Here is a 114,537-nt window from a genome sequence, read left to right on the forward strand (position 1 = left end):
ATCTCCGGCGCGCTGGCCCTGCCCCTGCTGCTGGCCGCGCGCGAACGCTATCCCGAGATCACCCTGCAACTGACGGAAGAAATCACGGGCAACCTCAATGCACAGCTCAAATCGGGCCGCATCAATCTGGCCGTGCTGTTCGACGATGGCCAGCTGACGCCGTTTTCCTGCTGCCCCCTGGTGGAGGAAGAAATGCGTTTTATCTGCCGCAGCGATTCGCCGTTCGCGCCCCCGGGCACGGCGCTGTCATTCGCGCAGGCATTGAGCGCCACCCTGATCCTGCCGGGCCTGCAGCATGGCGTGCGCCCCCGCATCGACAGCCGCGCCCGCGAACTGGCACTGGAGACGGCGAACGTGATCGAGATCAACTCGATCGCCATCCTGAAATCGGCCATCCTGGCCGGCATGGGCGCCACCATCCTGCCGGCCGCGCCCCTGCTGGCCGAACTGGACAGCGGCGCCATGCGCAGCTACGCCATCCACAGCCCCGTGCTGTCGCGCACGGTGGCCCTGTGCGCCTCAAAAAACATTCCCCTCACCAATGCAGGCAACGCCGTGAAAAACCTCGTGCTGCAAGTGGCCGCCGAACTGTGCGGCAGCGGACGCTGGGTGGGGGCGCACGTGCTGTAGCGTGAATTATTTTTCCAACAATAATTTCTCAAAAGAAATAAAATGATGGTCTTATTCATTTCACCATCGTCATCATGTTCTTGCTTACCACTTCCTTGCGCCGTCTGGCGGCAAGCGCCGTCCTGCTGCTACTGATGCAGGGCGCCCAAGCCGCCCGCCCTCAATCCGAATTTCCCTTGCGCGAGGTGCTGCTCAGCGATGTTGCGCAGCCCATCGAAAGAAAAGAAATCGAGGTGGTGGTATTTATTGCGCCGGAAAGTTGCACGCCCAAGACCCATGAAAGTACCTGGGGTACCATCGTCTCGTCGGACAACACCTCCCTGTTCAAAAGCTGGGCTTGCCGTGCCTATCTCGACACTGCCAAGGATCCGAAAGAAGAACTCGCCTTCGTCCCCATGCCACCCGCGTTCAAGCGACCATCCATCCTCGACACCGTGCAGGGACTGCCTGCCAGCACGACGGGGCGGCGCTACGTGGCGTTGATCGACTGGAAATATGCCGATACCACGCTAGGAAAATGTAATAGCTATGGCTGCCATTCCTCCCTCATCATGCTCATTGAAGCGGTGGTATATGACCGAGTGGCGGGTAAAACCATCTGGCATTCCATAGAAACGACGCGTGCCACCATGAAGGACCTTCACTACGATGCAAAAGAGGCCAGATCCATGGGGCCACTTAACGTCTCTATTGCGCTGAATGGGATCATGGGGCACAAAGCCCAGCACGAAGCAGAGGAACAAGGCATGCGCCGCACGACCGCCCTGGAGCCGTCAAATGCGCCTGGGCAAGCGGGCACGGTACTCAACAGAAAAGCCAATCTGATCCTCTTTAACCGCATGCCGCAAGAAACGGTAGATAGCGAGAAATTCGAAGATGGCAGCACCTTCTACACTATCGAGACCAGCCATCTGCAGGGCAGCGCGAAAAAAAACCTCTACTATCATGATTCCAGGACACATGTGGCGCTAGAGCTGGCACCGGGCACATACGAGCTCGCCTTCTACAAAAAGCGCACGACCGTCAATATCAAGGAAAATGGTCCTCCCGTATACCTGAGCTTTGATACAGGTTTCATGAGTAGTCTCAGCGTCAATGAGCTTAGCCCCCAAAAAGCCCTGGAACTGACGCAAGACTCGCTCAATGCCCTGCTGCCCGAGTTGACGCCCGTCGCCTATCCCTTGCGCGCGCGCAAGCTGCAATGGACGCAGCCCTAAGCGGGCACGGCAGACAGGGCCTGTCTTGCGGCGCGAGGCAGGCCATCATTTTTTCTTATACCCCCATCGTCAAAGCGTATTTGCCCCTTCCTCACGGTCGTTCTACACTGACCACATTAACTATTTTAAATTTAAACTAGTTATGTGCCGCCCACACGCGGCCATCCCGTCTGCACAGCGCGCGCCTTACCGGGCGCGTCCCTGGTACAGCCGATATCTGAAACACCCTTTTGGAGACAGCCATGTCCGTGACCACGGAAAACGGCTCCGCAGCGTTCGCTAGAAACGCCGGTGCCGCGCCATCTACGCCCCTCGACACTTCCCGTTTGACCACCGTCAGCCTCGACGACAAATACACGGCCACTTCCGGCGCCATCTTTCTGTCCGGCATCCAGGCCCTCGTGCGCCTGCCCATGATGCAGCGCTTGCGCGACCAGGCTGCCGGCCTGAACACGGCCGGTTTCATTTCCGGCTACCGCGGTTCGCCCCTAGGCGGCCTCGACGAAAACCTGTGGAAAGCGAAAAAGCAGCTGGAAGCGCACCACGTGCAGTTCGTGCCCGGCGTCAACGAAGACTTGGCCGCCACGGCCGTCTGGGGATCGCAGCAGGTCGACCTGATCGGCCCGGCCAAGTACGACGGCGTGTTCGCCATGTGGTACGGCAAGGGCCCGGGCGTGGACCGCTGCGGCGATGTCTTCAAGCACATGAACCATGCGGGAACGTCCAAACTGGGCGGCGTGCTGCTGGTGGCCGGCGACGACCACGGCGCATATTCGTCGACCCTGCCGCACCAGTCCGACCATTTGTTCTCCGCCTCGATGATCCCCGTCCTGTATCCATGCAATGTGCAGGAATACCTGGACCTGGGCATCCACGGCTGGGCCATGTCGCGCTTTTCCGGCTGCACGGTGGCCTTCAAGGCCCTGGCCGACACGGTCGAATCGTCGGCCTCCATCGATGCCGACCCGTTCCGCGTGGAAGTCAAGATTCCGCAGGACTTCGTCATGCCCGAAGGCGGCCTGAACGCGCGCCTGTCGAGCATCCCGCTGGGCCAGCAGGCGCGCAACCAGGAAGCGCTGATGCAGGACTACAAGATCTATGCGGCCCTGGCCTACGCGCGAGAAAACAAGCTCAACCATACGACCATAGACAGTCCGAACGCCAAGCTGGGCATCATCGCCTCCGGCAAATCCTACCTGGACGTGCTCGAAGCGCTGGAAGAGCTGGGCATCGACGAGCAGATGGCGGCCGATGTCGGCATGCGCCTGTTCAAGGTAGCCATGCCGTGGCCGCTGGAACCGGACAGCGTGCGCGAATTCGCGCAAGGTCTCGATGAAATTCTCGTGGTCGAAGAGAAGCGGCAAATCGTCGAATACCAGCTCAAGGAACAGCTGTACAACTGGCGCGACGACGTGCGCCCTAGAGTCATCGGCAAGTTCGACGAAAAAGGCGAATGGGTGGCGCCGCGCGGCGAATGGCTGCTGACCTCGAAGGCGGATTTTTCCGTCTCGCAAGTGGCAAGAGTCATCGCCAGCCGCATCGCGCGCCTGATTTCCGATCCCGTCACCTGCGACCTGATCAAGGCGAGACTCAGCTTCCTCGACGCCAAGGATGCGGTATTGAAAAAGGCCGTGAATACGCCGTTCCGCCCCGCGTTCTACTGCTCCGGCTGCCCGCACAATACCTCGACCAAGGTGCCGGACGGCAGCCTGGCGCTGGCCGGCATCGGCTGCCACGTGATGGCGACCTCGATCTATCCGGAAATGAACAAGCTGACCACGCACATGGGCGGCGAAGGCGCGCCGTGGATCGGCCAGGCCGCGTTCTCGGAATTGCCGCACGTGTTCCAGAACCTCGGTGACGGCACCTACTTTCATTCGGGCTACCTGGCCATCCGCGCCGCACAGGCGGCCAAGGTCAACATCACCTACAAGATTCTGTACAACGACGCCGTCGCCATGACGGGCGGCCAGCCCGTGGACGGCCTGATCACCGTACCGATGATGGCGCAGCAAGTGGCCGCCGAAGGCATCGCCCGCATCGCACTGGTCACGGAAGATTTATCACGCTACAGCGACCGCAGCAACCTGCCCGCCCACCTGACCTTGCACGACCGCAAGGACATGGATGCCGTGCAGCGCGAATTGCGCGAGGTACCAGGCGTGTCCGTGCTGATCTACGACCAGACCTGCGCGGCCGAAAAACGCCGGCGCAGGAAAAAGGGCGAGTATCCCGATTTGCCCAAGCGCATGGTCATCAACGACGCCGTCTGCGAAGGCTGCGGCGATTGCGGCGTGCAATCGAACTGCGTGTCGATCTTGCCGAAGGAAACGGAATTTGGCCGCAAGCGCACCATCGACCAATCGTCATGCAACAAGGATTACTCGTGCGCCAAGGGTTTCTGCCCCAGCTTCGTCACCGTCGAAGGCGGCAACCTGAAAAAAACCAAGACGGGCGCCAGTAAAGCGGGCGAGACGGACAACTTCGGTCCGCTGCCGGAACCTGTATTACCCGATTGCGACGCGCCGTACAATATCCTGATCAACGGCATCGGCGGCACGGGCGTCATCACCGTGGGCGCGCTGATGGGCATGGCCGCCCACCTGGAAGGCAAGGGCGCGTCCGTGCTGGACATGACGGGCATGTCGCAAAAGAACGGATCCGTCACCTCGCACGTGAAGATCGCCAAGTCCCCGGCGCACATCCGCGCGCAGCGCATCGCCACGGGCGAAGCGGACCTGATCCTGGGCTGCGACATGCTGACGGCCGGCGCGCAGGATGCCGTGTCGAAAATGCGTCCTGGCCGCAGCTTGGCCGTCGTCAACCTGCACGAGCAACCGCCGGGCACGTTTGCGCAAAATGCGGACTGGCAATATCCAGCGGCGGAAGTGCGCCAGCTGATCGAGGAATCCGTGGGCGGCGCCGACGCGGCCGACTTTATCGACGCGACGAAATTGGCCACCGCGCTGATGGGCGACTCGATCGCCGCCAACCTGTTCATGCTCGGCTACGCCTGGCAAAAGGGCCGCATTCCGTTGACGGAGGCGGCCCTGCTGCGCGCCATCGAATTGAACAGCGTGGGGATCGAATCGAACAAGAAAAGCTTTTTGTGGGGCCGCCGCGCCGCCGTCGACGTGCGCCGTGTCACGCAAATCGCCACGCCGGCGCAAGCGATCATCGTGCAGATGCCGCAAAGCCTCGATAGCGTGATCAAAAAGCGCGTGGAATTCCTCACCGCGTATCAAAACGCCGCGTATGCGGATGGTTATGCCACCCTGGTGAAACAGGTGCGCGACCGCGAAAACACCCTGGGGCTGGGCCAGAAGCTGTCGACGGCCGTCACCAAGAGCTATTTCAAGTTGCTGGCCTACAAGGACGAGTATGAAGTGGCGCGTTTGTACACGGATGGCCGTTTCGTGGAGCAGTTGCAGCAGCAGTTCGAGGGTAATTTCTCCGTGAAATTCAACTTGGCGCCGCCGCTGTTTGCCAAGAAAGATGCGAAGGGGCATCTGGTGAAAGCGGAGTTCGGTTCCTGGATGTGGCGCGCCTTCCAGCTGCTGGCCAAAGCAAAAGGCTTGCGCGGCGGCACCTTCGACGTCTTCGGTTATACGGCCGAGCGCAAGATGGAACGCGCGCTGATCGTCGAATACCGCGAACTGCTGGCAGGACTGCTGGTGAACCTGACGGCGGACAACCTGTCCACTTGCGTGGAGCTGGCATCCCTGCCCGAAAAAATCCGCGGCTTCGGCCACGTCAAGGAAGCGGCCGTCGATACTTACCGCAAGGACAAGGCGAGGTTGCTGGCCGTGCTGGCGGATGGAAGCAAGCACGCGGCATAAAAGACAACGCAGAGCCTCGGCTCTGCGTTTTTTTATTCCGGACAGCGCCCCACGGTCGCCCCCGGCAACAGCACCGGTTGCCAGATTTCCTGCAAGCGTTCCGGCGGCGTGCCGGCCAGCAAGGATTGCAGCATCTCGACCATCTTGGCGCCAGCGCGGCGCAGGTCGGGCTGGTCGATGGTGGTGACGTTGATGCCGATCAAAGTATCTTCCACATTGCCCCAGACGATGACGGAGATCTCCTTGCCGATCTCGATGCCCGCATCCATCAGCGCGCGCACCACGCCCACGCCGGACAGGTGGTTGTCGACGATGACAGCCGTGGGACGGGGCGAGCAGGCCAGCAATTGCTGCATGGCCTGGTAACCGCTGCGGCGATCAAAAGTATTGTCGAGCAGATAGGAGGGATCGACCGGCAGGCCCGCTTGTGCCATGCAGCGGATAAAGCTTTCCTTGCGCTCGTAAGCAAAGTGCAAGTCCAGCGGCGCGCTCAGCAGGGCGATGCGCTGGTGGCCATGGGCCGCCAGGAAAGACACGGCCAGGTCGATGCCCGTATCGTTGTCGTAATCAAAATACGCGTACGGCGCGTCGATGCGCGTGCGGCCGTTCGCGACAAAGGGAAAGCCGACTTTCGTCAAATACGCGATGCGTTCGTCGACCACCTTGGTGCGGCCCACCACGAGGCCATCGACCTGGCGCCCGCGCACCATGTTTTCATATGACGGCTGTTCGTTCTGCGGCGACACGGGGGCGATGATCAGGCTCATCTTCGACGCTTCGACGGCGTCGGACATGCCATTGACCACGGAAAGAAAAACGCTGTCGCCCAGGTCGCTGGGCAGCAGGGGATAGATCATGCCGAGCACATTCGTGCGGCCGACGGCCAGGCTGCGCGCCAGGGGGTTGGGCCGGTAGCCAACTTTCTTGGCGGCGGCCAGGACGATTTCACGGGTGCGGGAATTGACTTCCGGATAGCCGTTCAACGCCCTGCTGACTGTCGTTTTCGACATGCCGAGGGCAATTGCGAGGCTCTTGAGATTCATGTTAACTACCTGTCTGTATGGCAAAAGAAACCAACTCTGACCGTCCATTATAGCCCAGAGCGCCAAACAGGCGGCACATGACCGTGCACCAACATGGTAGAAAAACAACAACTTATTGGATTTTTAAAAATTGTCTTTTGAGAAATAAGCGTGTTTGCCGCGTCAGCAGCATGGCATGATGAATGGCACACAAACAATTGCTGTTATCGATAGCGTGTACTTACTTTATTCTCTATCTCGCCACGTGCGGCATGCCGCTGCGGCACGGCATAGCGCGCACGATAAGATTATCAAGAAAACATAATTCACTGGAACTGTGCGAGAATTTATCCTACTCTTGACTAAGGTAAAGATTGCCTGCAGACATGCCGCAGCCCCTGGCCTGCATTCTTCCTCTTGTGTACACGCCTGGGCATACTTTCAAAGGTGAACAATGTGGTATCGCTAACGTCCGTCAACAATCTGCAAGCCTCGCTGGCCACGGCGCAGCGCCGGGTCGAACAAGGCCAGAACCAGGTACAGCGCGACAGCGAACAGCTGGCGCAAAGCCGCCAGTTGCTGGCGCGGGAACAGGAATCGCTGAGCCAGACCCAGCGCAGCAGCCAGCAAGCGCAGGCCGATGCCCCGGCCGCCATCAAGACGCCGCAGCTGGACCAGGCGATCAAGGTAGCCGTGCCGCAACAAGCAGCCCCCGCCGCACCGAAAAGCACGCCCCAGCTGAACGGCTATGGCCAGACCCTGGGACGTCTGATCGATGTGACGGCTTAAGCCAGCTTACTTCGCCATCTCCTCTTCCAGCATCGCCAGCCACCACTTTTCCCCCTTCTTCGGCTGCGCCAGGTCGACCGCCTCGCCCATCTGCGGCGTGGCCAGGTTGACGCCCTGCCTGGCCGCCAGTCCCGTGATGCGGTCGAACGGTTCGTGCCAGGCGTGCAGGCCCAGGTCGAAGGTGCCGTTATGCACGGGCATGAGCCACTTGCCGCGCAAGTCCAGGTGCGCTTGCAGGGTTTCCTCCGGCTGCATGTGCACGTCCGGCCACAGCTTGTCGTAGGCGCCCGTCTCGATCATGGTCACGTCGAACGGGCCGTACTTGTCGCCGATCTGCTTGAAACCGTCGAAATAGCCGGAGTCGCCGCTGAAAAACACGCGCACGTCCGGCGCGTCGATGACCCACGACGCCCACAGGGTTTGATTGCTGTCAAACAAGCCCCGCCCCGAGAAATGCTGCGATGGCGTCGCCACCAGCTTCACGCCCGCAATCGTCGTCCCCTGCCACCAGTCGAACTGCTGCACCTTGTCCTTCGGCACGCCCCATTCGACCAGGGTGTCGCCCACGCCCAGCGGCGCGACGAAGTGTTCGGTCTTGACGGCCAGTTGCAGCACGGCGGCATGGTCGAGGTGGTCGTAATGGTTATGCGACAGGATGATGGCCTTGATCGGCGGCAAGTCGGCGATGCTGATGGGCGGCTGGTGGAAACGTTTGGGTCCCGCCCACTGCACCGGTGAGGCGCGCTCGGAAAACACGGGGTCTGTGAGGAAGAATTCGCCATTGAGCTTCAGCAACAGGGTCGAATGGCCGAGGCGAAACAGGCTGTTGTCCGGCGCGGCCAGCAGTTGCGCCCGGGTCAGGGCTTGCACGGGCACAGCCGCAGCCGGTACCGTGCTGTCGGGCTTATCAAAGAGAAATGTCCACATCAGCTTGAGCGTTGCCGCCGTGCCCAGCTTGTGCATTTGCACGGGATTGCGGAACTTGCCTTCGAGGCGTTGCGGTGATTCGGTCGGCGCGACGGGCGCGGCACGCAAGGTGCAAGAACTCATGATGATCAGAACTCCCAAGAATAAGATGCGGTACATATGCAGCCCGGTCAATAAAATACAAGGATTAAATTACACTACACAGTGTAGTTCCTATTTCTGGCAAAGTAAACCAGGAGGTGTAAAATATTGTTTTCAAAGGAGATTTTCAGCCATGGCTGCACCGCAACGCCTCACCGACCGCAAGCGCGTCGCCATCGTCGATGCCGCCATCGCCGAGTTCCGCGAGCACGGTTTCGATGCGACCAGCATGGACAAGATCGCCGCCACGGCCGCCGTATCCAAGCGCACCGTGTACAACCATTTCCCCAGCAAGGACGAGCTGTTCGCGGAAATCCTGCAGCGCATGTGGGAAAGCAGCATGGCCCAGCCCGCCGTGCCCTATGTGGCCGACCAGCCGCTGCGCCCGCAAGTGCTGGCCCTGGTCGAGCAGAAGATGGCCTTGCTGTGCGATCCGGCCTTCATCGACCTGGCGCGCGTGATCTTTGGCGAAACCATCCACTCGCCCGAGCGCGCGCAAGCGATGGTGGCGCGCCTGAATGAAAAGGAAACGGGCCTGAATATCTGGATCCGCGCGGCGCAGCAAGACGGGCGCATCAAGGCGGGCGAGACGCTGGAAGTGGGGCACCTGCTGATGGCTCCACTGAAGACCTTTGCCTTCTGGCCGCAGATCACCCTCGGTGAACCGCTGCTGAGCCTAGCCCGCCAGCGCGAAGTGACGGCACTGGCCGTCGATATCTTCCTGTGCTACTACGGCGTGGCAAAACAGACGGCATAAACGGGCGGCAAGTGGGCAGACAGCGTCTGCCAGTGCTCGCCCTCGTCGCCCGAATACCAGGCGCCGCCCGTCGTCGACGCCATCACTAAACTGCGTCCATCGTCGGCCAGCGCCAGCCCGTGGCGGTAGATGAGGTCGTAGCAATGCTGCTGCGGCAATCCCGCGCGCAACACTTCAAACGTTTTCCCGCCGTCGCGCGTGCGCGTCACGGCCAGCGCGCCATCGATGGGTATGCGCAGCACGTCCGCCTGCGCCGGCACGAACCAGGCCGTGTCGCCATCGCGCGGATGGACGGCCACGGCAAAGCCGAAATGCGACAGCGGCGCCGTCGTCACTTCCTGCCAGTGCCAGCCGGCGTCAAGCGAGCGCCAGATGCCGTTATGGTGCTGGCACCACAACGCGTCCGGCGTGCCGGCGCTGCGCACGATGCGGTGCGGGTCTTGCACGGCCTCGTTTTCATCGAGTTCGGGCGGCATGTAGTCGGCGCGCATGCCCGTCGCGCTCAAGGCCCAGCTGGCGCCGCCATCAGCCGTTTGCCACACGCCGCCGCAAGATACGCCGACCAGCACGGTATTGCTGTCGCGCGGGTCGACGCAGATGCTGTGGATGCCGGGCACGTCGTAGCCTCCGCCAAACCATTGCGCCCGCTGCGGCACGTTCCACAACGCTTCCACCAGTTGCCAGCTGTCGCCGCGGTCGCTGGAACGGAACAGGCCGCCAGGTAAAGTCCCTGCCCACAGTACGCCGGGCTGGTCCGCGCCGCCGGCCGCCAGCGACCAGATCTGCCGCAAGGTCCAGTCCACGCTATCGCTGCTGCCCTCGGGCTTGGCGGGATAGGCGGGCACGGCGACTTCCTGCCACGCGCCGGCGCCCGCGTCGAGGCGGTGCAGCTTGGCGCCGAAGTGGCCCAGGTTCAGGGCCGCGTACACGGTGCCGTCGCGGCCATCGTGCAGCAGCATGGAGACGGGGTCGCCGGCAAATTGCACCAGCGCCAGCTGCCAGGCGCCGGCCGTATCGACATCGAACCGGAACAGCCCCTTGCGGGTGCCGAGATACGCGCGTTGCGCCCTGCCTGGTCCCATGATTAACCTCCGGAAAGTGCCTGCAAGATGTATACCTGGCTGTCGGGCCGCAAGGCGTCGTCCAGTTCGCGCCGCTCGCGGCAACGGGCGCCGTCGATGAAGATCACGACGTTCGGACGCAGTGCGCCCTGCTCGTCGAGCACGTAGCCGCGCAGGCGCGGCTGCTGGGCAAAGACGCTGTCCAAGGCGACGCGCAGGCTTGACGCGGACACGTCCACCGTGGGGACGTTCAGGAAGCGTGCCAGTTGTTGGGTAAAATGCAAGTGCGCCATGCTGCCTTCGACGTCATCGACCTGGACTCATTCTAGTCCGATTCGCCGACGATGCAACGGCGATACCGCTAAAATAGCGGCAAGCACACAAGGAGGCCAGGCATGACGATTACCCCGGAAGAACTAGCGGTGCTGATGCAGGAAGTGGAAGTGGCCGACCCGATCGATTTTGCCGACCTGCCCTTCAACGAGCAGGAATTGCGCGGACTGATCGCCAACCACCTGTGCGAGATGGCCGACGCCATGGAAAGTTTCAGCCCGGAAGACCGCAACCTGGCCTTGCTGGCCGTGGCGGCCAAGCTGGTGCTGGAAAACCTCGTATTGCACGTGCAGTTGCTGCGCCGCCACGGCTTGCCCGTCAGCGACAGCGTGGAAACGTTGCTGCAGCGGCTCAAGGGCGGCAAGCCGTCGTGAATTAATTGCCCGTGCGCACGGCGCGCGCCTGGATGGTGATATCGCTTTCAGCCACGGCCACGCAGGGCAGGATGTAGCCGTCGAGCCGTTCATCGGGGCTGATGCCGGGCCAGTCCACCATGTAGCGGATCTTTCCTTCGGGCATGTGACAGAGGCACGTGCGGCACGTGCCGTTGCGGCAGGAACTGAGCAGGCGGATGCCGGCCAGCTCGGCGGCGGCCAGCACGGTGGTGCCCGCCTCGGCCGGGAATTGCCAGCCTTGCGGGACGATGGTGACGGTAAAGGTGGGGATGATAAGGGGCGCGCTCATGCGCCCAGTGTAACAGTCAGCTTGCCAGGGTCGTCCAGCGCCCCCCTCCCGCATGGCTGCGCAGCACGGCCTCGGCAAAGGCCAGGCCCGCCACGCCATCGGCCACCGTCGGCAGCCAGCGCGCCGCTTCCGGTATCGGCGTCCCCGCCTGCAGGGCGCGAATGGCCAGGGCCGCATCCAGGTACAACTGGGCGAACGCTTCCAGATACCCTTCCGGGTGGCCGGCCGGCACGCGCGTGGCGTGGCGCGCGGCGGCGCTGTCGACCCGGCCCGGACGCAGCAGCTGGCGGTTGCCGCCCTGCGGCGTGAACCACAGCTCATTAGGTTGTTCCTGGTCAAAGTCCAGCTGCGCCTTGCTGCCGAACAGGCGCAATCGCACCGTGTTTTCGCAACCGGTCGCCACCTGGCTCGCCCACAGGGTGCCCTTGGCACCGTTGGCGTAGCGCAGCATCACCTGCACGTGGTCGTCCAGGGTGCGATGTGGAACGAATGTCGACAGTTCCGCCAGCACGGCGTGCGGCGTCAGGCCGCTGACGAACTGCGCCAGGTGATACGCGTGCAAGCCCACGTCGAGCAGGGTGCCGCCCGGGCCTGCTTTCAGCGGGTCGTTGTGCCAGTTGCCCTCGTTCATGCCGCCCGCCGCGATGGCGTCGGCCAGCCAGTCCTGTGAATATTCGACTTGCACGAGGCGCAATTCGCCGATGTCACCCGCCTCGACCATGGCTTTCGCATGGCGCAGCAGCGGGTAGCCGCTGTAGGTGTGCGTGAGCGCAAACAGCAAGTTTTTCTGCTTGGCCAGCGCGGCCAGCGCCTGGCCTTCCGCCAGAGAGATGCCCAGCGGCTTGTCGCAGATCACGTGGATGCCCGCTTCCAGGAACGCCGTGGCGACGGGCGCATGTAAATGATTCGGCGTGACGATGGCCACAGCTTCGATGCCGTCCGGGCGCGCGCTTTCCGCCTGCGCCATGGCGCGGTAATCGCTGTAGCAACGGTCGGGCGCCAGGTGCAGCGCCGCGCCGCTGTCGCGCGCGCGCTGCGGGTCGGACGACAGGGCGCCCGCCACCAGTTCGTACTGGTCGTCGATGCGCGCCGCGATGCGGTGCACGGCGCCGATGAATGCACCCTGCCCGCCCCCTACCATGCCCAGCCGTAAGCGTCGCTGCATGTCGTCTCCCTATTTCAATCCCAACAAATGGTTGATCTGGCCCTGGTCTACGGCGCTGCCCGCGAAATCGTCGAACGCGCGTTCGGCCACGTGGATGATATGGTCACGGATGAAACGCGCGCCTTCGGCCGCCCCGTCCTCCGGGTGTTTCAAACAGCATTCCCACTCCAGCACGGCCCAGCCGGGGAAGTCGTACTGCGCCATCTTCGAGAAAATCGCCTTGAAATCGATCTGCCCGTCACCGAGCGAGCGGAAGCGTCCGGCCCGGTCCTGCCAGTCGCCATAGCCGCCATACACGCCCTGGCGCCCGTTGGGCCGGAACTCCGCGTCCTTGACGTGGAAGGCCTTGATGCGCGCATGATAAATATCAATGAACGCCAGGTAATCGAGCTGCTGCAGCACGAAGTGACTGGGGTCGTACAGAATCGATGCGCGCGGGTGGTCGTGGACGGCGGCCAGGAAACGCTCGAACGTCACGCCGTCGTGCAAGTCCTCGCCCGGATGCAATTCATAGCAAAGGTCCACGCCGGCCGCGTCGAACGCATCGAGGATGGGCAACCAGCGTTTCGCCAGCTCGGCAAATGCCGTTTCCACCAGTCCGGCCGGGCGCTGCGGCCACGGGTACAGATACGGCCAGGCCAGTGCGCCGGAAAACGTCACGTGCGCCTTGAGGCCCAGGCGTTGCGAGGCGGTGGCAGCCCACAGCAGTTGCTGCGCGGCCCAGGCCGTGCGCGCGGCAGGATCACCGCGTACTTGTTCTGGCGCAAAGCCGTCGAACAGCGCGTCGTAGGCCGGATGCACGGCGATCAGCTGGCCCTGCAAGTGCGTCGACAATTCCGTCACCTGCAAGCCATGGCGCACCAGCAGGGCGACCACGTCGTCGCAGTACTGCTGGCTGACAGCCGCCTGCTCCAGGTCGAACAAACGCGGCGCCGTCGGCAGCTGCAAGCCCTTGTAGCCCAGGCCGGCCGCCCATTGCGCCAAGTGCTCGAGCGAGTCGAACGGCGGCTCGTCGCCGAGAAACTGGGCCAGGAAAATGGCCGGGCCCTGGATGGTTTTCATGTCAATGTCCTGTTGGAGAAAGCCGGGGTCAGACCCTCAATGCCGCTAACGCAAAGGTCATTGCTGGCGGGCGAGGGGGTCTGACCCCAGAATTTAAAAAGGCGAGTTCGGAAAGTAAAACTGCTTGGCGTTCTCGCGCGTGATCAGCACCGACGGGATGATCGTATTGGCCGGCAATTTATCACCTTTCAGGCGCGCTTCCGTCGTCAGCTTGATGGCGTCGTACATGAACTTCGGCGAGTACGACACGTCGGCCACGATCAGCGGGTCGGAACCGTCCATGATCTTCTTCACCGCGCCCTTCGCGCCCGCGCCGCCGAACACCTGCTTGATGTCCGTGCGCTTGGCTTGCGCGATGGCCTTCTGCACGCCGATGGCCATGTCGTCATCGGCGGCCCAGACGGCGTCGATCTGTTTGAAACGGGTCAGATAATCCTGCATGACCTTGAAGGCATCGTCGCGGTTCCAGTTGCCGTACTTGGCGTCGAGCACCTTGATCTCGGGATGGCCTTTCATCACGGCGGAAAACGCGTCAAAGCGCTCGTTGTCCAAGGTGGTCGGCATGCCGCGCAGCACGACGATATTGCCCTTGCCATTCAGGCTTTTCGCCAGGTATTCGGCCGGCAGCTTGCCGAAGGCCGTGTTGTCGCCCGCGATATACGCATCCTGCGACTGCGTGTTCGTCAAGCCACGGTCCACCACCGTCACGTACACGCCCTTGTTTTTCACTTGCGCCACGGGCTGCGTGAGGGACGCGGACTCGATAGGGAAAATCACCAGGGTGTTGATCTTGTTCACCGTCAACATATCCTGCAGCTGGTTCGCCTGCTCGGGCGCCGTGGCGGCCGTCTTGACGATGATTTTCACGCCAGGATGGGCTTTTTCCAGCTCCGCCTTGGCCTGGTTCGCCCACCAGACGATGCCTGAGGTAAAACTGTGCGTGGCCGTGGGGATGGCCACGCCGACGACGAGCTTGTCAGCGGCTTGCGCCGGCCCCATCGGCAGCGCCCACGCCTGCATCACCAGCACTGCCATTCCTGCTACCCGTATAAAGCTCTTCATGCTGCTCTCCTCCAAGGTTGTGGGCGCCCGTTGGCCGCCCTTTCAGAACGCCGCTCTTGTTTTATTTGCGGCCTCGCTGCAGGAAGGCGACGGCGATGATCACCACGCCTTGCACTGCGGCATTCAGGTAGACACTGATGATGCTGGTCAAATTCAGGATATTGCTGATCACGGAGAGCAGGATGGCGCCGATCACGGTGCCGACGATGCGCCCCTCTCCGCCTTTCAGGGCCGTGCCGCCCACGACGACGGCGGCAATCGCTTCGAGTTCCCACAGCAAGCCCGTCGTCGGCGTGGCCGAGCCCAGGCGCGGCACGTACAGCACCGTGGCGATGCCCACGCAGACGCCCAGCAGCATGTAGGTGGCGATTTTCACCTTGTCGACGTTGATGGCCGCATAACGCGCCACTTGCTCGTTGGAACCAATCGCCTGCACGTGGCGGCCGAACGTCGTGCGGTTGAGGATGATGGCGCCGGCGGCGGCGACGAACAGGAAAATCCAGATCGGGATCGGCGCGCCAAGCACGCTCGTGTAATAGACGGGGCTGTACAGCTCGGACAGCGTGGCGTCCAGGGTCAGCGCGCCGCCGTCGGCCAGATACGTCAAGACGGCGCGGAAGATGCCCAGGGTGCCCAGGGTCACGATGAACGGTTCGATATTGCCCTTGCTGATTAATAAACCGTGCATCAGGCCGAAACCGGCACCGAGGATCAAGGCCATGGCGATGCCCAGCACCAGCATGGTGATCGGTGCCAGGTTGCCGCCCGCGCCTTGCGCCAGCGCATTCATGAAATAAATCATGCAGCCGGCGATCAGCGCCGCCATGGAGCCCACCGACAGATCGATGCCGCCCGAGATGATGACGAAGGTCATGCCGACGGCGATGATGCCGATGAAGGCCGTGCGCGTGAGCACGTTCATCAGGTTGTCCATGGTGGCGAAGTCGCCATTGAGCAAGGTGCCCGCGATGCACAGAGATAACAATCCCAGCACGGGGCCAAAGCCCTTGATGCGCGCGCCGAATTGGGAGATTGGAGATACGGTGGTGTCAGTGCGTGCCGGTTGCATGGGCAATCAACTCCTCTTCGGTCAGGTGGTCAGCAGACAGGGTGGCTTGCAAGGTGCCGGCGCGCATCACGGCGACCCGGTGGCACAGGCCGATCAATTCGATCAGTTCCGATGAGATCACGATCACGGCACGCCCTTCGGCGGCCAGGCGGTGGATCAGAAAGTAAATATCGCGCTTGGCGCCCACGTCCACGCCACGGCTCGGTTCATCGAGCACGACGACGCGGGGGTCCGAATGCAGGTATTTCGCCAGCGCCAGCTTTTGCTGGTTGCCGCCGGACAGCATGCGCGCGCGGCTGTCCAGGTCGCCCGTGCGGATATTGAAATCCTCGACGGCCCTGGCCAGCGCCTGTTTCTCGCCCTTCACATCGAGCCACGGCCGCGCATAGCGCTCCATCGTCATCATGGTGAGGTTTTCGCGCAAGCCCAGGTTCACGTGCAGTCCTTTTCCCTTGCGGTCTTCGCTCAGATAGGTCATGCCGTGCTGCATCGCTTGCCTGGGCGTGCGGATATCCACGGGCTGGCCATTGAGATGGATCGTGCCCGCGCTGCGCGGACGCAAGCCCAGCAGCGCCTCGAACGATTCCGTGCGCCCCGCGCCCACCAGGCCCGCAAAGCCCAGCACTTCGCCCCCGCGCACCTCGAACGACAGCGCTTTCGCCCAGCCGGGCACGCTCAAGCCATCGACCTTCAGCAGGATCGGGGCATCCGGCGCCAGCGGCACTTTCGCGGGGAACATGTCGGACAATTCGCGCCCCACCATCAGGTTCGCCATCTGCTGGCGCGTGAGGCTGGCCGTCGGCTCGCGCGTGACGAAACGCCCGTCGCGCATGACGATGACTTCGTCCGTATTGCGCTCCACTTCGTCGAGCTTGTGGGAAATATAGAGGATGGTGACGCCGTCCGCCTTCAGTTGGGCCATCACGGCGAACAGGCGCTGGGTTTCCGACGACGTCAGGGTGGCCGTCGGTTCGTCCATGATCAAAAAGCGGGCGCGGCGCGACAGGGCCTTGGCGATTTCCACCAGCTGTTTCTCGGCGACGATCAGGTCGCGTATTTTGGTGTCGGGCGAGACGTCCAGCCCCACCTGTTTCAGATAGCGCGACGCTTCTTCGCGCATGGCCGCCTCGTCCAGCAGCCAGCTGCGCGTCTTTTCGTGGCCTAAAAACATGTTTTGCGCCACCGTCAGGTGCTCGGCCAGGTTGAATTCCTGGTGGATCAGCACGATGCCGGCGCTCTCCGCCGCGCGCGAACTGGCGAAGCGCCGGGGCTGGCCATCGATCAGCAGCTGGCCTTCGCTCACGCTCTCGTAGCCGGCGAGGATTTTCATCAGGGTCGACTTGCCGGCGCCATTTTCACCCAGCAAGCCATACACGCGTCCCGGCGCCAGGGTAAAACTGACGCCATGCAAGACGCGCACGGGGCCGAAATCCTTGCACACCCCCTCGAAACCGACGGCAACGCTCACTATGCACTCCCTCGCAAGACCAAGTTATGTTCCAGCAACACGCCCGGCACGCTGGCTGCCGGGTCCGCCAAGCGCTGCAGCAGCAGGCGCGCCGCCGTCTCGCCCAGTTCGCGCATCGGCTGCGCGATGGTGGTCAAACCCGGGTCGATCTGCGCGGCGATGGCGATATCATCGAAGCCGATGACGGCCACGTCTTCGGGCACGCGTTTTTTCAGCTGGCGCAGCGCGCTCAGCACGCCAATGGCCAGGGTGTCGGAGACGGCAAAGATGGCCGTCGGCGCATCGGGCCCCGCCATCATGCGCAACGTGGCGGCCGTGCCCGCTTCATAGTCGAGGCTTTGCACCGTGTGCACCCATTGCGGCTGCACGGGCAAGCCGGCCGCCGCCAGCGTGTCCAGATAGCCTTGCTGACGTTGCCGCGCGTACAGATAGCGTTCATCGGAGTTGATCAGGCCGATACGCGTATGGCCGCGCGACAGCAGGTGCGCGACGGCGTCGGAGGCGGCCCGGTGGTTGTCGATGCCGACATAGGGCACGGCCACGGCGGGGTCGAATTCGCAACACGCCACCCACGGCAGGCTGACGGATTCATGCGACAGCGCATGCTGCACCGTGTCCGGGTCCAGGCAGATGGCGCCGTCGGCGCGGTGCATGCGCAGCAAGTCGAAATACGAGCGCTCGCGGCCTGCGTCGGCGCCCGTGTCGCACAGCAATACAAAATAGCCGTGTTCGCGCGCCACCGTGTCGATGCCGCGCACGATCTGCGCATAGAAAGGGTTGCCTACGTCCGGCACCATGGTGAGCAGCATGCGGCTCTCGGCCGTGCGCAGGCTGCGCGCCAGGTGGTTCATGCGGTAGCCGAGCGCCGCCACGGACGCCAGCACCTTGTCGCGCGTGGGCGCCCGCACGCCTGCCTGCTCGTTCATCACGCGCGAGACGGTGGCCACCGACACGCCCGCATGCGCGGCGACGGCGCTGATGGAGACGGTTTCTGTCGGCAAGTAAGACGGGACGGCTGGCGGCATGGGGCTTTTCATATAAATGTAATCGATTACATTTATAGGCCAGTCACGCGCGCGATGCAAACATTATCGATGCTGCGATGCGCAAAAAACAGGCCCGGTGCGGGCCATCATCAGTATAGATTTTCGGGGCTGGAGCGCCAATGTTGCGTGGCAAAATGGTTTATCAGGGAGAAATGGGCACCGACAATATCAGCTCGGTACCCAAGCCGACCCAACGACAAGGATCCGTGACGACTTGCCTGGATCCGTTGAGCCGTAGAGACTTACCAGTCCTTGTCGCCACCATCCGCAGTGGCATTTTTGGCAGCAGCGGTGGATGTACTGCGCTTCACCTGGGTTTTCAGTGGCGCCGCGGCAGGCTCAGCCTTGACGATGGCCTTGTCTACCGGTGCCGCTTCCCGCACCTGCAACACGCCCGCAGCGATACCATCGAGCTTGATTTTGACGTTTTCCAGAATGCCATACGACAAGTTCGGCGTCACGCGTTCGATACGTACCTCGCAGCACAGTTTTTCCATATTGCCCAGTGACTGGCCGGTCTGCGGATCCTTGATCTCCTTGCCTTGCTGATACACACGATAGCGGCCGTTTTGCACCACGGCGTTGCCACCCTGGCTCAATACGACGTTATCACCATCACGCTCGACGATGGAAATGGGGAAAGTGCGCAGCAAGATAGCCTCAGTAGCCTGTTTGACGATCGCTGTTTGCATGTTCTGCAGCGTCTGGCTCTCATTGAAGTTACTGCCCAGAGTCGTGGCGGCAATCGCTGGCGGCTCGCCACGCAGGGTGGTCGCTTGCAGGATCTGCCGCGTAGCCAGATTGATCATGCGTTGCGAGACAGACCAGGCACCGGCATAGGACACCAGTTCGCGGTCCGAGGTCTGCAGCTTGCGTGCATGTCGCTGGTAAGCGAATTCATTGACCACGCCGACCCACACCAGATCCGCGCTCAATGCCTGTCCCAGCTTGGCAAGGTCGGTACTCGGGGAATTACCCGAGGTAATCATATTCAACTCATCCTGCAACTCGCCCTCAAACTGGCGATCCAGCACGGTAAAGCGGCCCGTTTGCGACAAGGCGTCAATGATCTGCTGGCGGATCGGCGCCAGCACTTCCTGCGCCGGCACCACGCGCCCACCAATGTTGAAGCTGGCTTGCTCGCTGCGCAGCGGCGCCACAACGATCTTGATCTTGCCACTATCGGCTGGCGCCTTGAACTTGGCAATGCGCGCTTCGATCTCCACCTTGTAAAGACCGCCCTTGGAAAATGGCGATGCCATGTCAAGCACCTTGAACGAGGAGACCACGCCCTTCGATTGACTGATGATCTGCTCGGCAAATGCCTGGCCCTGCATGGTCGCCTTCATACTGGCGCTCCCCGAACCGGCCGTCGAATCGACATCGAGCGTTGCCGTCACCTGCTCAAACATGCTCGCATTGCTCGAACTGGCTTGCACAGTGGCACCATTGACTTGCATGATGGCCAGCTTGAGCGCGTCATTGAGCGCGGCACCGGGCGAAATGCCGCTGCCAGTTGCCGTCGTAGTGACTTGTTCGACCTGTCCGACGTCAGGTGTCTGCGTCAGATTAGGCGCGCTGGACGCAACAGGCGGCTGCGCAGCTTTCTCGCCACAAGCAGCCAAGCCCAAGGCAATACTCAGCAGTATGGCTGGCATACCGGATTTCATTATGATCTTCATAGGCAATTCCATTGTCCCCAAAAAAAAAGGGCGAACCAGTCGCCCTGCTGTCTTCCCTGTGCGCTTTTGACTTACAGCAATGCTGTAGCGTCGCTGGCTTCTTTTGGCAGCGGAATGTTATTGTTCTTGGCAAAGTCGATCGCCACTTTCAAGGTGCTGCCGACGGCCTTGATCGACGACGGCAGGTTTTGTGCAATGAACAGGGCCGAATTGGCCGATGCGCCCAGAGCGGTGACCGATGGCTTGAAGCTGCCGACATCCTTGCTCATGCCGACGTACTGGATCACGCCTTTCGACAGATCAATCAAGCCTTCGGTAAAGCGCTGCTTGCTCACATCATCCATGGCTACTTTCTTGCCCTTCATTTGCTCTTCCAGCAGTTTGCTGTTTTCGCTTTGCATCTTGCTTGCACCCTGCAGGCTATCCTTGGTGGCGCCTTCGGTCAGGTTCTGCGCTTCCAGGGCGGCCTTGTCCGACTGTTCCTTCAAACCAAACGCGGCCAGCATGGTCGCATCGGCTTTCATGACGCTTTGCGTGCCGCCGACATATTTCTTGACGATCTGCTCGGCCGTAACCCCTTTGCCGCCGCCCAGCGCACCGGACAGGCTACCGAATTGAGCCGATGCCAGGCTCGAAACTGCCAACAGGGTCGCACCCAACAATGCGGAAATACGGATATGCTTCATGACTTGCCTTTTTATAAAAAGAATGGGAAACAGTCGAGAAAATGGAAGATGCGGGCGTTCGACCTGCCGCCCGCACCGGTATGTCAATACACGCCAGCAGCGCTCAAGCGGCTGATAATTTCCTTGGCCGCCAGTGCGGAAGCGTCCTTCAAGGCTTTGGTCTGGGCTGTCGCATTGTCCGCACCGAGGCCAAAATACTGTACCGGTGGCACGGCCGCCACTTCACGTGGCAATGCGCCACGCAAATCGAGTACGCGGCCGGTGACCGATACCACGACGCGCTGCAAGCCGGTCGCTTCATCGGTCGCGGCAGGATTGACATCAAACGTGGCTAATGCCAGCAAGGGCACATTCGCCTTGCGCAAGGCGGCAACGATGGAGCGCAAGGTCGCAGGCGCCAAATCATTACCTTTGGAGAAATCTTTATTCACTGATGGAATGTCCTTATCACCGAGTACGAACTCAGGATCGGCGACCAGGTACCCTGCTTGCGAAAACACGCTCGTCACGGCCGTCTTCTGGTTGGCCAGCGAAAACACACGGTAATCGGTTTCATCGGCCTTGCGCACGGTGCTGCCACCGGTTTCGACCTTGATAGTCTGCTTGAGGGCAACGTTTTCATTCCGGCGCACGCTGGCATTGGTGGCAATGGCCCCGCCGCTCAGCGATTCGCCTTCGCGGCCATTCACGCTGCCGCTCGTTTTTGCGCTGCCGTCGAGGGTCAGCTCGGCACGCTTGACGACACGCTCATCAAATGCCTTGACGCTGGCCACTTCGCGGCCAACAAAGACATACACCATCTGCGATTTTTCCCCGTTCGATACCCGACCGGTGGCACTGGCGCCTTTCAGGGTATTCCTCAGTTTCGCCACATTGAGTTCGGCACGCACTGCCACGGAATATTTACGCAAACTGGTCTGATCCTGCTCATTCAGGACAACAGTACTGAGCAAGAATTTATCCAGATTGGCCTCTATCTTTCCCTGGATCGCTTCAAAGTTCTCCGATTCCGCTTCGCCGCTTTCAGCGAAATAGCGTTCTATCGCCGCCATTTGCGCCTTCTGATAAGCCATTTCCTTGTCGGCATCCGTCAACATGGCCGCATATTTCACCGTCGCCGCGCCTTTAATCTGAATAACCTGGGAAAAGCATTGACCCGCCAAAAGCAAGCCCAGGCAAAACAACATCAATTTTTTCATCTATTTACTCGCCTTTAATATCACCCGAGTTGCCTCGAGTTGTTTACCAATATCCTTGGCGCCAGCCGCGGTCTGTATCCATTTCATGTCGCCACCCTCAAATGCGGCGGTCAGTTTTAAAAACAGACCGCGTAAGGCATCTTGATATGCAGCGAAATCATCAGAACCAATACGGCCGGCAGGAACAATTGCCGTTTCGCCATTTTTCAAGTCTGTATTCAGAAAATCGGAATTGAGCAACGGCTCAGAGAACTGTACATGCGCATAGGCACCATATACATACGATATCGCGACAGCGGTTTCCGCCGTTTTAATCTTGGCAAACTTATTCAGAGTAATATCAAAAACATAATCGCCCTCACCGATATTCAAATCGACGTCATCGCCATTCTCGAGCCGCAGCGACATGCGTCCCAAGGCGTCGCCAGCCTTGCTCGGCAGCAACGGTACGCCAGCCTTGGCGGACAGTACCGAAGCAAAGGCGTCAACCACCATGCTTTCCATCAGTTGCGGCTGGCTACGCAGCGCGTCGGGCATGACAGCCAGCGCTTCCGGCGCCACTTTGGCACGCCGGATCTGGATCGTGCGCTGGCCTGGGGTCGGCAAAGTCGCGTGGGCAAGGCGATCAAGGTATTGCGTCACCAGGCCCTTGCCCTCTTCCTTCAACAATAACTGCTCGATGAATCCGCTGATACGTGCCGCATCGGGTGCGTCCGGCGTGGCATCAAACAGGGCGGCATTGACGGGATAACTGCGTACCACGGTCTTGCTCTTGTAATCGAAAATCAGGGCATCGCCACGCAAATTGACAAAGGTCTTGTAATAACTGCCGAAATTTTCCGTCAATACCGTTTCGCCGGTCAGTACCAGCACCGTGATCAAGGCCTGATCACTTTTCTTGAGATTAACGAGAGATGCGGGCGGCAACAGACTGAGGGCAGGATTGGCCACCTTGCCACTACGGTCGTGAATAATGCGCGAAAGGTTCTGCCCCGACTTATCGGCACGCAAGCGCATATATACTTGATGGGAATATGGAAAACGAACGCCGGCCGTGGCGGAGTCACCGGAAAATGCAAATCCGGCTACCGCTATATCAGCGGCAGAGGCTGGGAACGCGAGCAGGAAAAAAATCAGTTGAAATGACAGAACTGCAGATATCTTGGATTTCGACCACACGAACCAACCTCTATTGCCTCATGGAAATAGCATAAATTGTAACTTATTTCGCATCAAGCAATCAAAAGTATTTTTCCACTTTATTACGTTTGTTGTAAATTTTGATGTTCCGTGACTTACCAAGAGTAAACCAGAGAACATCGCTGGCTATTTTTTTTGAAAGCAGTGTAATAAATATCCACACCGCCTTCCATCAATTTTTCATCATCGCGCAAAACGTTTCCGGATTGCCGTCAAGGATGACGCCGCTGGGCCAGCGGTGGCTGCGCTGCTGGGCGCGCAGCAGCGAGGCGGCCAGGGCCGAATCGCCGTCGACGGCATACACGAAGACGGGCATGTTCAGGCTGGCCGCATCGGCCAGCAAATTCGGATTGGCGTCGAGGCTGCGCGCGTCCACGTGCACGCCCGTCGGCATGCCGATCTGCTGCTGCACGCGCTGCAGCCAGGGCTTGTCCAGCTTGGGCGGACGGGCGTTTTTCGCGATATAGCGGCTGACCCGGTTGGCGCCGGCCGCCTGCGCATTGCGCGCATCAAACACGAGCAGACCGAGGTAACCGTGCGGATCGGCGCGGCGCGCACAGGCCAGGTTGTTCGGCACGCCCGAGGTCAAAAACCAGTTGCCATGCTTGATGTTGGCGCGCAACTGCGCCACCAGCGTATTGATGGGCGCGCACGACGGCACGACATCCTTGATTTCCGCATTCAGGGTCTTGGCCGGGAACGCGGTGGCCAGGTCGGCCACATCGCTGACGAACGGCGGCGTTTCCGGCGTGGCCACGCCACGGTTCTTCATGCTGGCCGCGCGCCAGTCGTCGGCCGTCAATTGTTTCACGGTGCGGGGCGACCCCGTATCGACGACCCTGCCCGTCAGCAGGTCGTGGTGCACCACCCAGCTGCCGTCACCGAGCAGCTGCAAATCCGTCTCGACGCCATCCCAGGTGCCGAAATACGTGTTGCGCAGCGCGCTCAGCGAGTTTTCCGGCGCATTGCCGGCGCCACGGTGGGCATGCACCTTCATGCCCAGGCAGTCGGCCTGCACGGCCGTGCTGGCCATGCACAGCAGCAAGGCCAGGGCGGCCGCCTTATTTTTTTTCCGGGTGATAACCATATTCGAGTCCCTGCAAAATATTGATGCGGATCGCTTCGTTGACGGGGTAGCTGTAGCCCTGCCCCACCGCCACGACGTGCGTGATATTGGCCAGCAAGCCCTTGCCGGCGATTTGCCAGCGCGTGCTGTCGCCGTCGGCCTGGCGGTTCCAGTCCAGCATCTGGCGGAACAGCTCGCTCTTCGTGACATTGTTGTCCGACAGGCTAAAAATACCCCAGGTTCCCAGGAAGGCGCCGGCCAGCACGCCCGTGGCGATCCACGCGGAACGCCGGCTCAGCTGGCCATCGGCGCCCGCCTGCTCGCCCCGGCGCGCCGCCAGCACCAGCAAGCCCACGGTGGCGATCAGGTACAGCAGTTTCGAAAAGTGGCCGATGGCGCCCAGGAGCGAAAAGAACAGAGCCACGGGCGGCACGATGGCCGCGCGCGCCGCTTCCTTGCCCTCCGCATAATACTTGCCATGCACTTCGAAGTCGCTGCGGCTGGCGCGGTACTCGACCAGCTTTTCCGCCGTCTGGCGCGCGGCGAACTGGTCGAACAGGCGGCTGAACTCGGCCGGGCTCGCATACGCGTCCTGCACCACGGCGCCCTTGGGCAGCCGCAAGCCCTTGCTCGCTTCGCTGCCGTCGCCGCCGTCCGGCCCGTCGCGCAGCACGGCCTGGATGCCGGGGCGCGCGACGAAGGCGGGGAAGGACAGGCCGGGCGGAATGCGGTCGCCCTTGATATTCAACCCCTTGCCGGCCGCTTCCGACGCATAGCGGCGCTTGACGGCCGCGCGGAAGCTCAATTGATCGGCGGGATGCCAGTTGGCCGAGACGGGCACCTTCTTGCGCACATTGTTGACGACGGCCGCCTTGCGCCGCGCCGGCACGGAATGCGGCTGCCAGCCATGGCGCGACAGGCTTTGCCGGTAATCGTTCCACGCCGATTCCTGCTGCTGGCGCAAGCCCGCATCGTCGTCGGGAATGATACCCGAATACAATTTCCACTTGTCATGCACTTCGCCGATCGCCTGCTGGTACTTGTCGTAGTAGCCGGCCGCGCCGCCGGCGATCTTGCGGACATTAAAGTTGATCAACTGCTCCTTGGCCGGCTCCATGCGCTCGTCGAGGTGGCCCACCGACACGGCCAGAAACGGAAACAGGGCGAGGAAAGCCTTGCCTTCGGGCTTGGCAAACAGGGTGGCATCATCGACCAGGCCCTGCAATTGCAGGCTGCCGCCCACCAGCGAGCGCTGCATCAGGGTGGTGTTGAAGGCCAGGCGGCGAAATTGCGCATCGCGCGTTTCCACCAGCACCGTGACCGTCGTCTTCAGAATGCCGAACACGACCGCGGCCGTGGCGACGCAGCAAAAGATGATCTTTTTCCAGCTGGGGCCGCTGCCATTGTTCTTCAGGCGGCGGCGCCACATCAGTTGCAGCACCACCAGCGCGGCGGCGATGCCCGACAGGCTGCGGCCATAGAATTCCACGCCTTCCACGTCGTGCGGCTTGACGTCGCCGCCCACCACATCGAGCAAACGTGCATTGAAGCCCAGCTCGCAGCACAAATAAATGATCGTCAGGACGATCAGGATCAAGGTCTGCCGGATTTGCAGACTGCGCAGACTCGCGGCCATCTTATTTCCTCAGATCGATGACGACGGGCTTGATCTCTTCAGCCTGGAAGATCATCGGCGCGGCCGCCGGCGCGGCACCGCGCGGGGCGGGCAGGCTGATGGCGGGCGCCGCCTTGGCCTGGGTTTCCTGGCGGCGCGGCTTGGCGCTGGCGCGGCTGCCCGCTTTCGGCGCGGCGGCCGGGGCCGATGCCGGGGCTGGCGGCGCGGGAATCACGCGGCCGCTGTCGCTGCCAGGCAGGGTGGCGATGGCGGGTCCCGTGCCGCGCAAGCCGTCGTCGGCAAACGGCTGGGCGCGCGTATCGACGCCGGGCGGCACGGCCACGCTGGCGTTGAGCAGGCGGTTGTCCGTGTAGATCATGCGCAACAGGCGGTTGTAGTTGGGGAAATCGATATTCAGCGATTTCGCGTCCGCCGCCAGTTCCACGCGGGGGCGGTCCTTGCAATTGCCCACCGTCCACTGCAACACGTCCGTGCCCTGGAACGCCAGCACTTCATAGCGGTAGGCGCAGCCGCGCTCCTGCGTTTCCACGATCACCACGGTGCGCTCGCCCACGTTCTCCACGCGCGCCACGCGGGCCGTGACGGCATTGGCCAGCGGCACGACGCGAAACGCCTGCGACAGCTTGATCGAATACTTGCCTTGCGGATCCTTGCGCAAGGTGCCTTCCGTGCCGTCGCGCAGGCGGAAGGTGGACAGCGGCGTGCCGAACAGCTCGGCCGTATCGAGGCCCATCATCACGCCGCCACGGCCATTCGGCGTCATGGCGCAGCCCGTCAGCAAGACGCCGGCGGCCACGCCCATGGCCAGTTTGCGCCAGTGCGCGGATGCAAAATTCTTATACGTTGTCATGCTCGATAACTTTCTCTTATTTCAGGATTCAGGGGTTGATGACGGCCAGCGGATTGCCCGGGCCTGGCGGCGGCAAGACTTTCTGGCGGTCGCGCGACAGCACGGTGAAGGCGCCAAGGGTGTCCGGCCCGGCGACGATTTCCAGCTGCTCGCGCTGCAGCCACGTGCGTATCTCCGCCTCCGTCGCCTCGGCGCGGAACAGCACGCGGAAGCGCACGCCCGTCTCGACGCCGCTGCCACTACCGCTGCGGAACTCGGCATTGCCGACGACAGCCTGATCTTTCGGCAGGAACAGCCACGCCGATTGCACCACCATCACGCTGGCGGCCACGGCCGTGACGATCTTCAGCCAGCGGCTGGCATTGGCCGCCTTGATTGGCGTCAACTGTGGCGCGGCGGCATCGGCCGGGGCGATCTGCAACTGCTGCAGCCCCTGGCGCAGCAATTGCCGGTAGGCCACGCGGCCATCCTTGCCCAGCTCGCTCGACAGGGGCGTGCCCGTCAGCGCATAGCCGTCGCCAGGCAAGGCCACGCGGGCGATGACGCCCGGCGCCGCCGTGGCCCCATTGGCACGGCCATGCGTTTCCAGCCAGCGCGCCGCCTGCAGGCGCTCCTGGCTGAACACGCCCAGGCAGGCGCCCAGATCCGTCACGGCCAGGGTCATGGGCATGTCGCACAACACCACGCCCGCGCGGGGGTCGGCGGGCGCGTCGCGCTCCTCGACCACGAGGCCGCAGGCATCCGCATACGACGTGTCCGGCGTGACGAGCCAGCCGCGCCAGCGCTGGCGTGTGCTGTCCCAGGCGTCGAGCAGCACGGCGCCAAAGCCGGGGCAACGCGCCAGCAGGTGGATCTGTCCGCCCGCGATGGGCCGCCCGGCCAAGGGCGCCGCGTCGCTGCGGCGCGCAAAGCGTTCCATCAAGTGCTCCGGCACGGCAATGCCGCGCCAGTCGGGGGGAGTACCCGCCACGTCCGCGTCCAACAGCTCGGCGGAAGTCGGCGGCGATGGCAGGCGCGCGGCAACGATGGCCAGCGAGGGCGTCAATGCAGTCATGCCGGTGGCCTTTCATCAGGGTTCGGGTGGATGGACACGGGGTCCATGTGCAGGGATAACGCGGCCACGCACAGAATATCCAAAACTATTTGCGCCGCCTGCAGGTCGCGCGCGGTCAGCGCATCGCCCACGCGCAGCTTGAGCAGGATCAAGACCCAGCTGCCCAGCAAGGTGGCGCGGTGGGCAGGCTCGACGATCTGCCGTCCCGCGCTGGCCGGATCGCCCTTCTGCCGGTGCACGAGGCCCAGCTTGCCGCCATGGTAATGCGCGGAAGCGATCTGCTCGGCCAGTTCCTTGACGGGCATGCCGCCGCAGCCGCAATGGCGCAACAGCAAGATCAAATCGCGGGGCAAGGTGGCGATAAAAACGTCGGCCGCTTCGCGCACTTGCTGCGGCGTGAGCTGGTAGTCGCGCAGCGGTTCGGCATAAGAGTCGGGCGCCTGCAAGTCGCAGCCCTCCTGCGCATCGGCGTCGTCGTCATCGCGCTGCTTGCGCAGCTGGTCGATGATGAAGCGCTTGAAGTACAGGTACAAGGCGCCGACATGGTGGGGCGCGGCGTCGCTGTCGCCGTGCAGGACTTTTTCAATGAAAAACTGGTGGCGCAAGTCAACCAGCGAATCGCCGAGCGAGGCCGCCTCGCGCGGGCGGCACGGCGTCAGCGCGGCAATGACGCGCTGGTAAAACTCGCCCAGTTCGCCTTGTGTCAGCCGCTGGCGGCGCGTCCAGAAGTCATGAATCCGTTCAAATTGTTCCGATTGCAAAGCCGGTCCGATCGTGTGTTGGGCGGCACGCGCCACTGGCCGGCGGCGATACCCACCGTGCGCTGGCCAGACAAGAGAAACTTGTCAGTAAGGTAAAATGCATTTAGGCAATTTTCTCATATCACAGTAAAAATCGCTAACTTTTGTTACTTTCACGACAATCCCCGAGACCCCGATGCAACGCCTGATTCCCCTGTTTTTCAGCCTGTTCTTTTTACTGCTCAGCAACGTCGCGCACGCCGCTGCGGCTCCCGGCAAGCGCATCGCCCTGGTGATCGGCAACGCGGCCTATCCGCAGCCGCTATTGAATCCCGTGAACGATGCGCGCGCCATGGCCGAGCGCCTGCGCCGCCTGGGCTTTGAAGTGCTGTTGCGCACGGACATCAATGCGCAACAGCTGCAAAAGGCGTCGGCCGAGTTTTCCACGCAGGCGCGCGGTGCCGATATCGCCCTCGTGTTTTACGCGGGCCACGGCGCACAGGCGGGCGAAACCAATTATGTGTTGCCGCTGGGCGCCAACATGAATGCGCTCAGTGCCGCGGCCATCGCCGCGCAGGGCGTGTCCGTTTCCAGCCTGGCGGGCGACCTGCAGCGCACGGGCGCGCGCGGCGCCGTGCTGATCCTCGACGCTTGCCGGCAGGAATATACGCGCGGCGGCGCCGTGATGGTCCCTGGCAGCGGCAACGCGGCCAGCCACGGCTTTGCCGACACGCAAGCGCCACGCGGCGTGGTGATCGCCTATTCGGCCGGACCGGGCGCCCTGGCGCGCGATTTCTGGTCGCCCGATTCGCGCAACAGCCCATACACCAGCGCCCTGCTCGACGCGCTCGACGCCCCGGGTCTGCCCATGAGCGACGTCTTCTCGCAAGTGGCGGCCAGGGTCGCCGCCATGACGCACGACGTGCAAAAACCGCGCGTGTCGTTCGGCGAAACGTCGGCGCGCCTCGTGCTGAACATGGGCAGCGGCAAGGGTGTCAGCCCGCCGGCGCCGGGCGTGCTGGCCGGCGCGCAAGGCCAGGGCGGCATGCGCGCACCGGTTCCGGCGCCTAGCCCAGCGGTGGAAAAGCCGGCCGCCCCCGGCGCCAAGGTGTGGCCAGGCAATGTGCTGCAAGACATCAACTATGAAATCCGCATGCAGATCGCGGCCCGGCCGTTTCCCCGCCAGCAGCTGGAAAAGCGCGCGCGCGGCGGCGATCTGGTGGCGCTGACGGCCCTCGGCTACGGCATCGGCGGCGGCGACGCGGGCATCAAACAGCCGAAGGCGGGGATGCAGTGGCTGGAAAAAGCGGCCGCGAAAGATTTTCCTATCGCCCAAACCTACTTGGCCGAATTGCTGATGGTCAAGGGTGACCCGGCCTCATTGAAACGGGCGGGTGTGTTGCTGGACGCCGCCTCGCAGGCGGGCTACAGCCCCGCCCATGCGTATAAATTCGACCTGGCGCGGCGCACGGGCGCGCCGCCGCAGGACGCGGCCCGCCATCTGCAGGATGCCTTCATGGGCTTGATGAAGGACTACCAGGGCGCCGCCAAGGACGTATTACAGCCGCCGAAAAAATAATTTCAAATAATTTTGGATTTCCCTGAACTGCCTTCGTTATCCGTGGGTACATGCAATACAGCATGACAGTGACCAGGGAAATCTTATGCACACATCCAGCCCGGCAGCAACCATTACCACCGGCCAACGGGGCCGCATCCTCGCCTACCAACCGAGCGGACAGGGTTCCGTCAGCGTGGCCGGCATCCAGCACGCCTTCGACGTGGCCACCCATTGGCGCTCGGACGTCGCGCCCGCCATCAACGCCGTCGTCGACGTGCGCTTCGATGATGCCGGCGGCCTCGCCACCGTCACGGCCATTCCCGCCCAGCAGCTGGCCCAGGAAGACATGGCCGGTGCCGCCAAGCTGGCGCGCGACAAGGGCCAGCAACTGTGGGGCCGGGCCGTCTCGGCGCTCGGCATCCAGGTGCTGGGGGCTCTTGGCGTGCTGATCGCCGGCGCCTTCATCTTCAACACCATCGGCATCCGTTTGTTCGCCTCCGTCTCGCGCACCTATTGGCAGCTGCTGGGCCTGTCCGCGGACAGCCTGGAAAGCTTTGCCCGCGATGGCGGCAGCGGTTTTACCTCGGCCCAGTTTTTCTTCCTGCTGGCCATTGCCGCCTGCTGCGCCACCATGGCCAGCAGCCACCCGAAAGCGGCGCTGGGCAAGTGCGCGCCGCTGCTGTTCATCGTCCTCCACAGCAGCTTGCTGTTCATCAAGATCAAGGGCGCCGTCAGCGACGCGGGCAACGCCATGGGCGGCATCATGGGCAGCCGCGCGGCCCGCATGGCCGAGCAGATGGCCAGCGAAATGCTGGGCCAAGTGTGGCAGGGACTGTCGTTCGGCATCGGCTTTTACCTGGTGCTGGCTGCTTCCATCGTCCTGGCCGCTTACGGCGTAGGCGAATACAAACGCTTAGGAGGCAAGCACTGAAAACCTACTGTGCAGCCCACTTCCGGGTCGGCGTTGCTCACCGTACATAAAGTACGGTTCCGCTACTCAACCCGGCATTGGGCTTGCTCGCTACTGTTTTCAGCGCTGCCGTGACTTTCACAACCCTAAAAATTAAAACCGACACTACCTTTTAACTGATCTTAAAGGAAATATCATGAACCGTACCCTGCCCGCTCTGCTCGCCATCGCCATCCTGCTGTCCGCCTGCGGCAAGCCCTCCGAGAATGCAACTCCTGTCGCTTCGACGCCCGCCACCAGCGTGGCCGACATGGCTGCCAAAGCCCAGGTAAAAGCGGCGGCCGCCAGCCTGCCGCAAGCGGACCCGGCCACCCCAGGCGCCAGCTATGTCGACATCACCAGCGGCAACCAGTTGATGTACAGCTACATCGCCCTGTCCGGCGTGCCGCCCGACTACGCGGCCGTGGCGCAGCGCATCTCGCGCGAATATGCGGGCAGCAACGACGCCTTCCGCAAGCAGGAAGTGCTCGACGCGCTGAAACCGCAGATCGACGCCAAGGTCAATGAAGCCAAGACGAAACGCTACCTGCGCTACCAGATCAACGGCCAGGGCGCGCTGTCGCCGTACGCCATGGACAAGGCCGCCTTCCCCGCCAAGTTTGCCGAAGCGGGCACGTATTACTACATGTACGACAACGGCGACTACAAGCTGGCGTTCAGCAACGGCGACGGCTACTCGCTGCTGAAGGTGGACCAGGAGGCGGCGCGCAAGATCGAGGCGGCCCGCAGCGGCTACAAGGACTTCGCCATCATCGTGTATGCCTACGCCCAGGAAGCGGACATGGCCAGCAACCAGGTCAAGGCGCAGATCGTCAAGGTGGCGATCAAGCTGAACGGACAGGAAATTCCTGTCAGCCAGGCGCTGTAGAACGAGCTCGGTTACACTGTTCGCCACATTGCATCGGGATAGCGACATGGGCGAACAGACACTGGCGGAACAACAGCTGGCCAAGGGCCGGCAACTGCAGCAGCAAGGCAAGCTGATCGAAGCGATCAACGCTTACCAGGCTGCTTACAAGCAAGATCCGGCCCTGGCCGAAGCGCAGCATTTCCAGGGCCTGGCGATGCTGGAACTGGGCCAGGGCGCCTTCGGTCTGGGCCTGTTAAAACTGTCGCTCAGGCAACAGCCCGACAACGCCCTGTTCCACTACAACCTCGGCAACGTGCTGCGTGGCACGGACAGCGAGGCGGCGCTGGCCAGCTACGCCGCGGCGGCGCGGCTGGCGCCGCACGAGCACGATTTCGCCATCAGCCATGCGGAATTGCTGATGGGAAAACAGCGGCTGATGGAGACCATCGCGGAACTGGAACGGGCCCACGCCCTGCGCCCCCAGCGCTGGCAAACCCTGCAAGGCCTGGCCGAGCTGTATTACCGCACGGGACAGCAGGAACTGGCCTTGGCCCGCTATGCGCAAGCCCTGGCGCTGCATCCGGCGCTGGCGCAAACGTGCTGCATCGGCTTTGCCAGTCCGCAAGCGGAACAGGCAGAAACATTGACGCCGCTCAATGCCGCAAATGACATACACGATTTTATCCGTGAAACCGACCTGCACATCCTCGACGATTTCCTGCCCGATCCGGCCGCCTGGCGCGCCCAGGCGCTCAATTTACCGTTCGAGCAGCAGCGCTATGCGGGACAGAATTATCCGGGCAGCCAGACGGCGGGCCAGCCCAGTCAAGCCATCATGGAGCGCATCGCCACGGCGCTGGGCCGCCCCATCCGTTTTATTTCGCCCGACAATGGCTCGTATCGCCTCAGCTATGCGGACGCGATGGCGCGCACGGATATCCACGTGGACAACGAGACGGGCAACAATTTCAATTTCTATGCGGGCGTGCTGTATCTGAACCCGCCCGAGCAGTGCCAGGGCGGCACCACGTTCTGGCGCCACCAGCCCAGCGGCTGGTACCGGCGACTGCCCGAGGCGGACGTCAAGGCGGGCGGCTACGCCAGCTTCAAGGATTTCCAGAAACGCTGGCTGCCGAACAGTAAAGTACAGAAATTCAACGACTTACAGGAACAGCGCGACAGTTGGCAAGCCCTGCTGGAAGTGCCGATGCGCCACAACCGGTTGATCGTCTACAAGGGCCACTACTTTCACTCGATCAGCAATGTGTTTGGCAACACGCCGGAAAATGGACGATTGGTGCAGCTGTTTTTCTTTGAGGTGCCGGATTAGGCGTAACGGGCAATTGTCGGATTACGCCCTGCGGGCTAATCCGACCTACCAGTCACCGGACCATGCGTAGGTCGGATTAGCGGAACGCGTAATCCGACACAACCACCGCCTCGGGTCAATACATGTCGGCGGCCGTGGCGCGTACTGCTTTCAACAGCATATCCGCCCCCGGAGACAGCAAATGATCCTGCTGGCGGATGATGCCGAACGCATCCATCTTGCACGGCAGTTCGATGGGCAGAATGCTCAGCACGTTCAGCGATTCATAGTAGTGGGCCACTTCCGTCGGCATCACGTGCAGCGAATCCGTCTGCTGCAGCAATGACGTGATCAGCAGCAAGGCGGTGGTGTCGACCACGTCGACGGGCGGCTCCAGGCTGGCGCGGCGGAACATCATGTCGAAACGGTGGCGCAGGATGCTGCCTTGCGGCGGCAATATCCACGGCTGGCCCGCCAGGTCCTTCAATTGCAGATTCTTGCGCGACAGCAGCGGGTGGCCATTGCGCGCCACGGCGCTGGCCGGCTCTTCCGTCAATTCCTCGTAGATAAGGCCGGCGCTGCTTTCCTTTTCCAGGATGCGCCCGATCATGAAGTCCAGCGTGCCGTGCTGCAGCATGTCCATCAGGGTATTGCTGTGCTCCAGGTGCACGCCGATGCGCATCAGCGGCGCCTGCTGCTTGATGCGGGCAATCGCGCGCGGCAGCAAGGCCATGGCCGGCGTCATGATGACGCCCACTTCCACCTGGCCCGTCAGGCCTGACTTCAGGGCGACGATGTCGTCATGCGCCAAGGACAGGCTCGTCAGGGCCATGCGCGCGTGGCGTATCATCGTTTCGCCGTAGATGGTCGGCTCCATGCCGCGCGGCAACCTGTCGAACAGGCGCACGTCCAGCATCTCTTCCAGGTCCTTGATTTGCTTGGACGCGGCCGGCTGCGTCATGTGCAATTCTTCCGCCGCGCGATGGATGTTGCGCTGCTCGTCAAGGGCGATCAACAGCAGCAATTGCCGCGTCTTCAGGCGGGCTCGCAAGAACCAGTTGGGGTTGAGGGTATCCATGAATAAATCATATCATGATCGATATCAGTTTCTCACTGATATCGATCTTATTGATATCGGTGTGTCTCCTTTTTGTGCGTGGTCAACGAGCGGTCACGATGCCTTGCAGGCGGCGCTGGGATTGGGTGCCGGGCCAGCCGTTTGCTGGATGAATTCGATCGTGCCGTCCGGCTTGTATTTCAGCTCTTCCACAGCCACGGAACGCCGGTATTCCCCGCCGCCGGGCAACTTGTCGTTGTGATAGAAGATGTAGGACTTGCCGTTGAACTCGATGATGGCCTGGTGGATGGTTTTCACGACGGCATTCTTGTCCATGATGGTGCCGCGGAAATGCCACGGCCCCGTGGGCGTCGGTCCCGTCGAATATGCCGTTTCTTCGGGGAAGTTACGCGAGTACGACAGGTAATACGTGCCCGCATGCTTGTGCATATAGGCCGCTTCCGTGAATGCATCCATGCCGAAGGTCAATATCGGGCCATCGAGCTCCGTCATGTTGGCCTTGAGCTTGGCGTATTTCAAGACCGTGTTGCCCCAATAAATGTAGGCCTGGCCATCCGTATCGATGAAGACGGCCGGGTCGATGTCGTCCCACAGGATCGCCGTCTGTTTCGTCATGTCGTTCGTGATCAGGGCGCTGCCGCGCGCGTCGACGAACGGTCCCGTCGGGCTGTCAGAGACGGCCACGCCGATGGCCTTGCCGGGAATGGTCTTGTGGTCGACGGTCGAATAGAAATAGTATTTGCTGCCGCGCTTGACGATGTCGCCGGCCCAGGCATCCTTGCCGGCCCAGGCGAAGGTGGAAAAGCGCACGGGCGAGCCGTGGTCCGTCCAGTTCGCCATGTCGCACGAGGAATACACGCGCCACTCGTGCATGCGGTAATCCGTATCCGTGGCGCTCGCTTCATCGTGGCCGACGTACAGGTACACCCTGCCATTGTCGACCAGCGCGGCCGGGTCGCCCGTGTAGATATTTTTCACGATGGGGTTGGCCGCCTGCGCGCCGCATGCCGCGCAGGCGAGCACCGCAGCCATGCCGATGGCGGCACGTGTGTGTTGCTTGAACATCAGATTAACTCCCGTTGGTATTTTTCTGGCCCATGGCCATCAGTCTTTGCACGACGCAAAAGACGAACAGCAGGCCGCCGATGACGATCTTGGTCCACCACGAACTGAGCGTGCCGTCGAAGGCGATCAGGGTCTGGATGGTCCCCAGCACCAGCACGCCGGACAGCGCGCCCGCTACATAGCCGTAGCCGCCGCTGAGCAGAGTGCCGCCGATGACGACGGCGGCAATCGCGTCCAGTTCCGTGCCTTGCGCATGCAAGCCATAGCCGGACAGCATGTAGAACGAAAACAGCACGCCACCGAGCGAAGCACAAAAGCCGCTGAAGGCATAGATCAGGACCTTGGTGCGGCCCACGGGCAAGCCCATCATCAGGGCCGACTGCTCATTGCCGCCGATCGCATACACGGCGCGGCCGAACGGCGTGGCGTGCGCCAGCCAGATGGCCAGCAGCAAGGTCAGCACGGCGATCACGACGCCGGGCGAGACGAAGCCGCCGAGGAAGCCCAGTTGCGTCTGCGACATGGCGACGAACAGCGGGTTATCGATAGTGATGGAATTGATGCTGATCAAGTAGCACAAACCGCGCGCCAAAAACATGCCGGCCAGGGTGACGATGAAGGGCTGCAACTTGAAATAATGGATCAGCGCGCCCATGCCGGCGCCAAACACGGTGCCCAGCGCCAGCACGGTGACGATCACCAGGAGCGGCGGCCAGTGCGCCACGTTCAGCAGCCAGGCGGCGATCATGGTCGACAGGGCAAGCACGGAACCGACGGACAGGTCGATGCCGCCGGAAACGATGACGAAGGTCATGCCGACGGCGATCACCAGCAAAAAGGCGTTATCGATCAACAGGTTAAAGATCACTTGCGTCGACAGCAGGCCCGGGTAGGCGGCGCCGCCGAGGCCCAGCATCACCACCAGCAGCAAGACCGTGACGAGCGAGGTGAAATACGGGGTGTGCAGCAAGCCCTTCATGCTTTTCTCCGATGCAGCAATTGCTTGAATTCCGACGATTGCGACAGGCAGACGAGGAAGACGACAACCGATTTGACGACCATGTTTACTTCGGGCGGCACGCCGAGCGAATAAATGGTGTAGGTCAGGGTCTGGATGATGAGCGCGCCTATCATGCTGCCGACTAAGCTGAACTTGCCGCCGGCCAGGGACGTGCCGCCCAGGGTGACGGCCAGGATGGCGTCCAGTTCCAGCATCAGGCCCGCATTGTTCGCGTCCGCGCTCTTGATGTTCGAGCTGATCATCAGCCCCGACAAGCCCGCGCAGGCGGCGCAAAACACGTAGACGAAGAAAATCAGGGTCGCCGTCTTGATGCCGGCCAGGCGCGCGGCGACCGGGTTGATGCCGACGGCCTGGATGAACAGGCCCAGGGCCGTTTTGCGCATCAGCAGGGCCGTGATGATAAACACGGCCGCGACGAGGAACAGCGAGAACGGCAAGCCGAACAGATAGCCGCTGCCGATGAAAAAGAACGGCTGATAGTAGACGGTGACGATCTGCCCATCCGTCAGCAATTGCGCCAGGCCACGGCCCGCCACCATCAGGATCAGGGTGGCGACGATGGGCTGCAAGCCCAGGCCCGCCACCAGCACGCCGTTCCAGGCGCCGCACAGCAGGGCCGCGCCCAGCGCCGCCGCCAGGGCCCAGCCCATGGGGATGTTGCTGACGTAAGTGGGCACGCCGTTGTCCATCACCATGGTGCCGCCGATCAACATGGCGGCCACGGTGCCGGACAGGGCCACGACGGCGCCCACGGAAATGTCGATGCCGCGCGTGGCAATCACCAGGGTCATGCCCAGGGCCGCCAGCATCAAGGGCGCCGCGCGGTTGACGATATCGATCACGCTGCCGTACAAATGGCCATCGCGGATTTCCAGGTGGAAAAAGCCGGGGATGGCAAAAAGATCGACCAGCAGCAGCAAGCACAGCGCGGCCAGGGGCCGGCTCAGGGGATGGTGTAAAACGGTATGCACAATGGAAGAATCCGTGGTGGCAGCCGCCCGCGCCGCAGGGGCGGCGGGCGACGGTGTGGTCATGCTCATGCTGTCTCTCCGGCAATCACTTGCAGCACGGAACTGTCATCGAGCTCGCCGCGCGCATAGTCGCCGCAAGCCTTGCGGTCGCGCATGACCAGAATACGGTCGCTGCAGCGCAGCACTTCGGGCAGTTCGGACGAGATGAACAGGATCGCCATGCCCTTGCGGCACAGTTTGCTGACATAGCTCATGATTTCCTGCTTGGCGCGCACGTCGATGCCGCGCGTCGGTTCGTCGAGAATCAGCATGGCGGGCGAGGTCACCAGCCAGCGCGCCAGCAAGGCTTTTTGTTGATTGCCGCCCGACAGGCTGCCGATCGGCGTTTCGATGCTGGTCGTCTTGATGCCCAGCGCCTTCACATATTCGTCGGCCAGCGCCTGCTGGCGTTTGAACGGGATGGCGCGCAGCAAGCCCGTGCGGGCTTGCAAGGCCAATATGATGTTTTCGCGCACGGACAGCGACAAAATCGCCCCCTCGTGCTTGCGGTCTTCCGAGCAAAAACCGATATCGCGGGCAATCGCGTCGCGCGGCACGGTGAACTGGCGCGGCTGACCCTGCATGGTGATCGTGCCCGAGTCGGCCTTGTCGGCGCCGAACAGCAAGCGCGCCAGTTCCGTGCGGCCCGAACCGAGCAAACCCGCCAGGCCCAGCAATTCACCCTGGCGGATGTGGAAATCCATGGGCAGCAAGGCGCCCTTGCGGCCCAGTCCTGTTGCTTCCAGCACAGTCGGGCCGAAGCTGGCGGCGCCCGCTTCTTGCGCCAGATCAAGCTCTTGCGCCACGGTATCGGCCGCCACGCCGATCATCTTGTTCACCAGCGCCAGGCGCGACAGTTCGCTGCACGCATACTCTCCTTCGCGCTCGCCATTGCGCATGACCGTGATGCGGTCGGAAATGGCGTAGGTCTGGTCGAGGAAGTGCGTCACGAACAGGATCGCCATGCCCTGTTCGCGCAGGCGGCGCAGCACGGAGAACAGCAGATGGACTTCCGCCTCGTCCAGGCTGGACGTGGGTTCGTCGAGGATCAGCACGCGGGCCGAAATATTCAGCGCGCGCGAAATGGCCACCATTTGCTGGATGGCCAAGGGAAAGCTGGACAGTTGCGCCGTGACGTCGATATCGATCTGCAATTGCTGCAGCAAGGCGCGCGCCTGTTGCTGCATAGAACGCCAGTCGATGGGGCCAAAACGGCCGCCAAAGCGGCGCGGATAGCGGCCGATAAAGATGTTTTCCGCCACCGACAGGTTCGGACACAGATTGACTTCCTGGTACACGGTGCTGATGCCGAGCGCCTGCGCATCCGAGGTGGAGGCGGGGGCGATGGGCTTGCCGTCAAACAAGATCTGGCCGCTGTCGGGCGTGTAGACGCCCGTCAGCACCTTGATCAGGGTCGACTTTCCGGCGCCGTTTTGCCCCATCAAAGTGTGTACTTCACCCGGATACAGGCGCAGGGCAACGTCGCTGAGGGCTTTGACGCCGGGAAAGGATTTGCTGATGCCGCGCAACTCCAGCAAGGGAGCTGGCGCGGCAGAGTGATGCGCTTGCGTCTTCATCATGCGGCAAGCTTAGTACTTACGGTTCGGAAATTCCTTGGCGGCCACCTCGGCAGGGAACACGCCTTCCACCGTCGTGATGCGCGCCGGCACGGGTTTACCGGCCACCACATCGCGGGCGATGGACATCAGTTGCGGGCCCAGCAGCGGGCTGCACTCGACGGTGACGTTCAGCTTGCCGGCGATCATGGCCTCGAACGCGCCTTTGACGCCATCGATCGAGATGATGATGATGTCCTTGCCCGGCTTCATGCCCGCTTCTTCGATGGCCTGGATGGCGCCGATGGCCATATCGTCATTGTGCGCGTAGAGCACGTTGATCTTCTTGCCTTCGGCTTTGAGGAACGCTTCCATCACTTCCTTGCCCTTGGCACGCGTAAAGTCGCCCGTTTGCGAACGGATGATCTTCAGCTTGGGATTCTTGCCGATGACTTCCTGGAAGCCTTCCTTGCGGTCGATGGCCGGCGCGGAACCGACCGTGCCCTGCAGTTCGACGATGTTCAGGGTGGCATCCGGGGTTTTCTTGGCGTACTCGAGCAGCCATTGACCGGCGCGGCGGCCCTCTTCCACGAAATCGGAACCGATGAAGGTCACGTACAGAGACTTGTCGGCCACGTTGACGGCTCGGTCCGTCAGGATGACGGGAATCTTGGCGGCCTTGGCTTCGCGCAGCACCGTATCCCAGCCCGATTCGACGACGGGCGAGAAGGCGATCACGTCGACCTTTTGCGCGATGAACGAGCGCAGGGCCTTGACCTGGTTTTCCTGCTTTTGCTGCGCGTCGGCAAATTTCAGGGTGACGCCATCTTTCTTGGCAGCATCCTTGATGGAGACGGTATTGGCGGTGCGCCATTCGCTCTCGGCGCCTACCTGCGAAAAGCCCATGACGAGGGGCTTGGCGGCAAACGCGGACGAGGTAGCGAAGGTGGTGACGGAAGCGGCCAGCAGCATGGCGCTGGCGAGGAGTGTGCGGCGTGTCAATTTCATTCTTGTCTCCAGTTTTTTTTGGAATACCATCACAGCCGGATGCCGGATGGGCGGTTTTTTATGAACCCATGGTAGGAGAAAGCAACATAGCCATCCAATCAATTCTTTTTCGCTTGCGATACCGATTTGCATATCACCTGCCGCCCATCCCCTGGTCCGCTTACCGTTTGGCGGCCGGCAATTCGCGGCTCTGGTAGCGGTTCAAGTCGCGCGGGTCCACCTGCGGCCAGCCCTCCTTGTCCCACGTCATGGGCAATATCTTGAGCTTCTGCAAATAGTTGTCCGCCGTTTCGTAGGCGTGCAGCACCAGGTAATCCTTGCCGTCAAACGTGTAGGCGCTGTTGTGGCCCAGTCCCTGCCAATCCTTGTCACCTTTCAAAACCACCGTGCCGCCGCCCTGTGCCATGTCGCGGCCCTCCTTGTCCAGGTACGGCCCCGTCACGCTTTTTGACCGGCCCACGGCCAGGTGATACGTGCTTTTTTCCTTCTGGCAGCACAAGCCCCAGGAGACGAACAGGAAGTATTCATTGCCGCGCTGGAAGATGAACGGCGCCTCGATTTCCTCGGGCGCGGGCTTGAATTCGCCCGCCCGTGGCGGCAGCGGCACGCGGCGCGCCAGCGAATGCCACTCTTGCGGTTCCGCAATGGTTTTCCAGTCCGCGTTGAGTTTCACCAGTTTGATGCCGTTCCAGAACGAGCCGAAGGCCATCCACGGGGTGCCCTTGGTATCGGTGACGATGTTCGAGTCGATGGCATTCCACTCGTCGCGCTCGGGCACCGATTGCAGCAGCATGCCTTGGTCGACCCAGCGGTAATCGGACGAGCGGGGATTCAAGGTGGTATTGACGGTCACGCCGATGCCGGAGGTGTTCTTGCCGAAGCCGGACACCGAGTAGTACAGGTAATATTTGCCGTCATGGAACTGGACATCGGGCGCCCAGATATGATCGTCAAACGACGGTGCGGCCGTCTTGGCCCAGGTCGGCTGGCCCGCGAAGACGCGCCCTTCCGGCTGCCAGTCGCGCATATTCTTCGAGCTGTAGAAGGTGATGCCGGGACCCGTGCTGTACAGATAATACGTGTCGCCTTCCTTTGCCATCACGGGGTCGTGCACGCTGACCTGGGCCGCCTGGACGGGGCTGAACGCAAGCATGGCCGCCAAGGCCATCATTGTCGAAAATTGCATCGTGTTCTCCACATGGCCAGCCGGCCCGTCATGCGGGCCGGCTGGATACCTCAAAATCGGCAGGTTTATTCGACCGCCACCACCACCACCGCCTTGGCTGGCACCGACACGGTCAGCTTGCCGCCCTGCGCCTGGGCATTGAACGCCACCGGCTGCACGGCTTGCGGTTGCGCAAAGCTGTTGACGGCATCCATCTTGCCTGCGGTCAGCACGCGGCCATTCACGGCTGTCACTTTTTGACCTGCCAGCGCCACGCTGACGTCGACGGCCTTGTGCGGGTTGGTATTGACCAGCGACAGATACACCTTGCCATCCTTGGCGCGCGCGGCCGAGGCGCTCACTTCAGGAATGCTGACCTTGCCCAGGCTGTACTTGCCATTGCCGGCGATGGCGACCGGCAGCGAAGTGGCGTCCTGGAAGGGTACATACATTTCAAATGCGTGATACGTAGGCGTGAGGAAATATTTATCCTTGTCCGTGATGATCATCGCCTGCAGCACGTTGACCATTTGCGCGATATTCGTCATGCGCACTCTGTCCGCGTGGGCATGGAAGATATTGAAGTTCAGGGCAGCGACGAGCGCATCGCGCAAGCTGTTTTGCTGGAACAGGAAACCCGTGTTGGTGCCCGGCTCGACGTCGTACCAAGTGCCCCATTCATCGACGTACAGGCCCGTCTTTTTCGACGGGTCGTTCTTGTCGATGGCGGCGAGATTGTTCTTGATCAAGCTATCGATGCGCAGGGTGCGGCTCAGAGTGGAAATCCACTCATTTTCACCAAAGCCCGTGGCGGCGCCCTTCTTTTCCCACACACCGGTCGGCACCGTGTAGTAGTGGAAACTGATGGCATCCATCATGTTCGGCTTGATCTCGCGGCTCAGGGTGCTGGACCAGCTGATGTCGTCGTCATTGCCGCCGCTGGCGATGAATTTCGGGCGCGCGCTTTCCGGCGTCTTCATGAAGGTGTGATAGTGCTTGTACAGGTCGGCGTAGTACTGCGGGCGCATGTTGCCGCCGCAACCCCACGCTTCATTACCGATGCCGAAGTAATCAACCTTGTACGGCTGCGCACGGCCATTCTTGCGGCGCAGTTCGGCCAGGGTCGATTTGCTGTCCGACGTCATGTATTCGAGCCACTCGGACATTTCCTGCGGCGTGCCGGAACCGAGGTTGCCGTTGATATAGGTCTGCGCGCCCAGCAACTCGGCCAGGTCAAAGAATTCATGCGTGCCGACGGCGTTCGACTCTTCCACGCCGCCCCAGTTGGTGTTGACCTTGGTCGGGCGCTTGTCGCGCGCGCCGATGCCGTCCTTCCAGTGGTATTCATCGGCAAAACAGCCGCCCGGCCAGCGCACCAGCGGTACATGCAACTGTTTCAGCGCGCCCAGCACGTCATTGCGCCAGCCCTTGGTGTTCGGGATGGCAGAGTCCGGCCCCACCCACATGCCTTCGTAGATGCCGGTCCCCAGGTGTTCGGCGAACTGGCCGTAGATGTTCTTGTTGATCACGGAACCGGGCTTGGCCACGTCGATGGTGACGTTGACGGGCGCGGCAAAGGCGCTGCCGACGGCCATGGCCAGGCTGAGGGCCACGATGCTGGTATGGATGAATTTCATGCTGTCTCCTGTTTTTTAGTGAAAAGCAAGGGCCGGGGTCAACCCCGGCGCAATCTGGATGTGGCGATGCCTCTCCTGCCGCGGGGTTGGGGCGGCAGGAGCGGTGCTGCAATGGAGGTAGCGGTTTGGCCGCGGATCAGTCCGCAGCCGACAAAACGCCCAGGGCTAGGCGCAGCGTCGAAGACAGTACGCTAGTACGGCGAGACGCTGCAACAACGCCCTGGACGTTTTGTCAGACCCAGCCGGCGTCGACGATGAATTCTTGACTGGAGCACATCGCGCCGTCGTCCGATGCAAGGAACAACACCATGGCGGCGATGTCCTGCGGCATCAGTTTATTGGGCAAGCACTGGCTTTTCTTGATTTCCGCTTCGGCCGCGTCGTCGACCCACAGGTCGATCTGGCGCTGCGTCATGACCCAGCCGGGCGTGACCGTGTTGACGCGGATATTGTGGGCGCCGTAATCGCGCGCCAGGCCCCGCGTGAGGCCCACGACGGCCGCCTTGGTGGTGGCGTACACAGGGTAGCCGCCCGACTTCATGTGCCAGGAAATCGAGCTGACGTTGATGATGGAGCCGCCGCCCCTGCGCTTCATGCCCTCGAACACGGCCTGGCAGGTGAAGAACATGGGACGTTGATTGATCGCAATGCGCTCGTTCCAGTATTCCAGGGTGACGTCCTGCGCCTGGTGGCGCTGGTCGTTGGCGGCATTGTTGACGAGGATATCGAAGTCGCCCAGCTTCTGCGCCAGTTCCGCCATGACGGCTTGCAGGGAAGCAATATCCGTGATGTCGCAATGGCGGAACAGTGGCGCCGTCAGGCCCGCTTCAGCCAGGCGGCGGCACAGGGCCTCGCTCGCTTCCACGGCGATGTCGACAAACGCCACCAGCGCGCCCTGGGCGGCAAACTCCGCCACCAGGGATTCGCCGATGCCGCTGCCGCCGCCCGTGATGAACACGCGCTTGCCCTGCAAGCTGCCATATTTCGCCAATTGCTTCATCTTGTCTCCACCTGTGTATTTTTATTTTTTATGATTAAGAACACCTATCAAAACCTACTGCGCGTCGCGATTTGCGGTTTCCGATGCTCACTGTGCATTCGCACAGTTCCGCGTCTCAACCACAACTCACATCCGCTCGCTACGGTTTTGTTAGGCGTTGTAAACTTATGATTAAAGTTTGCCTAATACGCCATCGTGACGGCGCCAGATACTGAGCGGATTATCATCGCGCAGCGACTCCGGCAGCAAGTCCTGCGGCAGGTTCTGGTACGACACGGGGCGCAGGAAGCGGTTGATGGCTGCCGTGCCTACCGACGTGCTGCGGCCGTCCGACGTGGCCGGGAACGGGCCGCCGTGCACCATCGCCGTCGACACTTCCACACCGGTCGGGAAACCGTTGGCCAGGATGCGGCCCACGCGGCGCTCCAGCACGGGCAGCAAACGGCGCGCGTCGTCCAGGTCGCCCGCATCCATCTGCAGGGTGGCCGTCAGCTGGCCTTCCAGGCTTTCCGTGATCGCCAGCATTTGCTCCATGTCGCGGCACGCCACCAGCAGGGAGGCGGGACCGAACACTTCGTCGCGCAGATCGTGCTTGGCCAGGAAGGCCTCACCCGAGGTGACGAACAGGGCCGCGGCGCCCTTGCCTTCCTCGCCCGTGTTTCGCACCAGCGGCGTCACATCGGCGTGCTGCGCCAACGCGGCCACGCCCTTGGCATAACTGCTGGCGATGCCAGCCGTCAGCATGGTGGCGGCAGGGGCCGGCGCCAGCGCTTCGGCGGCGGCGGCGGCAAACGCCGTAAAGTCCGGACCTTCCAGGCCCAGCACGAGGCCGGGATTGGTGCAGAACTGGCCCACGCCCATCGTCAGCGACGCGGCAAAACCGCTGGCAATGGCCGCGCCACGGGCGGCCAGGGCTTGCGGCAGCACAAACACGGGGTTGATGCTGCTCATTTCCGCATAGACGGGGATCGGCTGCGGACGTTCCGCCGCCACCTTCATCAGGGCGATGCCGCCCGAACGCGAACCCGTGAAACCGACAGCCTGGATTGCCGGATGGGCGACCAAGGCCTGGCCGATGCCATTGCCCGTGCCCGTCAGCAAGGCAAACACGCCTGCCGGCAGCTTGCAGATGGCAATCGCTTTCACGATGGCGCGCGCCACCAGCTCGGACGTGCCCGGATGGGCCGAATGGGCTTTCAGGACGACAGGGCAACCGGCAGCCAGGGCCGAGGCCGTATCGCCGCCGGCCACGGAGAAGGCCAGCGGGAAGTTACTGGCCGCAAACACGGCGACGGGGCCCAGGCCGATCATGCGCAAGCGCAAGTCAGGACGCGGCGGCACGCGGTCCGGCAGCGGGCTGTCGATACGCGCATCGGTCCACGAGCCTTCGCGCAGCAAGCCGGCGAACAGTTTTAATTGACCGACGGTGCGGCCGCGTTCGCCTTCCAGGCGCGCGCGAGGCAAGCCGCTTTCCGTCATGGCGCGCACGATCAAGTCATCGCCCAGTTCGCCGATTTGCGCGGCGATGGTGTCGAGGAAGTCGGCGCGCTGCGCATCGCTGGTGGCGCGGAACGGGTCGAACGCGGCTTGCGCCAGACGGCAGGCTTCGTCGATTTGCGCTACGTCAACCATGTGGAAGGCGGGCGCGATGTGCGCGCGCGCGGCCGGGTCCCACGCTTTGAAGGAGCCGCCATTGCCCTTGACGGCGACGCCGCCGATCAATGCATCACCGGTGATATTGAAACTCATAATGTGCTCACTTTCGCAAATTCGGTTGGGAAGACGTCGAGGCGGTTGCGCAAGGCAGGGCCAAAGGCCGGCGCTTCGATTTCAAAGGTTTCGCCCGGCGCCACGCTCACGCCATCGGCAAAGCTCAGGGTGGCCGTGCCGAAGAAGTGCACGTGCACGTCGCCAGGGCGCTTGAACAGCGGATACTTGAAGTGATGGTGCTCGAGGTTGGCGATCGTGTGCGACATATTGTCTTCGCCGCTGACGAACGCTTTTTCCCAGCGCACATTGCCGGCCGCGTCGAGCACGCGCGAGGTGCCGGCGATATGCGCGGGCAATTCGCCCACCAGCAGGGCCGGGCCCACGCTGCAGACGCGCAGCTTCGAGTGGGCCAGGTACAGATAGTTCTGGCGTTCCGTCACGTGGTCCGAGAATTCATTGCCGATGGCGTAGCCGACCCGGTAGGGCTGGCCGTCATCGCCGATCACGTACAGGCCGGCAATTTCAGGCTCTTCGCCGCCATCGAGGGCAAAGTCCGGCATGCGCAGCGGCTGGCCGCTGGCGCGCACGATGGAGCCGTCGCCCTTGTAAAACCACTCGGGCTGGGCGCCGGCCGTGCCGTCGGCGGGCTTGCCGCCTTCCACGCCCAGGCGGAACATTTTCATCGAGTCACTCAAGGAATCAGCGTCGCCGCCGATCTTCTTGTGCATGGCGTCGCGCGCGCCGGCGCTGCCCAAATGGGTCAGGCCCGTGCCCGTCACGTAGCAGTGCGCCTCGTCCGCGTGGTCGAGCGGCGCCAGCAAACGGCCGCTGGCGGCCACGTCCGCATACGCATGCGTGGCGTTGCCGACGCTGGCGTTGACCAGTTCCGCCAGATTGATACGCTTGCGGATGGCGTCTTGCGCCAGCGCATAGGTCGTGTTGTAGCCTTCGATGACGCGGATCTGGTCGTCTTGCAGCAGGCCGACGAGGCGGCCGCCGTGTTCATTCGTAAATTGCAGCAACAGCATAATGGTCTCCGCTTAATGTGAGTGGCGCGGCACGGCGGAACCGCGATTGCCGACCAGGAAGTCGAAATCGCAGCCTTCATCGGCCTGCAACACGTGTTCGATGTACAGCTGCTGGTAGCCGCTCTTCGGTCCGGGCGCGCTGCCCAGTTCGCGCTTCGCCAGGCGCTCGGCGATTTCCGCGTCGCTGATGTCGATGTTCAGGCTGCCGGCGTGGCAGTCGAGGGCGATCATGTCGCCATCCCTGACGATGCCCAGCGGGCCGCCCGCCATGGCTTCCGGCGCCACGTGCAGCACGACGGTGCCGTAGGCGGTGCCGCTCATGCGCGCATCCGAAATGCGCACCATGTCGGTGATGCCTTGCGCCAGCAGTTTCGGCGGCAAGCCCATATTGCCCACTTCCGCCATGCCCGGATAACCTTTCGGGCCGCAATTTTTCATCACCAGCACGGAATTGGCGTCCACGTCGAGGTCCGGATCGAGGATGCGCGATTTATAGTGCTCGAAATCCTCGAAGACGACAGCCTTGCCCCGGTGCTGCATCAAATGCGGCGAAGCGGCCGACGGTTTCAGGACGGCGCCGCGTGGCGCCAGGTTGCCGCGCAGCACGCAGATGCCGCCATCGGCAAGCAATGGATTGTCCAGGGTGCGCACCACTTCGTCGTTGTAGATCGGCGCTTCGACGCAGTTGTCCCAGATCGACTTGCCGTTGACGGTCAGCGCATTCTTGTGCGGCAGCAAATCGCCCTCGCCCAGGCGGCGTATGACGGCCGGCAAGCCGCCCGCGTAGTAAAACTCTTCCATCAGGAAACGGCCCGACGGCAGCAAGTCGACGATGGTCGGCGTGCCGCGGCCCGTTTTCGTCCAGTCTTCCAGTTCCAAAGGCACGCCGATGCGTCCGGCAATCGCCTTCAGGTGGATCACGGCATTGGTCGAGCCACCGATGGCCGCGTTGACCTTGATGGCGTTTTCAAACGCCTCGCGCGTCAGCACTTTCGACAGGCGCAGGTCTTCGTGCACCATTTCAACGATGCGGATGCCCGACATGTGGGCCAGCACGTAGCGGCGCGAATCGACGGCGGGAATGGCCGCGTTGTGCGGCAAGGACGTGCCCAGCGCTTCAGCCATGCTGGCCATCGTCGAGGCAGTACCCATGGTGTTGCAGGTACCGGCCGAGCGCGACATGCCCGATTCGGCCGACATGAACTGGTGCAAGGTGATGGATCCCGCCTTCATCTGCTCGTGCAACTGCCATACGGCCGTGCCGGAACCGATGTCCTTGCCATTGAGTTTGCCGTTCAGCATGGGGCCGCCGCTGACGACGATGGTGGGAATGTCGACGCTGGCCGCGCCCATCAGCAATGCCGGTGTCGTCTTGTCGCAGCCGACCAGCAGCACAACGGCGTCCATCGGGTTGCCGCGGATCGATTCTTCCACGTCCATCGAGGCCAGGTTGCGCGTCAGCATGGCGGTCGGGCGCAGATTCGATTCGCCGTTCGAGAAGACGGGGAATTCGACAGGGAAACCGCCCGCTTCCAGGATGCCGCGCTTGACGTGTTCGGCCAGCTGGCGGAAATGCGCGTTGCAGGGCGTCAGTTCGGACCAGGTATTGCAAATGCCGATGATGGGCTTGCCGTGAAATTCGTGGTCAGGTATGCCCTGGTTTTTCATCCAGCTGCGGTACATGAAGCCGTTCTTGTCCTGCGAGCCGAACCACTCGGCCGAGCGCAGGGCTACCTTCTTTTTTGTCTCAGACATGCCATTCTCCTGGTTGTGCCATGCCGGATCTAAGGTCGTCGGCCCGGGCAGCGATGTTGGAATACTAAAGAATCCTGCCATGCCTTTCCAATCAATTTTTAATGCGTTCCGATATCGAAAACGATATCAGCATGCGCCAATGAAAACGCCCTGCGGGCGCGTGGCGGCAGGGCGTGGGCTGTTATGGCTGGGCGCTTACTCGGCGGAAAACCGGTACACGGTCTCCGTCTGATACACCTGGCCCGGGCGCAGGATGGTGTTCGGGAAATGCGCCTGGTTCGGCGCATCGGGGAAATGCTGGGTTTCCAGGCACAGCGCGCTGCGATAACTGTTGGCGCCCCGCTTGCCGTGCTGGCTGCCGTCGAGGAAATTGCCCGAATAAAACTGTATGCCCGGCTCCTGGGTGTACACCTGCATCACCCTGCCCGATTGCGGCTCGCGCACGCTGGCGGCCAGGTTCAGCAACTGCCCCGGCTTTTGATTCAGCACGAAGTTATGGTCAAAGCCGCGGCCGATGCGCAGCTGCTCATGCGGCAAGGCGATGCTGTCGCCGATGACGGTGGGCTGGCGCAAGTCGAACGGCGTGCCGGTGACGTCCGCCAGTTCGCCCGTGGGGATAGACCCCGCATCGACGGGCAGGTAGCGGTCCGCGTTGACGGACAGCACATGGCCGAGGATAGTGCCCTGCCCCGCCAGATTGAAATAGCTGTGGTTGGTCAGGTTGACGGGCGTGGCCTGATCCGTGACGGCGTGGTAGCGCAGGCTCAGCGCATTGTCGTTGTCCAGTGCATAGGTCAAGGTGACGTCGAGCTTGCCCGGGTAGCCATCTTCACCGTGCGAGCTGCTGCGCGTGAACGTGATGCCCACGGCATCGTCCTTCGTGAACGGTTCAGCCTGCCACATGACCTGGTGAAAGCCCTGATTGCCGCCATGCAAGTGATTCGGTGCGTTGTTGACGGCCAGCTGATATTCCTTGCCGTCGAGACTGAAACGGCCCGCCGCGATGCGGTTGCCGTAACGGCCGATAACGGCGCCCAGAAACGCACTGTTGGCCAGATACGGCTCGAGGCGATCGAAACCGAGCACCACGTCGGCAAACACGCCATGGCGGTCAGGCACATGGATTTCGCTGATGATGGCGCCAAAGTCGAGCACTTTCACCTGCATGCCCTGGCGGTTCGTCAGGGTAAAGGCCGTCACTTGTTGGCCATCGGGCAGGATGCCGAACGGCGCTTGCGTCACTGAAACAGAATCAACTGGGGTCATGGCGTCGGGTCCGGAACGTTACAGGGTCGATGAGCGGCCAAACACGGGCATGCCTTGCGCATCCCAGCGCAGCGGCTTCACAAAGGTGTGGCGGTCCGGGTTCCACAGCGGGTCGCCGACGATTTCCGTGTACGTGCGGGCATGGTACACCAGCAACACGCCATCGCCATCGGCGGCCGTGGTAAAACTGTTGTGGCCGGGGCCATAGATACCGTGCTCGTAGCAGGTGGCAAACACGGGATCAGGCGACTTGGTCCAGGAAAACGGGTCGAGCAAGTCGGCGGACTCGTCAGCCCACAGCAGACCCATCGCATAGTTTTCATCGGTGGCGCTGGCCGAGTAGCTGATGAATATCTTGCCATTGCGTTTCAGCACGGATGGTCCCTCGTTGACCCAGAAGCCACGGATTTCCCAGTCGAATTCCGGCTTGCTCAGCATGACGGGCGGGCCGGCCAGCTGCCACGGCGTGGCCATCGGTGCGATGTAGAGGTTGGAATTACCTTCAATGGCCACATCCTTCTGCGCCCAAAGGTAGTACAGCACGCCATCGTGCTCGAACGTGGTGGCGTCCAGGCAGAAGGTGTCGATGCCCGTGTCGATCGATCCCATGAATTCCCACTCGCCTTCGATCGGGTTGGCGTTCGTGTTACGGATCGCATACATGCGGTGCTGGAACAGCTTATGCTTGATTTCGCGGCTCGGCGCGGCGGCGAAATACACATACCAGGCGCCCTGGTTGAAATGCAGCTCAGGTGCCCACACCAGCTCGCTGTACGGCCCCGTGTCCGGCTTGTGCCACACGTCGACCGGTTGCGCGTCGGCCAGGCCCGCGATGCTGGCGGCGCGGCGCAGTTCGATGCGGTCGTACTGGGGCACGGAGGCCGTGAAGTAATAATAGCCGTCGCTGTGGCGGTAGATATGCGGATCGGCGCGCTGTTCGATCAGCGGTTTCAAGACGTCTGCCATGTTGCTTGCTCCATTCAATTGTTCTTACGTGGCAACAAAGCCGCGCTTGTGCATTTCCACTTTCACACCCGTGTAATAACTGTCGCTGATGCGGTACTTGAACATCAGCAGGCCCATCAGCAGATGGAAGAAGCCGGGGATGATCGACAGCATCAGGGCGATGCCGTTCAGGGCGAATTGCGTTTGTTCATGGTTGGGCTGGTAGTCGAAATACGCGAGCAGCACGCCCACCAGGCCGCCCGCCACCGCCATGCCCGCCTTCTGGCAGACGGAAATGCCGCCAAAGGCGAAGCCGGAGACGCGCTTGCCCGTCTTGACTTGACCGTAATCGATGGTTTCCGCGATGGCCGACCAGAACACGGGTGCGTGCAAGTCCACGACAAAGGACAGCAGGAAATACAGGGCGAAGGCCAGCACGGTGTCGCTCGGCTTCACGAAGAAATAGATCGCCAGGCTGATCAGTGCGACGCCGATCTGCGTGTAGCGGAACAGCTTTACCTTGCAGTAAAACTTGGTGATCCAGGTCGAGGCGATCATGGCAAGGATGGCGGCCACCACGCCCGTCGTGAGGAAGGCGGCCACCGTTTCCGTGCTGCCGCCCAGATAGTATTTCGCGTAATAAATGGCGACGGAGCCGCGTACCACGTAGCCGATGGTGCCCGTGACGCACACGCCGCACAGCACCAGCCACTGGTCGTTCTGCAGCAGCACTTTCAACTGTTCCAGCAACGACTGCTTTTCCACCACGTGCACCACGCGCTCGGTGGTGGAGAAATAGCAGAACAGGAACAGGGCCACGCCCATGACGGCCATCACGGCCATGGCCGCCTGGTAGCCGACGGCCGGGTTGCCGCCGCCCCAGCGCTGCGACAGGATAGGCACGACGATGGTCACCATGAAGGCGCCGATCTTGGCGAAGAACAAACGGTAGCCGTTGGCCGACAGGCGGTCCTGGGGGTCGCTGGTCAGGCCGCTGATCAGGGAAATATACGGGATGCCCACGCCGGCCGTCATGATGGTCATCAAAATATACGTCGAATATGCCCAGATCAGCTTGGCGTCATAGCCCCACTCCGGCGTGGTGAACACAAAAAACACGCTGACGCCGTACGGCACGGCCAGCCACAGCAGATACGGGCGGTAGCGGCCAGAGGCAAAGCTGTAGCGGTCGGTGATCTGGCCCATGACCAGGTCGGCGATGGCGCCGATGACTTTCACGGCCACGAACAGCAGGGCCAGGTCCGTGGTTTTCAAGCCATAGATATCGGTATAGAAAAAGGTGATGATCAGCATCATCGACGAGATGACGACATTGAGCGCCATGTCGCCGGCGCCGAAGCCGACCTTTTCAACGGTGGATAATTTTTGCGTCTCCATGCTTTCCGTCCATTCTTTTGATGATGAATCGTGCGTGACTGCCCAACTGACAGGGGCGTTGCCGGCCGAAACCATGGCAACGCCCTTGGATACTGCTTTTTTCACTCATGTAAAACGTTCAGGGCAAGGCGCGTTGCCGAAGACAGTACGAGGAGTACGGCGAGGCAAGGCAACGCAGCCATGGACGTTTTACATCTTCCAGCGTAAAGACAGGCCGACCGTGCGGTCATAACGGCGCGTATCGCGCGCATACACGCCCGGCGCGTTCCAGTAATCCTTGAACTTGGTGTCGAGCAAGTTATTCCCATCGAGGGTCACCGTGAACTGCTCGTTGAGCTTGTACGACAGCGAACCGTCGAGCTGGGCCGTGGCCGCCACTTTCAAGTCCAGGCCGGGGCCGCCCTGGTTGTAGCTGTCGATGAATTTCGAGCGCCAGTTGTAGGCCAGGCGGCCCGACCACGCATCCTTTTCGTACAGCAGCACCAGGTTGTAGGCATAGCGCGACACGCCCGTGATGGCATGGCTGCCCGTCTCGTCGTCGGTGGTGCCGCTCATGTAGGTGCCGTTCGCTTGCAAGCCCAGGCCGCTCAGGATACCGGGCAAGCCGTCATAAAACTGCTGGTAGCCGAACTCCAGGCCTTGCAGCTTGCCGGCGGCCGTGTTGTACGGGCGGTCCACGTCGTAGGTCTTGCCGCCGATGGTTTCGCTGGCAATGCGTTGCTGGATATAGCCGTCGAACTTGTGGTGGAACACGGTGGCCGTCACGGACCCGGCCGGCGCGAAATACCATTCCAGCGCGGCATCGACATTGTCGCCCGTTACCGGCTTCAAGTTCGGATTGCCGCCCGCGCCCGTCGCCTTCACCGTTTCCGTCGAGTTAACGAGGGCCACGCCCGGGTTCAACTGGGAAAAGCCGGGGCGGCTGATGGTACGGCCCGCGGCGAAGCGGCCGACCAGGTCGGAGCGCAGCTTGATTTTCAGGGCCACGCTCGGCAGCACGTCGGTGCTGGCCGTGTCGCTGACGACGGAGGTGTACACGCCATCCTCGGAAGTATTGCCTTGCAGGCTTTGTTCCGTGCGCACCACGCGCACGCCCACGGTGCCGTCGACGGGGTAGACGCCCAGCTTGAAGGCGACCTTCGCCTTGGTATAGATCGAATACGTCTTTTCCGTATCCTTGAAGAACGAACCCGGGTCCATGGCGCGCGCCGCGCTGCTGCCCGTGACGGCCTGGCGCACGGTGCCCGTGTTATTGAGCAGGAAGCTGGCGCACGGCGTGTACCACTGCTTCAAGCCATAGTCGGGGCCGCCGCCGGACATCGATTCCGACAGGCAATTGAGGCCCGGGATCGAGGTCACGTTCTGGCGACCGAACGGAAATGCGGCGCCGGACACGTCCGGTGCTTCCGCATTGCCCTCGAAACTCTTGATCGATTCGGCTTCGCGCTTGACGCCGCGCAAGCCGACGCTGATTTCCTTTAAAATGCCGCCGGCATTCGGCGTGTACGCCAGGTCGGCGCGCACATCGTTCGAGCTGCCCTGGTCCTTGCCGTAACGGTCGAAAAAGCCCTTCAGATAGTAGTTCGACGGGTCTTGCAGATCGATGCCCGTGTAGTCGACGTGCAGGGTGCCGTTCTGGTTGGTATTGATGGTGGCGTTCGGCACGACGGTGATGGCGTCGAGAATCGGATTGCGCCAGGCATAAGTGCTTTTGGTGCTGGCCACTTCCGACGTGAAACGCCATTCCGGGTTGATATCCCACAAGCCGCCCACGGCAAACTGGTGCGTCTTCGTCTGGTTCTTGTTCGCCTGCGTCGACATGATGGTGTTGACGTTGGTCGAGGTCAGGGTTTGCAGCTGGTTGCTGCCGGGAATCTTGGTCGCCGACACGGGTGTGCCCCACCACGGCAAGCCGACAAAGTAATCGGACTCGGCGTCGAGCAGGAAGCGCGTGGCCATGCCTTCGGCGTACAGCTCGACGTCGGCGTTCGGGCGCCATTGCAACACGGCATTGGCGGTCGTGCGGCGGCGGTCGCCCTTGATCGGCAACAAACCCACCTGGTCAGGCCCCGTCAAGCCCGGCGACAGGAAGCTTTTATCCACGGGCGCCGTACTGAACGCGCGTTCCTCATGGTAACGATGCTGCTGCTGCGACAGACCCAGCAGCGCGCCCACCTCGCCGATGCCCGTCTTCCAGCGGTTCGCCACCATGCCGCTGATGTTCGGATCCGTGGCTTTCGATTTGTCGCTGTAGACGGCGCGCGTGTTGACGCTGGCCGTGAAATCCTTGAAGTCGAACGGGCGATTCGTGCGCACGTCGATGATGCCGGCCACGCCGCCTTCGACCTGGTCCGCGCCTTGCGACTTGTACACGTCGACGCGCTGAAGCATGGTGGCAGGAATGTCGGCCAGGTTGACGTAGCGGCCGGTGGTGGTGAACAGCTCGCGGCCGTTGAGCAGGGTCGTGACATCGCGCAAGCCGCGGATCATGACGGCGCTCGCCTCGCCCGAATCGCGGCGGATCTGGATACCGGAAATGCGCGCCAGGGTCTCGGCCACGTTATTGTCAGGAAATTTGCCGATGTCGTCGGCGACGATGGAATCGATGACCTGGTCCGAGCGCATCTTGATCTGCTGCGAGTTCTGCGCCGAGCGGCGCACGCCGCTGACGGTCACGACAGCCACTTCCGCGGCAGGCTCGGCACCGGCATCGGCCGCCACGGCATCCTGCGCCCACACCGAAGCCATGCTCAGCAAGCCGATACCGGCCAATGCCGCAACGGCTGCCTTCAACATGAATGGACGAGGGAAAGTGGCCGCGAGCGGGCCGGTGGCGTTGCGCATCATGAATCTCCAGATATTGTATTGATATTTTTTGTGCTACTTGCATGTCGTGCGCATGCTCGGCGTTTATCTTAGGGGCTGGGCGATAATCTCTCCAATCAATTTTTCCACTGTTTTGATATCAATTTTGATATCGGTGGTTAGCGGACTTTGGAGGTTACAAACGGACAACCGCAGGGGCGTCAGGGGTGTTTTTGGAAGGTGGCGCACAAAAAAGTGGCAGTATCGACATGCGGCGGCACACGGTGCCCATGGCGAGCAGAGACAGTCGCGTGCCGCGGCAAGCGTCGTTCTCGCACGAAGGTGTGGAGGTATTGGATTCGCACGCTGTGCAGCGTCACAGTCCCTGCCGGGTTGACATCACAATGGAGAACACGGCATGCAGCCGCATGGCAATGCTGGCTGGATAAAACGGGAGTCTTGATTTGTCTGGTGCGGCTGGCGGGGATCGAACCCACGACCCTTGGCTTCGGAGGCCAATACTCTATCCACTGAGCTACAGCCGCGTAGGGGGAATTTCTGAAGTGATGCGAAGGATACCGTTTTTCTTTACCTACGTCTACGGAAACTGTCGTATCGCTGGCAATTGCATGTCACTGCTCAATTTTTGTGCCTATAATTGTGGGTTTCATAAAGGTTTACATACAAGCATGTAAAAATGCTACCTTACACGGCCATCAGTTTCAAATCTGGACTAAGGACATCATGAGCGACGCACATAACGAACAACAATCAGCGATCAAAACGCCTAAACAATTGCTTGCCGCCGTAGCGGGCTTCTTCCTCATCACCGTCATCGGCATCATCCTGCTGGTGCAGTTCGTCACGGCGCAAAAACTGACGGGCGCCGGGACGGACAGCCAGTCGCCGGAAGCCATCGATGCCCGCTTGAGCCCGGTGGCCAATGAAGGCTTTACCTTCAAGGATGCCAGCGGCCCGAAAGTGCTGCAAAGCGGTGAAGCCGTCTACACGGCCACCTGCGTGGCTTGCCATGGCGCCGGCGTGGCCGGTGCACCGAAATTTGGCGATGCGGGCAGCTGGTCGGCCCGCCTGGCCCAGGGCTACGATACGGTCCTGAAACACGCGATCGAAGGCTTGCGCGCGATGCCGGCCAAGGGCGGCAATCCCGACCTCGACGATGTGGAAGTGGCGCGCGCCGTGGTCTATATCGCCAACGCGTCGGGCGGCAAGTTCAAGGAACCGGAAGTGCCGGCACCGGCCGCAGCCGCTGACGGCGCCAGTGCACCAGCCGCCGAGCCTGCCAAGTAAGCAGCGCAGCACCCGTATCGAGGAACCGCCCGCAAGGGCGGTTTTTTTTCGCCCGGCGTTGCGTTACATCAGGCCGTAAAAAAGCCGCCCGGCTTGCGCGGGGCGGCTGCAACTTATGCCTTGAACTAAGTAACCCCCAATAAATTATTGTGATTTCTGACTTCTATAACCGGCGCTCTGCGGCGTTGCTCGCTGCTAGCAGTGCTCGCACTGCGTCGCAGTGAGCGCCTTGCATAGCATCCGGTTCTATTCGTCATAAATTCACACTAATTTCCCGAGGATTACTTAGCGTCTTACCACATGATGACGCGGTCTTTCGGCGGCAGATACATCTTGTCGCCCGGTTTCACGTCGAAGGCTTGATAGAAACCTGGCTGGTTGCGCATGGTGCCGTTGGCGCGGAACTGGCCTGGCGAGTGCGGATCCGTTTTCAACAAGACCAGTTGCTGCGCTTCACGCATCTTCATGCGCCATACCTGGGCAAAGCCCGCGTAGAAGCGCTGTTCGCCCGTGAAACCATCGATAACGGGGGCTTGCTTGCCGTTCAGCGACAATTTATACGCTTTGTAGGCAATTGCCACGCCGGAATTGTCGGCGATGTTCTCGCCTAGGGTCAGCTCGCCGTTGACGAAGTGGCCTTTGACGGGGCTGAAGCTGTTGTACTGCGCCACCAGCTGCTTGGTTTTCTTGGCGAAGTTTTTATGGTCGGCCTTGGTCCACCAGTCGCGCAGATTGCCGTCGCCGTCGTACTGGGCGCCCTGGTCGTCGAAGCCGTGGCTGATTTCATGGCCGATCACGCCGCCGATGGCACCGTAGTTGACGGCGTCGTCCGCCTTGGCGTCAAAGAACGGCGCTTGCAGGATGGCAGCCGGGAAGACGATTTCGTTCAGTTCCGGGTTGTAATAGGCGTTCACGGTCTGCGGCGTCATGCCCCACTCGTCGCGGTCGATAGGCTGACCCAACTTGTTCAATTCGCGGTTGTAATTGAGCAGGTGCGAACGCTGGATGTTGCCGATCAAATCATCGGGCGCCACCATCAGGCCCGAGTAATCGCGCCATTTGTTCGGGTAGCCGATCTTGGTGGTGAACTTGGCCAGCTTGATTTGCGCCTGTTTCTTGGTGACAGGGCTCATCCAGTCGAGCTTGTCGATGCTTTGCTTGTAGGCCGTCATCAGGTTTTTCACCAGCGCTTCCATGCGCACCTTGCGCTCGGCCGGGAAATACTGCTCGACGTACAGCTGGCCCACGGCTTCGCCCAGCGCGCCTTCGACGGCGCCCACGCCGCGTTTCCAGCGCGGACGCATTTCCGTCACGCCCGTCAGGGTGGTGCCATAGAACGCGAAGTTTTCGTCGACGTAGGCTTTCGGCAGGTAACCGGCGTTAGCATGCAACAAGTGCCACTGGAAATAGGCTTTCCACGTTTCCAGCGGCGTCCTGTTGGCGATCTCGGCGAAACCCTTCAGGTAGCTGGGCTGGCTGACGATCACATAATTGACCTTGCCGGCGATGCCCGTGTCCTTCAGGTAGCGGGCCCAGTCGTAGCCTGGCGCCACGGCGGCCAGTTTCGCCAGCTCCACCTTGTTGTAGGTCTTGACGGGGTCGCGGTTCTGCACATTGCTCCATTGCGCCTTGGCCAGCTCCGTTTCCAGCGCGAGGATGGCTTTCGCATTCGCGGCAGCGTTCGCGTCGCCGGCCAAACTGAGCATTTTTTCCACGTGGGCCAGGTATTTGGCGCGCGTGTCGGCCTTGCCCTCTTCCAGATAGTAATCGCGGTCAGGCAGGCCCAGGCCGCTTTGCACGATGTCGGCCACGTATTTGGTGGAATCCTTGGCATCCTGGTGGATGCCGAAATCGTACGGCGAGGTCACGCCCAGCTTGCTGAAGTGGGCGATCACGGCAGGCAACTCCGCCTTGTCCTGCAGCGCGGCGATCTTCGCCAGTTCCGCGTTCAAGGGCGTCAGGCCCAGGCTTTCCAGCTTGGCTTCGTCCATGAAGCTGTTATAGAAATCGCCGATCTTCTGGGCGTTCGAGCCGGCCGCGCGGGCCTTGTCGGCGGCAGCGCCTTCGACGATGCCGCGCAGCTGCGTTTGCGTATCGTCGGCCAGCTTGGCAAAGCTGCCCCAGCTCGACTTGTCAGCAGGAATCACGGTTTCCGCCAGCCATTTGCCATTCAAGTGCTGGAACAAATCGTCCTGCGCGCGCACGGCAGGGTCGACGTATTCGATGGCGATGCCGGACGTCAGCGCGGCCGATGCGGCGGCCGTGGCGGGAGCGGCAGCGGCTTTCTTGGCAGAATCAGCGGCGCCAGCCATGCCAGACACGCCGGCCAGCAAACTCAAGGTCAATGCACTTAACAAATAACGATTCACGGTTGTCCTCTATATTGTATTGTGTGAAATATAAGGGTCAGAAGGCCCAAGGCTTCTGGCCCGGTTTTTGACTGTAGCATACCGGCCGAAACGACAGAAAAAACTTTGGCAAGAATACAAAAAAGACCACGCAAGTGGTCCTTTCTGTTGTGACAAGATAACGTTTACATGACGTAGGTCGGCTTAGCCCGGAGGGCGTAAGCCGACAACATGGTGAGCGCCATCGGTATGTCGGATGACACTTACCAGATGATCACGCGGTTTTCCGGGGCGACATACATCTTGTCGCCCGGTTTCACGCCAAACGCTTCATAGAAGCCAGGCTGGTTGACCATGGTGCCATTCGCGCGGTACTGGCCCGGCGAATGGGGGTCGGTCTTGATCTGCACGATCTGCTGCGCTTCGCGCATCTTGCTGCGCCACACCTGGCCAAAGCCCATGTAGAAGCGCTGGTCGCCCGTCAAGCCGTCCAGCACGGGCGCCGGCTTGCCGCCCAGCGAAATCTTGTACGCTTTATAGGCAATCGCCACGCCCGAGTTGTCGGCGATGTTTTCGCCCAGGGTCAGCGCACCGTTGACGTGGTAGCCCGGCAATGGGCTGTAGCCATCGTACTGCTTGGTCAGCGCGTCGGCCTTGGCGGCGAAGTTCTTGCGGTCGGCCGGGGTCCACCAGTCGCGCAGGTTGCCGTCGCCATCGGACTGGCTGCCCTTGTCGTCGAAGCCGTGGCTGATTTCATGGCCGATGACGGCGCCGATGGCGCCATAGTTGACGGCGTCGTCCGCGTTGGCATCAAAAAACGGCGGCTGCAGGATGGAGGCCGGGAAGACGATTTCATTCATCGTCGAGCTGTAATAGGCGTTCACCGTTTGCGGCGTCATGCCCCACTCTTCGCGGTCGATCGGTTTGCCGAGCTTGGCCACCTGGCGCGCGGAACCGAAGTTGGCGGCACGCATCATGTTGCCCACCAGGTCGCCCTGGACGATTTGCAGCTTCGTGTAATCGCGCCATTTGTTCGGATACGCGATCTTCGGCGTGAACTTGGCCAGCTTGGCTTGCGCTTCCTTCTTGGTGTCAAGGCTCATCCAGTCCAGGGTGTCGATGCTGTCCTTGTAGGCAGCCAGCACGTTTTTCACCAGTTCCTGCATGTGCGCCTTGCGCTCGGCAGGGAAATATTGCGCGACATACAGCTTACCGACGGCTTCACCCAGCACGCCTTCGACGGCGCCCACGCCACGCTTCCAGCGCGGCTGGTTTTCCGTCACGCCGCTCAGTACCGTGCCGTAGAAGGCAAAGCTCTCGTCGACGAAGTTTTTCGACAGGTAGCTGGCGTAGCTGCGCAGCAACTGCCATTCGAAATACGCTTTCAGGGTATCCAGGTCGGTGGCGGCCAGCACCTTGTCGTAGCCGGCCAGGTAGCTCGGCTGGTTGACGATGACGTAATCGACCTTGTTGGCGATGCCCAGGGCGGCCAGGCCCGACTTCAGGTCGTAGCCCGGGGTCAGGTCGTTCAGTTTATTGATGTCGGTCTTGTTGTAGCGTTTGACGGGGTCGCGGTTCTCGACCTTGGTCCATTGCACTTCGGCCAGAGCCGTTTCCAGGGCAACGACGGCCTTGGCACGGGCGGCGGCGTTCTTGTCGCCCGCCATGGCCAGCATTTTTTCCACGTGCGCCTGGTATTTTTCCTTCACGCCAGCCTGCTTGGCTTCCAGGTAGTAGTCGCGGTCGGGCATGCCCAGGCCGCTCTGGCTCACGTAAGCCGCATATTTCGTCGAGGCGCGCGCATCCTGGCCCACGTAGACGGCGTATGGCGTCGACACGCCCGTCTGGCTCAGGTGGGCGATCAGGGCGGGCACGCCCTTCTTGTCGCGCAGCGAGCGGATGCGGTTCAGTTCGCCTGCCAGCGGCTTCGTGCCCAGCGCATCAAGCTTGGCTTCATCCATGTAGCTGGCGTACAGGTCGGCAATCTTCTGCGCTTCGGAACCGGCCTTCTTGTTCTTGTCCTGTTGCGTGGACTCGATGATGCCGCGCAACTGTGGCGTCGTGTCGTCGCGCAGCTTGGCAAACGAACCCCAGCTCGACTTGTCGGCAGGAATCTCGGCCGTGGCCAGCCACTTGCCGTTCAAATGGGTGAAGAAGTCATCCTGCACGCGCACGGCGGGGTCGATGTATTGCACGTCAATGCCGGAAACGACGCCGGCGGCGGCAGGCGCGGCGCTCGGGGACACGGTCGGCGCGGCCACGGCGGATACGGGTTCGGCGGCATGGGCAAACGCAGCCAACAGGGTCAGGGTCAGACTGCTTAAGAGATAGCGATTCACGAATTGTCCTTATGGGGCATGTCAAAAAGACCGGGCAGATAGCTGCGGGCGGATAGCCTGCCGCGCCAGGCGCTGCAGGAATGTAGCACGCGGCCATGCCCTTTGGCCAATATTGCCCCCGGACTACCCTGAGAATCGCCGCTCAGTTCGGCCAGGCTCAAGGGGCTTTCATTGTCCAGGCAGGCGCGCATGGCGTGGGCCGGAGCTTATCCATACAGATACAGCAGGTCGTCGATCAGCGCCCGCTCCTGTTGCGTGAACTGCGTGTCGTTGAACTGTCCGATATCTTCGAGCACACCCCGAATCGGCACTTGCCGTGACGAATCCTGAACGATGTCGATCAGCAGGCCGGCATCAGGATCCCGCCCCCGCAGATACTTTTCAATCAGCGCTGTGAGCGCGGCACGTGCCTGCAAATCAGTTAACATTTTTTATCCGCTGCCAAGGAAGAAGCGCCAGTCTAAATGAGCTTGAACCCGCCGACAAAAAAAAAGCCTGCGTCCGCGGACGCAGGCAAAACCACTTCGGGTCGAGAATGCGAGTCCACTATAGGGCCGCCGCACACGCTTTTTTTCGACTCTTACAAATGCTTACTCCCCTCAAGACTCACTATACATCGCATACAAAACCGCAACATATGGCAAGCTGACAGCCCCGTTTTCGCGCGTAGACTAGCCCCAGGCACGCTTTTTCCGCGGCCGGCCCACGCCGGCAGAGATTCAGGTCTATACTTTCAGGAAAGCGCCGCTCCACGGGGACTGGCGCTTGTGCAAGACACGCTAGCTGCAAAGGTGCAATGATGGGCAAACTCAAAAATACCGGCTTGATCGGCCTGGGCGTGGTGGCCGGCGTCGCCGTGTCGCTGCAATTTTCCGCCATGGCGCAAAAAACCGTCGAGCCGCCCCTGCCGCTGGAAGAGCTGCGCCAGCTGGCCGACGTGTTTGGCCTGATCAAGTCCGATTACGTCGAGCCGGTGGAAGACAAGAAACTGCTGGAAGACGCCATTGCCGGCATGGTCGCCTCGCTCGACCCCCATTCCGCCTACCTGGACAAGAAAGCCTACGCCGAGCTGCGCGAAGGCTCGGAAGGCAAGTTCGTCGGCCTGGGCATCGAAATCGGCCTGAGCGAAGACGGCTACATCAGGATCGTCTCGCCCATCGAGGATTCGCCCGCCTACCGCGCCGGCATCAAGGCCGGCGATTTGATCACCCGCCTCGATGGCCAGCCCGTGAAGGGCGTCAGCCTGGACGACAACGTCAAGCGCATGCGCGGCGAACCGGGCACCAAGGTGTCGCTGACCATTGCGCGCAAGGATGAACCGCAGCCGCTGGCCTTCACCATCACGCGCGAGGAAATCCATCAGAAAAGCGTGAAGGCGAAGATGGTCGAGCCCGGCTACGCCTGGCTGCGCGTGTCGCAATTCCAGGAACCGACCGTCGACGACATGGCCGCGCAGATCACGGCGCTATACAAGCAGGACCCGAACATCAAGGGCATGGTGCTGGACCTGCGCAACGATCCGGGCGGCGTGCTGCAGGGCGCCATCGGCGTCTCGGCCGCCTTCCTGCCGAAGGACGCGGCCATCGTCTCGACCAACGGCCAGTTGCCGGACTCGAAACAGGTGTTCTACGGCCGCGCCGAATACTATACCTTCCGCTCGGAAGGCGACGCGCTGGCGAAATTGCCGGCCGCCATCAAGAAAGTACCGCTGGTGGTGCTCGTCAACACGGGGTCGGCCTCGGCCTCGGAAATCGTCGCCGGTGCCCTGCAGGATTACAAGCGCGCCACCATCATCGGCACGCAAACCTTCGGCAAGGGTTCCGTGCAAACCATCCGCCAGCTGACGGCCGACACGGCCGTCAAGCTGACGACGGCCCGCTACTACACGCCGAACGGCCGCTCGATCCAGGCCAAGGGCATCGTGCCCGACCTGCTGGTCGACGAGAATGCGGACGGCGACGGCTTGAACGGCTTGCGCATCCGCGAAGCGGACCTGACCAAGCACCTGAGCAACGACCGCGACCAAGAAAGTGCCAAGGCCGCGCCCGTCAACGACGAGATGGAAGAGCAATTGCGCATCATCGCCCTGGAAAAGACCCGCAAGCCGCTGGAATTTGGCAGCAAGGACGATTTTCAGTTGCACCAGGCGCTGAACCACCTGAAGGGCTTGCCGGTGCAGCTGGCCAAGGCCGAACCGGTGGTGGTGCAGGCCGACGTCAAGAAAGAACAGAAGAAGTAAGCAGCAGCGCCAGCAGCACAGAGGGGGGCGCCATGCCCCCCCCGATCAGCCGTCCACGCGACAAAAATCAATCTTCCGCCACCCATCCCCCTGCCCCGCAACACGAAACTCTCTACAGTCGAGCCCGTTTGTGTAAAATTTGCTTCACTTATCGGCGCCGCGCCGATTGCCAAATTTGAAAGTTTAACCATGAAACAAGTCGTCATCAGCGGTACCGGACTGTACACGCCGCCCTTTTCGATCTCCAACGAAGAGCTGGTCACCTGCTTCAATGCCTACGCGGAAAAGTTCAATGCCGACAACGCCGGCGCGATCGCTGCGGGCGAGGTGACGGCGCTGGAGCTGTCGAGCGTGGCCTTCATCGAAAAGGCCTCCGGCATCAAGTCGCGCTTCGTGATGGAAAAGGAAGGCATCCTCGACCCGGCCCGCATGGTCTCGCGCATTGCGGAACGGGGCGATGATGAACTGTCCTTGCAGGCGGAAATGGCCGTCGCCGCCGCCAAAGACGCCCTGGCGCGCGCCGGCCGCACGCCGGCCGACATCGACATGGTGCTGGTAGCGTGCAGCAACATGCAGCGCGCCTACCCGGCCATGGCCGTGGAAGTGCAGGATGCGCTCGGCATCGACGGTTATGGTTTTGACATGAACGTGGCATGCTCGTCCGCCACTTTCGGCATCCAGCAAGCCGTGGCCGCCGTGCAAAGCGGCCAGGCGCGCGCCGTGCTGGTCGTCAATCCCGAGATCACCAGCGGCCACCTGAACTGGCGCGACCGCGACAGCCATTTCATTTTCGGCGACGCCTGCACCGCCATCATCGTCGAAGCGAAGGACACGGCCGTCTCGCAGCACCAGTTCGAGATCATCGGCACGGAACTGAAAACGCGCTTCTCTAACGCCATCCGCAACAATTTCGGCTTCCTCAACCGTTTTGACGAGTCCGGCGTGGGCAAGGCCGACAAATTGTTCCGCCAGCAAGGGCGCAAGGTCTTCAAGGAAGTGTGCCCGATGGCGGCCGAGATGATCAAGGCGACCCTGGCCAAGGCCGGCGTGGAAGTGGCGCAAGTTTCCCGCTACTGGCTGCACCAGGCTAACCTGAACATGAACCTGCTGATCGCGCGCCTGATCCTGGGCCGCGACGCGGAAGCAAATGAAGCGCCCGTGATCCTCGACACCTACGCGAATACCTCGTCGGCCGGTTCCATCATCGCCTTCCATAAATATCAGGATGACATGGCGGCAGGCAGCACCGGCGTCATCTGCTCGTTCGGCGCGGGCTATTCCATCGGCTGCGTGGTCGTGCGCAAGCTCTGAGCGCATGGGTGTAACATCGCCTGATTCCTGAATTAGGCGATGTTCGTGACGGATAGGCATGCGTTCGCGGCCACCTGGACGAAGATATAGCACAGGTTTTTTGCGATAAAGCCGCAGGAAATTTTCCGGCAAGGGCTTTGATGCGTTTATACTTGGTCGCTGAGCAACATCTTTTTCTACCCGCACGTCCCCATAAGGAACCCCACACGCATGCCCCATGACATCAGCCTGATCACCACCATCGCCGCCGCCCTCGGGTTCGGCCTCATCTTCGGCTTCATCGCCGCGCGCCTGAAACTGCCGGCACTGGTCGGCTATCTGGCCGCCGGCATCATCATCGGACCGGCCACGCCCGGTTTTGTGGCGGATGCGGAAATAGCGGGACAATTGGCGGAAATCGGGGTGATGCTGATGATGTTCGGTGTCGGCCTGCACTTTTCCATCGAAGATTTGTGGGACGTGCGCAAGATCGCGCTGCCAGGCGCCATCCTGCAGATCGGCGTCGCCACGGCGATGGGCATGGGCCTGGCCCACTGGTGGGGCTGGACCCTCGGCGGCGGGCTGATCTTTGGCCTGGCCCTGTCCGTGGCCAGTACCGTGGTGCTGCTGCGCGCGCTGGAAGAACGGGGCATCCTCGACTCGCTCAATGGCCGCATCGCCGTCGGCTGGCTGGTGGTGGAAGATCTGGTCACCGTCTTGGTCCTCGTGCTGCTGCCGGCGTTCGCCAGTGTGCTCGGCGGCAAGGCCGCGCCCGATGCCGAAGCCGTCAGCCTGTGGCAAACCCTGGCCATTACCCTGGGTCAAGTGGCCGGCTTCATCATCTTCATGCTGGTCGTCGGCCGCAAGCTGTTCCCGTGGATACTGTGGCAAGTGGCGCGCACCGGTTCGCGCGAACTGTTTACCCTGTGCGTGATCGCCGCCGCCGTCGGCATTGCCTACGCCTCGACCAAGCTGTTCGGCGTGTCGTTCGCGCTGGGCGCCTTCTTCGCCGGCATGGTGCTGCGCGAATCGGAACTCAGTCACCGCGCTGCGGAAGAGTCCCTGCCCTTGCGCGACGCGTTCGCCGTGCTGTTCTTCGTGTCCGTCGGCATGCTGTTCGAGCCGACCATCCTCATCGACAAGCCCCTGCAAGTGCTGGCCGTGTGCGCCATCATTATCTTCGGCAAGTCGATCGCCGCCTTCTTGCTCGTGATGGCGCTGCGCTATCCGCCGAAAACGGCCATCATCGTCTCGGCCAGCCTGGCGCAGATCGGCGAATTCTCGTTCATCCTGGCCGCCCTGGGCCTGTCCCTGGGCCTGATGCCGCAGGAAGGGCAAAGCCTGATCCTGGCCGGCGCCATCCTGTCGATCGCCCTCAACCCGCTCGTCTTCAGCATGGCCAAGCCGCTGCTGCGCGTGATCGGCAACAGCGATTTCGCGCGCAAGTTCGAACGCACCACGGACCCGCTGGCCGAGCTGCCGATGACGGTGCCGCAGGAAAAACTGTCGGGCCAGATCGTGCTGGTCGGCTATGGCCGCGTGGGCCGGCGCATCGCCGCCGCCCTGATGGAGCGGGGCATCCACTTTGTCGTGGCAGAGGAAAACCGCGAAATCGTCGACCAGCTGCGCAAGCAGGGCATCCCGGCCGTGGCCGGCAATGCGGGCGAACCGGCCGTGCTGATCCAGGCGCACATCACGCACGCCACCATGCTCGTCATCGCCACGCCGGACACCTTCCACGTGCGCGCCATGATCGAGACGGCGCGCGCGCTGAACCCGCACATCCTGACGGTGGTGCGCACGCACAGCGAGGAAGAGGCGGAATTGCTGCGCGCGGAAAACGCGGGCAAGGTGTTTATCGGCGAGCACGAACTGGCCAATGGCATGGCCGAGCACGTGCTGCAGAGTTTTGAGACGGCGAAGAAGGGGCATGGCGGACACTAAGTCAGCGCCCTCTGCAACCAGCAAGCCTGCCCGCTACCCAGCCGGCAGGCTTTCTTTTTACAGGCTGGCGGCCAGCTCCGCCCCTTCCCGTATCGCCCGCTTGGCGTCGAGCTCCGCCGCCAGCGCGGCGCCGCCGATTTTATGGAAGCGGGGGCCGCCCGACGCAAGCGGCTTGCCATCCTTGTCCGTTTCCGGCATGAGTTCCGTCAGGCTGTCCTGGCCCGCGCAAATGATGACGTTGTCCACCGCCAGCAGGCGCTGCTCGCCGCCGACGGTGATGTGCAAGCCTTGCCCGTCGATCTTGTCGTAGGTGACGCCGGCCAGCATGGCCACGCCGTTGCGCGCCAGCGCCGCGCGGTGCACCCAGCCCGAGGTCTTGCCCAGCCCCGCGCCCACTTTCGACGTCTTGCGCTGCAACAGGAAGATCTGCCGCACGGGATGGGGCGCTGCGGGCGGCACCAGGCCGCCGCCCGTCGCCGCATTCAAGTCCACGCCCCACTCGCCCGCCCAGGTCGATACGGGCTGCGGCAGCGGGTGTGCCGGGTCGTGCAGCAAATACTCGCCCACGTCGAAACCGATGCCGCCCGCGCCGATGATGGCCACGCGCGCGCCCACGGGCTTTTTGGCTTGCAGCACATCCAGGTAGGACAGCACGGTCGGATGGTCGATGCCGGGAATGGCCGGCAGGCGCACCTTGATGCCGGTGGCGATGATGACGTCGTCATAACCGCCGGCCAGCAATTGCTCGCGCGTGACGCGCTGGCCCAGGCGCAGCTTGATAGTCGACAAGGCGATGCGGCGGGCAAAATAGCGGATGGTTTCCGTAAATTCTTCCTTGCCCGGTATCTGCATGGCCACCTTGAACTGGCCGCCGACGCTGTCGCTGCTGTCGAACAGCGTCACCTCGTGCCCGCATTCGGCAGCCACGGTGGCGGCCGACAAGCCGGCCGGTCCGGCGCCGACGACGGCCACGCGGCGCGGCACGGCTTTTTTCGCGTACACAAGTTCCGTTTCATGGCAGGCGCGCGGGTTGACCAGGCAGCTGGCGCGCTTGTTGGCAAAGGTGTGGTCGAGACAGGCCTGGTTGCAGCCGATGCAGGTGTTGATCTCGTCCGCGCGGCCCGCTGCCGCCTTGGCGACAAAGTCAGGGTCGGCCAGGAAGGGGCGCGCCATCGACACCAGGTCGCAGTCACCCCGCTCGAGGATGGCATTCGCCTCGTGCGGCATGTTGATGCGGTTCGACGCCACCACGGGAATCGTCACTTCGCGGCGCAGCCGGCCCGCCACGCTGGCAAACGCGGCGCGCGGCACCGAGGTGACGATGGTGGGCACCCTCGCCTCATGCCAGCCGAAACCCGTATTCAAAATGGTCACGCCCGCCTGTTCCAGCGCCTTGGCCACCGTCACCACGTCGTCCCAGGTATTGCCGCCCTCGACCAGGTCGAGCAAGGAATGCCGGTACATGATGATGAAGTTGGGGCCGACGGCGGCGCGGATGCGGCGCACGATCTCCACGGGCAGGCGCATGCGGTTCTCGATCGTGCCGCCCCAGCGGTCCTGGCGCAGATTCGTGCGCGCGCACAGGAACTGGTTCAATAAATAGCCCTCGCTGCCCATCACTTCGATGCCGTCGTAGCCGGCCTTTTGCGCCAGGCGCGCGCAGCGCACGTAGTCGCAGATGGTGCGCTCGATGCCCCGTTCCGTGAGGGGACGGGGACGGAACGGCGAGATCGGCGATTTTTTGGCCGATGCCGAGACGACGAAGGGCTGGTAGCCATAGCGGCCCGCGTGCAGGATCTGCATGACGATCTTGCCGCCCTCCTCGTGCACGGCGCGCGTGACCTTGCGGTGGTTGGGCACGTCGCCAAGGAAATTCAAGGTGCCGCCGAACGGCAGCAGCCAGCCTTGCCGGTTCGGCGAGATGCCGCCCGTAACGATCAGGCCCACGCCGCCGCGTGCCCGTTCGCGGTAAAACGCGGCGAGCTTGCCATAATGATAAAAACGGTCTTCCAGGCCCGTGTGCATGGACCCCATGATGACGCGGTTGCGCAAGGTGGTAAAACCCAGGTCGAGCGGGGCCAGCAGATGGGGGTAGGCAGTCATGGTGATCGGTCCGGTAAGGTGGTTGCAGGCCGTACGGTAGCAAGCATTGCCGCTCGCCGCAGCGACTTTCTCTAGACCGGGAGTTCTAAATCGCCCGGCGCGCCCGACGGCGGTGCGTACAGCTTGTGCCGGGCGGTACTTTCCCGTAGGCTAGGTGGCATGAAGCGACTCTTCCTCTGCCTGTTGATGCTGTGCGCCGTCCCCGCTACCGCGCTGGCACAGGCGATACGCCTGGACAAGCTGAAGGTCGAGGTCAAGCGCATCGAGGTTGACGGGCAGCGCATGTATGAAGTCGATGCCAGCGGCAGCGTGCAGGCGCCGCCGGCCTCCGTGTGGAAGACCCTGACCACTTACGAGCGCATGAGCGAATTCGTGCCCGACCTCAGTTCCTGCCGCGTGCTGTCGCGCAACGGCAATGAAGTCATCATCGAGCAGCAGGGCATGGCGCGCTTCCTGTTCATGAACCACCCCATCCACCTGGTGGTGCGGGCCACGGAAACGCCGTTGACGGCCATCGACATCGCCCTGATCTCGGGCGACATGCGGCATTACGAATCGCGCTGGAATCTGTATCCCGTGCCCGAGACGGGCGGCACGCGCATCGTCTTTTCCAGCCGGCTGATGCCGGGCTTCTATGTGCCCGGCATGCTGGGCACGACCATGATACGCGGCGATATCGAGCGCATGATGGCGGCCGTGCTGGCCCGCATCGACAGCCAGTACGCGGAAAAGGCAGGTTAAATCAAGCCAGATACGTATCGCGGTCGCGGATTTCCGCGAAGTTTTCCAGGCTGCCCAGTTTTACGGTGACGGGGTTCAGGCTCGCTTGCGGCTGCATCGAGCGCCAGGCGAACAGCCATTCCTGTTCGGGCGCTTCGGCGCGCGTCTTGGTGAAGGCGGCGCCCAGGGCCGCGCGCTGGCCGTATTCGACCAGGCCATCGATGCCGGCCCAGCTGGGCAAGGTGCGCTGCACGGCGCGGTGCAGGCGTTCGCCGAATTCTTCCGTATTGTGGATGATCAAACAAGCGTCGGCCGGGGCAAACAGGTCGAACAGTTGCTTGTCCCACACTTGCGAAAAACTCAGGGTCAAACAATTGCCCGCTGGCATCAAGCGGAACTGGCCCAGGCTCAGCGCCAGCTCGAGTTCGCTGCGCTGGCCGTAGCGGTGCAGGGTGGGGGGACGTTTGTAATCGTGCATGCTGGACTCGTTCTTCAATAGTAGGGTAAACCGGCGCGCCGCCTAGCGGGGCGGGCGGATATGGCGCCGGATGCGCTGGGCCCTGGCAGCCAGGTAAATTTCGCGCAGTAAATAAATAAAACAGCCGATCAGGCAAATCACGGCCAGCACAAAGAAGGCCGCGATGTATTTGTCCAGGGTCAGGTTCAGAATATCGCCCAAAAACAGCATGGCGATGATGACGCAGACGAAGAAACCGCACGCCGTGCTCAGCGAAATCGAATAATTGATCAGATGGGTACGCCGATACAGGGTATCTAGCTCATCCATATAGAAATCGTTGTAGCCGATGTCGAGCCGGTCTTCCAGCACGCGCGTGCGGTCGATGATGCGGCCCAGGCGGTTGGTCAGTACCACCAGCATGGTGCCGATACCGGTCAACAGGAAAACCGGCGCAATCGCCAGCTGGATGATATGGCCGATGTCGCCGATCTGTATGTTCATGGATAAAAAGTCGTGGGTTCACACCGGCGCCCGACCCTGGCGCCAGCACAGGCCATAGTGTAGCAGGTGGCGCACGCCGGCTGGCCGCTTTGCCAACCGGCGTGTTGCAAGGTCATGCGAAGCCGCGCCCCGGTACGAAGCGCTCGGTGGCGCGCACCAGCGCCGAAGCGATGCCGTGCTCGAGCGCGCCATGGCCCGCGTCGGGAATCATTTCCAGCTGCGCGCCGGGCCAGGCCTGCTGCAGGCGGTAGGCCGACAGCGGCGGGCAGATGGCGTCGTAGCGTCCCTGCACGATGACGGCCGGCAAATGCGCGATGCGTCCCATGTTACGGATCAACTGGTCTTCCTCGAAGAAACCGAGATTGGCCATGTAATGCGATTCGAGCCGGCCCACGCCCAGGTCCAGCGCATCGTTCGGCGCGTCTTCCGGCTGCGGCATCAGGTACACGCGGCGGCCTTCGAAGCGGCTCCAGGCGCGCGCGGCCGGCCAGTACACGGCCGGGTCGCTGCTGAGGATGCGTTGCACGTAGGCCGCCAGCAAGTCGCCCCGTTCCTCGAGCGGAATGGGGGCGGCGAATTCCTCGTACAGTTCCGGATAAAACCAGCGCACGCCGTCGATGAACCAGTCGATTTCCGCCTGCGTGCACAAAAAGATGCCGCGCAGCACGAAACCGAGGCAAGCTTCCGGATGCGCCTGGCCATACGCCAGCGCCAGGGTCGAACCCCAGGAGCCGCCAAACACCAGCCATTGGGCGATGCCGAACTGGGCGCGCAGGCGTTCGATGTCCTCGATCAGCAGCTGCGTCGTGTTGTTGCGCCATTCGCCCAGCGGCGTGGATTTGCCGGCGCCGCGCTGGTCGAACAGGATGACGCGGTAGCGCTGCGGGTCAAAAAAGCGGCGGTGCTGCGGCGACAAGCCCGCACCCGGACCGCCATGCAGGAACAGCACGGGAATGCCGTCGGGGTTGCCGCACTCTTCCCAATAAATGGTGTGGATGTCATCGACCGCCAGCATGCCGTGCCGGTTCGGCGTCAGAGCGGGAAACAGGGGTGACAAAGAATCGGGCATGGCGAGCGGTCCTTGGAATGGCGGTCAGGGCGCCAGGCATGAGGCCTGGCAACTGTTCCAATTATAGTGCGCCGCTGCCGGCTCAGGCCAGCAGCAAGGGCAGGCGGTTCGACGACTTGATTTCGCGCATCGACAGGCTGGACTGGATTTCCGCCACGCCAGGCAGGCGGCGCAGCACGGTCGAGACGAATTCGCCATACGCTTCCAGGTCGCGCGCCACCACTTGCAGGAAATAATCGGCTTCGCCCGCCACATTGTGGCACGACAGAATTTCGGGAATCGTCGCGATGGCTTGCTCGAACTGCGACGGCTGCTCGCCGCCATGGTTGGCAAACACGACGCGTACGAAGGCCACCAGGCCGATGCCCAGCTTCTTGCGGTTGAGCAAAGCCTGGTAGCCGGTAATAAACCCTTCCTCTTCCAGGCGGCGCAGACGACGCCAGACGGGGGTTTCGCTCAGCTTCAAGCGCTCGGCCAGGCGCGCATTCGACAGCCGTCCTTCATCCTGCAACAGCCTGAGTATCTGCAAATCGGTGGCGTCGAGGCTAACTTCTGGAATTTTCATCTAATTTTTGTTTTGATACGAGTGGAATCTACCCGAATACTAGGGCATGCAGGGCAGGAAAAGCAAGCACATTTCATCGCGTCAAGAACATAATGGGGCCCGGCGAGCAGGCTGCAGCGTGCGCATGCTCCCGCTTTTCTTTTCTACTGAGCCATGTCCGATTCTACCTTCCTGATGTACCTGCTGGCACTGGCCGGCGCCTTTTTATTGCCGGGACCCGACATGGCGCTGGTGCTGGCGACGGGCGCCGCGCGCGGCGTGGCCACGGCGCTGGTGACGGCACTGGGCATCGCCGGCGCGCGCGCCGTGCACGTGGCGCTGTCGGGCGCGGGCCTGGCGGCGCTGATGGTCACGCATCCGCAAGCCTTGCAGTGGGTCAAATGGGCGGGCGCCGCGTATCTGCTGTACCTGGCGCTGCGCCTGCTGCAGTCGGCCCTGTCGAAAACCGCCACGCCCGAGGCGCAGGCGCCCGCCACGGCGCACAGCGCCCATGCCAGCTTCGTGCGCGGCTTCCTGACGAATCTGCTCAATCCGAAGGCACTGCTGTTTTGCAGCATGTTCCTGCCGCAGTTCGTCGTGGGCAGCGACAGCGTCGGTATGCAATACCTGCGCCTGGGCGCCATCCTGGTGCTGGTGGGATTACTTTTCGACGCCATGTACGCCGTGCTGGCCGCGCGTCTGGCGCGCCGCCTGCGCGGTAAACCCTCGCCTTACGGCAAGTTCGTGCTGCCCACCGTCTTCGTCTTGCTGGCGGGACGGCTGGTGCTGGGCTGAACTGTCGGCGGCAGCGGCGCTCCGCCGGCAAAGAAGGCGGGATAGTCGTTCAGCAGGCTGCGCTCGAGGTCGTTGACCTTGCGAAATTGCCGCAGGGCCGGCGCCATCGCCCGGCCCGCATCCCAGCTGCGCCAGGCGCTCGGCGCATCGAATTGCGCCAGCAAGGCGTCGCCCAGGTCCTGGTACACGGCCGCCATCTGCGGTTTTGCCTGCAGCACTTGCAGATACAAGGCCGTCGCTTGCGGCCATTGCCCCAGCTTGGCGCGCAAATTCCCCTCGAACAAGGCCAGCACGGGCTGCGCCATCCCCGTTTGCGTCCTTAATTCTTGCACGGTGGCCAGCGCGGCCACGATACCCTGCTGGTCCTTGGCCAGCAATCCCCGCGTCAAATCGTGGATGGGCTGGCATTCCTGCATGGCCAGTATCTGCTGGGGCGACAGCTTGTCGACCAGTTCGCCCGTGGAAAAATGATCTTCCAGCATGGTCAAGAAAGCCTCGAAGGGCTGGTCTGCGGCAAACAGCTTTTCCGCTTCGGCCCGCAGCGCAGGGTGTGCCTGAGGCGCCTGGGGTCCCGGCGGCGGTAACAGCGCCGCCTGCGCCAGCACGCGCTCGAGCGGGGGCGCATCGGCCGCCAGCGGACGGGGCCGGTAGGCGGACAAGGTATAGGTGGCCGGTGCGCCCGCCGTCATGGCGCTGATGCGGAACTGCCGCGTCACCGCGCCGCCCACCTCCTGGTAGTGCAAGGTGAAGTCGGCGGGAATGCGCTTGCCATCGGCCAGCATCTTCAGCAGCAGCGGATGACCGCCCCAGGTGTAGCGCAGGTACTGGGCAAACGCCGTCGCGTCGTCGCCGCTGACGGGACTGCCCGCGATCCCCAGGCGCAGCAGGGGCTGCCCGTCAAGCGACCACAGCACGGCGCCGTCGAGCACTTGCGGCTGCAGAGCGCCGCGCCGCCTTGCCGCCGGCACGGACAGCGATTGCTCTTCATACACGGATGGCGTGACGTGGCCCTGCAAGCCGCCCGCCTCAAGCACGCTGGCCATGCCCTTGCGGTGCCCGATCTCGATGTGGCGGAAGCCCACCACGTCGAACAGCGAATACGTGTCGTAGGTGGACGCCGCCGTATCGATGACGTGGCGGCGGCGCGTGGCAAAGTCGAAGACGGACAGAATGCGGCCATCGCGTACGCTCAGGTAATGCGGTCCCAGCACGACATCGCTGTCCTGCGTCGCGCGCGCGGGCAGGCTGGTTTTCACGCCGGGCTGGTTGACGCGCTCGGTAACCACCGTGATGTGGAACGCGACGCTGGCCTGGGCCGCGCTGGCGCCCAGGAAGAGAATGGCGGCCACGCTGGCGCGGCGCAAGGCGGGAACAAGGGTCATGGAGATGATGCGGTGGAGAAATACTGATTCTAAGGCAAATCCAGCGATCTCCTTGTTTTGCTGGCAAGCATAAAAAAAGACAGCCGCGGCTGTCTTTTCTGTTTTACTTCAACAACGATTACGACATGTGCTGGCCGCCGTTGATCGAGATATTCGCGCCCGTGACGAACGCCGCTTCATCGGAAGCCAGGTAGGCGACCAGGCCGGCCACTTCTTCCGGCTTGCCCAGGCGCGCCATCGGAATTTGCGGGATGATTTTGCTGTCGAGCACTTCCTGCGGAATCGCCATGACCATCTTGGTGCCGATGTAGCCTGGCGAGATGGTGTTGACGGTGACGTTCTTGCGCGCCACTTCCAGCGCCAGCGACTTGGTGAAGCCGTGCATGCCCGCCTTCGCGGCCGCATAGTTGGTCTGGCCGAAAGCGCCCTTCTGGCCGTTCACGGACGAGATATTGATGATGCGGCCCCAGCCGCGTTCCACCATGCCGTCGCAGACGGGCTTGGTCATGTTGAAGACGGAATCGAGGTTGGTGCTCATCACGGCATCCCAGTTCGTCTTGTCCATCTTCTTGAACGTCATGTCGCGCGTGATGCCGGCGTTATTTACCAGCACGTCGACAGGACCGATTTCCGCTTCCACGGCGGCCACGCAAGCCGCGGCCGAATCGTAGTCGGCCACGTCGCACGGATATGCCTTGAAGTCGTAGCCCATGTCCTTGGTCGTCGCCAGCCAGTCAGCGACCTTCGGATTGCCTGGGGAATATGTGGTCACCACGCGATAGCCGAGCGCCGCCAGCTTGAAACACACCGCTTCGCCCAGACCACCCATGCCACCAGTTACCAATGCAACTCTTGCCATTTTCATCCCCTCAGTGTCGTTCTATTGCCAAAAAGTTAATTATTTAGTGAAAGCAACCCAGTTCCGCCGAGAATTACAGCGGCGTACCGCCGCGAACCCCGCCGTCACGCACTACGCGCGACGGCGGGGTTCGGTGCCAGCTACTTAATCGCGCTCGATCGCTAAAGCGACACCCATGCCGCCACCGATGCACAGCGCTGCCAGGCCTTTCTTGGCGTCGCGGCGTATCATTTCGTGGATCAGGGTGACCAGGATGCGCGCGCCCGAGGCGCCGATCGGGTGGCCGATGGCAATCGCGCCGCCGTTCACGTTGATCTTGCTGGTATCCCAGCCCATTTCCTTGTTCACGGCAATCGCTTGCGCGGCAAACGCTTCGTTGATTTCCATCAGGTCCAGCTCTTCATGCGTCCAGCCGGCTTTTTTCAGGCACAGACGCGATGCGGAGACGGGGCCCATGCCCATGACGGCCGGGTCCAGGCCCGACGAGGCGTAAGCCTTGATGCGCGCCAGCGGCTTCAAGCCCAGTTCCTTCGCTTGCGAAGCGGACATCATGATCACGGCGGCGGCGCCATCGTTCAGGCCCGAGGCATTGCCGGCCGTGACGGTGCCGTCCTTGGCAAACGCAGGGCGCAGGCCGGCCAGCGATTCCAGGGTCGAGCCGGGCTTGATGTATTCGTCGCTGTCGAATACGACCGTGCCTTTTTTGTTGGCGATTTCCAGCGGCAGGATTTCATCCTTGAACTTGCCCGCTTTTTGCGCCGCTTCCGCCTTCAGCTGCGACTGCAGCGCGAATTCATCCTGCTCGGCGCGCGTCACTTCGTATTTCTTGGCGACGTTTTCCGCCGTGATGCCCATGTGGTACTGGTTGTACACGTCCCACAGGCCGTCGACGATCATGGTGTCGATCATCTTGAAGTCGCCCATGCGGAAACCGTCGCGCGAACCGTTCATCGCGTGCGGCGAGGCGCTCATGTTTTCCTGGCCGCCGGCGATGATGATGTTGGCGTCGCCGCACTTGATCGCTTGCGCCGCCAGGTGCGTGGCCTTCAGGCCGCTGCCGCAGACCTTGTTGATGGTGAATGCCGGGATGGAGCTGGGCAGGCCAGCCTTGATGACGGCCTGGCGCGCGGCGTTCTGGCCGACGGCGGCCGTCAGCACCTGGCCCAGGATGGCTTCGCCGATCAGGTTCGGGTCGATGCCGGTTTGTGCCAGCAAGCCCTTGATTACATGCGCGCCCAGTTCGGACGCAGGAATCTTGGCCAGACTGCCACCGAATTTGCCGACTGCGGTACGGCCGGCGGCCACGATTACGACATCATCCATTTATTTCTCCGATATGCTGGCCACGAGGGCCAAGGTCAAGGTGCTAATAGAATCCAATTGGAATCCAGTGAATCCGGGAAGACACAGCAAGCTGCGTTTCATTCTAGCGCGGCATGCGCCGCAGTTCCAGCGCCGCACCGCTGGCGGCGGCGATGACAGCCTGCTTGCGGTGGCGGCGGGCAACCTGGCGCGGCGGATAGCCGCTGCCGGGCCGCAAAACGCTTAGGCCTGGCGCGCAGGACGCGTGTTTTTATTTTTATCATACCCTTCATCGGCGCCGCCGAAAGTGGTTTTTAGAAAATTATTGAAGGGAATAATCAGGGGCACGGGTGTTTGCTTTACCACCTGCAACAGCTCGCCAAATTTTTGACGCGATGCAGCAAACTCACCCTTTGTCACAGTCTCAAATTTCTCCTGGGTTTCTTGAGCAACATCCTTTGCCTGGCGGCCATATGCACCGATGCGTTCGATGGCCAGTTGCGACTGGGTGCGCGACAGTTGCAGCAGCGCTTGCGTATCCTTCACGGACAGCAGCTGATTGCCCGCCACCGTAGCGGCAGCCAGGGCCTCGCGGGCCGCATCGAGCTGCAACTCCAGCACGCTGGCGCCGCTGTCGACGGCAGCCTGGGCATACGCTTGCGCGCTGATCAATTGCGCTTCCACCACGGCCTTGCCGGCCAGTGCCCATTGTTCGGAAAATGAAAACATGTCGTTCCTCCCCAAAGAGTAGGCGACGCCATGTTGCGCCGCACAGTACTCAACTGTAAGCGGTGGTTCATTGCTGAACCTTGATATTTATCAAGCTTTGCTGTTGGTTTGTTTCCAACTCAACGTTGATCAGGACAACAACTTGATACCGTCGAGCGTAGCCGCGCACTGTTCGCGTATCACGCTGACGAAATCGCGCACATAGGCCTTGTCCTGCAACGGCTCCGGCACGGACACGTACAAATCGCTCCACAAGCCGTGCTCGCCCACCGGGCGCGCCACCACATAATCGTAATCGACGTAATTCTTGATGGCCCAGTTCGGCAAGGCGGCGATGCCGCGCCGGCTCGCCACCAGTTGCAGCACGGCCACCGTCAATTCAGCCGTGCGGCGTTCAAACTGGATGCCGGCCGGCCGCAGCACTTCACGGATCAGGTCGATGCGCTCTTCCGGCACGGGATAGGTAATCAAAGTCTCCCCCGTAAAGTCGCTCGCCGCAAGGCGGCGCTGCGCCTGCAGCCGGTGCTTCTGCGCCATCACCACCAGCATTTCAAAGCGGAACAGGGGAAACACGGTGAAATCGGGGCCATACGGCGAGCCAATGACCAGATCGGCCTCGCCCGAGCGCAGCAAGTCGGCCGGTTCGCTGTGAAAGCCGGAGACAAGATCGATCTCCACTTCCGGCCAGCGCTGGCGGAACGCATCCATCACGGGCATGAGCCAGTCGAAACAGGTATGGCATTCGAGCGCCACCCGCAACTGCCCCTTGTCGCCCTGCGACAAACGCGCCACGTCGCGCTCGGCCAGTTCGATCTCGGGCAACAGCTTGTCGGCCAGCTCCAGCAGCCGGCTGCCCGTGGCCGTGAACGCGATCGGCATCGACTTGCGCTCGAACAAGGGCGCCTTGTAGCGCTCTTCCAGCAAACGGATCTGGTGCGACAGGGCCGACTGGGTCAGGTTGAGCAGCTGCGCGGCGCGCACCAGGCTGCCGGAGGAACGCAGGGCACTCAGGGTGCGCAGGTGGCGAATTTCTAGCATCGAGGAAATGACGTCTGTACGTGAATTATTTTCATGTTATTCGGCAAAATGTTTCGTTTTGATTATAGACCAAGTTGCCGCACACTCTAGCGCATTCACATTAAATCTCGATGACATCATGACCATTCGTACGCACATCCTTGGCTTTCCCCGTATCGGCGCCGCGCGCGAGCTGAAACGGGCGCTGGAAAGCCACTGGCGCGGCGAGTTGTCCGAGGCGGCGCTGGAAGCGACGGGCCGGCAATTGCGCGCGCGCCACTGGGCCTTGCAACGCGATGCCGGTCTCGACTACGTCACCGTGGGCGACTTCGCCTTGTATGACCAAGTGGCCAGCCATATCCAGCTGCTGGGCTGCGAGCCTGCGCGTTTTGATTTCGGCGCGGAACAATCGCCGCTGTCGCGCTATTTCACCATGGCGCGCGGCGGTACCAGCCAAGCGGAGCATGCCGGCTGCAGCCACGGCCATGCGCTGGAAGTGAGCAAGTGGTTTGACACCCATTACCATTACCTGGTGCCCGAATTGTCGCCGCAGACCCGCTTTTCGCTGGCTGGCGAGCGCCTGCTGGCGGAGGTGGCCGAGGCGCAGGCGCTCGGTCACCAGGTCAAGGCGGCCCTGATCGGCCCCCTCACCTTCCTGTGGCTGGGCAAGGAAAAGACGCCAGGCTTCGAGCGCCTGGCGCTGCTGGAACAATTGCTGCCCGTCTACGGCGCCCTGCTCGACCGATTGAAACAGCAGGGCGTGACGTGGGTGCAGCTCGACGAGCCGATCCTGGGCCTGGACTTGCCCAGCGCCTGGCGCAATGCCTTTGAAAGCACGTACTGGCAGCTGAACCAGGTGGGGGTGGACATCCTGCTGGCCACGTATTTCTCGCCGCTGGAAGAAAACCTCAGCCTGGCATGCCGCCTGCCCGTGGCCGGCCTGCACGTGGACGGCATCCGCGCGCCGCATGAATTGATCAGTGTCACGGACTGGCTGCCCGCGCATAAAGTCTTGTCGATCGGTATAGTCGATGGCCGCAACATCTGGCGTACCGACCTCGACGCTGCCCTGGCCGTGCTGCAGCCGCTGGCCGCCAAGCGCAAGGGGCACCTGTGGCTGGCGCCGTCGTGCTCACTGCTGCACGTACCGTTCAGCCTGGAAGCGGAGACGGTGCTCGATGGCGACATCAAGAGCTGGCTGGCGTTTGCCACGGAAAAACTCACGGAACTTGCGCTGCTGAAAGACGCACTGGAAGGCCATCCCGACGATACCGCGCTGGCGAGGTCCCGCCGGGCCATCGCCAGCCGCCGCGCCAGCCCCCGCGTGCACCGTGCGGCGGTCGCGCAGCGCCTGCAGACGCTGTCGCCCACGGTCGACCGCCGCGATTCCGGCTTCCCGTTGCGCCAGGCCGCGCAGCATGCACGCCTGCGCCTGCCCGACTTCCCGACGACGACCATTGGCGCCTTCCCGCAGACGCCGGCCATCCGCGCCGAAATCGCCCACGCCGTGGAACGCCAGGAAGCGCTGGGCCTGGACATGCTCGTGCATGGCGAAGCGGAACGCAATGACATGGTCGACTACTTCGGCGAGCAACTGGCCGGCTTCGTGTTGACCCATCACGGCTGGGTGCAATCGTACGGCTCGCGCTGCGTCAAGCCGCCCATCATCTACGGCGACGTGCAGCGTCCGGCCCCCATGACGGTCGCATGGACGGTCCATGCGCAAAGCCTGACGAGCAAACCGATGAAGGGCATGCTGACGGGCCCGGTGACGCTCTTGCAATGGTCGTTCGTGCGCGACGACCAGCCGCGCGCCGCCACGGCGCTGCAGCTGGCCCTGGCCATCCGCGACGAAGTGCAGGACCTGGAAACGGCCGGCATCGGCATCATCCAGATCGACGAGCCGGCCATCCGCGAAGGCTTGCCGCTGCGCCGCGGCCAGTGGGAAGCCTATCTGGACTGGGCCACGCGCGCCTTCCGCATCGCCGCCTCGGTGGTCGGCGACACGACGCAGATCCACACCCACATGTGCTATGCCGAGTTCAACGACATCCTGCCGCAGATCTCCGCCATGGACGCCGACGTCATCACGATAGAGACGAGCCGCTCGGACGTGGAACCGCTGACGGGCTCAGTCCAGTTCCAGTACCCGAACGAAATCGGCCCCGGCGTGTACGGCATCCACTCGCCGCGCATCCCCACCACCGTCGACATGGTGACATTACTGCAAAAAGCCAGCGACTTGAAGACGCGTGGCTGGGTGGAAACGGAAACAGCGTTGCGTCATATGGTCGAGGCGGCACGGCAGATGCGCGCAGCGTAATCGGACATGGCGCCTGAGGGCGCATGGGCGGCGGCTTTCGGGGCGGCGCACCGGTTTTCCGGGGCGCCGCCCGTTTTTTTTGACATGAAGTAGGTATTGCTCTGCGGAATAGCATGCGCCAGGCCCCTGACGCTGATTTTTTTGCAGTAGAATGCAAGAAATTTACTGCTCCCATTGTTGCCGTACGGAACATCTGGCCTGCCGCAGTTTCACTTTGATAAATGTTTATGTCCAAAAGCCCGTCGCAGAAGCCTATCGAAATCAAGATTTCCACCGTCGTTGCTGTCTCCGCCATTCTGCATAGCGCCGATACGCAGGCACTCGATGCCGCCTTGCGCGACATGACGGGAGGCGTGGCGGACTTTTTCGAGGACGACCTGGCCGTGCTGGACGTGGCGGCCTTGCCGCCCGGCAGCGTGCCCATCGACTGGGCCGCGCTCGTGGCCCTGCTGAAAAAATACCGTTTGAATGCCGTGGCCGTGCGCAATGCGCCGGCCGACATGCATGACGCCATCCTGGCGCAAGGCTTAAGCCTCGACAGCGGCAAGACGCGCGACGATGCGCCGCCCAAGGATGGTCCCAAGGATACGCCCACGGCGGCTGCCCAGTCGGGCGCCGACGCCCAGGTGATGGTGATCGACACGCCCGTGCGGGCCGGCCAGCGCATCTATGCGCGCGGCTGCGACCTGATCATCACCGCCGTCGTCAACAATGGCGCCGAAATCATCGCCGACGGCAGCATCCATGTGTATTCCTCGCTGTACGGCCGCGCGCTGGCCGGCGCCTCGGGCAATCCCCAGGCGCGCATCTTCGCGCTGGCCATGGAACCGGAACTGGTCTCGATCGCGGGCGTATACCGCACGTTCGAGGATGGTTTCCCTGCAGAAATGGCGCGCGGACCCGCGCAAATTCGTTTGGCTGGAGACAGAATCGATATACACTCTGTCAATCCGGTCACTCCCGTGAACCGCTCTTAAGCTGCACAATTCAAGAGATATCTGAAAAGGATTATTTGTGGCAAGAATTATTGTTGTGACGTCCGGCAAGGGCGGTGTCGGCAAGACGACCTCTAGCGCCAGTTTTTCCACTGGCCTGGCCATGCGCGGCCACAAGACAGCCGTGCTCGATTTCGACGTGGGCCTGCGCAACCTCGACCTGATCATGGGTTGCGAGCGCCGCGTCGTGTATGACTTGATCAATGTGATCAATAAAGAAGCAACCCTGAACCAGGCCCTGATCAAGGACAAGCACTGCGACAACCTGTTCATCCTGCCCGCCTCGCAGACGCGCGACAAGGATGCCTTGTCGGAAGAAGGCGTGGAACGCGTGTTGAACGACCTGATCAACATGGGTTTCGAGTTCATCATCTGCGATTCGCCGGCCGGCATCGAGCATGGCGCGCTGATGGCGCTGACGTTCGCCGACGAAGCCATCATCGTCACCAACCCGGAAGTGTCGTCGGTGCGCGATTCGGACCGCATCCTCGGCATCCTGCAAGCCAAGTCGCGCCGCGCGCAGACGGGCGGCGAACCGGTCAAGGAACATCTGCTGATCACCCGCTACTCGCCGAAACGCGTGGAATCGGATGAAATGCTGTCCTATCAGGACGTGCAGGAAATCCTGCGCATCCCGCTGGTGGGCATCATCCCGGAATCGGAGCAAGTGCTGGCCGCCTCGAACCAGGGCAATCCGGCCATCCATTTCACGGGCACGGACGTGGCGCAAGCCTATGAAGACGTGGTCTCGCGTTTCCTCGGCGAAGAGGTCGAGTTGCGCTTTACCAACTATGAAAAGCCTGGATTACTCCAGCGCATTTTTGGGGCGAAGTGATATGGCCTTGCTTTCTTTCCTCTTCCCCCCCAAGCCGAAGACGGCCACCGCGGCCAAGGAACGCCTGCAGATCATCATCGCCCGCGAACGCAGCGGACGCGATGGTCCGGACTTCCTGCCCGCCCTGCACAAGGAATTGATCGCTGTCATTTCCAAGTACACCAAGGTGAATGCCGACGACATCAAGATCTCGCTGGACCGCCAGGGCAACCTGGAAGTGCTCGACGTCAACGTGGTGCTGCCGGACGCGTAAGGTCTAATCCGGCCTGACCGTGAGCAATTCCTGCGCCACCGCGGCGCAGGCGTTCACGTGCTGGTTGCCGATCTGGCGGAACACGGCGTAGCCGATGGCTGCCGCCACCGCCTGGCCGGCGAACGGCACGAAGCGTGCCACCTGCTTGGTGGCAATCTTGACGCCGCTGCGCTTGAGCAGGTGGAGGATCAGTTCGCGCGACACCAGCTTTCCTACCAGCATGCCCCCCATGCCCACCGCCGCGCGGTAGGCCATCATCTTGAACTGCGGGTTCAGGCGCTCGATCTGCTCGGGCGTCAGGCCGAATTCGTGGTTGATATCGTTGATCAACATGGAAAACAGACCCACGTCGGACATCAGGTCGATGCCGGGAATGGGGATGGCCGAGGCGCCCGCCGACATCATGGCGCGCCGCTGCACCAGGCTCCGGCAACGCTCGCGCACTTGCTCGATTTCGGCACGACTGGCCGGTATCAGTGTCCAATCGGTAGTGCTCTTGTCTGGCATGGCCGCTTCTCCGCTAGTAGGGGTAGATGAACAAGTGTAACGTAAAGGATCTGCCCTCCGATTTCACTGGACACAGTTGCAATCTCTGTTATATTTCACTTGAGCATTCCTTAACATTACGATAAGCAGAGCAGACCGTCTGTTTGTTGCTACACACTCCAGCCAATTATGCGAATTGCCGTACTCGATAGCGACCATAGCCAGGCAGAACTGATCTGCCAGGTGCTCACCGCCGCCGGCCACGCTTGCCACGAGTTTCAGAGTGGCAAGGAAATGCTGGGGCAGCTGCGCAAGGACAGTTGCGACATGCTCATCCTCGACTGGCATGTGAGCGATCTGGACGGTGCGGAAGTCTTGCGCCGTGCCCGGGAAAAACTGGCGCCGAAGGCGCCCGTGTTGTTTATGACCAACAGTTCCGGCGAAGACGACGTGGTGGCGGGCATGACGGCAGGCGCCGACGACTACATGATCAAGCCCCTGCGGCGCAGCGAACTGACCTTGCGCACCCAGGCGCTGCTGCGCGTGGCGTACCCGGCCCAGAATGGCGCCGAGTACTTGCAATTTGGTCATTACACGTTTGAAACCCGTCCCGGCCGCCTGTTGCGCGATGGCGAAGTGCTGGACGTGACGCACAAGGAATTCGCCCTGGCGCTGCTGTTTTTCCGCAACCTGGGCCGTCCCCTGTCGCGCGCCTACATCCACGAAGCCGTGTGGCAGCGCGACACGGCCTTGCCCTCGCGCACCATGGATACCCACGTCTCGCGCGTGCGCAACAAGCTGCAGCTGAAACCGGAACACGGCTACCGGCTCGTGCCCGTCTACAGCTACGGTTATCGCCTGGAAAAACTGGGCGGCTGAACGGCGGCAAACGGCTGACCTGCTCAAAGCGCGGGCACAAAGCGTTATAATGTCGCCATAAGTCATCCAACAGCCCTGAAATGCAACTGCTCGCCGTCGGCCTCAACCATACCACCGCCCCAGTGTCGCTCCGCGAACAGCTGGCGTTTGCGCCTGAGCACTTGGGCCAGGCGGTGATGGCGGCGCGCACCTGGTTCCAGCGCATCGACTTGCGCGACAACGACGAAGCGGCCATCCTGTCGACCTGCAACCGCACCGAACTGTATGCGGCCAGCCATGTGCCGAACCCGCTCGACGCCGGTGCGCATTTCCTGGCCGACTACCACCAGCTCAACTACAGCGAGCTGCGCCCCCACTTGTACATGCTGCCGCAGCACGATGCCGTGCGCCACACCTTCCGCGTCGCCTCCGGGCTCGATTCGATGGTGCTGGGCGAAACGCAGATCCTGGGGCAGATCAAGGACGCCATCCGCACGGCCGACGAGGCGGGCGGCCTGGGCACCTATCTGCACCAGTTGTTCCAGCGCAGCTTTTCGGTGGCCAAGGAAGTGCGCAGCAGCACGGAAATCGGCGCCCACAGCGTATCCATGGCGGCGGCCGCCGTGCGCCTGTCGCAGCGCATCTTCGACAAGATCGCCGAGCAGAACGTGCTGTTCATCGGCGCCGGCGAAATGATCGAACTGTGCGCCACGCACTTTGCGGCGCAAAACCCGAAAAGCATCACCATTGCCAACCGCACCATGGAACGGGGCGAGGAACTCGCGCACCGCTTCAACGGCAAGGCGATCCGCCTGGCCGACCTGCCCGAGCAGCTGCACCAGTTCGACATCGTCATCTCGTGCACGGCATCGTCCTTGCCGCTGCTGGGCCTGGGCCTGGTCGAGCGCGCCATCAAGGCGCGCCGCCACAAGCCCATGTTCATGGTCGACCTGGCCGTGCCGCGCGACATCGAGGCGGAAGTGGGCCGTTTGAACGACGTCTTCCTGTACACAGTCGACGACCTGGGCAAGGTCGTGCAGACGGGCCTGGAAAGCCGGCAGGCGGCCGTGGCGCAAGCCGAAGCCATCATCGAGACGCGCGTGCAATCGTTCATGAGCTGGGTCGACGACCGCGCCATGGTGCCCGTCATCCAGCATCTGCATGAAAACAGCGAAACCTTGCGCCTGATGGAAGTGGAACGGGCGCGCAAGATGCTGGCCAAGGGCGCCGACATCGACGCCGTACTGGAAGCGCTGTCGAAAGGCTTGACGGCCAAGTTCCTGCACGGCCCGCAGCAGGCGCTGCACCATGCGCAAGGCGACGAGCGCAAGCAGCTGGTCACCCTGCTGCCGAAACTGTTCCGCCCCCGCCGTTAGCGCAGCCCCGCTGGCCGCCCGCGCGCGGCTACCCCTGCCCGCCTGCCGGGCTTGCATCATTCCTACACTCTTTTTACCGCGAATCGCTATGAAACCATCCATGCTGGCCAAACTCGATCAACTGGCGAACCGCCTGGTCGAACTCGACGAACTGCTGATGCATCCGGACGCCACGTCGAACATGGACAGCTACCGCAAAATGACGCGCGAGCACGCCGAGCTGGGCCCGCTGGTGGCCCTGTACCGCTCCTACCAGGAAGCGGGCAACGACATCGCCACGGCGCAAGAGATGCTGGCGGACCCGGACATGAAGGAATTCGCCCAGGAAGAGATCGAGGCAGCCAAGGCCACCATGGCGCGGCTCGAGCGCGAACTGCAAACCATGCTGCTGCCGAAGGACGTCAACGATGAGCGCAATATCTTCCTGGAAATTCGCGCCGGCACGGGCGGCGATGAATCGGCCCTGTTCGCCGGCGACCTGCTGCGCATGTACACGCGCTTTGCCGAGCGCAACCGCTGGCAGGTGGAACTGGTGTCCTCGTCCGATTCCGACCTGGGCGGCTACCGCGAGGTGATCGTGCGCGTGGTCGGCAATGGCGCGTATTCGAAGCTGAAATTCGAGTCGGGCGGCCACCGCGTGCAGCGCGTGCCGGCCACGGAAACGCAGGGCCGCATCCACACCTCGGCCTGCACGGTGGCCGTGATGCCGGAAGCCGATGAAGTGGAGGACGTCAACATCAACCCGGCCGACCTGCGCATCGACACCTACCGCGCCTCGGGCGCGGGCGGACAGCACATCAACAAGACCGATTCGGCCGTGCGCATCACCCACTTGCCGACCGGCATCGTGGTCGAGTGCCAGGATGACCGCAGCCAGCACAAGAACAAGGCGCAGGCGATGAAAGTGCTGGCCGCGCGCATCAAGGACGTGCAATTGCGCGAGCAGCAGTCGAAGGAAGCGGCCACCCGCAAGAGCCTGATCGGCTCGGGCGACCGCAGCGAGCGCATCCGCACCTATAATTTCCCGCAGGGCCGGCTGACGGACCACCGCATCAATCTGACCTTGTACAAGCTCGACTTCATCATGGACGGGGATTTGACGGAGTTGACGAATGCGCTGGCGGCGGAGCACCAGGCGGAACTGCTGGCTGCTTTAGGCGACTAAACGCTGGCTCCGTTGTATCGGCTTACGCTGCGCTAAGCCGACCTACGCCGACCTACGCCGCAATTTGTAGGTCGGCTTAGCGCGCAGCGCGTAAGCCGACAGCTTTAAGTAGCGGCTAAGCAATAAAAATCGGCCCTTGTGCGAAAATGACCAGCTCGATTCCATCCACCTCACCGTGTCGCCCATGAAAAATTCACGCACCGTCCTCCTGTTGACCGCCGCCCTGTGTTTCCTGATGCTGGGCGTGGCCATGTATTTGCAGCATGCCATGAACATGGCGCCGTGCCCGCTGTGCGTGATCCAGCGCTACCTGTTCCTCGCCATCGGCATCGCCTGCCTGGCGGGCGCGGCAGCCAACCGTCCGAAGATCGGCGCCGGCGTCGGCTTGCTGGCGGCCTTGGGCGGCATGGGCGTGGGCGCCAAGCATTTGTACGTGCTGGCCAATCCCGGCTTCTCGTGCGGCATCGATCCGGTGGAAACGGCGCTGAACAAGGTCTTCACGGCCGAACTCATGCCCTTCATGTTTGAATCGTATGGCGCTTGCGAAAACGCCGGCGAGCCGTTTTTCGGCCTGTCGATTCCGCAATGGGCATTCATCTGGTTCGCCATCTTCGCCATCACCATGTTGTGGACATTGCTGCGCCGCAAACAATAATCAATTATCTATGCCAGAAACACTGATCCCTGCCGGCAGCACTGTCGGCGCCCTGCAAATCCGTCCGCTGCTCGATCCGCTCGACAACCGCATCCTGCTCGGCCATGCGCTGGGCCTGTCGCGCGTCAGCTTGATCACGCAATCGCAGCGAGTCCTTACTCCTGATGAAACCGAGCGGTTATCTGGCTTGCTGGCGCGCCGGCTGCAGGGCGAGCCGATCGCCTACATCGTCGGTCAGCGCGAATTTTTCGGCTTGCCGTTCGAAGTGAACGAGGCCGTGCTGATCCCCCGCCCCGATACGGAAGTGCTGGTGGAACTGGCGCTCGAGCGCCTGCCGCCGGGCGGACGGGTGCTCGACATGGGCACGGGCAGCGGCGCCATCGCCGTCGCGCTGGCGCATACGCGGCCCGACGCCGTCGTCACGGCCCTGGACGTGAGCAGCACGGCGCTGGCCGTGGCGCGCCGCAACGCCAGCGCCAACGGCGTCAACATCACCTTCATGGCCAGCGACTGGTTCGAAGCGCTGGGCACGGACAAGTTCGACCTGATCGTCTCCAATCCCCCGTACATCGCCAGCGGCGACCGCCACCTGGCCGAAGGCGATCTGCGCTTCGAGCCGGCGGGCGCGCTGACCGACCATGCGGACGGCCTGTCGGCCCTGCGCACCATCGTTGCCGGCGCCGCGCGCCACCTGGCGTCCGGCGCCTGGCTGCTGATGGAACACGGCTATGACCAGGCTGACCAGGTGCGCGAGCTGCTGGCCGCTGCCGGCTACAGCAAGGTGCAAAGCTGGCGCGACCTGGCCGGCATTGAACGGGTCAGCGGCGCCCGCCTGGGCTGACCGTTGCCACCTGCGCAAAGCTTGACCCGGCGGCGCGCCAGATCCCCCCGCAGTTTGTTAAAATATCAAGCGAATTCCTGACCGAAGCGCCGTCCCCGTTGCCCGGGGCGGACGCTGGCGACGCGGCGTTTTTTGGGCCGGCGCCGACGCATTTGCCAAAATTCGGTTAATCTCAGCACAAATTATTTATATGCTGCACAAGAAAGGAAGCTCAAATTGCCCAACCTGTTGACTCGCCGCCTGGCATTGCTGACCGAAGATGCCAACCGCGCGCTGCTGGGCGGCTTGCGCGGCATCGAGCGCGAAACCCTGCGCGTCGACCAAGCCGGCCATCTGGCTTCCACGCCCCACCCCGCCGCCCTGGGCTCGGCGCTGACGCACCCTGAAATCACCACCGACTACGCCGAAGCGCTGCTCGAATTCATCACCCCGGCCGAAGCCGACATCGCCGTCACGCTCGACAAGCTCGATACCGTGCACCGCCACGCCTACAGCCGCCTCGGCGACGAGTTGCTGTGGAGCCAGTCGATGCCGTGCCAGCTGCCGCCCGAGGAGGACATCGAGATCGCCAACTACGGCAGCTCGAACATGGGCATGCTCAAGCATGTCTACCGGCGCGGCCTGGCATTGCGCTACGGCAAGGCCATGCAATGCATCGCCGGCATCCATTACAACTATTCGCTCGACGAGCAGCTGTGGCAAGTGCTGGCCAGCCATCCGGACACCAGCGCCAGCCCCACGCACGCAGCCGCGACGCCAAAAGACGTACAGTCGGAAAGCTACCTGGCGACGATCCGCAATTTCCGCCGCTACAGCTGGCTGTTGATGTACCTGTTCGGCGCCTCGCCGGCCCTGTCCGCCGGATTCCTGCGCGGCCGCGCGCACAAGCTCGACACCTTGTCCGACGATACCCTGTTCCTGCCGTACGCGACCAGCCTGCGCATGAGCGACCTGGGCTACCAGAACGACGCCCAGTCCGGTCTGCGCCCGCACGAAAACAGCCTCGATGATTACGTCAACGCCCTCACGCATGCCGTCAACGACCCGTATCCGCCGTACGAAACGCTGGGCACGAAGCAGGATGGCGAGTGGATACAATTGTCCACCAACGTGCTGCAGATCGAAAATGAGTACTATTCGACCATCCGCCCGAAACGCGTGATCCGCACGGGCGAGCGCCCCATCCAGGCCCTGTGCCTGCGCGGCGTGCAATACATCGAAGTGCGCTGCATGGATGTCGATCCGTTCGAACCGGTGGGCATCAGCCTGGAAACGGGCCGCTTCCTCGACGCGTTTTTGCTGTTCTGCGCGCTCGACGACAGCGCGCCGATTTCTGCCGAGCAAAGCGCCTGCTACACGAACAATTTCGCCCGCACCGTCAAGGAAGGCCGCAAGCCGGGCTTGAGCCTGCGCCGCGATGGCGAAGACATTACCCTGCAAGCCTGGGGCGAGGAATTGCTGGCGCGTATCGCGCCCGTGGCGGCCCTGCTCGACGCGCGCCAGGGCGGCACGCAGCACGCGGACAGTCTGGCCGCGCAAGCCCGTAAGCTGGCCGACCCGGACACGACGCCATCGGCCAAGGTACTGGCCGAACTGCGCGCCAACGGCGGCTCGTTTGCCGCCTTCGGCCTGCGCCAGAGCGAACGCCACGCTGCCTGGTTCCGCGCGCAGCCGCCCACCCCCGAGCAAAGCGCGTATTTCGACGAGATGGCCGCCAGCTCGCTGGCCGAGCAGCGCGCCATGGAAGCAGCGCCGGCCGGCAGCTTCGACGACTTCGTCGCCGCCTACCGCGCCAGCACCCTGTGTTCGCACACCTGATCCTGCCTGACTTTTTGCCTGGCGCCCCATGCTGACCTTCTACAATGAATTGCACAGCCAGCACCGGGGCCGCTTCGAGATGTTTCGCGGCACCATGGTGCCCTGCTTCGAGACACCGGAGCGGGCCGACATGGTGGTGGCCGAGCTGGGGCGGCGCAACCTGGGCCGCATCGTCACGCCGCACGGCGTGCCGCTGACCTCCTTGGAACGCATCCACACGCCCCGCTACCTGCATTTCCTGCGCCATGCCTGGCACGACTGGCTGGCGCTCGACCCCGACAATGGGGGCAAGGATGCCTTGCCGTCCGTGTGGCCCGTGCGCACCCTGCGCAGCGACATCGAACCGGACGACTTCACGGCCAAGCTGGGCCTGTATTCGATGGACAACGGCACGCCGCTGACGGCCGGCACGTGGACGGCGGCCAAGACGGGCGCCGACTGCGCCGTCAATGCGGCGCACGCATTGCGCCTGGGCGAACGGGCCACGTTCGCCCTCACGCGCCCGCCGGGCCACCATGCGGGCAGCGATTTCTTTGGCGGCTACTGTTTTCTGAACAACGCGGCCCTGGCCGCGCAGCACCTGCTCGACGACGGCGCGCGCAAGGTCGCCATCCTCGACATCGATTACCACCACGGCAACGGCACGCAGAGCATTTTTTATGCGCGCGACGACGTGCTGTTCGCCTCGATCCACGCCGACCCGCGCAGCGAATATCCGTTTTACCTCGGTCACGCCGACGAGACGGGCAGCGGCGCGGGGCTCGGCTACAACGTCAACCTGCCGCTGCCGGCCGGCACCTCCACGGCCAGCTGGTTCGCCGCGCTGGAAACGGCTTGCCTGCGCATCAATATGTACGCACCCGACGCGCTGGTGGTCTCGCTCGGTGTCGATACTTTCGCCGGCGACCCGCTGTCGCACTTCGCCCTGCAAAGCGGCGACTACCTGCGCGTGGGCGAACGCCTCGCGCATTTGAACCTACCCACCGCCTTCATCCTCGAAGGCGGCTACGCGGTCAAGGAAATCGGCATCAATGTGGTGAACGTGCTGGAAGGTTTTGAGACGGCGGAGTAGGCCGGTGGTGATGTCGGCTTACGCCCTCGCGGGCTAAGCCGACCTACATATTCCGGAACAAACTCATGAACGGCTGGCTCACGGCCAGGGTTTCCGGCCGCGTTTTCAGGCGCAAGGCGCCGCGTCCCACCTCGTCGCGCGTCACCGACGCCACCATCTTCATGTTGACGATGGTGGAACGGTGGATCTGTTTGAAAATGGCCGGGTCGAGCACGTCGAGCAGTTCGCGGATCGGCTTGCGCAGCAGCGCCTCGCCGTCGGCCGTCATGACGGCCGTGTACTTGGTGTCGGACTGAAAATAGGCGATGTCTTCCACCATGATCAGACGCGTATCCTTGCCGCTGCTGGCCGTCAGCCACACCAGCGGCGGCGACTTGGCCGCCGCCGGCAAGGCGCTGCTCAATTGCTGCAGCAGGCCGGCCAGCGCGCCGTCGCCCGCCCGGGCCTTGCCAGCGTGCGCCCGTACGCGCTGCAGGGTCGCCTGCAGGCGCTCGCGGGCGACCGGTTTCAACAAATAATCGACGGCGCCCTTGTCGAAGGCGTCGATCGCGTACTGGTCGTAAGCCGTGACGAACACCACCTGCGTGGCGGGACTCGCTTCGAGCGCGCCGGCCGCCACTTCCAGCCCCGTCAGGCCCGGCATGCGGATATCGAGGAAGGCGACGTCGGGCTTGCGCGTGGCGATGGCCTCGAGCGCCGTGCCGCCGTCGTCGCAGGCGGCGACGATGCGCAGTGCCGGCCACTCTTCGGCCAGCAGGGCCACGAGCGCATCGCGCAGCAGGGTTTCATCTTCGGCGACGACGCAAGTCATTTCAGGCGGATGCATACGACACTCCTTGCGCCGTGCTGTCCGGCACCGTGATGGTGGCCGTCACGCCGTCGGGGAAGTTGGCGACGATGGCAAACGCGGCGGCATTGCCGTAGGTCAGGCGCAGGCGCTCGCGCACATTGCGCAGGCCAATGCCCGTGCCGGCGCCGTCGTCGCTGAAACCCTTGCCGTCGTCGGCCACCGTGACGATCACCGTGCCATTGCCGCTGCGCGCCATGATCCAGATGGTGCCGCCGCCGCTTTTCGGCTCCAGGCCATGCTTGATGGCGTTTTCCACCAGGGTTTGCAGCATCATCGGCGGCAGCTCCACCTGGCGCAGGTATTGCGGTACCTCGATCTGCAGGTTCAGACGCTCGCCCATGCGGATTTTCAGGATGTCGAGGTAGGCGCGCGCCCGTTCCAGCTCCGTGCCCAGGGTCGACATGGCTTGCTCCGTGCGCGGCAGCGAGTGGCGCAGGTACAGGATCAGGTTGCCCAGCATCGCGTCGGCGCGCACGGGGTCGCTGCGCGTGAGGAGCTGCGCGCTGGCCAGCGTGTTGTACAGGAAGTGCGGCTCGACCTGTGCATGCAGCAGGCTCAGTTTGGCCACCGTCAGTTCCTTTTCCGTCACCGTTTGGCGCGCCTCGGCCTGCTCGCCGCGGCGGCGCTGCGCCACCCGGCGCGTGATGGCCCGCGTCACCGCCTCCGCGTTTTCCAGGTTGCTGCCATGGTCGACGAGGAACCAGTCGGTCCACGCATTGCGCGCCGGCTCGCAGATCAGAGTCACGCTGCCCGCCTCGCCATTCGGCGTGACGGTGGCGAGGATCTGATTCGGCCGCGGCTCGAGGAAACCCAGCACGCGCATGCGGGGCAAGCCCGTGTGCGTATACGGCGCCACGCGGCGCACGCGGGCCTGCACCTGCAGGCTGTCGCGCGCGCTTTCGACCACTTCGCTGCCCGGCAGTTCGCGGATGGCCGCGTCGACCATGTCGAACGCCTCGCCCGCCTCGAACGGGATCTCGATCTGGCGCCGCTGGCGGCTCGACAGGGTGGCGGCATTGACGGCGCCGGCGATCAGGCGCACGCGGCGCACGTGCGAAAACGCATTCGTGACGACGGTGCAGGCCAGCAAGGCGCCGATGATGACAAAGAAGCCTTCCGTATTCCCAAAGAGATAGCGCAGAAAGTTCTCGACCAGGATCGCCGTGGCGATGATGTACGTGAGCATCGCGGCCAGGGTGAGGCGCAGGATAAAGAAGAGGCTGGTCATGATTTTTCCTTGGGTATTGAAGTGAGGCCAGCATAATCATCGGCCCCGGCAGCGGTGGCCATTATGCGATGGAAGCCCGGTAGTGGCGACAAAGGCATCAAAATAAAGGTTCGAGACACCTGACCAAACCTGCTGCGCGTCGGTATAGGTGGCCTGCGATGCTCAGCGTACTCAAAGTACGGTTCCGCGTCTCGACCACCTCTCCCTTCCGCTCGCAACGGTTTTGTCAGGTGCCGTGACTTCATGAATAAAATCGCTTGCAATTAAATAGTGCACGATATATATTGCACACATGGACGCCGGATTTACTTCTTCAGACGGGCATCCTGGGGCCACGGCCCGCGAAACAAGTAGCACACTATTTAGTAGTCACCTATTTATCTACCTAAAGGAAACCATCATGTCGATCAAACAAGTCCTGTATCGCGCGCAAGCCACCGCCACCGGAGGCCGCGAAGGCCGTGCCGTCTCGTCCGACAATGTGCTGGACGTCAAGCTGACCACGCCGAAAGAACTGGGCGGCAATGGCGCCGTCGGCACCAACCCGGAACAACTGTTCGCCGCCGGCTACTCGGCCTGCTTCATCGGCGCCATGAAATTCGTCGGCGGCCGCGACAAGATCGCCGTGCCGGCGGACCTGTCGATCGAAGGTAACGTCGGCATCGGCGCCATCGAGACGGGCTTCGGCATCGAAGTGGAACTGAAAATCTCGCTGCCGGGCATGGACCGCGCCGCCGCCGAAGCACTGGTCGCCGCCGCCCACATCGTGTGCCCCTACTCGAACGCCACGCGCGGCAACATCGACGTCACGCTGACGATCGTGTAATCAGACGGCAACACCCGTCATCCGCCCCCCTCCCCGGCCGCGCAAAGCTGCCGGGGATTTTTTTGGCGTGCCAACGCCGGCTGCCTGGATGCAAGACCAACTTGGTCAAATGGAATTTTTACGCCGGCGCAGTCGTGTCAAGTACATGAGCGCCAAGCCCGCAGGCAACATCAGCGCGACCGCTGGTTCGGGGACTGGCGCTGGCGAAATGCTAAAGCTCGTCTGGTCGGACCAATTATATTGATTTACCCACGCTAAGTTCGAGGGTACATTGCCTCCGCCGGTGTGGAAAAAACTGCCGGTATCGGCGCGGCTATACCACCAGTAGATACCAAATTCGTCAGCACCGTTCGTGGCGACGGTATAATCAAGATTACCCGTCAGTGCATAATTGAAATTCTCCACTTGGCACCTCAAATAGGGAGTGCCGCATCCGCCAAAGTCCGGTTCTGCCTTGTCAGACAAGAACGTGATGCCCTGAGATTCAAAATAGCTAAGTTCATCAGATGCAATAACACCGTCCAGATTACGGTCTTCCCCGGTGAAACTCCCAGTGAACTTCACCTGCGGATCGAACAAGCCGGTAGCCGCATCGACAAAACCTTGATAAACAAAACTCCACGTCGTCGCTTCGGCATGGGCCGAAGAAATCCCGGCGACAAATAGGACGGCGCATAACAGCTTCTTTTTCATAGCTTCCTCGTATTTTTGCAGAACATTTTCAAGGGAATTCAGGCCGGTGCCCAAATTACAAGTGACAGTCACTTGCCATAATGATATTAGCATATTTATAATATCCATCCAACTGCGGCTTGCTGCAGAGCGTAGGAAAAAGCTTGCAATTCGCTAGTGGCACGTAACACCACACTGCTCTTGTGCGCCAGCGAGTCAACATCCGGGCTCCGAAGCCGGTAAAATCACGGCCACTCTCAATCAAGGATGCCCCATGATCAGCTGGCAATGGAACACGTTCGACGAACTCGGCCCCCACGATTTGTACCAGGTGCTGGCCTTGCGCCAGCGCGTGTTCGTCATCGAACAGCAGTGCATTTATCCGGACCTGGACGGCCATGACCTGCAGGCGATGCACTTGCTGGGCTGGCAAACGGCCGACGGCCAGCGCCGGCTGGCCGCCTACCTGCGCGTGCTGGCGCCGGGCGCCAAGTATGTGGAAATGTCGCTGGGCCGCGTGCTGACGGCGCCCGAGGCGCGCAGCAGCGGCGCCGGCAAGCAGTTGTTGCTTGAGGGCATCGCGCGGGCCGAGCGCCAGCATCCGGGCCACGCCATTCGCATCGGCGCGCAGCACTATCTGGAACGCTTTTATCAATCCTTCGGCTTTGTCACCGTCAGCGCGCCGTATGACGAAGACGGCATCCAGCACGTCGACATGCTGCGCGCGGAGCCAGCGGCATGACGACGGCCCTCATTTCCTGGAGCGGCGGCAAGGATTCCTGCCTGGCCCTGTGGCGCGCCCGCAACGCCGGCATGGACGTGCCGCTGTTGATCACGGCCATGGATGAAGATGGCCGCAAGTCGCGCTCGCACGGCGTGCCGCCGGAATTGCTCGAAGCGCAGGCGGCCAGCCTGGGCGCGCGCCTGCAGCGCTATCACGCCAGCTGGGCCAGCTATGAAGAACAGTTCATCGCCACGCTGCGCGCGGCCAAGGCCGAGGGCATGGAGCACGCCATCTTTGGCGACATCGACCTGCAGCCGCACCGCGACTGGGAAGAAAAAGTCTGCGCGGTCGCCGGCCTGGCGGCGCACCTGCCGCTGTGGGGCGAAGCGCGGCGCGCGCTGGTCGACGAATTTCTCGCCGCCGGCTTCAAGGCCATCGTCGTGTGCATCAATGGCCAGCATCTGCCGCGTGAATTTTGCGGGCGCGAGTTCGACGCCGCCTTTTTGGCCGACCTGCCGCCCGGCGTCGATGCCTGCGGCGAAAACGGCGAATTCCACACCTTCGTCTACGACGGCCCCGCCTTCAGCGCCCCCGTGGCGCTGCGCCGCACGCAAGTGCTGCAATATGACGCGCCGGCCAGCCTGGGCGGCGCCACGTATTACTTCCAGGAGCTGGCGCCCGCTTAAACCGGGCCGCAAAGCAAAAAGGGCGATTCCGTGGAATCGCCCTTTTCATGTGCGCTGCGCGTGCTTATTTTTTCGTCACGCTCACCAGCTTGATCTCGAACAGCAAGCCGGCGTAGCCAGGAATCTTCGGCGGGCTGCCCGCCTTGCCATAACCGAGGTCATACGGAATGGCCAGGGTGCGCGTGCCGCCGACCTGCATGCCGACCAAGCCGCGGTCCCAGCCCAGGATGACCCGGCCGACACCCAGAGGGAAAGTAAAACCGCTGCCTGCCGGGCTCGCATCGAACTGCACGCCCTTGTTGCCCGGCTTGCTTGCGTCATACAGCCAGCCCGTGTAAGTCACCAGCAAGGTGTCGCCCGCTGCCGCCGCCGTGCCGGTGCCGGTCACCGTATCGGTAATGGTCAGTTCTTTCACTTGCGTATTCGGATCGAGCACGACCGGTTTCTCGGTGTTGGCAGCGGCACCGCAAGCGGTCAGGGCCACGGCGCAAGCGAGGGTGGCGATCATTTGAAATACCGATTTCATGGTTTCCCTTTAAATATTGGTGTGTGGCTCAGCCCGTACGGTGCGGACCAGTGCGAGCAGCAGTTTAACAGGAGTCGCGCAGCCAATTTGTAAGCAGACGTAAGCACGGCGGAAGATTGCGCAACAATACAACATTGTCACAACAACCATTCCGCCGCATTGCACGTCTAGATTTCCACCTGCGTGCCCAGTTCGATTACCCGGTTGCTCGGGATCTGATAGTAGTCGGCCGCCGTGCGCGCATTGCGCGACATGGTGACGAACAGGTGCTCGCGCCACGGCATCATGCCGGCGCCCGGCGTCGAAATGATGGTCTGGCGCGCGATAAAGAACGACGTTTCCATCATCTCGAAGTCCAGTCCCTGCTGCGCGCACTGCGCCAGCGCGGACGGAATGTCCGGTTCATCCTTGAAGCCGTAATGCACGTTGACCTGGTAGCACTGGTGGCCCAGTTCCACCACGCGCACGCGCTCCGATGGCGCCACCCACGGCTCTTCATGCATGAAGACGGTGAGGAAAATGACGCGCTCATGCAACACCTTGTTGTGCAGCAAGTTATGCAGCAACGCATGCGGCACGCCATCCGTTTCGCCGCGCAGGAAGATGGCCGTGCCGGGCACGCGCATCGGCGGCGCGATGAACAGCGACGAGAGGAATTCGTTGAGCGGAATCGCATGCTTTTCCAGATTCTGGAATACCAACTGGCGGCCCCGTTTCCAGGTCAGCATGATGATGAACAGGATGGCGCCCAGCAGCAGCGGGAACCAGCCGCCATGGAACAGTTTCAGGGAGCTGGCGGCGAACAAGTTCACATCGATGATCAGGAAGAAGCCCGTGGCAGCCCAGCACAGCAGCAAATTCATCTTCCAGCGGTAGCGGATGACGAAGAAGGTCAGGATCGTGGTCGCCAGCATGGTGGCCGTGACCGCGATGCCGTAGGCGGCGGCCAGCTTTTCAGACGAACCGAAACCGACGACGGCCATCAGCACCACGGCCAGCTGCAGCCAGTTGACGGCGGGGATGTAGATCTGCCCGATTTCGCTTTCCGACGTGTGGCGCACGCGCATGCGCGGCAAAAAGCCCAGCGCGATCGCTTGCTTGGTCATCGAGAAAGTGCCGGAAATGGTTGCCTGCGAAGCGATGACGGTGGCCATGGTCGACAGGATCACCAGCGGATACACGCTCCAGGCGCCCAGCTGCTGGTAGAACGGATTGGAAATGGCTTCCGGATGCGCCAGCAGCAGCCCGCCCTGGCCCAGGTAATTCAGCGCCAGCGCGGGGAAGGCGATCAGAAACCAGGCCATGCGGATCGGCTTCTTGCCGAAGTGGCCCATGTCGGCATACAGCGCCTCGGCGCCCGTCAGCGCCAGCACCACGGCGCCCAGCGACAGGAAGGCGATGCGGCCATTGTCCAGCAGGAAGGCCACCGCATGCAGCGGATTGATGGCGGCCAGAATGCCCGGCGACTTGATGATGTTGACCACGCCCATGCAGGCCAGCGCGACAAACCAGATCAGCATGATGGGAGCGAAGAAGCGGCCGATACCGGCCGTGCCGTGCGACTGCACCGAGTACAGGGCCACCAGCACCACGATCGTCAGCCACACCACATAGGGACTGAAGGCGGGCGTGGCCACTTCCAGGCCCTCGATGGCCGACAGCACGGAAATGGCTGGCGTGATCACGCTGTCGCCATAGAACAGGGTGGCGCCAAAGACGCCGATCACCATCAGCGGTACATGCCAGCGCGACGACTTGCTGACGGACGACAGCACCAGCGCCATCAGGGCCATGATGCCGCCCTCGCCGCGGTTGTCGGCGCGCAGCACCAGGGTCACGTACTTGAGCGAGACGATCAGGGTCAGGCCCCAGAAGATCAGCGAGACGATGCCCAGCAGGTTGTTGTGCGTGACCGCCAGGCCGTGGGCAGGATCGAAGACCGTCTTCAGGGTGTACAGCGGACTGGTGCCGATATCGCCGTAAACGATGCCGACGGCCGCCAGCGTCAAGCCGACCAGGCCGCTTTTTTTGTGTTCCGACGTCAAGATTGCACCCGTTTTTGTTTTGTTGCATCGCACAATATGATAGGTATTAGCAAATAGCAAGAGTATTTTTGCATGGTTCCGCAGCTGCCCCAAAGTCGTGGTTTTGTGCCGCTCCGCCTTGCTGCGCGGGCTTGCGGCCATTGATTTGTTGCCATTCTACGCTTCGCCAGCGGCGCCGGGCAGCCCCCGATGTTTTCAGCCATAATGACAGACTGTCTACTCTCCAGCGAAGCCCATCATGAATCCAGGCATGCTCTACGCCTCCCTCGCCTTCCTGTGCTGGGGCCTGTTTCCCCTGTATTTCCACGCCATCGGCGAGATTGCACCACAGGAAATCCTGGCGCACCGCATGGTCTGGTCGCTGTTGTTTCTAGGCATCGTACTGACCGTGCGCCGCCAGTGGAGCTGGCTGGGCGCCCTGAAAGGCCAGCCGCAGGTGGTGGCCAGCTTCGTCGCCAGTGCTTTCTTGCTGTCCGCCAACTGGTTCATCTATATCTGGGCTGTCAACAACGGCCACGTGGTCGACGCCAGCCTCGGCTACTTCATTACGCCCCTGATCAATGTCATGCTGGGCTTTTTGCTGCTGCACGAACGCCTGCGCCGCCTGCAGTGGCTGGCCATCGGCCTGGCCGCCTGCGGTGTCGCCTGGCTCACTTGGCAGGCGGGGCAAGTACCGTGGATCGCCCTGCTGCTGGCCGCCACGTTCGGCGGCTATGGCTTGCTGCGCAAGACGGCCGCGCTGGGCGCGCTGGAAGGCTTGTCGTTCGAAACCCTGATTTTATTTCCCCTGGCGCTGGCCTACATGCTGTGGCTGGCCTGGCATGGCCAGAGCGGCTTCGTCAATACGGATTCCACCGCCACGCGCGCGCTGCTGCTGGCGTCCGGCCCCATCACGGCCATTCCCCTGCTGCTGTTCGCCGCCGGCGCGCGCCGCCTGCCGCTGGCCGTGCTGGGGCTATTGCAATACATCGCCCCCACGGGCCAGCTGCTGATCGGCGTATGGGTCTTCCACGAATCGTTCACGCCCGAGCGCATGCTGGGTTTCCTCGTCATCTGGACGGCGCTGGGCCTGTATGCGGCCGAAGGCCTGTGGAGCAGCCGCCGCGCGCGCCTGGCCGCCTGATCGGTCCGTTCCGGCAGCGCACAGCGCTGGCCGGAAGCGGGCGTTTACCGTATCCTGTCCGTCTTTGTATATCACCCGAGATTTCTAATGGCAAATTACGTCTACACCATGAATCGCGTGGGCAAAATCGTCCCGCCCAAGCGCCAGATTCTGAAAGATATTTCCCTCTCCTTCTTCCCAGGCGCGAAGATCGGCGTGCTGGGCCTGAACGGCTCCGGCAAATCGACCCTGCTGAAAATCATGGCAGGCATCGACACCGACATCCAGGGCGAAGCCGTGCCGATGCCGGGCCTGAACATCGGCTACCTGCCGCAGGAACCGCAGCTGGACCCGGCAAAAACCGTACGCCAGGAAGTCGAGTCGGGCCTGGGCGAAGTGTTTGAAGCGCAAGCCAAGCTGGAAGCCGTGTACGCCGCATATGCCGAGGAAGACGCCGATTTCGACGCCCTGGCCACGGAACAGGCACGCCTGGAAGCGATCATCTCGACCTCCGACGGCGGCAATCTGAATCTGCAGCTGGAAATGGCCGCCGACGCGCTGCGCCTGCCGCCGTGGGACGCCACCATCGGCGTGCTGTCCGGCGGTGAAAAGCGCCGCGTGGCGCTGTGCAAGCTGCTGCTGTCGAAACCGGACATGCTGCTGCTCGACGAGCCGACCAACCATCTGGATGCGGAATCGGTCGACTGGCTGGAACAATTCCTGCTGCGCTTCCCCGGCACCGTGGTAGCCATCACCCATGACCGCTACTTCCTCGACAACGCGGCCGAGTGGATCCTGGAGCTGGACCGCGGCCACGGCATTCCATGGAAAGGCAACTACTCGACCTGGCTGGACCAGAAGCAAGCCCGCCTGAAGCAGGAAGAAGCGACGGAATCGGCGCGCCAGAAAGCGCTGCAGAAGGAATTGGAATGGTCGCGCCAGAACCCGAAAGCGCGCCAGGCCAAGTCGAAAGCCCGTCTGGCCCGCTTCAACGAGCTGTCCGAGCACGAATACCAGAAGCGCAACGAAACGCAGGAGATCTTCATTCCCGTGGCAGAGCGCCTGGGCAATGAAGTCATCGAGTTCAAGAACGTGTCGAAAGCGTTCGGCGACCGTTTGCTGATCGATAACCTGAGCTTTACCGTGCCGCCAGGCGCCATCGTCGGCATCATCGGCCCCAACGGTGCCGGTAAATCGACCCTGTTCAAGATGATCACCGGCAAGGAAACACCGGACAGCGGCGAAGTGGCCATCGGCCAGACGGCGCGCGTGTCCATCGTCGACCAGAACCGCGATAGTCTCGCTGACAACAAATCCGTGTTCGAAGACGTCTCCGGCGGCGCCGACATGCTGACGGTCGGCCGCTTCGAAATGCCGTCGCGCGCCTACCTGGGCCGCTTCAACTTCAAGGGCTCGGACCAGCAAAAGCAAGTGGGCAACCTGTCCGGCGGTGAACGCGGCCGTCTGCACCTGGCGAAAACCCTGCTGATGGGCGGCAACGTCCTGCTGCTCGATGAACCGTCGAACGATCTGGACGTGGAAACCTTGCGCGCGCTGGAAGACGCCCTGCTGGAATTTGCCGGCAGCGTCATGGTCATTTCCCATGATCGCTGGTTCCTCGACCGTATCGCCACGCACATCCTGGCGTTCGAAGGCAATTCGCAGGTCACCTTCTTTGACGGCAACTATCAGGAATATGAAGCCGACAAGAAGAAACGCCTGGGCGAAGAAGGCGCGAAACCGAAGCGTATCCGCTACAAGCCATTGACGACGTAATTTACCTCTGACAATGCAAAAAGGCAGTTACCTCGCGGTAACTGCCTTTTTTTTCAGCACATTTCTAAGCGATTAGAAATTGTAGCGTGCGCCTAATGCGAGACCGGTGGCCTTGCGGCCCTGGTCGGCGCTCTTGCCGAAGTGTTCCACTTCCGCCGTCAGCGAGACTTTCTCGTTGATCGCGTATTGGGCACCGACGGAAGCGTACACGCCCGTCTTGTCGTTGCCGCTGATGCCGGTCGACAGGCCCGTGCCGCTCAAGCTGTTCTTGACCTTGGCCACGCCGAGCTTGCCGAACACGCCGACTTTGTCGCTCACGGGCATGGTGGCCTTGCCGGCCAGGTAGTAGCCGTGCGAATCGCTTTTCACGGAACCGTTGCCGGCGCCGGTGACATAGCTGTAATCCTTGCTGCCGAAATCGGCGTAGCCGCCCTCGACCGCCCAGGTTTTATCGAAATCGTAACCGGCGAAGATCTTGGCGCCGGCCTTGTAGCCGCTGTGATTATCGGCGCTGGTGGCCCCAGGGATATCGAAGTTGTAGCGGTTGCCCGTGACACCGGCGCCCACATAGGCGCCTTCGGCGTGCGCGGCGCTCATGCCGGTCAGTGCAGTAACGGAAGCGATCATTGCAAACAGGATTTTCTTCTTCATCATGTTCTCTCTCTTAATTAGTGAATGGTGCCTGGATTCGCAGTTCAGCGAAGTGCGATGAGTACACAATAACAGCCGAAAAAAGCTACGTCTTTCTCCATTGCGTAAGAACTGTGACAAGATGTAAGCGGAGATTGCAAACTGACAATAACCGTAAAATGCGCACCGTTGAGCGAACTTAAGATAGACTTAAGAACATTAACGATTTTCAGTCCGAAGGAGCAGTGCATGCACAAACGCCAGTTTCTCGCCGCCGCCATGGCCGGCGCGGCCCTCCCCGCCATCGCGCGGGCGGCGCCCGCCGGCCTGCGCAGTCCTGCCCTGCTGACCGTCACGGGCAGCATCGACAAGCCGAATCGGGGCCCGTTCGACGCCGTGCGCGACCAGATGATGCACAAGCAGAAAATCAGTTTTGAGCGGGCGCGGGCATTCGACTTTGCGGCGCTGACGAACTTGCCGGCACACACGATTCGCCCCACCCTGGAATACGACGGCAAGGCGCATGCGTTGCGCGGGCCGCTGCTGGTCGATGTCTTGAAGGCGGCGGGCGCCCCCGAGGAAGGCGAGGTCCGCCTGCTGCTGCGCGCCGTGGATGGCTATGCGGCGGCGCTGACCATGGCGCAGGCGCGCGCACAGCGTTTTATTGTCGCCACCCACCTCGATGGGCAGCCGATGGCGCTGGGCGGCTTGGGACCGCTATGGGCGATCCACGACGCGGACCGCATCGCGGCCGTGGCGGCACTGCCCCTGGCCGAGCGCTTCGCCAACTGCCCGTGGGCGCTGTATCACATCGGCGTGGAGGCGGGTTGAGCTGACTTGCAACGCCAGACAAAACCGTAGCGAGCGGCAGTGATTTGTAGCCGAGAGGCGCAGCCGTGCTTAAGCACGGGGGCGCCGAGCCGGTGAGCATCGCCGGCCGCAAAGCGCGACGCGCAGCAGGTTTTGACAGGCGTTTAGGCGTAGGCTTCGGCCATCGACATGACACGTGGCGCGATGGTAATGCCGTGCTCTTCGAACAGGGCAGTGATGGCCGCCAGGTTGTGCGTGCACTCCTCGGTTTTCCAGCCCTTGAAGATATCCGTGCCATCCTTCTGGAAATGCAGGTCCAGCACCTTGCCCGAATCCTTGTGCAGGTAGGGCGAACTATAGGTGTTCTCGAAACCGAGCGCCTTCAATTGCTCCAGCAAGGCCAGCGGCGGATGGTCGGGATCGGTGGCAAGAAAAATGCCGAAGGTCTTGCCTGGCGGCTTGGCGGCGATGTCGACCTCGTAGATGCCGGGGGCCTTGCTAACGGACGTACTCTTTAAAAATAACATGCAACACTCCCTGCGCGGAATGTCCCGCGCCTGAAACGGGCGGCAAGACAGGGGGCGATGCGCAATGATTCCCCTCATCAAATCTTATTGCTAATTTGCATCTTTGTCGACAAATCGGCACTTTTATTTGGTAAGTCGTGGTTATCTTGTCGCGTTCGCCAGCATAAATTGTCAATAAAACCAGTTATCATTGCGCCAATATCCGCCCTGCTGCATACTTTTAGCTTGCCTCACCATGGCCTTCCCGCCTGCCACTACCTCGTCTCCATGCGTCTTCTGTCGATCAAATACCGCCTGCTCATCCTCCTGACCCTGATCCTGGGGGCGGGCTTCATGGCCACCAGCCTGGCCAGCTACCTGGCTTCGCGCCAGGCCATCGAGCACGGCATCGCCGACCAGACCTTGCCGCTGACGGGCGACAATATTTACTCGGAAATCCAGAAGGACATGCTGCGCCCCGTCTTCATCTCCTCGCTGATGGCGCACGACACCTTCGTGCGCGACTGGATACTGGCCGGCGAAAACAAGCCGGAACAGATCGTGCGCTACCTGGCCGAAGTCAAGAAGAAGTACGGCGCCATCACCAGCTTTCTCGTCTCGGACAAGAGCAGCAAATATTATTACGCGGAAGGCACCTTGAAATCCGTCAGTCCGCAAGCGACGCGCGACATCTGGTACTACCGCGTGCGCGCCATGGACAAGACCGACTATGAAACGAATGTCGACGTGGACATGGCCAACCGCGACAGCATGACCATCTTCATCAACCACCGCGTGGTCGATTACGATGGCCAGTTCATCGGCGCCACCGGCATCGGCCTGACCCTGGCCACCATGAGCCACATCATCGATCGCTACCAGGCGCGCTTCCACCGCAACATCTATTTTGTCGATGCCGCCGGCTCCCTGGTGCTGGCAGGCAAGAGCGTGCGCAACGGGCACGGCAACATCCGCAGCCTGCCCGGCGTGAACGCCATTGCCGAGCAGATCATCAACCACCGCAGCGAGCCGACGCATCTGTCGTACCAGCTGGGCCGCGCGCAAATCCTCGTCAACTCGCGTTTCATTCCCGAACTGGGCTGGTACCTGGTGGTCGAGCAAAACGTCAGCGACGAAGTCCAGTCGCTGCAGCGCGTGTTCATCTTCAACCTGGCCATCAGCTTTGGCGTCACCCTGCTGGTACTGCTGCTGACCCTGCTGACGGTGAACCGCTACCAGCGCCGCATCGAGCGCATCGCCTCGACGGATGCGCTGACCGGGCTATTGAACCGCCAGTCGCTGGAATTGCTGTTCCAGCGCGCGATGTTATTGTCCAAACGCAATGAGCAGCCGATGTCGGCCATCCTCTTCGACATCGATTTCTTCAAGCGCGTCAACGATACCCACGGCCACCTGTGGGGCGACAAGGTCATCCGTGGCGTGGCGGACGTGGCGCGCGCCACCGTGCGCGAAAGCGACGTCATCACGCGCTGGGGCGGCGAGGAATACCTGGTGCTGCTGAATGACTGCTGCCTAGCCAAAGCGGCGGAAGTGGCGGAAAGCCTGCGCGCGGCCATCGAGCGGCACGATTTCGGCCTGCCCGAACCGCGCGTCCCCGTGACGATCAGCCTGGGCGTGACCGAGTACCGGCCAGAGGAAAGCGAATCGGCCTTCTTTTCGCGCGCCGACAGCGCCTTGTACCAGGCCAAGGAGCAGGGCCGCAACCGCCTGCGTGCCGCTTAAAGCGCAGACTTGCGCCGGGCCAGGTCCTGCGTGGGCGCCACCAGCGCCCGGTACAACTCGCCCGTGGCCGCATCCCAGCTTTGCACGGCCAGCTGCTGGCGTTGCACGGTGGCCGAATCGCCGCGCGCGATGGGGCCGGACAGCGCGGGTGCGGCCCCCAGGCGAAACACGTTCGCCACCGCTTCCGTCACCAGCGGCTGCGCCAGTTCGCGCGCCACCGGTTCGGGAATGCCGGCCGCCTGGTAGGCGCGCAAGGCCGCGTCGAGCACCGTCACCAGGTAATTGCTGGCGAAGACGGCAGCGGCGTGATACAGGGTCTTGGCGGCCGGATCGATGGGCACGGGGCGCGCGCCGATGGCGATCAAGGCCGGCGTGAGGAAAACCAGCGCCAGCGGGTCGCCTTCGACGCCGCAAAACGTGCCGTCGAAGGTGGCGGCCACCTGCTGCGGGTCGGCAAAGCTGCGGATCGGGTGGGCGCTGGCGACAAAAGCGCCGGCCTGCGTGGCGGCCAGCAGCACGTTCGAGGCCAGCGCGCCGCTGCAGTGAAACACGATGGCGCCCGCCTGGCGTCCCTCGGCCACCAGCGCCGCGCAGGCCGGGCCGATCTGGTCGTCCGACACGGCCAGCATGGTGACGTCGGCGTGGCGCAAGGCCGCATAACTGTCGACGGGGGTGCCGGCGCCGATAAAGTCCACGGCCGTCTGCGCCGACGCCATCGAGCGCGTCAGCACATCCTGCACCGCGATCCCGTCCACGCCGGCGAACAGACGGCCCAGCACCTTGCCCACGTGGCCGGCGCCGATGATATTCAATGTCACGTTCATGATGATTGTCTAAAAGCTCGATCCCGGCTGGCGCAAAAATTCCACTTCTTCCGGGGTCGAGGGGCGACCGAGGATGGCGTTGCGGTGCGGGAAGCGGCCGAAGCGGGCGATCACTTCCTGGTGGCGCTCGGCGTAGTCGAGCATGCTGTCAAAACCGGGCTGCGCCTGCGACAAGCGCTGGAACAACTCGACGGCGCGCGCCTGCATGGCCAGGTCTTCCGCGTGTTCGAACGGTAAATACACGAAGGCGCGCAGCATCGGCGGCAGTTGCTGGTCCAGCCCCTGCTGCGTCATGGCGACGGCCAGCGCCAGCGCCCAGGCGTCGCCGGCAAAGGCGCGCGGCGTGCCGCGGTACACATTGCGCGTGAACTGATCGAGCACGATGAGGCGCGCCAGCGCGCCGTGCGGCGTCGCATCCCATTCACCCAAGCCGCCGGCTATGGCGGCATCGATCAGCGCGCCGAAACGCGCGCGTATCAGCACATCGAAACCGTCATCCTTGCGGAACCATTCCATGCGCGCCTGGCCGTGGCCGGGGTGATCCGGCGGCAGGAACCAGAAATCGAGTACTTTTTGAGCCTGGGGGTCCATGTCCATCCTTTTCAGTTGCGTGCATGCGACAGCTGGAAGCCGGCGATGCCGTCGAAGGCGGCCAGTTCGGCCGACATGGCCGACAGGCTGGCGCCCGTGTTCTTGCCATGCGCTATGGCGACAAAGCGCCATTCCTGCATGCCGTCCGTGCTGCCGATGGTCAGCGAGCCGCCCGCGATGTCGTAGCCGCGCTTGGCGGCCATGCGCCGCAGCGCATCCTCGCGCGGAATGAAGCCTTGCTTGAAGCGCATGGTGATGGCCACCGCATGGCGCGACGGCAGCCAGTTCTCCAATTTTGACAGAAAAATCATCGCCATCGCGCACAGAAAGGCCAGGCCCATGGCCGACAGATAAAAGCCGATGCCGACCATGATGCCGATCACGGACGAGGCCCAGATCGAGGCGGCCGTCGTCAGGCCGCTGATATTGAAGCCCTCGCGCATGATGACGCCGGCGCCCAGAAAACCCACGCCCGTGACGATGCCCTGGATGACACGCGTGGGATCGCTGCCGACGATGGCGCCATGGCCGCCGTACCAGAACTCGGGATAGCCGCCCAGCACGGTCAGCGCGGCCGAGGCCATGCACACGAGGCTGTAGGTGCGCATGCCGGCTGCGCGCCCGTGATACGAACGCTCGTACCCCACCAGCAAGCCCAGCAGCAGCGCGCCCAGCAGGTTCAGCAGGATTACGCCATTCGTGGCCAGCTCGGCCGGCGACCAGTAGGCGCGCAGGAAATCGATGGTCGGCATCTAGGGCTTTTTCGTCAGCTGCTTTTCAAACGCCACGTCGAGCTTGCTGACGCGGCGCGCCTTTTGCGGTCCCAGGCCATTGACGAAGGCGACAAAGGCGTCGAGTTCCAGCGGCGGGCACAGGGGCGGCAAGCCGGGGCCTTCCGTGAGGAAGAACAGTTCATCGCCCGTGCGCGCCATCGTGTAGAGGCGGTTGCCGGTGCGTTCCTTGAGCCGCTCGATGGCGGACGTGGCGCGGGTCGAGCGCATCAGATGGCTCCCGTGCGCTGTTCCAGCCACGCCAGCGCAGGCGCATCGGCCGGCGCCGCCAGGTGCGGCGCCAGGCGCGCGCGCACGGTGGCGTGATAGTCGTTGAGCCAGGCCGCCTCGTCGTCGCGCAACAGCGAGCGTTCCACGCAGCGCGTGTCGATCGGGCACAGGGTCAATGTCTCGAAGCGCAGGAATTCCCCGAACTGAGTCGTATCGGCCGGCACGTTCAGCACCAGATTCTCGATGCGGATGCCCCACTGGCCCGGTCGGTAGATGCCCGGCTCGATGGAGGTAATCATGCCCGGTTCCATCGCCGTCTGCGGCTCCGGCATGGCGGACTGCGAAATCGATTGCGGCCCTTCGTGCACGTTCAGGAAGAAACCCACGCCATGGCCCGTGCCGTGGCCAAAGTCGATGCCTTCGGCCCACAGGGGCGCGCGGGCAATCGAGTCCAGCATGGGCGACTTCACGCCGCGCGGGAACTGCGCGCGCGACAGGGCGATCATGCTGCGCAAGACGAGGGTGAAATCGCGCCGGTGTTCTGCCGTGATCGTGCCAACGGGGACCACGCGCGTGATGTCCGTGGTGCCGCCCCAATACTGGCCGCCCGAGTCGATCAGCAGCAGGCCGTCGCCTTCGATGGTGGCCTCGCTGCCCGCATGGGCGTGGTAATGCATGATGGCGCCATGCGCATTGAAGCCGGCGATGGTGCCGAAACTGGGGCTGACAAAACCGGCGCGGCGGGCGCGGGCGGCCGTCAGGTGTTCGTCGACACCGATTTCCGTCAATGGCGCGCGTTGCGGGTCGGCCAGGGTGGCGTCCAACCAGCTGAAAAATTCGCACAGGGCGGCGCCATCCTGCTCCATGGCGGCGCGCACGTGCGCCGCTTCGCTGTCCGTCTTGCGCGACTTGGCCAGGGTAGTGGGGTTGATGGCTTCGACCACGCGCACGCCGTCGGCCACGGCCTGGCGCGTGCCGAACGTGATGCGGCGCGGATCGAGCAGCAGGGTGACGCCGGCCGGCAAGGCGGCCAGCGCGGCGGCCGCGCGGTCATACGCGGCCACGTCCACGCCTTCGCTCTCCAGGGTGGCGCGCAGGGCCGCTGGCAACTTGCCGTCGGCGACGAACAGTGTGGCGCGCTCGGGGCCCACCAGCGCATGGGCGAGGAAGACGGGGTTGTAGTTGACGTCGGCGCCGCGCAGGTTGAACAAATACGCGATATCGTCGAGGGTGGAAATGACGTGGTGGCTGGCGCCGTGCGCCGCCATGCCGGCACGCAGGGCTGCCAGTTTTTCCATGCGCGACAGCGTTGGATACGCGGCCGCATGCTCGTACACCGGCGCGGCAGGCATGGCCGGGCGCTGCGGCCACACGGCTTGCAGCACATCGGTATCCGTGCGCAGAGTCACTTGCGCGCCCAGCGCCTGCTGCAGCAGGCGCGCATTGGCCAGGCCCAGCACGGCGCCGTCGACGGCTACCGTCTGCCCCGGCCGCATGGTCTCGCCCAGCCAGTCGATATACAGCACGCTGGCGCCGGACGGGATTTTCTTCAGGACGATGCCGCTGCCGGCAAGTTCGTCTTCCGCCTGCTCCCAGTAGCGGCCATCGGTCCACACACCGGCGAAATCCTGCGTCACGACCAGGGTGCCGACGGAACCCGTAAAACCCGACAGCCACTCGCGGCCCTGCCAGCGGGCCGGCAGGTACTCGGACAAATGCGGGTCGGCGGACGGCACGATCAGGGCATCGATGTGCTGCGCGCGCATGGCGCCGCGCAGCTGCGACAAACGGGAGGCGGGAGTGGATTGGTCTGGTGTCTGCATGGGAGCGAAAATGGAGCGGTGCTGGGAAGCGTCTATGATACCGCGATTAGCAGCCGGGTTGCACTCGCTGCAGCGCCAGCAGCGCCCCGGCGGCGACGGCGATTTTTTCCAGCAGCGCCTCGTCGTAGGGCAGCCACGGCACGGCGCCCAGCTTGCTCCCCTGCGCTACCACCTCGATCACCTCCTCGGCGCCATCCTTCGTGACCCTGCCGGTGGTCAGGTGGATCGCATGCCGGCCCACCATCAGGTGGCGCGCTTGCAGCGTCATCCGGCCCTCCTCGATCTGATCCGTGAATACCTGTTCCAGCACGGCGCGCCGCATGCCCGCCATCGGCCCCGGTGCCAGATTGGCCAGGTAAAACAGGCGCTGTTCGCGCTCCACGCTTTGCTCCTCCTCCACCAGCGCCAAGGCGCTGGCGCTGACCAGCAGGTCCACCGCGCGGCACGCTTCCGAATACGCCACCGGCGCCATCGGCATCATCTGCGCGGGCGCCAGCCCGTTTGACGTGCAGGCGCCGCCCGCCCCCGGATACACGTGCCCCTCGAGGCGCAGCAATACGCGCCAGGCGCCGAACTGGCGCGACAGGCCTTCATCGTGGTCCAGGCGCCAGCCTTCGCGGCGCGCCAGTCCCAGCAAGGTGGGCAGCGACAGCTGGTAGCCGGCAAATGCGGCACTGCCGTCGCCGGGCGGTGCATATATTTCGCGATAAACCTGGCGCAGCGGCTGGCGCAGGCGCCGCTGCGCGAGCAGCGCTTGCCAGGCGGCGCGCTCCTCCCCGCTGCCATGCAAGGGGTGCCACAGGCCGATCTCGCCTTGCTCCGGCAAATCCACCGGCTGCCCCTGCGCGTCGATGGCGCCTTTCCCGTCGAGCATGAAGGCCAGCCCATCGCCCGTGCGCCAGACCAGCGCGCGCGCCACCGCGTCGATATCGGCATCGTCGCGCAGGCCACGCCATTGGTCCAGGCCAAACCACACCTCGCTGGCGTAGCCCGCTTCCAGGCGGCGCGCCAGCATGGCCTGGCGCCGCTTGCCCATGGGGCCCGGCATGCCGATCCTCCAGGCGATATCGGGCCGTTCGGCCAGCGCCCGTTCGGCCGGTTTCAGATTGCGTTCCAGTTTCTTGCGGATGCCCGCATGGCGTACCTGGGCCAGCGCCTCGCGCAGGGCCAGCAGGCTTTCGGGCGTGGGGATGGTTTCCACCGCATGGCCCAGCGCCATCGCCAGCGACTGCGACGGCGCGCTCTTGGCCGCGCCAGGCGCCACGCATGCCAACGGCAGCAAGACGGCGATCACGGGCCTGAACCAGGCATCATCGCGATAGGACGCCACCCGCGCGGCGCGCGCCAGCACGGGAGAGTCTGCCGTGGCAAAGGCGGCATCGGCCGCATACGGCACGCTGCCGTCATGGATGGCGGCGATATGGCGTGCCGCCTGTTCCAGTATCGTGCGCGCAAACGCGACATACGCCGCATCGTCGGCCAGCACGTCGGCAGGATCCGCCTCGCCGATACTGTCGCGGCTCCAATGGCCACTGTAGCGCGAGCCGGCCAGCGCCAGCAGCGACGTTTTCGCCAGCTGCGGCAGCACGGTAAGTTCCTGCAAGGTCAAGGGCATCGGGTAGCGCGCATGGCGCTCATCCATCATCTGCCCGAACCGGGTTAGGGCGTCGCCGCCGGCCAGCTGCGCCAGCAGCCAGGCGGCAAAATGCTGTTCGCCCCAGTGCTTCGGTTCATCGAGGATGCGCAGCGCCAGCTGCGCGCTGCCTTCCGGTGGCGCGCCGCGCAGGCAAGCCAGGCAGCCGATTGCGTAGTCCCAGTCGTGCACGCGGGCCGCTTCCAGCGCGTCGAGGAACATCTCGCCTGCCAGCGCCGGTGCCAGGTTCATGCTGCTCGCTTGCGCCAATAGCCCCAGCGCCAGTTCGCGCCGCACGGAACCGTCATGGCCGAAGCCGGCCGCGCGGTGCAGCGCCCCCCAGACGGCGCCCAGTTCTTCGGGAGTCCAGTGGCTGAAATCGACCGGCGGCCCCGTGAAACGCGCATGCTCGACAAAGCCGCCATCAAGGCGCGCGCGCAGCGCCGCGGCGCGAATGGAATCACTCGCCATCATCGGCCTCGTAGCGGCGCAAGCCTTCCAGGTCCAGCACGCGGATACCGCCGTAATCGAGACGCAATAAACCCTTTTTTTCCAGTACCTGCAAGGCCTGGTTGGCGCGCTGGCGCGAGGAGCCTGACAACAGGCCGATTTCTTCCTGCGACAGCTGCACCAGGGTTTCCACGCCCGGGTATAAATGCGAGTTGAACATCGACGCCAGGCAGCGCGCCACGCGCGTGTTCAGGTCCAGCAGGCGCTCGTTTTCCACCATGCCGATGAACTGGCCCAGGCGCTCGTTGAGCTGCATCAGCAGAAAGCGCGTGAATGGCAAGCTCGTTTCCAGCAGCCAGTGGAAGGTGGCGCCGGGCAGCCGCGCCACGCGCGTGTCGCGCAGGGCCATGGTGTCGTATTTGCGGATTTCATTCTTCAGTAATGAACCTTCGCCGAACCAGCTGCCGGGCGGCACGCCGATGAAGGTCATGGCCTTGCCGGAAGCGGAAAAATTATTCATCTTGACCATGCCGCTGATAACGCCGATCCAGTTGTCCACCGGTTCGCCCTTGCGACAGACAAAACCGCCTTTCGGCACGAAAGTCTCGAACACATCCGCCTCGACCCGGGCCATTTGCACGGGGTCGAGCAGCTGCGCCCAGTTGGCCGCGCGAACGGCATCCTTGAGGCTGATATCAGGGTTGGTCATTGTGCGATGCACCATCGAAAAGTGGATAAATGTCCCCGAAAAGACAACTCGGCAAACTAACGCAAGCTACTATCATTGCACAAATGCCTTACACATAAAAAACACAGAGCGCCATCCAACGAGGTGGAGCCTGAGACAAGCAACAGGGAGACACTGGTGCAAACGCATACCACAGCAACAATGCCGACTTTTCCGCGGCGCTTATTGCAACACGGGACAGTACGATCCGACAAGCCCGCCTTTCGCGAAAAACACCTGGGCATCTGGCAGACCTGGACCTGGGCCGAGGTCAACGAGGAGGTGCGCGCGCTGGCCTGCGGCCTGGCCGCCATCGGCTTCCAGCGCGGCATGAACCTGGCCATCATCGGCGACAACCGTCCCCGCCTGTACTGGGCCATGCTGGCCGCGCAAAGCCTGGGCGGCGTGCCCGTGCCGCTGTACCAGGACGCGCCGGCCGCCGACATGGCCTATGTGCTGCAGGATGCGGAAATCCGCTACGCCATCGTCGAAGACCAGGAACAGGTCGACAAGCTGCTCGAGCTCAAGGCCTTGTATCCGCACGTCGCCCACATCGCCTATGACGATGAACGGGGTATGCGCCATTACCGCCAGCCGGAGCTGACGTCCTTTGCCGCCCTGCAGGTGCTCGGCCGCGCCTACGACCGCGAACACCCGGGCTTTTTCGACGCCGCCGTGGCAGCGGGCCAGGGCAGCGACTCGGCCGTGATCCTCTACACCTCGGGTACCACGGGCAAGCCGAAGGGCGTGTGCCAGAGCCATACGGCGCTGCTGGCAGCCGGCGAAGGCGGCGTCGCCTTCGACCAGCTCACCGACAATGAAGACATCCTGTCCTACCTGCCCATGGCGTGGGTGGGCGACTGCCTGTTCTCGCTGGCGCAGGCCATGGTGGCCGGCTTTACCGTCAACTGCCCCGAATCGGGCGACACGGTGATGATCGACATGCGCGAAATCGGCCCCACCTGCTACTTTGCGCCGCCGCGCGTGTTCGAGAACATGCTCACCAGCGTGATGATACGCATGGAAGACGCGAGCAGCATCAAGCGCCGCATGTTCAGCCATTTCATGGACGTGGCCAAGCGCTGCGGCGCGCAGATCTTGGACGGTAAACCAGTCTCGCTGACGGACCGTCTCAGCTACAAGCTGGGCGAGCTGCTCGTCTACGGCCCCCTGAAAAACGTGCTGGGACTGTCGCGCGTGCGCGTCGCCTACACGGCCGGCGCCGCCATCGGCCCCGACCTGTTCCGCTTCTACCGCTCGATCGGCGTCAACCTCAAGCAGCTGTACGGCTCCACCGAAACCTGCGCCTATGTGTGTTTGCAACCGGACGGCAATATCAAGTTCGACAGCGTGGGCTTGCCGGCGCCAGGCGTGGAAGTCAAGCTGGCGGCCAATGGCGAAGTGCTGGTCAAGTCGCCCGCCACCATGAGCGGCTACTTCAAGCGTCCCGACGCCACCGCCGAAGTAATCGACAACGACGGCTACTTCCACACGGGCGACGCGGGTGTGTTCGACAGCGAAGGCCATTTGAAAATCATCGACCGCGCGGCCGACGTGGGCAAGATGAATTGCGGCGCCATGTTCGCCCCCAACTACATCGAAAACAAGCTCAAATTCTTCCCTTTCATCAAGGAAGTGGTGGCCTTCGGCCATGCGCGCGACCAGGTGTGCGCCTTCATCAACATCGACATCGAAGCGGTGGGCAACTGGTCCGAGCGGCGCGGCATCGCCTACTCCGGCTACACGGACCTGGCGGCGCGCGCAGAAACCTATGGCCTGATCCGCGACTGCATCGAGCAGGTCAACGCGGAACTGGCGGCCGACCCCCTGATGGACCGCACGCAGGTGCACCGCTTCCTCGTGCTGCACAAGGAACTCGACCCGGATGACGACGAACTGACCCGCACGCGCAAGGTGCGCCGCAAATTCATCGCCGAAAAATACGCGGTGCTGATCTCCGCCCTGTACGAGGGCAAGGCAACGCAATACATCGAGACCCAGGTGAAATTCGAGGATGGCCGCCTTGGCTCGACCAGCGCCAACCTGCAGATCTGGGACAGCAAAACGTACCGGCCCCAGGGCCTGGCCGCATGATGGAGCACAGCACGATGCAAATGAACGAACCCGACGCCCATTTCGGCACGGCCCGCAAGACGGGTCCCGTGATCCTCGACCTGAAGAACATCTCGCTGTCGTTCGGCGGCGTGAAAGCGCTGACCGACATTTCGTTCGACGTGAAACAGCATGAAATCCGCGCCATCATCGGCCCGAACGGCGCGGGCAAAAGCTCGATGCTCAACGTGATCAATGGCGTGTACCGCCCGCAGCAGGGCGAGATCATTTACCGGGGCGAACACCGGCGCGGCATGGATTGCTACGCGGCCGCCAAGTCCGGCATCGCGCGCACCTTCCAGAACATCGCCCTGTTCAAGGGCATGACGGTGCTGGACAACATCATGACGGGGCGCAACCTCAAAATGAAGTCGAATTTCCTGCTGCAGGCCCTGTACTGGGGACCGGCGCGGCGCGAGGAAATCGAGCACCGCAAGAAGGCCGAGGAGATCATCGACTTCCTGGAAATCCAGGCCATCCGCAAGACGCCCGTGGGGCGCCTGCCCTACGGCTTGCAAAAGCGCGTGGAACTGGGCCGCGCCCTCGTGGCCGAACCGGAGATTCTGCTGCTGGATGAACCGATGGCCGGCATGAACGTGGAAGAAAAGCAGGACATGTGCCGCTTCATCCTCGACGTCAACGACCAGCTGGGCACGACCATCGTGCTGATCGAGCACGACATGGGCGTGGTGATGGATATCTCCGACCGCGTGGTGGTGCTCGACTACGGCAAGAAGATCGGCGACGGCACGCCCGACGAGGTGCGCAGCAATCAGGACGTGATCAATGCCTATCTCGGCGTGGCGCACTAGACAAGGAATGGCAATGAATATCAATTTTTTCTTTGAAGTGCTGATCGGCGGCCTGCTGTCGGGCGTCATGTATGCGCTGGTGGCGATCGGCTTCGTTCTGATCTACAAGGCCTCGGGCGTGTTCAATTTTGCGCAGGGCGCGATGGTGTTCTTCGCCGCCCTCACCTGCGTCGGCATCATGGACAAGTTCGGCCTGTCCTTGTGGCTGGCCATCCCGCTGACGATGCTCACCATGATCGTGCTGGGCATGGCGATTGAAAGGGTGGTCTTGCGGCCGCTCGTCAACCAGCCG

Annotated in this window: 101 protein-coding genes and 1 tRNA gene (2 of these 102 cut by a window edge); 37 read left to right on the forward strand and 65 right to left on the reverse strand. The window is 62.6% G+C overall.

The window, feature by feature from the left end; translation table 11 throughout:
• The 3 genes from CSQ95_RS00545 to CSQ95_RS00555 form a co-directional block, all read left to right on the forward strand.
• Positions 1–630, forward strand: the 3' portion of a protein-coding gene (locus tag CSQ95_RS00545; RefSeq protein WP_070219121.1) for a LysR substrate-binding domain-containing protein. 300 nt of this gene lie to the left of the window's left edge; 630 of the gene's 930 nt are visible here — the last part of the coding sequence; the start codon falls outside the window, past its left edge; it ends in the stop codon at positions 628–630.
• A gap of 74 nt (positions 631–704) precedes the next feature.
• The gene (locus CSQ95_RS00550; protein ID WP_099408062.1) at positions 705–1,847 is read left to right on the forward strand and encodes a hypothetical protein; all 1,143 of its coding nucleotides are present in this window, start codon (positions 705–707) and stop codon (positions 1,845–1,847) included.
• Positions 1,848–2,089: 242 nt separating this feature from the next.
• Positions 2,090–5,686 (forward strand): indolepyruvate ferredoxin oxidoreductase family protein, encoded by a 3,597-nt coding sequence (locus CSQ95_RS00555; protein ID WP_099408063.1) that lies wholly within the window; start codon positions 2,090–2,092, stop codon positions 5,684–5,686.
• Between the two features lie 32 nt (positions 5,687–5,718).
• Here CSQ95_RS00555 and CSQ95_RS00560 read toward each other — a convergent pair whose 3' ends face one another.
• The gene (locus CSQ95_RS00560) at positions 5,719–6,729 is read right to left on the reverse strand and encodes a substrate-binding domain-containing protein (RefSeq protein WP_099408064.1); all 1,011 of its coding nucleotides are present in this window, start codon (positions 6,727–6,729) and stop codon (positions 5,719–5,721) included.
• A gap of 435 nt (positions 6,730–7,164) precedes the next feature.
• Here CSQ95_RS00560 and CSQ95_RS00565 point away from each other — a divergent pair, with 435 nt between their 5' ends.
• A complete protein-coding gene (locus CSQ95_RS00565) occupies positions 7,165–7,497 on the forward strand; it encodes a hypothetical protein (RefSeq protein ID WP_143449866.1) in 333 nt (110 codons plus the stop codon).
• A 6-nt stretch (positions 7,498–7,503) separates the two neighbouring features.
• Here CSQ95_RS00565 and CSQ95_RS00570 read toward each other — a convergent pair whose 3' ends face one another.
• A complete protein-coding gene (locus CSQ95_RS00570; protein WP_218963561.1) occupies positions 7,504–8,547 on the reverse strand; it encodes an MBL fold metallo-hydrolase in 1,044 nt (347 codons plus the stop codon).
• 151 nt (positions 8,548–8,698) lie between these two features.
• Here CSQ95_RS00570 and CSQ95_RS00575 point away from each other — a divergent pair, with 151 nt between their 5' ends.
• A complete protein-coding gene (locus CSQ95_RS00575; RefSeq protein ID WP_099408067.1) occupies positions 8,699–9,322 on the forward strand; it encodes a TetR/AcrR family transcriptional regulator in 624 nt (207 codons plus the stop codon).
• On the opposite strand, the gene CSQ95_RS00580 is transcribed toward CSQ95_RS00575, so the two are convergent.
• A complete protein-coding gene (locus tag CSQ95_RS00580; RefSeq protein ID WP_099408068.1) occupies positions 9,295–10,404 on the reverse strand; it encodes a sialidase in 1,110 nt (369 codons plus the stop codon). The genes CSQ95_RS00575 and CSQ95_RS00580 overlap by 28 nt on opposite strands.
• A 2-nt stretch (positions 10,405–10,406) precedes the next feature.
• Positions 10,407–10,676 carry a MoaD/ThiS family protein gene (locus CSQ95_RS00585; protein ID WP_099408069.1) on the reverse strand — a complete coding sequence of 90 codons (270 nt, stop codon included), beginning with the start codon at positions 10,674–10,676 and terminating at the stop codon, positions 10,407–10,409.
• Positions 10,677–10,778: 102 nt separating this feature from the next.
• Between CSQ95_RS00585 and CSQ95_RS00590 the strand changes: the two genes are divergently transcribed.
• Complete coding sequence (locus CSQ95_RS00590) at positions 10,779–11,090, forward strand: hypothetical protein (protein ID WP_099408070.1); 312 nt, start codon at positions 10,779–10,781, stop codon at positions 11,088–11,090.
• Between the two features lies 1 nt (position 11,091).
• On the opposite strand, the gene CSQ95_RS00595 is transcribed toward CSQ95_RS00590, so the two are convergent.
• The 16 genes from CSQ95_RS00595 to CSQ95_RS00670 form a co-directional block, all read right to left on the reverse strand.
• Entirely contained in the window at positions 11,092–11,400 is a 309-nt protein-coding gene (locus CSQ95_RS00595) for a 2Fe-2S iron-sulfur cluster-binding protein (protein WP_099408071.1), read from the reverse strand.
• Positions 11,401–11,416: 16 nt separating this feature from the next.
• On the reverse strand, positions 11,417–12,565 hold the full coding sequence (locus CSQ95_RS00600) for a Gfo/Idh/MocA family protein (RefSeq protein ID WP_070219053.1): 1,149 nt from the start codon (positions 12,563–12,565) through the stop codon (positions 11,417–11,419).
• A 9-nt stretch (positions 12,566–12,574) separates the two neighbouring features.
• Complete coding sequence (locus CSQ95_RS00605) at positions 12,575–13,627, reverse strand: sugar phosphate isomerase/epimerase (RefSeq protein WP_099408072.1); 1,053 nt, start codon at positions 13,625–13,627, stop codon at positions 12,575–12,577.
• A 93-nt stretch (positions 13,628–13,720) separates the two neighbouring features.
• Positions 13,721–14,689, reverse strand: a complete 969-nt coding sequence (locus CSQ95_RS00610; RefSeq protein WP_099408073.1) for a substrate-binding domain-containing protein — start codon at positions 14,687–14,689, stop codon at positions 13,721–13,723.
• A 61-nt stretch (positions 14,690–14,750) separates the two neighbouring features.
• Complete coding sequence (locus CSQ95_RS00615) at positions 14,751–15,758, reverse strand: ABC transporter permease (protein ID WP_099408074.1); 1,008 nt, start codon at positions 15,756–15,758, stop codon at positions 14,751–14,753.
• A complete protein-coding gene (locus CSQ95_RS00620) occupies positions 15,739–17,226 on the reverse strand; it encodes a sugar ABC transporter ATP-binding protein (protein WP_099408075.1) in 1,488 nt (495 codons plus the stop codon). Before CSQ95_RS00620 ends, CSQ95_RS00615 begins: the two co-directional genes overlap by 20 nt.
• Positions 17,226–18,263, reverse strand: coding sequence for a LacI family DNA-binding transcriptional regulator (locus tag CSQ95_RS00625; protein ID WP_099408076.1), 1,038 nt, complete (start codon positions 18,261–18,263; stop codon positions 17,226–17,228). Before CSQ95_RS00625 ends, CSQ95_RS00620 begins: the two co-directional genes overlap by 1 nt.
• A 251-nt stretch (positions 18,264–18,514) precedes the next feature.
• Entirely contained in the window at positions 18,515–19,954 is a 1,440-nt protein-coding gene (locus tag CSQ95_RS00630) for a CsgG/HfaB family protein (protein ID WP_180278919.1), read from the reverse strand.
• A gap of 71 nt (positions 19,955–20,025) precedes the next feature.
• Complete coding sequence (locus CSQ95_RS00635) at positions 20,026–20,640, reverse strand: hypothetical protein (protein ID WP_099408078.1); 615 nt, start codon at positions 20,638–20,640, stop codon at positions 20,026–20,028.
• Between the two features lie 83 nt (positions 20,641–20,723).
• Positions 20,724–21,839, reverse strand: coding sequence for a hypothetical protein (locus tag CSQ95_RS00640; RefSeq protein WP_070289445.1), 1,116 nt, complete (start codon positions 21,837–21,839; stop codon positions 20,724–20,726).
• Positions 21,840–23,018: a hypothetical protein gene (locus CSQ95_RS00645; protein ID WP_143449867.1), complete on the reverse strand. Its 1,179-nt coding sequence runs from the start codon at positions 23,016–23,018 to the stop codon at positions 21,840–21,842. It lies immediately after the preceding gene.
• A gap of 193 nt (positions 23,019–23,211) precedes the next feature.
• Entirely contained in the window at positions 23,212–24,126 is a 915-nt protein-coding gene (locus CSQ95_RS00650) for a glycerophosphodiester phosphodiesterase (RefSeq protein WP_070289443.1), read from the reverse strand.
• A complete protein-coding gene (locus CSQ95_RS00655) occupies positions 24,101–25,741 on the reverse strand; it encodes a hypothetical protein (RefSeq protein WP_257217903.1) in 1,641 nt (546 codons plus the stop codon). The genes CSQ95_RS00650 and CSQ95_RS00655 overlap by 26 nt, the downstream gene beginning before the upstream one ends.
• A gap of 1 nt (position 25,742) precedes the next feature.
• Entirely contained in the window at positions 25,743–26,591 is an 849-nt protein-coding gene (locus tag CSQ95_RS00660; protein WP_099408080.1) for a hypothetical protein, read from the reverse strand.
• Between the two features lie 28 nt (positions 26,592–26,619).
• Entirely contained in the window at positions 26,620–27,645 is a 1,026-nt protein-coding gene (locus tag CSQ95_RS00665; RefSeq protein ID WP_099408081.1) for a hypothetical protein, read from the reverse strand.
• Positions 27,642–28,406, reverse strand: coding sequence for a hypothetical protein (locus CSQ95_RS00670; RefSeq protein WP_099408082.1), 765 nt, complete (start codon positions 28,404–28,406; stop codon positions 27,642–27,644). Before CSQ95_RS00670 ends, CSQ95_RS00665 begins: the two co-directional genes overlap by 4 nt.
• A gap of 175 nt (positions 28,407–28,581) precedes the next feature.
• On the opposite strand from CSQ95_RS00670, the gene CSQ95_RS00675 reads away from it, so the two are divergent.
• The 4 genes from CSQ95_RS00675 to CSQ95_RS00690 all read left to right on the forward strand — a co-directional run bounded on the left by CSQ95_RS00675 (position 28,582) and on the right by CSQ95_RS00690 (position 33,096).
• Positions 28,582–29,964: a caspase family protein gene (locus tag CSQ95_RS00675; RefSeq protein WP_099408083.1), complete on the forward strand. Its 1,383-nt coding sequence runs from the start codon at positions 28,582–28,584 to the stop codon at positions 29,962–29,964.
• 85 nt (positions 29,965–30,049) lie between these two features.
• A complete protein-coding gene (locus CSQ95_RS00680) occupies positions 30,050–30,877 on the forward strand; it encodes a hypothetical protein (protein ID WP_099408084.1) in 828 nt (275 codons plus the stop codon).
• 175 nt (positions 30,878–31,052) lie between these two features.
• Entirely contained in the window at positions 31,053–31,784 is a 732-nt protein-coding gene (locus CSQ95_RS00685; protein ID WP_099408085.1) for a hypothetical protein, read from the forward strand.
• Positions 31,785–31,830: 46 nt separating this feature from the next.
• Positions 31,831–33,096, forward strand: a complete 1,266-nt coding sequence (locus CSQ95_RS00690; protein WP_099408086.1) for a DUF6445 family protein — start codon at positions 31,831–31,833, stop codon at positions 33,094–33,096.
• A gap of 115 nt (positions 33,097–33,211) precedes the next feature.
• Here CSQ95_RS00690 and CSQ95_RS00695 read toward each other — a convergent pair whose 3' ends face one another.
• From CSQ95_RS00695 to CSQ95_RS00775, 17 genes are all read right to left on the reverse strand, one after another.
• Complete coding sequence (locus CSQ95_RS00695; protein WP_035823672.1) at positions 33,212–34,153, reverse strand: LysR family transcriptional regulator; 942 nt, start codon at positions 34,151–34,153, stop codon at positions 33,212–33,214.
• A 93-nt stretch (positions 34,154–34,246) separates the two neighbouring features.
• The gene (locus CSQ95_RS00700) at positions 34,247–35,218 is read right to left on the reverse strand and encodes a glycoside hydrolase family 43 protein (protein WP_099408087.1); all 972 of its coding nucleotides are present in this window, start codon (positions 35,216–35,218) and stop codon (positions 34,247–34,249) included.
• A gap of 4 nt (positions 35,219–35,222) precedes the next feature.
• Positions 35,223–36,197, reverse strand: coding sequence for a galactofuranose ABC transporter, permease protein YjfF (gene yjfF, locus CSQ95_RS00705; protein WP_099408088.1), 975 nt, complete (start codon positions 36,195–36,197; stop codon positions 35,223–35,225).
• Positions 36,194–37,279: an ABC transporter permease gene (locus tag CSQ95_RS00710; protein WP_180278920.1), complete on the reverse strand. Its 1,086-nt coding sequence runs from the start codon at positions 37,277–37,279 to the stop codon at positions 36,194–36,196. The genes yjfF and CSQ95_RS00710 overlap by 4 nt, the downstream gene beginning before the upstream one ends.
• Positions 37,276–38,829: a sugar ABC transporter ATP-binding protein gene (locus CSQ95_RS00715; protein WP_257217904.1), complete on the reverse strand. Its 1,554-nt coding sequence runs from the start codon at positions 38,827–38,829 to the stop codon at positions 37,276–37,278. The genes CSQ95_RS00710 and CSQ95_RS00715 overlap by 4 nt, the downstream gene beginning before the upstream one ends.
• Before the next feature lie 9 nt (positions 38,830–38,838).
• Complete coding sequence (locus tag CSQ95_RS00720) at positions 38,839–39,813, reverse strand: ABC transporter substrate-binding protein (RefSeq protein WP_099408090.1); 975 nt, start codon at positions 39,811–39,813, stop codon at positions 38,839–38,841.
• Between the two features lie 160 nt (positions 39,814–39,973).
• Positions 39,974–40,999, reverse strand: coding sequence for an arabinan endo-1,5-alpha-L-arabinosidase (locus CSQ95_RS00725; protein ID WP_099408091.1), 1,026 nt, complete (start codon positions 40,997–40,999; stop codon positions 39,974–39,976).
• A gap of 65 nt (positions 41,000–41,064) precedes the next feature.
• Complete coding sequence (locus CSQ95_RS00730) at positions 41,065–42,615, reverse strand: alpha-N-arabinofuranosidase (RefSeq protein ID WP_099408092.1); 1,551 nt, start codon at positions 42,613–42,615, stop codon at positions 41,065–41,067.
• 232 nt (positions 42,616–42,847) lie between these two features.
• A complete protein-coding gene (locus tag CSQ95_RS00735) occupies positions 42,848–43,615 on the reverse strand; it encodes an SDR family NAD(P)-dependent oxidoreductase (protein ID WP_099408093.1) in 768 nt (255 codons plus the stop codon).
• Between the two features lie 171 nt (positions 43,616–43,786).
• Positions 43,787–45,364 carry an aldehyde dehydrogenase (NADP(+)) gene (locus CSQ95_RS00740; protein WP_099408094.1) on the reverse strand — a complete coding sequence of 526 codons (1,578 nt, stop codon included), beginning with the start codon at positions 45,362–45,364 and terminating at the stop codon, positions 43,787–43,789.
• The gene (gene araD1, locus CSQ95_RS00745) at positions 45,361–46,353 is read right to left on the reverse strand and encodes an AraD1 family protein (RefSeq protein ID WP_099408095.1); all 993 of its coding nucleotides are present in this window, start codon (positions 46,351–46,353) and stop codon (positions 45,361–45,363) included. The genes CSQ95_RS00740 and araD1 overlap by 4 nt, the downstream gene beginning before the upstream one ends.
• Positions 46,354–46,365: 12 nt before the next feature.
• Positions 46,366–48,108, reverse strand: coding sequence for an IlvD/Edd family dehydratase (locus CSQ95_RS00750; RefSeq protein ID WP_070313069.1), 1,743 nt, complete (start codon positions 48,106–48,108; stop codon positions 46,366–46,368).
• 195 nt (positions 48,109–48,303) lie between these two features.
• Positions 48,304–49,374 carry an aldose epimerase family protein gene (locus tag CSQ95_RS00755; protein ID WP_099408096.1) on the reverse strand — a complete coding sequence of 357 codons (1,071 nt, stop codon included), beginning with the start codon at positions 49,372–49,374 and terminating at the stop codon, positions 48,304–48,306.
• Positions 49,375–49,392: 18 nt separating this feature from the next.
• Positions 49,393–50,340 carry a family 43 glycosylhydrolase gene (locus tag CSQ95_RS00760; RefSeq protein ID WP_099408097.1) on the reverse strand — a complete coding sequence of 316 codons (948 nt, stop codon included), beginning with the start codon at positions 50,338–50,340 and terminating at the stop codon, positions 49,393–49,395.
• Positions 50,341–50,364: 24 nt separating this feature from the next.
• Positions 50,365–51,717 (reverse strand): MFS transporter, encoded by a 1,353-nt coding sequence (locus tag CSQ95_RS00765; RefSeq protein WP_099408098.1) that lies wholly within the window; start codon positions 51,715–51,717, stop codon positions 50,365–50,367.
• Between the two features lie 189 nt (positions 51,718–51,906).
• Complete coding sequence (locus CSQ95_RS00770; protein WP_099408099.1) at positions 51,907–54,564, reverse strand: TonB-dependent receptor; 2,658 nt, start codon at positions 54,562–54,564, stop codon at positions 51,907–51,909.
• A gap of 427 nt (positions 54,565–54,991) precedes the next feature.
• A tRNA-Arg gene (locus tag CSQ95_RS00775) sits at positions 54,992–55,067 on the reverse strand.
• Positions 55,068–55,266: 199 nt separating this feature from the next.
• Here CSQ95_RS00775 and CSQ95_RS00780 point away from each other — a divergent pair.
• On the forward strand, positions 55,267–55,830 hold the full coding sequence (locus CSQ95_RS00780; RefSeq protein WP_099408100.1) for a cytochrome c5 family protein: 564 nt from the start codon (positions 55,267–55,269) through the stop codon (positions 55,828–55,830).
• A 293-nt stretch (positions 55,831–56,123) separates the two neighbouring features.
• Here the strand turns inward: CSQ95_RS00780 and CSQ95_RS00785 are convergent, their stop codons facing one another.
• The 3 genes from CSQ95_RS00785 to CSQ95_RS00795 all read right to left on the reverse strand — a co-directional run bounded on the left by CSQ95_RS00785 (position 56,124) and on the right by CSQ95_RS00795 (position 60,945).
• Positions 56,124–58,199: a M13 family metallopeptidase gene (locus CSQ95_RS00785; protein ID WP_099408101.1), complete on the reverse strand. Its 2,076-nt coding sequence runs from the start codon at positions 58,197–58,199 to the stop codon at positions 56,124–56,126.
• Between the two features lie 242 nt (positions 58,200–58,441).
• Positions 58,442–60,517 (reverse strand): M13 family metallopeptidase, encoded by a 2,076-nt coding sequence (locus CSQ95_RS00790; RefSeq protein ID WP_099408102.1) that lies wholly within the window; start codon positions 60,515–60,517, stop codon positions 58,442–58,444.
• Between the two features lie 206 nt (positions 60,518–60,723).
• Positions 60,724–60,945, reverse strand: a complete 222-nt coding sequence (locus CSQ95_RS00795) for a hypothetical protein (protein WP_099408103.1) — start codon at positions 60,943–60,945, stop codon at positions 60,724–60,726.
• Between the two features lie 368 nt (positions 60,946–61,313).
• On the opposite strand from CSQ95_RS00795, the gene CSQ95_RS00800 reads away from it, so the two are divergent.
• The 3 genes from CSQ95_RS00800 (at position 61,314) to ybaL (ending at position 65,990) form a co-directional block, all read left to right on the forward strand.
• Positions 61,314–62,756, forward strand: a complete 1,443-nt coding sequence (locus tag CSQ95_RS00800) for a S41 family peptidase (protein WP_099408104.1) — start codon at positions 61,314–61,316, stop codon at positions 62,754–62,756.
• 189 nt (positions 62,757–62,945) lie between these two features.
• Positions 62,946–64,067 carry a beta-ketoacyl-ACP synthase III gene (locus tag CSQ95_RS00805; RefSeq protein WP_070219008.1) on the forward strand — a complete coding sequence of 374 codons (1,122 nt, stop codon included), beginning with the start codon at positions 62,946–62,948 and terminating at the stop codon, positions 64,065–64,067.
• A gap of 210 nt (positions 64,068–64,277) precedes the next feature.
• Entirely contained in the window at positions 64,278–65,990 is a 1,713-nt protein-coding gene (gene ybaL / locus CSQ95_RS00810) for a YbaL family putative K(+) efflux transporter (RefSeq protein ID WP_099408105.1), read from the forward strand.
• Between the two features lie 57 nt (positions 65,991–66,047).
• Here the strand turns inward: ybaL and CSQ95_RS00815 are convergent, their stop codons facing one another.
• Positions 66,048–68,093 carry an NADPH-dependent 2,4-dienoyl-CoA reductase gene (locus CSQ95_RS00815; protein WP_099408106.1) on the reverse strand — a complete coding sequence of 682 codons (2,046 nt, stop codon included), beginning with the start codon at positions 68,091–68,093 and terminating at the stop codon, positions 66,048–66,050.
• 159 nt (positions 68,094–68,252) lie between these two features.
• Here CSQ95_RS00815 and CSQ95_RS00820 point away from each other — a divergent pair, with 159 nt between their 5' ends.
• Positions 68,253–68,834, forward strand: coding sequence for an SRPBCC family protein (locus CSQ95_RS00820; RefSeq protein WP_257217905.1), 582 nt, complete (start codon positions 68,253–68,255; stop codon positions 68,832–68,834).
• A gap of 1 nt (position 68,835) precedes the next feature.
• Here CSQ95_RS00820 and CSQ95_RS00825 read toward each other — a convergent pair whose 3' ends face one another.
• From CSQ95_RS00825 to CSQ95_RS00840, 4 genes are all read right to left on the reverse strand, one after another.
• Positions 68,836–69,291, reverse strand: a complete 456-nt coding sequence (locus CSQ95_RS00825) for a hypothetical protein (protein ID WP_099408108.1) — start codon at positions 69,289–69,291, stop codon at positions 68,836–68,838.
• Positions 69,292–69,333: 42 nt separating this feature from the next.
• Positions 69,334–69,774, reverse strand: a complete 441-nt coding sequence (locus CSQ95_RS00830) for a DUF2721 domain-containing protein (protein ID WP_070219003.1) — start codon at positions 69,772–69,774, stop codon at positions 69,334–69,336.
• 112 nt (positions 69,775–69,886) lie between these two features.
• Positions 69,887–70,843 carry a prolyl aminopeptidase gene (gene pip / locus CSQ95_RS00835; protein WP_099408109.1) on the reverse strand — a complete coding sequence of 319 codons (957 nt, stop codon included), beginning with the start codon at positions 70,841–70,843 and terminating at the stop codon, positions 69,887–69,889.
• Between the two features lie 82 nt (positions 70,844–70,925).
• Positions 70,926–71,408, reverse strand: a complete 483-nt coding sequence (locus CSQ95_RS00840) for an Lrp/AsnC family transcriptional regulator (RefSeq protein WP_034783718.1) — start codon at positions 71,406–71,408, stop codon at positions 70,926–70,928.
• Between the two features lie 153 nt (positions 71,409–71,561).
• On the opposite strand from CSQ95_RS00840, the gene CSQ95_RS00845 reads away from it, so the two are divergent.
• Positions 71,562–72,182 carry a LysE family translocator gene (locus CSQ95_RS00845; protein WP_257217906.1) on the forward strand — a complete coding sequence of 207 codons (621 nt, stop codon included), beginning with the start codon at positions 71,562–71,564 and terminating at the stop codon, positions 72,180–72,182.
• Here CSQ95_RS00845 and CSQ95_RS00850 read toward each other — a convergent pair.
• From CSQ95_RS00850 to CSQ95_RS00870, 5 genes are all read right to left on the reverse strand, one after another.
• The gene (locus CSQ95_RS00850; RefSeq protein ID WP_143449868.1) at positions 72,119–73,564 is read right to left on the reverse strand and encodes a hypothetical protein; all 1,446 of its coding nucleotides are present in this window, start codon (positions 73,562–73,564) and stop codon (positions 72,119–72,121) included. The two genes, CSQ95_RS00845 and CSQ95_RS00850, sit on opposite strands and share 64 nt — an antisense overlap.
• Positions 73,565–73,682: 118 nt before the next feature.
• Positions 73,683–74,423 (reverse strand): acetoacetyl-CoA reductase, encoded by a 741-nt coding sequence (phbB, locus tag CSQ95_RS00855; protein ID WP_099408266.1) that lies wholly within the window; start codon positions 74,421–74,423, stop codon positions 73,683–73,685.
• A gap of 144 nt (positions 74,424–74,567) precedes the next feature.
• Positions 74,568–75,746 (reverse strand): acetyl-CoA C-acetyltransferase, encoded by a 1,179-nt coding sequence (locus CSQ95_RS00860; protein ID WP_034783723.1) that lies wholly within the window; start codon positions 75,744–75,746, stop codon positions 74,568–74,570.
• 222 nt (positions 75,747–75,968) lie between these two features.
• Positions 75,969–76,454, reverse strand: a complete 486-nt coding sequence (locus tag CSQ95_RS00865) for a phasin family protein (protein WP_099408111.1) — start codon at positions 76,452–76,454, stop codon at positions 75,969–75,971.
• A gap of 129 nt (positions 76,455–76,583) precedes the next feature.
• Positions 76,584–77,492: a LysR family transcriptional regulator gene (locus CSQ95_RS00870; protein WP_099408112.1), complete on the reverse strand. Its 909-nt coding sequence runs from the start codon at positions 77,490–77,492 to the stop codon at positions 76,584–76,586.
• Positions 77,493–77,610: 118 nt separating this feature from the next.
• Here CSQ95_RS00870 and CSQ95_RS00875 point away from each other — a divergent pair, with 118 nt between their 5' ends.
• From CSQ95_RS00875 to minE, 4 genes are all read left to right on the forward strand, one after another.
• Positions 77,611–79,794: a 5-methyltetrahydropteroyltriglutamate--homocysteine S-methyltransferase gene (locus CSQ95_RS00875; protein WP_099408113.1), complete on the forward strand. Its 2,184-nt coding sequence runs from the start codon at positions 77,611–77,613 to the stop codon at positions 79,792–79,794.
• A gap of 227 nt (positions 79,795–80,021) precedes the next feature.
• Entirely contained in the window at positions 80,022–80,771 is a 750-nt protein-coding gene (gene minC, locus CSQ95_RS00880) for a septum site-determining protein MinC (RefSeq protein WP_070289408.1), read from the forward strand.
• Positions 80,772–80,808: 37 nt separating this feature from the next.
• A complete protein-coding gene (minD, locus tag CSQ95_RS00885) occupies positions 80,809–81,624 on the forward strand; it encodes a septum site-determining protein MinD (protein WP_034752889.1) in 816 nt (271 codons plus the stop codon).
• A 1-nt stretch (position 81,625) separates the two neighbouring features.
• The gene (minE, locus tag CSQ95_RS00890; RefSeq protein ID WP_034752886.1) at positions 81,626–81,877 is read left to right on the forward strand and encodes a cell division topological specificity factor MinE; all 252 of its coding nucleotides are present in this window, start codon (positions 81,626–81,628) and stop codon (positions 81,875–81,877) included.
• 3 nt (positions 81,878–81,880) lie between these two features.
• Here minE and CSQ95_RS00895 read toward each other — a convergent pair whose 3' ends face one another.
• Complete coding sequence (locus CSQ95_RS00895) at positions 81,881–82,384, reverse strand: hypothetical protein (protein ID WP_099408114.1); 504 nt, start codon at positions 82,382–82,384, stop codon at positions 81,881–81,883.
• A gap of 168 nt (positions 82,385–82,552) precedes the next feature.
• Here CSQ95_RS00895 and CSQ95_RS00900 point away from each other — a divergent pair, with 168 nt between their 5' ends.
• The 7 genes from CSQ95_RS00900 to CSQ95_RS00930 all read left to right on the forward strand — a co-directional run bounded on the left by CSQ95_RS00900 (position 82,553) and on the right by CSQ95_RS00930 (position 90,148).
• On the forward strand, positions 82,553–83,242 hold the full coding sequence (locus CSQ95_RS00900) for a response regulator transcription factor (RefSeq protein WP_046681910.1): 690 nt from the start codon (positions 82,553–82,555) through the stop codon (positions 83,240–83,242).
• Positions 83,243–83,322: 80 nt separating this feature from the next.
• A complete protein-coding gene (gene hemA / locus CSQ95_RS00905) occupies positions 83,323–84,597 on the forward strand; it encodes a glutamyl-tRNA reductase (RefSeq protein ID WP_099408115.1) in 1,275 nt (424 codons plus the stop codon).
• Between the two features lie 88 nt (positions 84,598–84,685).
• Positions 84,686–85,762, forward strand: a complete 1,077-nt coding sequence (prfA, locus tag CSQ95_RS00910) for a peptide chain release factor 1 (protein ID WP_070289405.1) — start codon at positions 84,686–84,688, stop codon at positions 85,760–85,762.
• Between the two features lie 184 nt (positions 85,763–85,946).
• Positions 85,947–86,417 (forward strand): disulfide bond formation protein B, encoded by a 471-nt coding sequence (locus CSQ95_RS00915; protein WP_070289512.1) that lies wholly within the window; start codon positions 85,947–85,949, stop codon positions 86,415–86,417.
• Positions 86,418–86,427: 10 nt separating this feature from the next.
• Positions 86,428–87,258 (forward strand): peptide chain release factor N(5)-glutamine methyltransferase, encoded by an 831-nt coding sequence (gene prmC / locus CSQ95_RS00920; protein WP_099408116.1) that lies wholly within the window; start codon positions 86,428–86,430, stop codon positions 87,256–87,258.
• A 216-nt stretch (positions 87,259–87,474) separates the two neighbouring features.
• A complete protein-coding gene (gshA, locus tag CSQ95_RS00925) occupies positions 87,475–89,076 on the forward strand; it encodes a glutamate--cysteine ligase (protein WP_099408117.1) in 1,602 nt (533 codons plus the stop codon).
• Between the two features lie 28 nt (positions 89,077–89,104).
• A complete protein-coding gene (locus CSQ95_RS00930; protein ID WP_099408118.1) occupies positions 89,105–90,148 on the forward strand; it encodes a histone deacetylase family protein in 1,044 nt (347 codons plus the stop codon).
• 43 nt (positions 90,149–90,191) lie between these two features.
• On the opposite strand, the gene CSQ95_RS00935 is transcribed toward CSQ95_RS00930, so the two are convergent.
• Together CSQ95_RS00935 and CSQ95_RS00940 are read right to left on the reverse strand one after the other, a co-directional pair.
• The gene (locus CSQ95_RS00935; protein WP_099408119.1) at positions 90,192–90,974 is read right to left on the reverse strand and encodes a LytTR family DNA-binding domain-containing protein; all 783 of its coding nucleotides are present in this window, start codon (positions 90,972–90,974) and stop codon (positions 90,192–90,194) included.
• Entirely contained in the window at positions 90,961–92,226 is a 1,266-nt protein-coding gene (locus CSQ95_RS00940; protein ID WP_099408120.1) for a histidine kinase, read from the reverse strand. The genes CSQ95_RS00935 and CSQ95_RS00940 overlap by 14 nt, the downstream gene beginning before the upstream one ends.
• A gap of 400 nt (positions 92,227–92,626) precedes the next feature.
• Between CSQ95_RS00940 and CSQ95_RS00945 the strand changes: the two genes are divergently transcribed.
• Positions 92,627–93,052, forward strand: a complete 426-nt coding sequence (locus CSQ95_RS00945; protein WP_070289401.1) for an organic hydroperoxide resistance protein — start codon at positions 92,627–92,629, stop codon at positions 93,050–93,052.
• Between the two features lie 105 nt (positions 93,053–93,157).
• Here the strand turns inward: CSQ95_RS00945 and CSQ95_RS00950 are convergent, their stop codons facing one another.
• The gene (locus tag CSQ95_RS00950; RefSeq protein ID WP_099408121.1) at positions 93,158–93,745 is read right to left on the reverse strand and encodes a PEP-CTERM sorting domain-containing protein; all 588 of its coding nucleotides are present in this window, start codon (positions 93,743–93,745) and stop codon (positions 93,158–93,160) included.
• A gap of 253 nt (positions 93,746–93,998) precedes the next feature.
• Here CSQ95_RS00950 and CSQ95_RS00955 point away from each other — a divergent pair, with 253 nt between their 5' ends.
• Positions 93,999–94,466: a GNAT family N-acetyltransferase gene (locus CSQ95_RS00955; protein ID WP_099408122.1), complete on the forward strand. Its 468-nt coding sequence runs from the start codon at positions 93,999–94,001 to the stop codon at positions 94,464–94,466.
• Complete coding sequence (locus tag CSQ95_RS00960; protein ID WP_099408123.1) at positions 94,463–95,134, forward strand: diphthine--ammonia ligase; 672 nt, start codon at positions 94,463–94,465, stop codon at positions 95,132–95,134. The genes CSQ95_RS00955 and CSQ95_RS00960 overlap by 4 nt, the downstream gene beginning before the upstream one ends.
• Before the next feature lie 64 nt (positions 95,135–95,198).
• On the opposite strand, the gene CSQ95_RS00965 is transcribed toward CSQ95_RS00960, so the two are convergent.
• Together CSQ95_RS00965 and CSQ95_RS00970 are read right to left on the reverse strand one after the other, a co-directional pair.
• Positions 95,199–95,660: an FKBP-type peptidyl-prolyl cis-trans isomerase gene (locus CSQ95_RS00965; protein ID WP_070289396.1), complete on the reverse strand. Its 462-nt coding sequence runs from the start codon at positions 95,658–95,660 to the stop codon at positions 95,199–95,201.
• A gap of 167 nt (positions 95,661–95,827) precedes the next feature.
• A complete protein-coding gene (locus CSQ95_RS00970) occupies positions 95,828–97,705 on the reverse strand; it encodes a potassium transporter Kup (protein ID WP_086137271.1) in 1,878 nt (625 codons plus the stop codon).
• 238 nt (positions 97,706–97,943) lie between these two features.
• Between CSQ95_RS00970 and rarD the strand changes: the two genes are divergently transcribed.
• Complete coding sequence (gene rarD, locus CSQ95_RS00975) at positions 97,944–98,828, forward strand: EamA family transporter RarD (RefSeq protein ID WP_070218983.1); 885 nt, start codon at positions 97,944–97,946, stop codon at positions 98,826–98,828.
• A gap of 87 nt (positions 98,829–98,915) precedes the next feature.
• Positions 98,916–100,583, forward strand: coding sequence for an energy-dependent translational throttle protein EttA (gene ettA / locus CSQ95_RS00980; protein WP_034752850.1), 1,668 nt, complete (start codon positions 98,916–98,918; stop codon positions 100,581–100,583).
• Positions 100,584–100,655: 72 nt separating this feature from the next.
• Here ettA and CSQ95_RS00985 read toward each other — a convergent pair whose 3' ends face one another.
• Positions 100,656–101,237, reverse strand: coding sequence for a porin family protein (locus CSQ95_RS00985; protein ID WP_070218982.1), 582 nt, complete (start codon positions 101,235–101,237; stop codon positions 100,656–100,658).
• A gap of 225 nt (positions 101,238–101,462) precedes the next feature.
• On the opposite strand from CSQ95_RS00985, the gene CSQ95_RS00990 reads away from it, so the two are divergent.
• Positions 101,463–102,044, forward strand: coding sequence for a molybdopterin-dependent oxidoreductase (locus CSQ95_RS00990; protein ID WP_099408124.1), 582 nt, complete (start codon positions 101,463–101,465; stop codon positions 102,042–102,044).
• A gap of 143 nt (positions 102,045–102,187) precedes the next feature.
• Here the strand turns inward: CSQ95_RS00990 and CSQ95_RS00995 are convergent, their stop codons facing one another.
• Positions 102,188–102,550 carry a hypothetical protein gene (locus CSQ95_RS00995; RefSeq protein ID WP_070218980.1) on the reverse strand — a complete coding sequence of 121 codons (363 nt, stop codon included), beginning with the start codon at positions 102,548–102,550 and terminating at the stop codon, positions 102,188–102,190.
• A 225-nt stretch (positions 102,551–102,775) separates the two neighbouring features.
• On the opposite strand from CSQ95_RS00995, the gene CSQ95_RS01000 reads away from it, so the two are divergent.
• Positions 102,776–104,272, forward strand: a complete 1,497-nt coding sequence (locus tag CSQ95_RS01000; RefSeq protein WP_257217907.1) for a sensor domain-containing diguanylate cyclase — start codon at positions 102,776–102,778, stop codon at positions 104,270–104,272.
• Here CSQ95_RS01000 and CSQ95_RS01005 read toward each other — a convergent pair.
• Genes CSQ95_RS01005 through CSQ95_RS01035 form a run of 7 tightly spaced genes read right to left on the reverse strand, consistent with a single transcriptional unit; the run spans position 104,269 to position 111,303 of the window.
• A complete protein-coding gene (locus CSQ95_RS01005) occupies positions 104,269–105,096 on the reverse strand; it encodes a Rossmann-like and DUF2520 domain-containing protein (protein ID WP_070289392.1) in 828 nt (275 codons plus the stop codon). The two genes, CSQ95_RS01000 and CSQ95_RS01005, sit on opposite strands and share 4 nt — an antisense overlap.
• A 9-nt stretch (positions 105,097–105,105) precedes the next feature.
• On the reverse strand, positions 105,106–105,693 hold the full coding sequence (locus CSQ95_RS01010) for a DUF924 family protein (protein ID WP_070313098.1): 588 nt from the start codon (positions 105,691–105,693) through the stop codon (positions 105,106–105,108).
• Positions 105,694–105,698: 5 nt separating this feature from the next.
• Positions 105,699–106,439 carry an MgtC/SapB family protein gene (locus CSQ95_RS01015; protein WP_070313099.1) on the reverse strand — a complete coding sequence of 247 codons (741 nt, stop codon included), beginning with the start codon at positions 106,437–106,439 and terminating at the stop codon, positions 105,699–105,701.
• A complete protein-coding gene (locus CSQ95_RS01020) occupies positions 106,440–106,688 on the reverse strand; it encodes a hypothetical protein (RefSeq protein WP_034752831.1) in 249 nt (82 codons plus the stop codon).
• Complete coding sequence (locus tag CSQ95_RS01025; protein ID WP_099408126.1) at positions 106,688–108,511, reverse strand: aminopeptidase P family protein; 1,824 nt, start codon at positions 108,509–108,511, stop codon at positions 106,688–106,690. The genes CSQ95_RS01020 and CSQ95_RS01025 overlap by 1 nt, the downstream gene beginning before the upstream one ends.
• Before the next feature lie 46 nt (positions 108,512–108,557).
• Positions 108,558–110,618: a DUF4132 domain-containing protein gene (locus CSQ95_RS01030; RefSeq protein WP_099408127.1), complete on the reverse strand. Its 2,061-nt coding sequence runs from the start codon at positions 110,616–110,618 to the stop codon at positions 108,558–108,560.
• Entirely contained in the window at positions 110,605–111,303 is a 699-nt protein-coding gene (locus tag CSQ95_RS01035; RefSeq protein WP_070218973.1) for a Crp/Fnr family transcriptional regulator, read from the reverse strand. Before CSQ95_RS01035 ends, CSQ95_RS01030 begins: the two co-directional genes overlap by 14 nt.
• A gap of 180 nt (positions 111,304–111,483) precedes the next feature.
• Here CSQ95_RS01035 and CSQ95_RS01040 point away from each other — a divergent pair, with 180 nt between their 5' ends.
• The 3 genes in view from CSQ95_RS01040 to CSQ95_RS01050 are tightly spaced (at most 19 nt apart) and all read left to right on the forward strand, a layout consistent with a single transcriptional unit that may run on beyond the window.
• Positions 111,484–113,415: an AMP-binding protein gene (locus CSQ95_RS01040; protein WP_070218972.1), complete on the forward strand. Its 1,932-nt coding sequence runs from the start codon at positions 111,484–111,486 to the stop codon at positions 113,413–113,415.
• 14 nt (positions 113,416–113,429) lie between these two features.
• A complete protein-coding gene (locus tag CSQ95_RS01045; protein ID WP_029496076.1) occupies positions 113,430–114,245 on the forward strand; it encodes an ABC transporter ATP-binding protein in 816 nt (271 codons plus the stop codon).
• Between the two features lie 19 nt (positions 114,246–114,264).
• Positions 114,265–114,537, forward strand: the beginning of a protein-coding gene (locus tag CSQ95_RS01050; RefSeq protein ID WP_175444778.1) for a branched-chain amino acid ABC transporter permease. 624 nt of this gene lie beyond the right edge of the window; only the first 273 of its 897 coding nucleotides appear in the window; it begins with the start codon at positions 114,265–114,267; its stop codon lies beyond the right edge, outside the window.

It is taken from the genome of Janthinobacterium sp. BJB304 (assembly GCF_002735765.1).
In the GTDB taxonomy this organism is placed as follows: domain Bacteria; phylum Pseudomonadota; class Gammaproteobacteria; order Burkholderiales; family Burkholderiaceae_D; genus Janthinobacterium.

What these genes read in the sequence shown, in the direction of transcription:
- CSQ95_RS00715 (WP_257217904.1), bottom strand. Translation starts at nt 38,829, where the DNA reads ATGATGAAGACGCAAGCGCATCACTCTGCCGCGCCAGCTCCCTTGCTG.
- CSQ95_RS00870 (WP_099408112.1), bottom strand. Translation starts at nt 77,492, where the DNA reads ATGCTAGAAATTCGCCACCTGCGCACCCTGAGTGCCCTGCGTTCCTCC.
- CSQ95_RS00695 (WP_035823672.1), bottom strand. Translation starts at nt 34,153, where the DNA reads ATGGATACCCTCAACCCCAACTGGTTCTTGCGAGCCCGCCTGAAGACG.
- CSQ95_RS00840 (WP_034783718.1), bottom strand. Translation starts at nt 71,408, where the DNA reads ATGAAAATTCCAGAAGTTAGCCTCGACGCCACCGATTTGCAGATACTC.
- CSQ95_RS00950 (WP_099408121.1), bottom strand. Translation starts at nt 93,745, where the DNA reads ATGAAAAAGAAGCTGTTATGCGCCGTCCTATTTGTCGCCGGGATTTCT.
- CSQ95_RS00800 (WP_099408104.1), top strand. Translation starts at nt 61,314, where the DNA reads ATGATGGGCAAACTCAAAAATACCGGCTTGATCGGCCTGGGCGTGGTG.
- CSQ95_RS01040 (WP_070218972.1), top strand. Translation starts at nt 111,484, where the DNA reads ATGCCGACTTTTCCGCGGCGCTTATTGCAACACGGGACAGTACGATCC.
- CSQ95_RS00825 (WP_099408108.1), bottom strand. Translation starts at nt 69,291, where the DNA reads ATGCACGATTACAAACGTCCCCCCACCCTGCACCGCTACGGCCAGCGC.
- prmC (WP_099408116.1), top strand. Translation starts at nt 86,428, where the DNA reads ATGCCAGAAACACTGATCCCTGCCGGCAGCACTGTCGGCGCCCTGCAA.
- CSQ95_RS00720 (WP_099408090.1), bottom strand. Translation starts at nt 39,813, where the DNA reads ATGAAATTGACACGCCGCACACTCCTCGCCAGCGCCATGCTGCTGGCC.
- CSQ95_RS00740 (WP_099408094.1), bottom strand. Translation starts at nt 45,364, where the DNA reads ATGAGTTTCAATATCACCGGTGATGCATTGATCGGCGGCGTCGCCGTC.
- CSQ95_RS00805 (WP_070219008.1), top strand. Translation starts at nt 62,946, where the DNA reads ATGAAACAAGTCGTCATCAGCGGTACCGGACTGTACACGCCGCCCTTT.
- CSQ95_RS00965 (WP_070289396.1), bottom strand. Translation starts at nt 95,660, where the DNA reads ATGAAATCGGTATTTCAAATGATCGCCACCCTCGCTTGCGCCGTGGCC.
- phbB (WP_099408266.1), bottom strand. Translation starts at nt 74,423, where the DNA reads ATGGCAAGAGTTGCATTGGTAACTGGTGGCATGGGTGGTCTGGGCGAA.
- CSQ95_RS00605 (WP_099408072.1), bottom strand. Translation starts at nt 13,627, where the DNA reads ATGAAAACCATCCAGGGCCCGGCCATTTTCCTGGCCCAGTTTCTCGGC.
- minC (WP_070289408.1), top strand. Translation starts at nt 80,022, where the DNA reads ATGTCCAAAAGCCCGTCGCAGAAGCCTATCGAAATCAAGATTTCCACC.
- pip (WP_099408109.1), bottom strand. Translation starts at nt 70,843, where the DNA reads ATGCCCGATTCTTTGTCACCCCTGTTTCCCGCTCTGACGCCGAACCGG.
- CSQ95_RS00990 (WP_099408124.1), top strand. Translation starts at nt 101,463, where the DNA reads ATGCACAAACGCCAGTTTCTCGCCGCCGCCATGGCCGGCGCGGCCCTC.
- CSQ95_RS00735 (WP_099408093.1), bottom strand. Translation starts at nt 43,615, where the DNA reads ATGAAGCAATTGGCGAAATATGGCAGCTTGCAGGGCAAGCGCGTGTTC.
- CSQ95_RS00795 (WP_099408103.1), bottom strand. Translation starts at nt 60,945, where the DNA reads ATGTTAACTGATTTGCAGGCACGTGCCGCGCTCACAGCGCTGATTGAA.
- CSQ95_RS00760 (WP_099408097.1), bottom strand. Translation starts at nt 50,340, where the DNA reads ATGGCAGACGTCTTGAAACCGCTGATCGAACAGCGCGCCGATCCGCAT.
- CSQ95_RS00780 (WP_099408100.1), top strand. Translation starts at nt 55,267, where the DNA reads ATGAGCGACGCACATAACGAACAACAATCAGCGATCAAAACGCCTAAA.
- CSQ95_RS00660 (WP_099408080.1), bottom strand. Translation starts at nt 26,591, where the DNA reads ATGACAACGTATAAGAATTTTGCATCCGCGCACTGGCGCAAACTGGCC.
- CSQ95_RS00935 (WP_099408119.1), bottom strand. Translation starts at nt 90,974, where the DNA reads ATGCATCCGCCTGAAATGACTTGCGTCGTCGCCGAAGATGAAACCCTG.
- CSQ95_RS00640 (WP_070289445.1), bottom strand. Translation starts at nt 21,839, where the DNA reads ATGAAAAAATTGATGTTGTTTTGCCTGGGCTTGCTTTTGGCGGGTCAA.
- CSQ95_RS00730 (WP_099408092.1), bottom strand. Translation starts at nt 42,615, where the DNA reads ATGAAATTCATCCATACCAGCATCGTGGCCCTCAGCCTGGCCATGGCC.
- CSQ95_RS01025 (WP_099408126.1), bottom strand. Translation starts at nt 108,511, where the DNA reads ATGCAGACACCAGACCAATCCACTCCCGCCTCCCGTTTGTCGCAGCTG.
- CSQ95_RS00690 (WP_099408086.1), top strand. Translation starts at nt 31,831, where the DNA reads ATGGGCGAACAGACACTGGCGGAACAACAGCTGGCCAAGGGCCGGCAA.
- CSQ95_RS00865 (WP_099408111.1), bottom strand. Translation starts at nt 76,454, where the DNA reads ATGTTTTCATTTTCCGAACAATGGGCACTGGCCGGCAAGGCCGTGGTG.
- CSQ95_RS00625 (WP_099408076.1), bottom strand. Translation starts at nt 18,263, where the DNA reads ATGAAAAGCCCCATGCCGCCAGCCGTCCCGTCTTACTTGCCGACAGAA.
- CSQ95_RS00850 (WP_143449868.1), bottom strand. Translation starts at nt 73,564, where the DNA reads ATGACCCTTGTTCCCGCCTTGCGCCGCGCCAGCGTGGCCGCCATTCTC.
- CSQ95_RS00820 (WP_257217905.1), top strand. Translation starts at nt 68,253, where the DNA reads ATGAAGCGACTCTTCCTCTGCCTGTTGATGCTGTGCGCCGTCCCCGCT.
- CSQ95_RS00830 (WP_070219003.1), bottom strand. Translation starts at nt 69,774, where the DNA reads ATGAACATACAGATCGGCGACATCGGCCATATCATCCAGCTGGCGATT.
- yjfF (WP_099408088.1), bottom strand. Translation starts at nt 36,197, where the DNA reads ATGAAGGGCTTGCTGCACACCCCGTATTTCACCTCGCTCGTCACGGTC.
- CSQ95_RS01020 (WP_034752831.1), bottom strand. Translation starts at nt 106,688, where the DNA reads ATGCGCTCGACCCGCGCCACGTCCGCCATCGAGCGGCTCAAGGAACGC.
- CSQ95_RS00560 (WP_099408064.1), bottom strand. Translation starts at nt 6,729, where the DNA reads ATGAATCTCAAGAGCCTCGCAATTGCCCTCGGCATGTCGAAAACGACA.
- CSQ95_RS00815 (WP_099408106.1), bottom strand. Translation starts at nt 68,093, where the DNA reads ATGACTGCCTACCCCCATCTGCTGGCCCCGCTCGACCTGGGTTTTACC.
- CSQ95_RS00635 (WP_099408078.1), bottom strand. Translation starts at nt 20,640, where the DNA reads ATGAAGCATATCCGTATTTCCGCATTGTTGGGTGCGACCCTGTTGGCA.
- CSQ95_RS00555 (WP_099408063.1), top strand. Translation starts at nt 2,090, where the DNA reads ATGTCCGTGACCACGGAAAACGGCTCCGCAGCGTTCGCTAGAAACGCC.
- ettA (WP_034752850.1), top strand. Translation starts at nt 98,916, where the DNA reads ATGGCAAATTACGTCTACACCATGAATCGCGTGGGCAAAATCGTCCCG.
- CSQ95_RS00595 (WP_099408071.1), bottom strand. Translation starts at nt 11,400, where the DNA reads ATGAGCGCGCCCCTTATCATCCCCACCTTTACCGTCACCATCGTCCCG.
- CSQ95_RS01015 (WP_070313099.1), bottom strand. Translation starts at nt 106,439, where the DNA reads ATGCCGACCATCGATTTCCTGCGCGCCTACTGGTCGCCGGCCGAGCTG.
- CSQ95_RS00845 (WP_257217906.1), top strand. Translation starts at nt 71,562, where the DNA reads ATGTCCGATTCTACCTTCCTGATGTACCTGCTGGCACTGGCCGGCGCC.
- CSQ95_RS00685 (WP_099408085.1), top strand. Translation starts at nt 31,053, where the DNA reads ATGAACCGTACCCTGCCCGCTCTGCTCGCCATCGCCATCCTGCTGTCC.
- CSQ95_RS00665 (WP_099408081.1), bottom strand. Translation starts at nt 27,645, where the DNA reads ATGACTGCATTGACGCCCTCGCTGGCCATCGTTGCCGCGCGCCTGCCA.
- CSQ95_RS00550 (WP_099408062.1), top strand. Translation starts at nt 705, where the DNA reads ATGTTCTTGCTTACCACTTCCTTGCGCCGTCTGGCGGCAAGCGCCGTC.
- CSQ95_RS00770 (WP_099408099.1), bottom strand. Translation starts at nt 54,564, where the DNA reads ATGATGCGCAACGCCACCGGCCCGCTCGCGGCCACTTTCCCTCGTCCA.
- CSQ95_RS00960 (WP_099408123.1), top strand. Translation starts at nt 94,463, where the DNA reads ATGACGACGGCCCTCATTTCCTGGAGCGGCGGCAAGGATTCCTGCCTG.
- CSQ95_RS00570 (WP_218963561.1), bottom strand. Translation starts at nt 8,547, where the DNA reads ATGAGTTCTTGCACCTTGCGTGCCGCGCCCGTCGCGCCGACCGAATCA.
- CSQ95_RS00750 (WP_070313069.1), bottom strand. Translation starts at nt 48,108, where the DNA reads ATGTCTGAGACAAAAAAGAAGGTAGCCCTGCGCTCGGCCGAGTGGTTC.
- CSQ95_RS01035 (WP_070218973.1), bottom strand. Translation starts at nt 111,303, where the DNA reads ATGACCAACCCTGATATCAGCCTCAAGGATGCCGTTCGCGCGGCCAAC.
- CSQ95_RS00945 (WP_070289401.1), top strand. Translation starts at nt 92,627, where the DNA reads ATGTCGATCAAACAAGTCCTGTATCGCGCGCAAGCCACCGCCACCGGA.
- CSQ95_RS00655 (WP_257217903.1), bottom strand. Translation starts at nt 25,741, where the DNA reads ATGGCCGCGAGTCTGCGCAGTCTGCAAATCCGGCAGACCTTGATCCTG.
- CSQ95_RS00680 (WP_099408084.1), top strand. Translation starts at nt 30,050, where the DNA reads ATGCACACATCCAGCCCGGCAGCAACCATTACCACCGGCCAACGGGGC.
- CSQ95_RS00755 (WP_099408096.1), bottom strand. Translation starts at nt 49,374, where the DNA reads ATGACCCCAGTTGATTCTGTTTCAGTGACGCAAGCGCCGTTCGGCATC.
- CSQ95_RS00575 (WP_099408067.1), top strand. Translation starts at nt 8,699, where the DNA reads ATGGCTGCACCGCAACGCCTCACCGACCGCAAGCGCGTCGCCATCGTC.
- CSQ95_RS00600 (WP_070219053.1), bottom strand. Translation starts at nt 12,565, where the DNA reads ATGCAGCGACGCTTACGGCTGGGCATGGTAGGGGGCGGGCAGGGTGCA.
- prfA (WP_070289405.1), top strand. Translation starts at nt 84,686, where the DNA reads ATGAAACCATCCATGCTGGCCAAACTCGATCAACTGGCGAACCGCCTG.
- CSQ95_RS00590 (WP_099408070.1), top strand. Translation starts at nt 10,779, where the DNA reads ATGACGATTACCCCGGAAGAACTAGCGGTGCTGATGCAGGAAGTGGAA.
- CSQ95_RS00995 (WP_070218980.1), bottom strand. Translation starts at nt 102,550, where the DNA reads ATGTTATTTTTAAAGAGTACGTCCGTTAGCAAGGCCCCCGGCATCTAC.
- CSQ95_RS00580 (WP_099408068.1), bottom strand. Translation starts at nt 10,404, where the DNA reads ATGGGACCAGGCAGGGCGCAACGCGCGTATCTCGGCACCCGCAAGGGG.
- CSQ95_RS00930 (WP_099408118.1), top strand. Translation starts at nt 89,105, where the DNA reads ATGCTGACCTTCTACAATGAATTGCACAGCCAGCACCGGGGCCGCTTC.
- CSQ95_RS00765 (WP_099408098.1), bottom strand. Translation starts at nt 51,717, where the DNA reads ATGGAGACGCAAAAATTATCCACCGTTGAAAAGGTCGGCTTCGGCGCC.
- CSQ95_RS00875 (WP_099408113.1), top strand. Translation starts at nt 77,611, where the DNA reads ATGACCATTCGTACGCACATCCTTGGCTTTCCCCGTATCGGCGCCGCG.
- CSQ95_RS00630 (WP_180278919.1), bottom strand. Translation starts at nt 19,954, where the DNA reads ATGAAGATCATAATGAAATCCGGTATGCCAGCCATACTGCTGAGTATT.
- CSQ95_RS01010 (WP_070313098.1), bottom strand. Translation starts at nt 105,693, where the DNA reads ATGGACATGGACCCCCAGGCTCAAAAAGTACTCGATTTCTGGTTCCTG.
- CSQ95_RS01030 (WP_099408127.1), bottom strand. Translation starts at nt 110,618, where the DNA reads ATGATGGCGAGTGATTCCATTCGCGCCGCGGCGCTGCGCGCGCGCCTT.
- CSQ95_RS00940 (WP_099408120.1), bottom strand. Translation starts at nt 92,226, where the DNA reads ATGACCAGCCTCTTCTTTATCCTGCGCCTCACCCTGGCCGCGATGCTC.
- hemA (WP_099408115.1), top strand. Translation starts at nt 83,323, where the DNA reads ATGCAACTGCTCGCCGTCGGCCTCAACCATACCACCGCCCCAGTGTCG.
- CSQ95_RS00955 (WP_099408122.1), top strand. Translation starts at nt 93,999, where the DNA reads ATGATCAGCTGGCAATGGAACACGTTCGACGAACTCGGCCCCCACGAT.
- CSQ95_RS00860 (WP_034783723.1), bottom strand. Translation starts at nt 75,746, where the DNA reads ATGGATGATGTCGTAATCGTGGCCGCCGGCCGTACCGCAGTCGGCAAA.
- CSQ95_RS00585 (WP_099408069.1), bottom strand. Translation starts at nt 10,676, where the DNA reads ATGGCGCACTTGCATTTTACCCAACAACTGGCACGCTTCCTGAACGTC.
- CSQ95_RS00700 (WP_099408087.1), bottom strand. Translation starts at nt 35,218, where the DNA reads ATGTTCAAGCAACACACACGTGCCGCCATCGGCATGGCTGCGGTGCTC.
- CSQ95_RS00900 (WP_046681910.1), top strand. Translation starts at nt 82,553, where the DNA reads ATGCGAATTGCCGTACTCGATAGCGACCATAGCCAGGCAGAACTGATC.
- CSQ95_RS00615 (WP_099408074.1), bottom strand. Translation starts at nt 15,758, where the DNA reads ATGCAACCGGCACGCACTGACACCACCGTATCTCCAATCTCCCAATTC.
- CSQ95_RS00610 (WP_099408073.1), bottom strand. Translation starts at nt 14,689, where the DNA reads ATGAAGAGCTTTATACGGGTAGCAGGAATGGCAGTGCTGGTGATGCAG.
- ybaL (WP_099408105.1), top strand. Translation starts at nt 64,278, where the DNA reads ATGCCCCATGACATCAGCCTGATCACCACCATCGCCGCCGCCCTCGGG.
- CSQ95_RS01045 (WP_029496076.1), top strand. Translation starts at nt 113,430, where the DNA reads ATGCAAATGAACGAACCCGACGCCCATTTCGGCACGGCCCGCAAGACG.
- rarD (WP_070218983.1), top strand. Translation starts at nt 97,944, where the DNA reads ATGAATCCAGGCATGCTCTACGCCTCCCTCGCCTTCCTGTGCTGGGGC.
- CSQ95_RS00895 (WP_099408114.1), bottom strand. Translation starts at nt 82,384, where the DNA reads ATGCCAGACAAGAGCACTACCGATTGGACACTGATACCGGCCAGTCGT.
- CSQ95_RS00650 (WP_070289443.1), bottom strand. Translation starts at nt 24,126, where the DNA reads ATGGTTATCACCCGGAAAAAAAATAAGGCGGCCGCCCTGGCCTTGCTG.
- CSQ95_RS00985 (WP_070218982.1), bottom strand. Translation starts at nt 101,237, where the DNA reads ATGATGAAGAAGAAAATCCTGTTTGCAATGATCGCTTCCGTTACTGCA.
- CSQ95_RS00710 (WP_180278920.1), bottom strand. Translation starts at nt 37,279, where the DNA reads ATGAGCATGACCACACCGTCGCCCGCCGCCCCTGCGGCGCGGGCGGCT.
- CSQ95_RS00725 (WP_099408091.1), bottom strand. Translation starts at nt 40,999, where the DNA reads ATGCAATTTTCGACAATGATGGCCTTGGCGGCCATGCTTGCGTTCAGC.
- araD1 (WP_099408095.1), bottom strand. Translation starts at nt 46,353, where the DNA reads ATGCTGTTGCTGCAATTTACGAATGAACACGGCGGCCGCCTCGTCGGC.
- CSQ95_RS00915 (WP_070289512.1), top strand. Translation starts at nt 85,947, where the DNA reads ATGAAAAATTCACGCACCGTCCTCCTGTTGACCGCCGCCCTGTGTTTC.
- CSQ95_RS01005 (WP_070289392.1), bottom strand. Translation starts at nt 105,096, where the DNA reads ATGAACGTGACATTGAATATCATCGGCGCCGGCCACGTGGGCAAGGTG.
- minE (WP_034752886.1), top strand. Translation starts at nt 81,626, where the DNA reads ATGGCCTTGCTTTCTTTCCTCTTCCCCCCCAAGCCGAAGACGGCCACC.
- CSQ95_RS00675 (WP_099408083.1), top strand. Translation starts at nt 28,582, where the DNA reads ATGCAACGCCTGATTCCCCTGTTTTTCAGCCTGTTCTTTTTACTGCTC.